The 92,580-nt window shown below is 65.6% G+C and carries 91 protein-coding genes and 3 pseudogenes (1 of these 94 cut by a window edge); 51 read left to right on the top strand and 43 right to left on the bottom strand.

Going from position 1 to position 92,580, the window contains the following annotated elements; genetic code table 11:
- Both J6500_RS17660 and J6500_RS17665 read right to left on the bottom strand, forming a co-directional pair.
- Positions 1-396, bottom strand: partial view of a Vgb family protein gene (locus J6500_RS17660; protein WP_225713963.1) — the 5' portion only. Its footprint begins 255 nt before the window's first position; 396 of the gene's 651 nt are visible here — the first part of the coding sequence; it begins with the start codon at positions 394-396; the stop codon falls past the left edge of the window.
- 31 nt (positions 397-427) lie between these two features.
- Positions 428-1,648 (bottom strand): winged helix-turn-helix domain-containing protein, encoded by a 1,221-nt coding sequence (locus J6500_RS17665; protein WP_225713964.1) that lies wholly within the window; start codon positions 1,646-1,648, stop codon positions 428-430.
- Positions 1,649-1,741: 93 nt separating this feature from the next.
- Here J6500_RS17665 and J6500_RS17670 point away from each other — a divergent pair, with 93 nt between their 5' ends.
- On the top strand, positions 1,742-1,996 hold the full coding sequence (locus J6500_RS17670) for a hypothetical protein (RefSeq protein ID WP_312018221.1): 255 nt from the start codon (positions 1,742-1,744) through the stop codon (positions 1,994-1,996).
- Positions 1,997-2,001: 5 nt separating this feature from the next.
- Here the strand turns inward: J6500_RS17670 and J6500_RS17675 are convergent, their stop codons facing one another.
- Positions 2,002-3,090 carry an adenylate/guanylate cyclase domain-containing protein gene (locus J6500_RS17675; RefSeq protein ID WP_225713966.1) on the bottom strand — a complete coding sequence of 363 codons (1,089 nt, stop codon included), beginning with the start codon at positions 3,088-3,090 and terminating at the stop codon, positions 2,002-2,004.
- Positions 3,091-3,267: 177 nt separating this feature from the next.
- Here J6500_RS17675 and J6500_RS17680 point away from each other — a divergent pair, with 177 nt between their 5' ends.
- Positions 3,268-3,726, top strand: coding sequence for an SRPBCC family protein (locus J6500_RS17680; RefSeq protein ID WP_225713967.1), 459 nt, complete (start codon positions 3,268-3,270; stop codon positions 3,724-3,726).
- Between the two features lie 101 nt (positions 3,727-3,827).
- On the opposite strand, the gene J6500_RS17685 is transcribed toward J6500_RS17680, so the two are convergent.
- Entirely contained in the window at positions 3,828-4,469 is a 642-nt protein-coding gene (locus tag J6500_RS17685) for an HD domain-containing protein (protein ID WP_225713968.1), read from the bottom strand.
- A gap of 207 nt (positions 4,470-4,676) precedes the next feature.
- On the opposite strand from J6500_RS17685, the gene J6500_RS17690 reads away from it, so the two are divergent.
- The 4 genes from J6500_RS17690 (at position 4,677) to J6500_RS17705 (ending at position 7,702) form a co-directional block, all read left to right on the top strand.
- Complete coding sequence (locus tag J6500_RS17690) at positions 4,677-5,642, top strand: GlxA family transcriptional regulator (RefSeq protein WP_225713969.1); 966 nt, start codon at positions 4,677-4,679, stop codon at positions 5,640-5,642.
- Between the two features lie 89 nt (positions 5,643-5,731).
- Positions 5,732-6,298, top strand: coding sequence for a histidine phosphatase family protein (locus J6500_RS17695; protein ID WP_225713970.1), 567 nt, complete (start codon positions 5,732-5,734; stop codon positions 6,296-6,298).
- Between the two features lie 114 nt (positions 6,299-6,412).
- Positions 6,413-7,030, top strand: a complete 618-nt coding sequence (locus tag J6500_RS17700; RefSeq protein WP_225713971.1) for a PadR family transcriptional regulator — start codon at positions 6,413-6,415, stop codon at positions 7,028-7,030.
- Between the two features lie 24 nt (positions 7,031-7,054).
- Entirely contained in the window at positions 7,055-7,702 is a 648-nt protein-coding gene (locus J6500_RS17705) for an O-methyltransferase (protein WP_225713972.1), read from the top strand.
- 20 nt (positions 7,703-7,722) lie between these two features.
- Here J6500_RS17705 and J6500_RS17710 read toward each other — a convergent pair whose 3' ends face one another.
- Positions 7,723-8,661: a LysR family transcriptional regulator gene (locus J6500_RS17710; protein ID WP_225713973.1), complete on the bottom strand. Its 939-nt coding sequence runs from the start codon at positions 8,659-8,661 to the stop codon at positions 7,723-7,725.
- A gap of 105 nt (positions 8,662-8,766) precedes the next feature.
- Between J6500_RS17710 and J6500_RS17715 the strand changes: the two genes are divergently transcribed.
- Both J6500_RS17715 and J6500_RS17720 read left to right on the top strand, forming a co-directional pair.
- Positions 8,767-9,990, top strand: a complete 1,224-nt coding sequence (locus tag J6500_RS17715) for an MFS transporter (protein ID WP_225713974.1) — start codon at positions 8,767-8,769, stop codon at positions 9,988-9,990.
- Positions 9,991-10,053: 63 nt separating this feature from the next.
- Positions 10,054-10,398 (top strand): Lin0512 family protein, encoded by a 345-nt coding sequence (locus tag J6500_RS17720; RefSeq protein WP_211985019.1) that lies wholly within the window; start codon positions 10,054-10,056, stop codon positions 10,396-10,398.
- A 157-nt stretch (positions 10,399-10,555) separates the two neighbouring features.
- On the opposite strand, the gene J6500_RS17725 is transcribed toward J6500_RS17720, so the two are convergent.
- Positions 10,556-11,422, bottom strand: a complete 867-nt coding sequence (locus J6500_RS17725; RefSeq protein WP_225713975.1) for an SDR family oxidoreductase — start codon at positions 11,420-11,422, stop codon at positions 10,556-10,558.
- 77 nt (positions 11,423-11,499) lie between these two features.
- On the opposite strand from J6500_RS17725, the gene J6500_RS17730 reads away from it, so the two are divergent.
- The 3 genes and pseudogenes from J6500_RS17730 to J6500_RS17740 all read left to right on the top strand — a co-directional run bounded on the left by J6500_RS17730 (position 11,500) and on the right by J6500_RS17740 (position 14,457).
- On the top strand, positions 11,500-12,204 hold the full coding sequence (locus tag J6500_RS17730) for a glutathione S-transferase family protein (RefSeq protein WP_225713976.1): 705 nt from the start codon (positions 11,500-11,502) through the stop codon (positions 12,202-12,204).
- 301 nt (positions 12,205-12,505) lie between these two features.
- Entirely contained in the window at positions 12,506-13,834 is a 1,329-nt protein-coding gene (locus J6500_RS17735; protein WP_225713977.1) for a dicarboxylate/amino acid:cation symporter, read from the top strand.
- Between the two features lie 15 nt (positions 13,835-13,849).
- Positions 13,850-14,457 (top strand): annotated as a pseudogene (locus J6500_RS17740) (LOG family protein).
- A 28-nt stretch (positions 14,458-14,485) separates the two neighbouring features.
- Here the strand turns inward: J6500_RS17740 and J6500_RS17745 are convergent.
- Complete coding sequence (locus tag J6500_RS17745) at positions 14,486-16,036, bottom strand: winged helix-turn-helix domain-containing protein (protein WP_225713978.1); 1,551 nt, start codon at positions 16,034-16,036, stop codon at positions 14,486-14,488.
- 164 nt (positions 16,037-16,200) lie between these two features.
- Between J6500_RS17745 and J6500_RS17750 the strand changes: the two genes are divergently transcribed.
- The 10 genes from J6500_RS17750 (at position 16,201) to J6500_RS17795 (ending at position 25,001) form a co-directional block, all read left to right on the top strand.
- Positions 16,201-17,241 (top strand): alpha/beta fold hydrolase, encoded by a 1,041-nt coding sequence (locus J6500_RS17750; protein WP_225713979.1) that lies wholly within the window; start codon positions 16,201-16,203, stop codon positions 17,239-17,241.
- A gap of 20 nt (positions 17,242-17,261) precedes the next feature.
- Positions 17,262-17,771 (top strand): cytochrome P460 family protein, encoded by a 510-nt coding sequence (locus tag J6500_RS17755; protein ID WP_225713980.1) that lies wholly within the window; start codon positions 17,262-17,264, stop codon positions 17,769-17,771.
- Between the two features lie 100 nt (positions 17,772-17,871).
- Positions 17,872-18,237, top strand: coding sequence for an ArsC family reductase (locus J6500_RS17760; protein ID WP_225713981.1), 366 nt, complete (start codon positions 17,872-17,874; stop codon positions 18,235-18,237).
- Between the two features lie 298 nt (positions 18,238-18,535).
- On the top strand, positions 18,536-19,291 hold the full coding sequence (locus J6500_RS17765; RefSeq protein ID WP_225713982.1) for an ABC transporter ATP-binding protein: 756 nt from the start codon (positions 18,536-18,538) through the stop codon (positions 19,289-19,291).
- Positions 19,284-20,027 (top strand): ABC transporter ATP-binding protein, encoded by a 744-nt coding sequence (locus J6500_RS17770; RefSeq protein WP_225713983.1) that lies wholly within the window; start codon positions 19,284-19,286, stop codon positions 20,025-20,027. The genes J6500_RS17765 and J6500_RS17770 overlap by 8 nt, the downstream gene beginning before the upstream one ends.
- Before the next feature lie 39 nt (positions 20,028-20,066).
- On the top strand, positions 20,067-21,287 hold the full coding sequence (locus J6500_RS17775; protein WP_225713984.1) for an ABC transporter substrate-binding protein: 1,221 nt from the start codon (positions 20,067-20,069) through the stop codon (positions 21,285-21,287).
- Positions 21,288-21,352: 65 nt separating this feature from the next.
- Positions 21,353-22,216 (top strand): branched-chain amino acid ABC transporter permease, encoded by an 864-nt coding sequence (locus tag J6500_RS17780; protein ID WP_225713985.1) that lies wholly within the window; start codon positions 21,353-21,355, stop codon positions 22,214-22,216.
- Position 22,217: 1 nt separating this feature from the next.
- Positions 22,218-23,186: a branched-chain amino acid ABC transporter permease gene (locus J6500_RS17785; protein ID WP_225713986.1), complete on the top strand. Its 969-nt coding sequence runs from the start codon at positions 22,218-22,220 to the stop codon at positions 23,184-23,186.
- Between the two features lie 151 nt (positions 23,187-23,337).
- Positions 23,338-23,982, top strand: coding sequence for a DUF47 domain-containing protein (locus tag J6500_RS17790; RefSeq protein ID WP_225713987.1), 645 nt, complete (start codon positions 23,338-23,340; stop codon positions 23,980-23,982).
- A gap of 14 nt (positions 23,983-23,996) precedes the next feature.
- On the top strand, positions 23,997-25,001 hold the full coding sequence (locus tag J6500_RS17795) for an inorganic phosphate transporter (RefSeq protein ID WP_225713988.1): 1,005 nt from the start codon (positions 23,997-23,999) through the stop codon (positions 24,999-25,001).
- Here the strand turns inward: J6500_RS17795 and sugE are convergent, their stop codons facing one another.
- On the bottom strand, positions 25,002-25,316 hold the full coding sequence (sugE, locus tag J6500_RS17800) for a quaternary ammonium compound efflux SMR transporter SugE (RefSeq protein WP_225713989.1): 315 nt from the start codon (positions 25,314-25,316) through the stop codon (positions 25,002-25,004). It abuts the gene before it with no gap.
- A 154-nt stretch (positions 25,317-25,470) separates the two neighbouring features.
- Between sugE and J6500_RS17805 the strand changes: the two genes are divergently transcribed.
- The 11 genes from J6500_RS17805 to J6500_RS17855 all read left to right on the top strand — a co-directional run bounded on the left by J6500_RS17805 (position 25,471) and on the right by J6500_RS17855 (position 37,042).
- Positions 25,471-27,090, top strand: coding sequence for a peptide chain release factor 3 (locus J6500_RS17805; RefSeq protein WP_225713990.1), 1,620 nt, complete (start codon positions 25,471-25,473; stop codon positions 27,088-27,090).
- Between the two features lie 370 nt (positions 27,091-27,460).
- Positions 27,461-28,072 (top strand): UCP034077 family protein, encoded by a 612-nt coding sequence (locus J6500_RS17810; protein WP_225713991.1) that lies wholly within the window; start codon positions 27,461-27,463, stop codon positions 28,070-28,072.
- 63 nt (positions 28,073-28,135) lie between these two features.
- A complete protein-coding gene (locus J6500_RS17815) occupies positions 28,136-28,720 on the top strand; it encodes an NnrU family protein (protein WP_225713992.1) in 585 nt (194 codons plus the stop codon).
- Positions 28,721-28,722: 2 nt separating this feature from the next.
- Positions 28,723-29,544, top strand: coding sequence for a 3-methyl-2-oxobutanoate hydroxymethyltransferase (gene panB / locus J6500_RS17820; protein WP_225713993.1), 822 nt, complete (start codon positions 28,723-28,725; stop codon positions 29,542-29,544).
- Positions 29,545-29,554: 10 nt separating this feature from the next.
- Positions 29,555-31,153, top strand: coding sequence for a class I adenylate-forming enzyme family protein (locus tag J6500_RS17825; RefSeq protein WP_225713994.1), 1,599 nt, complete (start codon positions 29,555-29,557; stop codon positions 31,151-31,153).
- Positions 31,154-31,329: 176 nt separating this feature from the next.
- Entirely contained in the window at positions 31,330-31,983 is a 654-nt protein-coding gene (locus tag J6500_RS17830) for a tetratricopeptide repeat protein (RefSeq protein ID WP_225713995.1), read from the top strand.
- Positions 31,984-32,015: 32 nt separating this feature from the next.
- Positions 32,016-32,579, top strand: a complete 564-nt coding sequence (locus tag J6500_RS17835; protein WP_225713996.1) for a hypothetical protein — start codon at positions 32,016-32,018, stop codon at positions 32,577-32,579.
- A 126-nt stretch (positions 32,580-32,705) separates the two neighbouring features.
- The gene (gene der, locus J6500_RS17840) at positions 32,706-34,088 is read left to right on the top strand and encodes a ribosome biogenesis GTPase Der (RefSeq protein WP_225713997.1); all 1,383 of its coding nucleotides are present in this window, start codon (positions 32,706-32,708) and stop codon (positions 34,086-34,088) included.
- 216 nt (positions 34,089-34,304) lie between these two features.
- The gene (locus tag J6500_RS17845; RefSeq protein ID WP_225713998.1) at positions 34,305-35,279 is read left to right on the top strand and encodes a Y4kA family protein; all 975 of its coding nucleotides are present in this window, start codon (positions 34,305-34,307) and stop codon (positions 35,277-35,279) included.
- Positions 35,280-35,295: 16 nt separating this feature from the next.
- Positions 35,296-35,697 (top strand): hypothetical protein, encoded by a 402-nt coding sequence (locus tag J6500_RS17850; protein ID WP_225713999.1) that lies wholly within the window; start codon positions 35,296-35,298, stop codon positions 35,695-35,697.
- A gap of 103 nt (positions 35,698-35,800) precedes the next feature.
- Positions 35,801-37,042 carry a TCR/Tet family MFS transporter gene (locus tag J6500_RS17855; RefSeq protein WP_225714000.1) on the top strand — a complete coding sequence of 414 codons (1,242 nt, stop codon included), beginning with the start codon at positions 35,801-35,803 and terminating at the stop codon, positions 37,040-37,042.
- A 253-nt stretch (positions 37,043-37,295) separates the two neighbouring features.
- Here J6500_RS17855 and J6500_RS17860 read toward each other — a convergent pair whose 3' ends face one another.
- The 13 genes from J6500_RS17860 to J6500_RS31995 all read right to left on the bottom strand — a co-directional run bounded on the left by J6500_RS17860 (position 37,296) and on the right by J6500_RS31995 (position 51,509).
- Positions 37,296-38,522, bottom strand: coding sequence for an ABC transporter substrate-binding protein (locus J6500_RS17860; RefSeq protein ID WP_225714001.1), 1,227 nt, complete (start codon positions 38,520-38,522; stop codon positions 37,296-37,298).
- A 150-nt stretch (positions 38,523-38,672) separates the two neighbouring features.
- Positions 38,673-39,794, bottom strand: a complete 1,122-nt coding sequence (locus tag J6500_RS17865) for an NHL repeat-containing protein (protein WP_225714002.1) — start codon at positions 39,792-39,794, stop codon at positions 38,673-38,675.
- Positions 39,795-40,032: 238 nt separating this feature from the next.
- Positions 40,033-40,773, bottom strand: a complete 741-nt coding sequence (locus tag J6500_RS17870; RefSeq protein ID WP_225714003.1) for an SDR family NAD(P)-dependent oxidoreductase — start codon at positions 40,771-40,773, stop codon at positions 40,033-40,035.
- A gap of 157 nt (positions 40,774-40,930) precedes the next feature.
- A complete protein-coding gene (gene purF / locus J6500_RS17875; RefSeq protein WP_225714004.1) occupies positions 40,931-42,499 on the bottom strand; it encodes an amidophosphoribosyltransferase in 1,569 nt (522 codons plus the stop codon).
- A gap of 25 nt (positions 42,500-42,524) precedes the next feature.
- Positions 42,525-43,160, bottom strand: a complete 636-nt coding sequence (locus tag J6500_RS17880) for a CvpA family protein (protein WP_225714005.1) — start codon at positions 43,158-43,160, stop codon at positions 42,525-42,527.
- A 171-nt stretch (positions 43,161-43,331) separates the two neighbouring features.
- Positions 43,332-44,831: a DNA repair protein RadA gene (radA, locus tag J6500_RS17885; RefSeq protein WP_225714006.1), complete on the bottom strand. Its 1,500-nt coding sequence runs from the start codon at positions 44,829-44,831 to the stop codon at positions 43,332-43,334.
- Positions 44,832-44,979: 148 nt separating this feature from the next.
- The gene (locus J6500_RS17890; RefSeq protein WP_225714007.1) at positions 44,980-45,594 is read right to left on the bottom strand and encodes a hypothetical protein; all 615 of its coding nucleotides are present in this window, start codon (positions 45,592-45,594) and stop codon (positions 44,980-44,982) included.
- A 327-nt stretch (positions 45,595-45,921) separates the two neighbouring features.
- On the bottom strand, positions 45,922-46,188 hold the full coding sequence (locus J6500_RS17895) for a hypothetical protein (protein ID WP_225714008.1): 267 nt from the start codon (positions 46,186-46,188) through the stop codon (positions 45,922-45,924).
- Positions 46,189-46,488: 300 nt separating this feature from the next.
- Positions 46,489-47,214 carry a sulfite exporter TauE/SafE family protein gene (locus J6500_RS17900; RefSeq protein WP_225714009.1) on the bottom strand — a complete coding sequence of 242 codons (726 nt, stop codon included), beginning with the start codon at positions 47,212-47,214 and terminating at the stop codon, positions 46,489-46,491.
- Positions 47,215-47,368: 154 nt separating this feature from the next.
- A complete protein-coding gene (gene xth, locus J6500_RS17905) occupies positions 47,369-48,139 on the bottom strand; it encodes an exodeoxyribonuclease III (RefSeq protein WP_225714010.1) in 771 nt (256 codons plus the stop codon).
- A gap of 24 nt (positions 48,140-48,163) precedes the next feature.
- On the bottom strand, positions 48,164-49,456 hold the full coding sequence (alr, locus tag J6500_RS17910) for an alanine racemase (protein ID WP_225714011.1): 1,293 nt from the start codon (positions 49,454-49,456) through the stop codon (positions 48,164-48,166).
- 75 nt (positions 49,457-49,531) lie between these two features.
- Positions 49,532-51,034, bottom strand: a complete 1,503-nt coding sequence (locus J6500_RS17915) for a replicative DNA helicase (RefSeq protein WP_225714012.1) — start codon at positions 51,032-51,034, stop codon at positions 49,532-49,534.
- A 352-nt stretch (positions 51,035-51,386) separates the two neighbouring features.
- On the bottom strand, positions 51,387-51,509 hold the full coding sequence (locus tag J6500_RS31995) for a hypothetical protein (RefSeq protein ID WP_283812771.1): 123 nt from the start codon (positions 51,507-51,509) through the stop codon (positions 51,387-51,389).
- Positions 51,510-51,543: 34 nt separating this feature from the next.
- Here J6500_RS31995 and J6500_RS17920 point away from each other — a divergent pair, with 34 nt between their 5' ends.
- Positions 51,544-51,864, top strand: a complete 321-nt coding sequence (locus J6500_RS17920; protein ID WP_225714013.1) for a hypothetical protein — start codon at positions 51,544-51,546, stop codon at positions 51,862-51,864.
- A 38-nt stretch (positions 51,865-51,902) separates the two neighbouring features.
- On the opposite strand, the pseudogene J6500_RS17925 reads toward J6500_RS17920, so the two are convergent.
- A pseudogene (locus J6500_RS17925) lies at positions 51,903-52,999 on the bottom strand (class I SAM-dependent methyltransferase).
- A 421-nt stretch (positions 53,000-53,420) separates the two neighbouring features.
- Between J6500_RS17925 and J6500_RS17930 the strand changes: the two are divergent.
- Both J6500_RS17930 and J6500_RS17935 read left to right on the top strand, forming a co-directional pair.
- On the top strand, positions 53,421-54,233 hold the full coding sequence (locus J6500_RS17930) for a hypothetical protein (protein ID WP_312018223.1): 813 nt from the start codon (positions 53,421-53,423) through the stop codon (positions 54,231-54,233).
- 15 nt (positions 54,234-54,248) lie between these two features.
- Positions 54,249-54,455: pseudogene (locus tag J6500_RS17935) on the top strand (hotdog family protein); the annotation flags it as partial.
- Between the two features lie 38 nt (positions 54,456-54,493).
- Here J6500_RS17935 and rplI read toward each other — a convergent pair.
- From rplI to rpsF, 4 genes are all read right to left on the bottom strand, one after another.
- A complete protein-coding gene (rplI, locus tag J6500_RS17940; protein WP_225714015.1) occupies positions 54,494-55,099 on the bottom strand; it encodes a 50S ribosomal protein L9 in 606 nt (201 codons plus the stop codon).
- A 50-nt stretch (positions 55,100-55,149) separates the two neighbouring features.
- Entirely contained in the window at positions 55,150-56,118 is a 969-nt protein-coding gene (locus J6500_RS17945; protein WP_225714016.1) for a DUF2232 domain-containing protein, read from the bottom strand.
- A 126-nt stretch (positions 56,119-56,244) separates the two neighbouring features.
- The gene (gene rpsR, locus J6500_RS17950; RefSeq protein ID WP_016844287.1) at positions 56,245-56,484 is read right to left on the bottom strand and encodes a 30S ribosomal protein S18; all 240 of its coding nucleotides are present in this window, start codon (positions 56,482-56,484) and stop codon (positions 56,245-56,247) included.
- A gap of 6 nt (positions 56,485-56,490) precedes the next feature.
- Positions 56,491-56,955, bottom strand: a complete 465-nt coding sequence (rpsF, locus tag J6500_RS17955) for a 30S ribosomal protein S6 (RefSeq protein ID WP_225714017.1) — start codon at positions 56,953-56,955, stop codon at positions 56,491-56,493.
- A 351-nt stretch (positions 56,956-57,306) separates the two neighbouring features.
- On the opposite strand from rpsF, the gene J6500_RS17960 reads away from it, so the two are divergent.
- The 9 genes from J6500_RS17960 to gmk all read left to right on the top strand — a co-directional run bounded on the left by J6500_RS17960 (position 57,307) and on the right by gmk (position 65,927).
- Positions 57,307-58,038: a TetR/AcrR family transcriptional regulator C-terminal domain-containing protein gene (locus J6500_RS17960; protein ID WP_225714018.1), complete on the top strand. Its 732-nt coding sequence runs from the start codon at positions 57,307-57,309 to the stop codon at positions 58,036-58,038.
- Positions 58,035-59,060 carry a fatty acid desaturase family protein gene (locus tag J6500_RS17965; RefSeq protein WP_225714019.1) on the top strand — a complete coding sequence of 342 codons (1,026 nt, stop codon included), beginning with the start codon at positions 58,035-58,037 and terminating at the stop codon, positions 59,058-59,060. The genes J6500_RS17960 and J6500_RS17965 overlap by 4 nt, the downstream gene beginning before the upstream one ends.
- A gap of 198 nt (positions 59,061-59,258) precedes the next feature.
- Positions 59,259-60,212, top strand: a complete 954-nt coding sequence (fabD, locus tag J6500_RS17970) for an ACP S-malonyltransferase (RefSeq protein ID WP_225714020.1) — start codon at positions 59,259-59,261, stop codon at positions 60,210-60,212.
- A gap of 21 nt (positions 60,213-60,233) precedes the next feature.
- The gene (fabG, locus tag J6500_RS17975; RefSeq protein ID WP_225714021.1) at positions 60,234-60,971 is read left to right on the top strand and encodes a 3-oxoacyl-[acyl-carrier-protein] reductase; all 738 of its coding nucleotides are present in this window, start codon (positions 60,234-60,236) and stop codon (positions 60,969-60,971) included.
- A 287-nt stretch (positions 60,972-61,258) separates the two neighbouring features.
- Positions 61,259-61,498, top strand: coding sequence for an acyl carrier protein (locus J6500_RS17980; protein ID WP_002716125.1), 240 nt, complete (start codon positions 61,259-61,261; stop codon positions 61,496-61,498).
- Positions 61,499-61,597: 99 nt separating this feature from the next.
- Positions 61,598-62,863: a beta-ketoacyl-ACP synthase II gene (gene fabF / locus J6500_RS17985; protein ID WP_225714022.1), complete on the top strand. Its 1,266-nt coding sequence runs from the start codon at positions 61,598-61,600 to the stop codon at positions 62,861-62,863.
- A 127-nt stretch (positions 62,864-62,990) separates the two neighbouring features.
- Complete coding sequence (gene mltG, locus J6500_RS17990) at positions 62,991-64,250, top strand: endolytic transglycosylase MltG (protein WP_225714023.1); 1,260 nt, start codon at positions 62,991-62,993, stop codon at positions 64,248-64,250.
- A gap of 132 nt (positions 64,251-64,382) precedes the next feature.
- Positions 64,383-65,270, top strand: a complete 888-nt coding sequence (locus tag J6500_RS17995) for a YicC/YloC family endoribonuclease (RefSeq protein WP_225714024.1) — start codon at positions 64,383-64,385, stop codon at positions 65,268-65,270.
- Between the two features lie 3 nt (positions 65,271-65,273).
- Positions 65,274-65,927 (top strand): guanylate kinase, encoded by a 654-nt coding sequence (gmk, locus tag J6500_RS18000; protein ID WP_225714025.1) that lies wholly within the window; start codon positions 65,274-65,276, stop codon positions 65,925-65,927.
- A 20-nt stretch (positions 65,928-65,947) separates the two neighbouring features.
- On the opposite strand, the gene J6500_RS18005 is transcribed toward gmk, so the two are convergent.
- The 8 genes from J6500_RS18005 to lptF all read right to left on the bottom strand — a co-directional run bounded on the left by J6500_RS18005 (position 65,948) and on the right by lptF (position 76,105).
- On the bottom strand, positions 65,948-66,955 hold the full coding sequence (locus J6500_RS18005; protein WP_225714026.1) for a hypothetical protein: 1,008 nt from the start codon (positions 66,953-66,955) through the stop codon (positions 65,948-65,950).
- Between the two features lie 357 nt (positions 66,956-67,312).
- Entirely contained in the window at positions 67,313-68,371 is a 1,059-nt protein-coding gene (locus J6500_RS18010; RefSeq protein ID WP_225714027.1) for an alcohol dehydrogenase, read from the bottom strand.
- A gap of 20 nt (positions 68,372-68,391) precedes the next feature.
- A complete protein-coding gene (gene rsmA / locus J6500_RS18015) occupies positions 68,392-69,246 on the bottom strand; it encodes a 16S rRNA (adenine(1518)-N(6)/adenine(1519)-N(6))-dimethyltransferase RsmA (RefSeq protein WP_225714028.1) in 855 nt (284 codons plus the stop codon).
- Positions 69,247-69,249: 3 nt separating this feature from the next.
- Entirely contained in the window at positions 69,250-70,245 is a 996-nt protein-coding gene (pdxA, locus tag J6500_RS18020; RefSeq protein WP_225714029.1) for a 4-hydroxythreonine-4-phosphate dehydrogenase PdxA, read from the bottom strand.
- Positions 70,246-70,262: 17 nt separating this feature from the next.
- Positions 70,263-71,171, bottom strand: coding sequence for a SurA N-terminal domain-containing protein (locus tag J6500_RS18025; RefSeq protein ID WP_225714049.1), 909 nt, complete (start codon positions 71,169-71,171; stop codon positions 70,263-70,265).
- A 178-nt stretch (positions 71,172-71,349) separates the two neighbouring features.
- Positions 71,350-73,716: an LPS-assembly protein LptD gene (locus tag J6500_RS18030; protein WP_376707823.1), complete on the bottom strand. Its 2,367-nt coding sequence runs from the start codon at positions 73,714-73,716 to the stop codon at positions 71,350-71,352.
- Between the two features lie 128 nt (positions 73,717-73,844).
- The gene (lptG, locus tag J6500_RS18035; RefSeq protein WP_225714031.1) at positions 73,845-74,942 is read right to left on the bottom strand and encodes an LPS export ABC transporter permease LptG; all 1,098 of its coding nucleotides are present in this window, start codon (positions 74,940-74,942) and stop codon (positions 73,845-73,847) included.
- Positions 74,939-76,105, bottom strand: coding sequence for an LPS export ABC transporter permease LptF (gene lptF, locus J6500_RS18040; protein ID WP_225714032.1), 1,167 nt, complete (start codon positions 76,103-76,105; stop codon positions 74,939-74,941). The genes lptG and lptF overlap by 4 nt, the downstream gene beginning before the upstream one ends.
- Positions 76,106-76,456: 351 nt before the next feature.
- Here lptF and J6500_RS18045 point away from each other — a divergent pair, with 351 nt between their 5' ends.
- From J6500_RS18045 to J6500_RS18055, 3 genes are all read left to right on the top strand, one after another.
- Positions 76,457-77,956 (top strand): leucyl aminopeptidase, encoded by a 1,500-nt coding sequence (locus J6500_RS18045; RefSeq protein WP_225714033.1) that lies wholly within the window; start codon positions 76,457-76,459, stop codon positions 77,954-77,956.
- Positions 77,957-77,971: 15 nt separating this feature from the next.
- Positions 77,972-78,424 carry a DNA polymerase III subunit chi gene (locus tag J6500_RS18050; protein ID WP_225714034.1) on the top strand — a complete coding sequence of 151 codons (453 nt, stop codon included), beginning with the start codon at positions 77,972-77,974 and terminating at the stop codon, positions 78,422-78,424.
- A gap of 103 nt (positions 78,425-78,527) precedes the next feature.
- On the top strand, positions 78,528-79,097 hold the full coding sequence (locus J6500_RS18055; RefSeq protein ID WP_249781537.1) for a hypothetical protein: 570 nt from the start codon (positions 78,528-78,530) through the stop codon (positions 79,095-79,097).
- A 52-nt stretch (positions 79,098-79,149) separates the two neighbouring features.
- Here J6500_RS18055 and J6500_RS18060 read toward each other — a convergent pair whose 3' ends face one another.
- The 3 genes from J6500_RS18060 to J6500_RS18070 all read right to left on the bottom strand — a co-directional run bounded on the left by J6500_RS18060 (position 79,150) and on the right by J6500_RS18070 (position 81,778).
- Positions 79,150-81,015, bottom strand: a complete 1,866-nt coding sequence (locus J6500_RS18060; RefSeq protein WP_225714035.1) for an ABC-F family ATP-binding cassette domain-containing protein — start codon at positions 81,013-81,015, stop codon at positions 79,150-79,152.
- Positions 81,016-81,128: 113 nt separating this feature from the next.
- Positions 81,129-81,305: a hypothetical protein gene (locus J6500_RS18065; RefSeq protein WP_225714051.1), complete on the bottom strand. Its 177-nt coding sequence runs from the start codon at positions 81,303-81,305 to the stop codon at positions 81,129-81,131.
- Positions 81,306-81,526: 221 nt separating this feature from the next.
- A complete protein-coding gene (locus tag J6500_RS18070) occupies positions 81,527-81,778 on the bottom strand; it encodes a sulfur globule protein precursor (RefSeq protein ID WP_225714036.1) in 252 nt (83 codons plus the stop codon).
- A 342-nt stretch (positions 81,779-82,120) separates the two neighbouring features.
- On the opposite strand from J6500_RS18070, the gene ndk reads away from it, so the two are divergent.
- On the top strand, positions 82,121-82,543 hold the full coding sequence (gene ndk / locus J6500_RS18075) for a nucleoside-diphosphate kinase (protein ID WP_139482959.1): 423 nt from the start codon (positions 82,121-82,123) through the stop codon (positions 82,541-82,543).
- 63 nt (positions 82,544-82,606) lie between these two features.
- Positions 82,607-83,446 (top strand): TerC family protein, encoded by an 840-nt coding sequence (locus J6500_RS18080; protein ID WP_225714037.1) that lies wholly within the window; start codon positions 82,607-82,609, stop codon positions 83,444-83,446.
- Positions 83,447-83,462: 16 nt separating this feature from the next.
- Here J6500_RS18080 and ppx read toward each other — a convergent pair whose 3' ends face one another.
- From ppx to J6500_RS18100, 4 genes are all read right to left on the bottom strand, one after another.
- A complete protein-coding gene (gene ppx / locus J6500_RS18085; protein WP_225714038.1) occupies positions 83,463-84,965 on the bottom strand; it encodes an exopolyphosphatase in 1,503 nt (500 codons plus the stop codon).
- A 12-nt stretch (positions 84,966-84,977) separates the two neighbouring features.
- Positions 84,978-87,182 carry an RNA degradosome polyphosphate kinase gene (locus tag J6500_RS18090; RefSeq protein ID WP_225714039.1) on the bottom strand — a complete coding sequence of 735 codons (2,205 nt, stop codon included), beginning with the start codon at positions 87,180-87,182 and terminating at the stop codon, positions 84,978-84,980.
- Between the two features lie 131 nt (positions 87,183-87,313).
- Entirely contained in the window at positions 87,314-87,991 is a 678-nt protein-coding gene (locus J6500_RS18095; protein ID WP_225714040.1) for a P-loop NTPase family protein, read from the bottom strand.
- Positions 87,992-88,033: 42 nt separating this feature from the next.
- Positions 88,034-88,576 (bottom strand): CDP-alcohol phosphatidyltransferase family protein, encoded by a 543-nt coding sequence (locus J6500_RS18100; protein WP_225714041.1) that lies wholly within the window; start codon positions 88,574-88,576, stop codon positions 88,034-88,036.
- A 160-nt stretch (positions 88,577-88,736) separates the two neighbouring features.
- On the opposite strand from J6500_RS18100, the gene purM reads away from it, so the two are divergent.
- Both purM and purN read left to right on the top strand, forming a co-directional pair.
- Positions 88,737-89,810 (top strand): phosphoribosylformylglycinamidine cyclo-ligase, encoded by a 1,074-nt coding sequence (gene purM, locus J6500_RS18105; RefSeq protein WP_225714042.1) that lies wholly within the window; start codon positions 88,737-88,739, stop codon positions 89,808-89,810.
- Positions 89,807-90,457 (top strand): phosphoribosylglycinamide formyltransferase, encoded by a 651-nt coding sequence (gene purN / locus J6500_RS18110; RefSeq protein ID WP_225714043.1) that lies wholly within the window; start codon positions 89,807-89,809, stop codon positions 90,455-90,457. Before purM ends, purN begins: the two co-directional genes overlap by 4 nt.
- Positions 90,458-90,534: 77 nt before the next feature.
- Here the strand turns inward: purN and J6500_RS18115 are convergent, their stop codons facing one another.
- Complete coding sequence (locus J6500_RS18115) at positions 90,535-90,738, bottom strand: cold-shock protein (RefSeq protein ID WP_225714044.1); 204 nt, start codon at positions 90,736-90,738, stop codon at positions 90,535-90,537.
- Positions 90,739-91,034: 296 nt separating this feature from the next.
- Entirely contained in the window at positions 91,035-92,183 is a 1,149-nt protein-coding gene (gene rnd / locus J6500_RS18120) for a ribonuclease D (protein WP_225714045.1), read from the bottom strand.
- Positions 92,184-92,580: the final 397 nt, after the last annotated feature.

A 92,580-nucleotide genomic window follows, 5' to 3' on the forward strand; every position in this document is an offset into this window, starting at 1 on the left:
GATCGTGCGCAGGATCGCGCCGGTCTCCGGATCGATCTGGATAATCTTGCGGTCGCGATATTCGCCGACCCATAGCGCGCCTTCGGCCCAGGCGAGGCCGGAATCGCGCCCGCCGCCGGGAGCCGGGATCGTCGACAGCACTTGGCCGCTCTGCGGATCGATCTTGAGGATGCGATCCTCGGAGATCTGATAGAGGTGCTTGCCGTCGAAGGCGGTGCCGGCATGGGCCGCGACGTCGATGCTGCGGGTGGTCTTGCCGCTGTCGGGATCGAACGCGACCATGCGGTTGCCGGCGGCGAACCAGACCTGCTTGCCGTCGAAGGTGACGCCGCCCACGCTCTCTACACCCTCGAAGGGGCCGTACTCCCGGATGATCTCCGCGTCCGACGTCTTCATGCTCCGCTCCATCGTCTGAATGCACTTTATGCTACCCATTCGGCAGCGGGGCAGGGAGTAACAACGTCGTCGTGAATCCCGGTACCGGCGGCGTCATCCAGCGCCGCGCGCGGGCGCGGCCCACCGATTGCACCTTGCCCGATGCGGCCAGCGTATCGAGCGCGCGCTGCACGGTACGCTGGCTGGCGCCGAGCGCAACCGACAGCGCCGAGCTCGACCACGCCTCGCCGTCCGCGAGAAAGGCCAGCACCTCGGCATGATCCTCATCGACCGGGAGTGCCAGCACGGCGATCTCGCGCGGGCCCCGCGGCTTCAGCACGAAGCCGTCGGGCGTTGCGCTGAGCTCGGCGAGCGGCCGCAGCGCACGGCGCAGCCGGCCGATCTCGACCCGCAGCCGCGCGCGGTGCGATTCATCGGCGTGCTTGCCGCGAAACGCCCGCGCGATCAGCTCGCTGCGCGACACGTCGTTCGGCCAGGCTTCGCCGAGCGCGCGAGCCAGCGCGAACAGCACCGGCCGCCGCGTCAGCGCAACCGTGGTGCCGGAGCCGCGCACGACATAGCGGCAGGCATCCACCACCAGCGCCTTCGACGCCATCAGCGCCTCGACCTCCTCGAGCAGCAGCGGCCGCTCGCTGCCGCGCGCGATCAGCCGTGCCGCGGGCGCGGTGAGGGATTGCGCCGTGGCCTCGACCTCGGCCGCAAGCGCCGCGATGCCGCTGCGGCCTGCGGCGTCGCGGGCCCGCGCGACCGCCTCGCGTGCCGGCCGGGTCCGCAGCCGGCGCATCGCGATGCCGGCGACGACCAGCTCATGGCCGACCCGCAGCGCCGGCGGGAACGGCGCGGGGTCGAGGTCGGCGAGCATGCGCTCGGCCTCGTCGAGGCGTCCGATCAGCAGCAGGCGGCGGATTTCCAGATAGCCGGCATGCGCAGCATTGAGCGCGTCGCCACGCGCCGCGAGGGTCGCACGCGCCGCCGCGAGCGTCCGTTTGGGGAACGAGAGGTCGCGTGACACCAGTGCGATCTCGGCTTCGGCGACGATGATGCGCGCCCGGGCGACGGCCTCCCGCGGGCCGAACGCACGTTGCGCGCGCCGCAACAGATCCTTGGCGCGGGCGAAGTCGCCGAGTCTTGCCATCGCGATGCCGCGCAGCGCCAGCGCCGGCGCGTCGTCGCGCAGCGCCACCCGTTTCAGTGCGCCGAGGAGATCACCCGCCGCGAGCGCGCGTGCCGCAGCCGATATCAGCGAGTCCATTCGAATCCCGACACACTTGTCACTCTCGCCCTCCGAGGTCCGCGCCTAACCTAGCACATGACGGCAACGATCATGCCCATGGAGATCGAGATCATGACCATTCAGACCATCGAAACGCGCGAGCGCGGGCTGGCGGCGCGGTTCGGCGGCGCCGCCCGCGCCGCGGCGCACTGGCTGTCGCTGGCGGCGGCGCCGAGTTTTGCGACCATGGCGGCGATCGCCGCCGCGGCGCCGGCCGACATGCTCTGCATCGGGATGCATGAGCCGTTCTCGCTCAGCGGCATGGTCCCGATGTATGCGCTGATGAGCGCCTTCCATCTCGGCCCCTGGCTGCGGCTGGTCCGATGAGCGGCTCACTCCGGCAGTGTGAAGACCGCGCAGGGCCGCACGATGCCGCGCAGCTCGTGCAGGCCGAGCGCGACCAGCGGCGTCTCGACCTCGGCGGCGAGGGCGCCGGAGACCAGCACCGTCCGCTCCAGCGGCTTGCACAGCCCTTCGAGCCGGCTCACCAGATTGACCGCCGAGCCGATCGCGGTGAAGTCGAGCCGGTCGGCGGCGCCGATATTGCCCCAATGCACCTCGCCGAGATGCAGCGCCGCGCCGAACGGCAGCGGCGGCAGGCCTTGCTTGCGCCGGTCGGCATCGAGATGCGTCATGCCGACGCGCGCCGCCGCCACCGCGCGCAGCGCCGCCTCACAGGCGGAACGTGGACCGGTGGTGACCGGAAAGATCGCAAGCAGGCCGTCACCGATGAATTTCAGCACCTCGCCGCCGAAGGCGTGGATCGCGCCGGCTATACGGTCGAACCAGGCGTCGAGTGCCGCGATCACCTCGGCCGGCGGATGGTTCTCGGACAGTGCGGTGAAGCCGCGCAGGTCGGCGAACAGCAATGCCGCCTTGATGGTCTCGCCGGTGTTGCGCCGCAGGGGCGACGCCAACACGCGCTGCGCACTGCGGCGGCCGAGATACGCTTCGAGCGCCGCCGTCATCGTCGCGCGTGCGGCGAGCGCCGCCATCGGCGCGGCGGCAAAGCGTGCCGCCTGGCGCAGGCGGTCCGACTCGTATGCCGTGAACGGCCGCATCCCGATCCAGCCGAGCATCGGACCATCCGTGCGCGTGCCGATGGTGTCTTCGTGCACCGGACCGGGCGCAAGGCCGCCGAGCCAGCGCCGGCCGGCATCGCGGGATCCCGCGGTATCGGGCATCGCGAACGGGACTTCAGGTGCGAAGCCGAGCGCCTCGATCACCTCGCCCGTGTCGGCGCGCCACAGCCACGTCCGCCGCGCGATCAGCGGATGCGGAACCTCGAGTGTCAGGGCGCCGCCGGCCAGCGGCAGGCCATCGGCCATCAGATGCGCGCCGAGTTCCGCCAGCAGGTGGTTGGCGCCCGTGGTCTCGGCGGCGGAATCGACCAGCCAGCTCAACGTCGAGGACAAGTTCATCACCCCATCATGGGGTTGACGCATCGGCCTTGTCACGCACTATCCCTGTTGCCCCGCCGCCAGAGCATGATCCGGAAAAGTGGATGCCGGTTTTCCTAAAGATCATGCTCAAACAAGGAGATGAGATCATGATGCGGTTCGACTGAACCGCACGATGATCGAATGGAGAATGGTTCGATGACCGAAGCCTTCATCGTTCAACGCGAGATCCAGATCGCGGCCCCGCCGGCGACCGTGTTCGCCTTCCTCACCGATCCACAGAAGATCATCAGCTGGATGGGACTGGAAGCCGCGACCGAGCCGCATCCCGGCGGGCTCTATTTCCTTAAGGGCCTCGGCAGCGACCGGACGCGCGCCGCGCGCGGCGCGTTCCGCGAGGTCGTGCCGGTGCATCGTCTCGCCTACAGCTTCGGCTGGGAGGACAGCGAAGAGGTGCCGCCCGGATCGAGCCTGATCGAGATCGACCTGATCGACAAGGACAGCGGCACCTTGCTGAGGATGACCCACAGCGGCCTGCCGAATGCCGCGCAGTGCGCGGCCCACGACAAGGGCTGGGCACACTATGTCAACCGGCTGTCGCTCGCGGCCGCGGGCAAGGACCCAGGTCCCGATCGCGGTGTTACCGGCAACGGCTGAGCGTCGCGTCCGCCGCGCGGCGATCACGCGCGGGTGAGATTCCGCGCATCCTCATCCAGCCGGATCGTAAGCGGGGCAGGCGGCTTGAGCCGGGCGTGGCGTCATGTCGGCCATTTCGAGCCAAGGATGATCGAACAGAAGTTCATGCGCGTGTAGTTCTTGTCCTTCAGCGCCAGCACGTCGGCCTTGACATTGCCGAACGTGGTCTGCGGCTTGCGGATCGTGCCGGCGGCGAAGTGATCGATGATGTTCTCCTTGAAGTTCGCCTCGCGCGGATGGTGGGCACAGACATGGTCGCGGTGCTCATGCGAGAACTCGTCGTAGGCGATGCCGAGCACGTCCATCTCGACGCCGGCGGTGACCAGCGCAATGGTCGGACGCATGTGCTCGGGGATGCCGGGCGTGGTGTGCAGCGCGATCGAGGCCCAGACGTCCTCGATGTCGCGCTCCGGGATGCCATAGCCCCGGAGGAAGTCGCGGGCGGCATTGGCGCCGTCGACTTCGAAACGCAAATCGGGGCTGGCATGCTGTTCGGTCAGGCCCATGTCGTGGAACATGGCACCGATATACAGCAGTTCGGGATCGAAGTTCAGCCTGCGGCGATTGCCGGTCAGTGCGCCCCAGAAGAATACGCGGCGGCTGTGATTGTAGAGCAGGTCGTCCTCGGTATCGCGCACCAGCTGGGTGGCGGCTCGGGCCATGGCGCTGTCGGGGACGCGGATGCCGGCGATGATCTCGGTCATTTCAAGACGCTCCTTGATGTGGCAAGACGAGGCCGTGGCGTGCCAACACGCGGCGTTCGACGCTCGTTCTTGCGATCGTTTCGGATGGCCTCGGTAGCGATCCGGTGCGTCCTTGTCGCTCGTTCCGGCCGGTGCTCGCAATGATGGCGTGCCGCCGGACCGGGCCAACGACACGTCGTTTCGCGCCAGCAGGGCAGGGAGAGGTTAGTGGCGGTTCAGAAGGTCGCGATCGCGATCCATGAAGGGGTTCAGGCGCTCGATGTCGCAGGGCCTGTCGACGTGTTCGCGGAGACCAACGGCTTTGTTGGCGCCGGCGAGGGATACGAGACCGTGCTGGTCGGCGCCACGCGCCAACCGCTGCGCGCCTCGAATGGCATGAAGATTTCTGCCGACCTCAGCTTTGCCGAGGCGCGGGACACATTCGATATCCTGCTCGTCGCAGGCGGACCGGCGCTGCCCGAGGCCGAGCCGGATCCCGAACTGACGCAGTGGCTGCGTGCCGCGCCGGCGCGGGCAGGGCTCTATGGTTCGATCTGCACCGGCGCGTTTGCGCTTGGTCACGCCGGGCTGCTCGACGGCCACAAGGTGACGACGCATTGGCAGAATGCGCAGCGCCTCGCGGCGCGGTTTCCCGCGGCCGAGGTGATCTTCGATCGCATCTACATCCGCGACGGCAAGTTGATGACCTCGGCCGGCGTCACCGCCGGGATCGATCTCGGCCTCGCGCTGGTGGCCGAGCGCCATGGGCCGCAGGTCACGGTCGCCGTCGCAAAGCGGCTGGTCGTGGTGGCGCAGCGCCAGGGTGGCCAGTCGCAGTTCAGTCCCTATCTCACCGCGCCGGTCGACGAGGACTCGCCGATCGCGCGGGCGCAGGCCCATGTCATGCAGCATCTCGGCGAGCGCCATACGCTGCAATCGCTGGCGAAGACCGTCGGCATGAGCGTACGCAATTTCGGCCGCGCCTTTGCGCAGGAGGCCGGCATCACCCCGCATGAATTCGTCGAGCGGGCACGGGTCGACGCGGCGCGCCGGCTGCTCGAGGGCAGCGACCGGCCGCTAAAGACGGTCGCCTTCGACTGCGGCTTCGGTTCGGCCGACCGGATGCGCATCGTCTTCACCGAGCGGCTCGGGGTATCGCCGGCGCAGTACCGGTCGAGTTTCCAGAAACTGTGACGCCATTCATGACGCCGCCCCCGTCATCGGGATAGAATCGAGCTCGCCGCCGCCGTTTCCCGCAGCAGATCGTTTCCCGCGAGGTCGATATGGACGCGCTCACGCTCTTCATCATCCGTCATGCCGAGAAGCCGGGCGAGGAGTGGCCCGGGCCGGGCTTTACCGCAGACGGTGTCGCCGACACCGAATCGCTGGTGCTCCGCGGCTGGGAGCGGGCCGGCGCATGGACGGCGCTGTTCGGCACCGATCTCACCGGGGGCGACTATGCCAAGCCGGACGCGATCTATGCCGCGACACCGGGAACGCAGGCCAACCAGCCACCGAGCAGCCGTCCCGCCGAGACGATCTCGGCGCTCGCTGCACGCCTCAAGCTGACGCCGAATGAAAGCTTCGGCAAAGGCTCCGAGGCGCAGCTCGTGCCGGCGCTGCTGAAGCTCAGCGGCGTCGTGCTGCTGTGCTGGGAGCACAAGGCCATCATCTCCGACATCCTGCCGCTGATCCCGGTCAATAAGGGCAAGCCGCCGACCAAATGGGAAGGCAGCCGCTTCGACGTCGTGCTGCGCTTCGACCGCGCCAAGGGCGATGACAAATTCGCCTTCAAGGAACTGTTTCCGAAACTGCTATCCGGCGATTCCGACAAGCCGCTCGGCGGCTGAGGCACGCGCCCATTTGGCCCTCCGGCCCCCTCACGAAAACGTGGGTTGCGTCCGATCGGTCTGAAAACATATCGTAAGATATATTTTCAGTAAGGAGCGACAATGAGAAGACCGATGTTTCATGACCGGGACGAGGATGGTTTCCGGTTCGGCATGTTCGCCATCGGCCGGCACGGCGGGCGGCATCGCTTCGGCCGCGGCGGTCCCGGCTTTTTCGGGCGCGGCGCGGGCGGTGACTTTCCCGGCGCGCGGCGGCTGTCGTCGCAGGACCTGCAACTCGTGATCCTGGCGCTGCTCGGCGAGCGGCCGGCGCATGGCTATGAGCTGATCAAGCTGATCGAGGAACGCTCCGACGGCTTCTACAGCCCGAGCCCCGGCGTGATCTATCCAGCGCTGACTTTCCTGGAAGAGATCGGCCATGCCAGCGTCACACCGGATGCGTCGCGAAAACTCTACAGCATCACCGAGCAGGGCAAGGCCTATCTCGCCGAGCACCGTGCCACCTCGGATGCGATCCTCGAGGCGCTGTCGCGGATCGGCCGCCGCATGGAGGAGGTGCGCGAGGCGTTTGCCGGCATGAGCGATCTCGACGCCGATGCATCCGATGAGCTGCATCGCGCCCGCCACGCGTTGAAGCGCGCGCTGCGCCACAAGCACGGCTGCGACGCCGCCGAGGCGCGCCGCATCGCCAACATCCTCGACCGCGCCGCTGCCGAGATCCTGCAGCAGTAGCGCTGCAATATTCAGGAGCCAGCCATGTCCAATGATCACCCGCACAGCGGGATCGCCGACCCGCGCGTCACCGCCGTCATCGAGCGCCTGCAGGCCGCACGCCGCAGGCCGGCAGGCGGCGGCCCGCGCGGCGGCTCTGGCAGCCGCGATCCGCACGACCATGCCGAGCAGGGATTCTCGATCCATCCCGAGCAGGGCGAGCTGATCTATCTGCTGTGCCGCGGCCTGCGCGCAACGCGCGTTGCGGAGTTCGCCACCTCGATCGGGATGTCGACGCTCTATTTCGCGGCGGCGATCCGCGACAATGGCGGCGGCACCGTGATCGGCTCGGAGATCGTGCCCGCCAAGGTCGCAACCGCCAGGCGCAACCTCGCCGATGCCGGCCTGGCCGAGTATGCGGAGATCCGCGAGGGCGATGCGCGGCAGACGCTGCGCGATCTCGGCGGTCCCGTGGATTTCATCCTGATCGATGGCTGGCCGGGTAGTACGGGGCCCTCGCTGGCGCGCCAGGTGATCGAGATCGTCGCCCCACAGCTTCGTGTCGGCGGCTACGTCATGAACGACAATGCGGAGACGGATTTCCTGGAGTTCGTGCGCGATCCCGAAAACGGCTTCGTGTCGATCACGCTGCCGCTCAAAGGCGGCACCGAGCTGAGCCTGAAGGTGGCGTGAGCATTCGGTAGCCGTGAGGCTTAGTGCGCCTTCGCGGCCTTCGCCCTGGTCTTCGCATTGCCGCTCGCTGCGATCCGCGTCAGCGCATCGGCGAAGGCGCGGGCGGCCGGGCCGAGCGGCTCGTCGAGCCGGTGGGCGAGATAGGCTTCCATCGCGAGCTGGGCGTTGCGGCCGAGCGCGCCGGTCTCGACCCGTACCAGTCGGCGTTCCTTCAAGTCGCGCGCGACTTGCCACTGCGGCAGCCGGCCCCAGCCGAGCCCGGCGAGGATCATGGCGTGCTTGGTGTCCTGATTGCTCACCCGGCAGATCTGCGGCGAGAGCACGCCGAAGCTGCGGCCCTCCGACAGCGGCGTCGGGTCCGACAGCACGATCTGCAAATGGTCGGCGAGGTCGGCGACCGCCTTGCGGCCACGGCGCGCCAGCGGATGGTTTGCGGCGGTAACTGCCACGATCTCTACCGCGCAGATCGCATCGAGCGCGAGACGGGGATCGCGAAAATCCTCGCCGACGGTGACGGCGAGCGCGCTGCGCCGTCCGGTCAAAGCCTCGATCGGCCCGCCCATCGGCTCGACCGCGAGCCGCACGCCGACCGACGGATAAGCCGCGCGCATCTCGGTTAGCGCCGCGCCGACCGCGGCGATCGGAAACAGCGTATCGACGACCAGCGAGAGCTCCGGTTCCACCCCGTCGCCGAGGCCGCGGGCGCGCGCCCGCATCGCATCGACGCGGAGCAGGATATCGCGCGCGTTGATCAGCAGCGCCTTGCCGTCCGCCGTCAGCTCCGGACGGTGGCTGGAGCGATCGAACAGGGTTAGGCCCAGCTCAGCCTCCAGATTGGCGATGGCGTGGCTGACCGCCGACTGCACCCGCGACAGCCGGCCGGCGGCAGCGCGAAAGCTGCCGGCTTCGGCGATGGTGACGAAGGTGCGGATCTGGTCGAGCGTGAGGTTGTCGAGCATGATCTATGAAATCGATCAATCGGATGCAAAACATATCACTGCTGTCGATGGCCGGGAAACGATATCTCCTGCTGCTCCGGCCGGTGTCGGGGCAAGGGTGAACGTATGGCGATCGAACAGGCCATGATGCAGGGGAGCGATGCCAGGCGATCGGCCACCGTGGCCGTCGTGATCGGCTGCGGTGTCGCAGCAGCCGTTCAGGTCGGCAAGGTGCCGATTGCAGCGTCGATGCTTCAGGAGAATCTCGGCCTCGACCTCGCGGCGATCGGCGGCATCGCCGGCATCTTCGCGGTGCTGGGGCTGATCGGCAGTATTCCCGCCGGGGTCGTCATTGCCGCGATCGGTGCACGCAGCGTGCTGCTGTGCGGGCTTGCCGCGATCGCGCTCGGCGCCGGCCTCGGCGCGATCGCGCCGTCGCTCGCGCTGCTGCTGGCATCACGCCTGCTGGAGGGGCTCGGCTTCCTGCTGGCGATGGTCGCAGCGCCCGCCTTGCTCGACCGCATCGTCGCGGTCAGCGCGCGCGACGTCACCATGGCGGTGTGGAGCTGCGTGATGCCGTTCGGCATCGCGCTGGCGCTGCTGCTGGGCCCGCTATTCGATGGCTGGCGCGCGATCTGGTGGGCAAGCGCCATCGCCGTCGCCGTGCTGTTCGTTCTGGCTGTCGTCGTCGTACCGTCCGCGGCATCGCGCAGCGGCCCGGCGCGAACCGGTTTGATGCGCGAGGCCGCGGCGCTGGCGCGGCGGCGAACGCCGGCGCTGCTCACCATGCTGTTCGCGCTCTACAGCCTGATGTTCTTCGCGCTGTTCAGCTTCCTGCCGATCCTGTTGACCCAGCGGCTCGGCGTCTCCGGGCAGAGCGCCGGCGCGCTGAGCGCGGCGGCGGCCGCCGCGAACGTCATCGGCAATCTCGCCGCTGGTCATTTGCTGGCGCGCGGCGCCGGCCGCATTGTGCTGATCGCGCTGGCCGCTTTCGTCATGGGAGTGTCGGCACTCGGGATCTTCCTGCCGGTGCTCGGCGGATGGGGTGCGTTCTGGCTATGCCTTTTGTTCTCCGCGACCGGCGGCCTGATCCCGGCGACCCTGCTGGCGACCGCGCGCGCGGCGGCGCGTTCAACCTCGATGGTGCCGGTCATGATGGGCCTCTTGATGACCGGCAGCAATTTCGGCCAGGTCACCGGACCGATCGTGGTCGGCGCGGTAGTCTCGGCCTGGGGCTGGAGCGCCGGCGGCGTCATGGTCGTCGCCGCGGCGGTCCTCGCGGGCCTTGCCGCGTGGATGTTGGCGCGCAGTGATCACAACAGCGTAAGCGAGGGACGCAAGGCGGCTTGACGCGGCGGGCGCACCGGCCGAAGGAGTGACGGTCTCTCACGCCAACGACAACAGGAAATCTCCATGACACGCGTGCGCTGTATCACCGAAATGGGCATGGGCGTCGACGTTCACGGCCGCGACGCCACCAAGGCCGCCAAGCGCGCGGTCTCGGACGCGATCCGGCATTCCAGCCTCGGCTTCTTCCGCATGCTCGGCAAGACCGCCAACGACATGTTCGTCGACGTCACCATCGCCGTGCCGAACCCGGACGAGGTCGATACTGCGGCCGTCGCCAAGGAACTGCCGTACGGCACCAAGACGGTGAAAGCGATCGCAGGCGGGCTCGAAATCCCGTCCGATCAGGGCAACGACCCGATCCTGATCGCGAACGCCGCCGTTATCGTCAGCTTCGACGACGGGAAGTGAGGCGAGCGAGCCGAGCTATCACCACAACGTCGTCCTGGCGAAAGCCAGAACCCATAACCACAGGGTCGGATTGTTGAGGAGGAACGGGCCCGGGCAGCGTCAAACAATTGGCAGTTGGGGTAATGGGTCCTCGCTTTCGCCAGGACGACGGGGAAAGTTACTCGTCCCGAAAATAATCCGGTTTGCCGGTGGTCCAGGTCTCGCCCCAATGCTGACCGCCGCCGTCGACGGTCAGCGTCTCGCCGGTGACGAACTTGCCGGACGGCGCGGCGAGATAAACGGCTGCCTCCGCGATGTCCCAGGGCGAGCCCGGGCGCATCATCGGGTTGGAGCGTGGATAGGCGGCGCGTGCCGCCTCGCTGTAGACGTTCCAGCCCTCCGTCTCGATCGCGCCGGGCGCGATGCAGTTGATGCGGATGTCCAGCGGAGCCCATTCCACCGCGAGCGCGCGCGACAGGCCGATCACGCCGGAGCGCGCCGCGATGGTGTGCGCAATGCCGTAAAGGCCGTGGGTCGTGACCACCACGATGTTGACGATGCTGCCGGGATGCTTGCGGTCGCGCCAGCGCTGCGCTGCGGCCTGCATCATGTACCAGGTGCCGTTGAGGTTGGTGTTGATGACCGCGTTCCAACCTTTGACCGAATAATCGATCGCCGCCTGCGGAAACTGGCCGCCGGCGCTGTTGACGAGATGATCGACGCGGCCGTGTGCGGCCCACAGCGTATCGAACAGCGTCGAGACGGCGTCCGCGTCCCTGATGTCCGCGACCTCCGCGGATGCCTTCAGGCCACGATGACCGAGATGATCGACCAGCGCATCGAGCCTGTCGGCGTTGCGGCCGACCGCGACCACATGCGCGCCGAGCCGCGCGAACAGCCAAGCGATGGCGCGGCCGATGCCGCCGGCGCCGCCGGACACCACGACCACCTGATCCGCGAGCGCGTCGGCCGCGAACACGGTCGGATGTGTCGCAAGTTCGTCATCGGAAAGGCCGAGCTTGGCGTTCGTCTGTCGATCGTCCATGGCCGGTTGCAGACCTTGCGGCATTGACTGAGCCCCGTACATTAGCCACTCAACAACAACCAGCAAAGATTGTCGACATGACCGATCTCTCAGCTTTTCCCATCACCAAGCGTTGGCCGGCCCAGCATCCGTATCGCCTGCAGCTTTATTCGCTGCCGACGCCGAACGGGGTGAAGGTCTCGATCATGCTCGAGGAGATCGGGCTGCCCTACGAGGTGCATCTGGTCGACTTCGGCAAGGACGACCAGAAGACGCCGGAGTTCCTGTCGCTGAATCCGAACGGAAAGATCCCGGCGATCCTCGATCCCAACGGTCCCGGCGGCAGGCCGCTGCCGTTGTTCGAATCCGGCGCCATCCTGCAATATCTCGCCGAGAAGACCGGCAAGCTGCTGCCGGCGGATGCAGCGCGCCGCTGTCAGACCATCCAGTGGGTGCACTTCCAGATGGGCGGCATCGGCCCGATGTTCGGCCAGGTCGGCTTCTTCCACAAATTCGCCGGCAAGGATTATGAGGACAAGCGGCCGCTGCAGCGCTATGTCGACGAGTCGAAGCGACTGCTCGGCGTGATGGAGGTGCATCTTTCGGGACGGCAGTGGTTCATGGACGATGAGTACACCATCGCCGACATCTCGATGCTCGGTTGGGTGCGCAACCTGATCGGCTTCTACGGCGCGCGCGAGCTGGTCGGGTTCGACGAATTCAAGAATGTCGCGGGCTGGCTCGAGCGGGGCCTCAAGCGGCCGGCGGTGGAGCGTGGGCTGAATATTCCGAAGCGGCCATAGCGTATGATGGGATCGATTGGTTGCCGCGGAGATGGAAGCCAACCTCTCCCTTGGGAGAGGTCGGCGCGTAGCGCCGGGTGAGGGGTTACGGTCCCTCGTTGGGGCCGCGGCTCCTCACCCGATTTGCTGCGCGCAGATCGACCATCTCCCCGATGGGGACAGGTAACTCAAGCGTGCGGCCTACGAAATCGAGTCTTGCCACCCATGCGCGAGCGGCGAACGAGAATGTGCATTGTCGCTTGCGTGGCGCTCCGACAACATGGCAACACCAGTTTGAGTTAGTCCAGCCCCGGGGCACCCCATGACCACCGACGCGATCAAGCCTGTTGCCCATTCCCATCATCAGCCCTGGTACAAGATCCTCTATGTCCAGGTGCTGATCGCGATCGTGGCAGGTGTCCTGATCGGCTATTTCTATCCTGATCTCGGCAAGGCGCTGAAGCCGCTCGGCGACGGCTTCATCGCACTGATCAAGATGATGATCGCGCCTGTCATCTTCTGCACCGTGGTGCACGGCATCTCCTCGATGGGCGACCTCAAGCGCGTCGGCCGCGTCGGACTGAAGTCGCTGATCTATTTCGAGACGGTCTCGACGGTGGCGCTCGCGGTCGGCCTGCTGGTCGGCGAGGTGCTGCAGCCCGGCCACGGCTTCAATATCGATGCCTCCACGATCGATCCGAAATCGGTCTCGACCTATGTGACGCAGGCCAAGGAACAAGGCATCGTCGCGCATCTGATGGCGATCATCCCGGACAGCTATTTCGGCGCGGTCGCGCGCGGCGACCTGCTGCAGGTGCTGCTGATCTCGATCCTCTCCGGCTTCGCCATCGCGTTGATGGGCAAGCCCGGCGAACCGATCGCGGCGGCGATCGACAAGGCCGCGAAGATGTTCTTCGGCATCATCCGCATCATCGTCCGCGTCGCGCCGATCGGCGCGTTCGGCGCGATGGCCTTCACGGTCGGCGCCTACGGCCTCGGCTCGCTGGTCAATCTGGCCGCGCTGATCGGCACCTTCTATCTCACCAGCGTCCTGTTCGTGCTGATCGTGCTCGGCGCGATCGCGCGGCTGTCGGGCTTCTCGATCATCCGCTTCATCGCCTACATCAAGGACGAGCTCCTCATCGTGCTCGGCACCTCGTCGTCGGAGACCGTGCTGCCGCAGATGATCCAGAAGATGGAGCATCTCGGCGCCTCGCGCTCGGTGGTCGGCCTCGTCATTCCGACCGGCTACAGCTTCAATCTCGACGGCACCAACATCTACATGACGCTGGCGACGCTGTTCCTGGCGCAGGCCACCAACACCCATCTGACGATCTGGCAGGAGCTCGGCATTCTCGGCATCGCCATGATCACCTCGAAAGGGGCATCCGGCGTCACCGGCGCCGGCTTCATCACGCTGGCGGCGACGCTGTCGATCGTGCCTGACATTCCGATCCAGTCGATCGCGATCCTGGTCGGCATCGACAAGTTCATGAGCGAATGCCGGGCGCTGACCAACCTGATCGGCAACGGCGTCGCCTGCGTCGTGATCAGCCTGTCGGAGGGCGAGCTCGACAAGGACGCGCTGCACGAGACCATGGCGCATCCGATCGAGCTCGGCGAGGCACTGGAGCCGGGCGCGACGAGCTAGCATGCAGGGTTCGATATGAACATACGTTCCGTCTGTGTCTATTGTGGTTCCTCGCCAGGCAGCGATGTCGCCTTTGTCGAAGCGGGCGAACGCTTCGGCAGGAGTCTTGCGGCGGCAAGTTTGGAGCTGATCTTCGGCGGCGGAACCCATGGTGTAATGGGAGCGGTCGCTCGCGGGGTCCTTCAATCCGGCGGCAAGGTCGGTGCCATCATTCCGCGTTTTCTCACTAACCGCGAGTCCACGACGGATGCGCTGGCAATCTTCGACGACTTGACGGTTACTGAGACGATGCACGAACGTAAGCACAAGATGTTCGAAGTTCGGACGCGTTCGTGGCGCTGCCGGGCGGCATCGGCACGGTGGAAGAGATCATCGAGGTCATGACCTGGGCTCAGCTCGGGCAACACCGAAAGCCGATGGTCTTCGCCAACATCAAGGGCTTTTGGGATCCCATGCTGGCCATGCTCGACCACCTGCAACGCGCGGGTTTCCTCCACAGCCAACACCTGGTGCGTCCGATCGTGGTTGATCGCGTCGACGGCATCATCCCGGCGATCATGGCTGCTGCTTCGTCCGCCGGCACGCATCCGGAGGGCAGTTCCGCGGTCATCGACAAGATGTAGCGCGGACGGAATTTCGGTTCACCGAGCGCTAATCGGGGACGCCGGCGCCCTTGAGCGTCTCGACATAGGTGCGCGACATCGCTTCGACCGGGAACGGAATCCGTGAGAGGAATCCGGAGATCGAAAACTCGGGGTCGACCTTGAGCAGCTCGCGCGCGGTCTGGGTCGCGCGCTCGATGTCGCCGGTCTTCACCAGCGCCACGATCAGGACGCGCAGCGCCACCGCGAATCGGCGGTTCTGCGCCAGCGCCTTGTCCGCCCACGTCACGGCCTCGGCGAAATTCTCGTCGAGCACCGCGCAGATCGCGAGCGCTGCGGAGGCGAACCAGCCGCGCGGGTCGCGCGGGTTGAGCCGCTGCGCGCGCTCGATCATGGCGCGGCCGGCCTTCTGGTTGCCGCGCATCGCCTCGATCCAGCCGCCGAGCGTCAGCGCCATCGCCGAGTTCGGGTTGATCGCGAGCGAGCGCTCGAACAGGTCGCGCGCCGGCTCGATCTCGTCGGCCATGTTCCAGATCGCGAACGCCGCCATCCACAGCACCTGCGCATCGCCGGGCGCGAGCTCGACCGCGCGCCAGGCCTGCGCCACCGCGCGTTCGCGATAGGCGTCGTTCGGCTTCAGCCAGCCCTGGACATGGCGCATCGCATGGCAATAGGCCGAGGCCGCCAGCGCCGGCGCGTAGGCGGGATCGAGCGCCAGCGCCCGGTCGAGGCAGTCGAGAGCCGCCGTCATGCTCTCGGGCGTGAATTCGTAGCGCAGGCTGTACGCGCGCAGCAGAAGGTCGTAGGCATCGAGCGTGCCGGGCGGCGCCGCTCGCCGCCGCTCGGCTTCGGCGACATGCAAAGTCGGCTCGATTGCGCCGACCACGCTTTCGGTGATGCGATCCTGCAGGTCGAACTCATCGTCGGCGGCGCCGTCGAAGCGGTCGGCCCACAGATGCGCACCAGAGACAGCGTCGATCAATTGCCCGGTGATGCGCAGCCGGTCGCCGCCGCGGCGGACGCTGCCTTCGAGCACGTAGCCGACGCCGAGCTCGCGGCCGACCTGGCGGATGTCGACCGCCTTGCCCTTGTAGGTGAAGGCGGAGTTGCGCGCGATCACGGTCAGGCGGCTGCAGCGCGCCAGCGCGGTGGTGATGTCCTCGGCGATCCCGTCGGCGAAATAGTCCTGCTCGGGATCGCCGCTCATATTGGTGAAGGGCAGTACCGCGATCGAAGGACCCTCGCTCGGCCGCGGAGCGGCGGCCAGCGCCGGGGCCTGCTCGGCTGCGGCGTCCTCCCTGACATCGCCGACGAAGCGCAGTCCCTTGCGCGCCAGGGTGCGGATCAGCCGCTGCTCCTCGCCATTGTCGCCGATCGCCGTCCGCGCCGCATTGACCCGGCTGCTCAGCGTCGCCTCCGAGACAATCCGCCCGTGCCAGACGGCGGCCAGCACCTCATCGCGGCTAACCACGCGCTCGCGCGAGCGGATCAGGAATTCGATCAGGTCGAAGACCTGCGGCTCGAGCGCCACCAGGGCGTCACCGCGGCGCAGCTCCCGGCGCTCGGGGTCGAGGGTGAAGTCGTTGAAATGGTAAGGCAAATTCGAAGGTCCGGCGGCCGGTCGCTTGGCTGGTGGCGGAACCTAGCACAGGAGTGCGGAAGCAAAAATCACTACGCTCTGAAGGCCAAATCCATGTCCTCTGAAAGCGCATCGGTTCCGGCTCTGGCATAAGCCGGCCTGACAGCAGACGTAAGGAGATCGCCATGTCGCCATCCATCAATCAGCAGCGCCGTCGTTTCCTGGGCATCGCCGGCGGCATTCTCGCCGCGGCCAAGTTCGGCGTCATCGAATCGGCGCAGGCGCAATCCAAGGGAACGCTGCCCGCGATCAAGGCCGGCGCCCACACCTCGATCGGCCCCGTCAAGCAGATCAATGCCGGCGTGCTCGATGTCGGCTATGTCGAGATGGGGCCGGCGGCCGGCCCCGCCGTCATCCTGCTGCACGGCTGGCCCTACGATATCCACAGCTATGCCGACGTCGCGCCTGCTCTGGCCGAGGCCGGCTATCGCGTGATCGTGCCGCATCTGCGCGGCTATGGCTCGACGCGTTTCCTGTCGGCGGACACGTTGCGCAGCGGCCAGCCGGTCGCGGTCTCCGCCGACATCATCGCGCTGATGGATGTGCTCAAGATCGAGAAGGCCGTGCTCGGCGGCTACGACTGGGGCGCGCGCACCGCCAACATCATGGCCGTGCTGTGGCCCGAGCGCTGCAAGGCGATGGTCTCGGTGAGCGGCTATCTGATCGGCAGCCAGGCGGCGGGCAAGATGCCGCTGCCGCCGAAGGCCGAGCTGCAATGGTGGTACCAGTTCTATTTCGCCACCGAGCGCGGCCGCGAGGGCTACGCCAAGAACCGGCACGATTTCGCAAAGCTGATCTGGCAGCTCGCCTCGCCGCAGTGGAAGTTCGACGACGCGACCTACGACCGCAGCGCGGCTGCGTTCGAGAACCCCGACCATGTCGACATCGTGATCCACAATTACCGCTGGCGGCTCGGGCTCGCCGAGGGCGAGGCGAAGTACGACGCGTTCGAGAAGACGCTGACGCAGGCGCCTGCGATCGCGATCCCGACCATCACGATGGAGGGCGACGCGAACGGCGCGCCGCATCCGGAGCCGGCGGCCTATGCCAAGAAGTTCACCGGGCATTACGAGCATCGCCAGCTGCCCGGCGGCATCGGCCACAATCTGCCGCAGGAAGCGCCGCAGGCCTTCACGCAGGCCATCATCGACGTCAGCAAGGTTTGAGCAGGCGCAGGCAACATATCATGAGACAAGATTTGAAATGGGCGGCTGCTGCGATCGCGGCAGCCTGCATCAGCGCCGCAGTGCCGTTTGCCGTCGGCCATGCCGATGACGCGTCGCCGGCTTCGCCGATCTTCGGCGTGAAGATTCCGTCCGGCTATCGCGACTGGAAACTGATTGCGGTCGGCGAGGAGACCGGGCTCGACGAACTGCGCAGCGTGCTCGGCAACGCCACCGCCGTGAAGGCCTATCAGGACAGCAAGACCCCGTTCCCCGACGGCACCGTGCTGGTCAAGCTCGCCTGGAAGCGCAAGCCGGTCGCCGGCCTCGACGGCGCCTTCATCACGGGACAAGCGACCACCGTCCAGGTCATGGTGAAAGACTCCGTCAGATACGCCGCGACCGGCGGCTGGGGCTTTGGCCGTTTCGTCGACGGCGAGCCGGTCGACGCTGCCCAGCATGAGACCTGCTTTGCCTGCCATGAGGCGCACGCCAAGGATCAGGACTTCGTCTTCACGCACTATGCTCGCTGAAGCGCCGCCAACAACGATGTGGAGACCGGCGCCGTCCGATCTGGCGCGGCCGACGCGGCGGGGCTAGTTTCCCCGCCGCAATCGCATGCGGGGAACGGCAGTGACCATCACGATCTACGGCATCAAGAACTGCGATACCATGAAGAAGGCGCGGGCCTGGCTCGACGATCGCGGCGTCGCCTACGACTTCCACGACTACAAGACGGCGGGCATCGGCAAGGACAAGCTCAAGCAGTGGAGCGAGGAGGTCGGCTGGGAGACGCTGCTCAACCGCGCCGGCACCACCTTTAAGAAGCTGCCCGATACCGACAAGGAAGGATTGAACGAGCGCAAGGCGCTGGCGCTGATGGCCGAGCAGCCCTCGATGATCAAGCGTCCGGTGCTCGACCTCGGGGCGAAGCGCGTGGTCGGCTTCAAGCCGGATATCTACGCCAAGGAAGTGCCGGCGAAGGCGCGCAAGAAGTAGACGCGTCGCGACGGGCGGCTAGATCAGCTGGAGCAAAACACCCTTAATGGCCGCTTTCCCCAGGCGCAGGACGCGGCCCAATGCCATTCGACTAAGGATGAACCGGAACCGGGTAGGGCAGATGCCGCGGTGCAGCGCTTTCTGCCTTGCGTAACCCGCGCGGATGACGGCATATTCCGGCCCGGAGGACGGCGGGGCTCTGGGACGGTTTCCAAGACGTAACGGGCACTCCGTCGGACATGAAAAACTGGCCACGCGGGCGAGAGGCCTCGCAGCGATGGCGCACGGGGGAATCTATTTGGCCGATGAGTTCATTCTCGAAACCAGCGGATTGACCAAGGAATTCGCGGGTTTCTTCGCCGTTCGCGACGTTGCGCTGAAGGTGCGTCGCGGCAGTATCCATGCGTTGATCGGGCCGAACGGCGCCGGCAAGACGACCTGTTTCAACCTGCTGACCAAGTTCTTGAGGCCCTCCGCGGGGCAGATTCGCTACAAGGGCCAGGATATCACCGCGATGGCGCCGGCCGACGTGGCACGGCTCGGGCTGGTGCGCTCGTTCCAGATCTCGGCGGTGTTTCCGCATCTGACCGCGCTGGAGAACGTCCGCGTGGCGCTGCAGCGCCAGCACGGCGCCTCGTTCGATTTCTGGCGCTCCAAGAGCGTGCTCGACCGCTTCAATCCGCGCGCACACGAACTTCTCAACGATGTCGGCTTGAGCGAATTCGCCAACACGCCCGCGGTCGAGATGCCATACGGCCGCAAGCGCGCACTTGAGATTGCGACGACGCTGGCGCTCGACCCGGAGATGATGCTGCTCGACGAGCCGATGGCCGGCATGGGCCATGAGGACATCGACAAGATCGCGGCCCTGATCAAGCGGATCTCGGCCAAATACACCATCCTGATGGTCGAACATAACCTCTCGGTGGTGGCCAACCTCTCCGACATCATCACCGTGCTGACGCGCGGGCAGGTGCTGGCGGAGGGCAATTACGCCGACCTCTCCAAGGACGAGCGCGTGAAGGAAGCCTATCTGGGAGCGGGTCATGGCTGAAGCGAAACTGGCGGAAAGGCCGGCGGCAACGGCCGGCGCCGAGGTGCTGACGGTCAAGGACCTGCAGGCCTGGTACGGCGAATCCCACATCCTGCACGGCATAAATTTCGGCGTGAGGGCCGGCGAGGTCGTGACGCTGCTCGGCCGCAACGGCGCCGGCAAGACCACGACGCTGAAGTCGGTGATGGGCATCATCGGCAAGCGCTCGGGCTCGATCCGTTTCAATAATGAGGAGATCATCCGCGCGTCCTCCGACCGCATCGCGCGCAAGGGCATCGCGTTCTGTCCCGAGGAGCGCGGCATCTTCGCCAGCCTCGACGTGCGCGAGAACCTGATGTTGCCGCCGACGGTGCGTCCGGGCGGGCTGTCGCTCGAGCAGATCTTCACGCTGTTTCCGAACCTGAAGGAACGTCTCACCAGTCAGGGCACCAAGCTCTCCGGCGGCGAGCAGCAGATGCTGGCGATCGCCCGCATCCTGCGCACCGGCGCGCGCTTCCTGATGCTGGACGAGCCGACCGAAGGCCTGGCGCCGGTCATCATCCAGCAGATCGGCCACACCATTGCGCGCCTGAAGTCGGAGGGATTCACCATCCTCCTGGTCGAGCAGAATTTCCGCTTCGCCTCGACTGTCGCCGACCGCTACTACATCGTCGAGCACGGCAAGGTGATCGATGGCTTCGCCAATTCGGAGCTGTCGGCCAACATGGACAAGCTCCACACCTATCTCGGCGTGTGAAATCGCCGCACCAGAAAATTTGAGACGAGGAATAGAGCAATGAAGACCACGATTTCAGCGCTGCTGCTCGGCACTGCATTGACGCTCGCTTCAGCGGGCCTCGCATCTGCCCAGGACAAGACGGTCAAGATCGGCGCGCTGTCGGATCAGTCCGGCCTCTATGCCGACCTCGCCGGCCCCGGTTCGACGCTCGCCGCGCAGATGGCAATCGAGGACTCCAAGCTGAAGGACAAGGGCTGGAAGATCGACATCATTTCCGGCGACCACCAGAATAAGCCGGATATCGGCACCACCATCGCCCGGCAGTGGTTCGACGTCGACAAGGTCGACGTCATCGTCGACGTGCCGAATTCCGGCGTCGCGCTCGCGGTCAACAACGTCGTCAAGGAGAAGAACGGCGTCTACATCAATTCGGGCGCCGCCACCTCGGACCTCACCAACGCGCAGTGCTCGCCGAACACGGTGCACTGGACCTACGATACCTACATGCTCGCCCACGCCACCGGCCAGGCGCTGGTCAAGGCGGGCGGGGACACCTGGTTCTTCCTGACCGCGGATTATGCCTTCGGCGCCGCGCTCGAGCGCGACACCACCGCGGTCGTCAAGGAGAACGGCGGCAAGGTGCTCGGCGGGGTCAAGCATCCGCTCAACACCGCAGACTTCTCCTCCTTCCTGCTGCAGGCGCAGGCCTCCAAGGCCAAGATCATCGGCCTTGCCAATGCCGGCGGCGACACCACCAACTCGATCAAGCAGGCGGCCGAGTTCGGCATCGGCAAGGGCGGCCAGAAGCTCGCCGGGCTGTTGCTGTTCCTCACCGACGTCAAGGCGATCGGCCTCGACACCGCGCAGGGCCTCAATTTCACCGAGACATTCTACTGGGATCTGAACGACCAGACCCGCGCCTTCTCCAAGCGATTCTCGGAGCGGATGAAGAACAATGCGCCCCCGACCATGGTGCAGGCCGGCGTCTATGCGGGCCTGATGCACTACTTCAAGGCGCTGGACGCGCTCGGCGGCAATCCGCACGACGGTGCCAAGATCGTCGCCAAGATGAAGGAGATCCCGGCCGACGATCCGCTGTTCGGCAAGGGCGAGGTCCAGGCCAACGGCCGCGTCACCCACAACGCCTATCTGTTCGAGGTGAAGAAGCCGTCGGAATCGAAGAGCCCGTGGGACCTCTATAAGCTGGTCGGCACGGTTCCCGGCGACCAGGCTTTCACACCGCTCGCCCAGAGCAGCTGCGCACTCTTGAAGAAGTGACGGTCACGGCCCGCCGGTCAGGGCGTGACCGGCGGCTTCATCTTTCCTAAGCGAAAGCGCATTCGATGCAGGCTCTCTACGCACAGCTTCTGGTGGGACTGATCAACGGCTCGTTCTACGCGCTGCTCAGTCTGGGGCTCGCCGTCATCTTCGGCATGCTCAACATCATCAATTTCGCGCATGGCGCGCTCTATATGATGGGCGCCTTCGTGGCGTATTTCCTGCTCAACCTTGCGGGACTGAATTACTGGTGGGCGCTGATCGTCGCGCCGGTCGTGGTCGGCATCTTCGGCATGATCCTCGAGCGCACCATGCTGCAATGGCTGACCGGGCTCGACCATCTCTACGGGCTGCTGCTGACCTTCGGCATCGCGCTGATCGTGCAGGGCGTGTTCCAGAACTATTTCGGCTCCTCCGGCCTGCCTTACGCCATTCCGGATCAGCTCAAGGGCGGCGTCAATCTCGGCTTCATGTTCCTGCCGATCTATCGCGGCTGGGTCGTCGTGTTCTCGCTCGTGGTGTGTCTTGCTACCTGGTACCTGATCGAGAAGACCCAGCTCGGCGCCTATCTGCGCGCCGCCACCGAGAATCCGACGCTGGTGCGCGCCTTCGGTATCAACGTGCCGCGCATGATTACGCTGACCTACGGGCTCGGCGTCGGTCTCGCGGCGCTTGCCGGCGTGCTGTCGGCGCCGATCAACCAGGTCCGGCCGCTGATGGGCGCCGATCTCATCATCGTGGTGTTCGCGGTGGTCGTGATCGGCGGCATGGGGTCGATCATGGGTTCGATCATCACCGGCTTTGCGCTCGGCGTGATCGAGGGACTGACCAAGTATTTTTATCCCGAGGCCTCCAACACCGTGGTGTTCGTGCTGATGGTACTGGTGCTGCTGGTGAAGCCGACGGGATTGACGGGACGGGCGGCCTGATATGTCAGCATTGACCGACGATACACTTCCGATGACCCCGCGCGCGATGCGCGACGAGATGATCGTGTTTGCCGCGATGGCGGTGCTGCTGGCGATCGTGCCGTTTACGGGGATCTACCCCTTCTTCGTGATGCAGGCGCTGTGCTTTGCGCTGCTCGCCTGCGCCTTCAACCTCTTGATCGGCTATGGCGGCCTGCTGTCGTTCGGCCACGCCATGTTCCTCGGCACCGCCGGCTACGTCTCGGCGCATGCGCTGAAGGTCTGGGCGTTCCCGCCCGAACTCGGCATCCTGATCGGCACCGCCGCGGCGGCCTTGCTCGGCCTCGTCACCGGCTACATCTCGATCAAGCGGCAGGGCATCTACTTCTCGATGATCACGCTGGCGCTGTCGCAACTGCTCTACTTCATCTATCTGCAGGCGCCGTTCACCCATGGCGAGGATGGCATCCAGGGCATCCCGCAGGGACATCTATTCGGCATCTTCGACCTCTCCAAGCCGATCGTGCTCTACTATGTCGTGCTGGTCGGCTTCCTCGCTGGCTTCCTCCTGATCTACCGGACCATCAACTCGCCGTTCGGCGAGGTGCTGAAGTCGATCCGCGAGAACGAGCCGCGCGCGATCTCGCTCGGCTACAAGACCGACCATTACAAGCTGATGGCTTTCATCCTCTCGGGCACGCTGGCGGGCTTCGCCGGCTCGCTGAAGGTGTTCGTGGCGCAGAACGCCTCGCTCACCGACGTGCACTGGTCGATGTCCGGTGAAATCGTGCTGATGACGCTGGTCGGCGGCCTCGGCACCATCTTCGGACCGGTGGTCGGCGCCTTCGTGATCATCGCCATGCAGCAATATCTCGCCGGCTTCGGCCAGTGGGTGACCGTGATCCAGGGCGTGATCTTCGTCGCCTGCGTGCTGCTGTTCCGGCGCGGTCTGGTCGGAGAGCTCGCCCATTACCTGCGGCGTTCGCTGTAGAGCAGGGCTGGCGGGCCCTTTTCGGGGCCCGACATAGCGGTGGATGACCGCCGGCGCGTGCGGCCGGGGGCGGATGCTTTTCCCGCAAAATGTTCTATGACAGTTTTGTGACGGCCCCCTCTGAGGCCGTCCCGAAACGATGGAATTGAACATGCTGCGCTGGTTTCGCGCCTTTCTGCCCAAGGAAGAACGGTTTTTCGACCTGTTCGACCGGCACGCCCGCATCTCCGTGCAATGCGCGCTGGCGCTGCAGGACATGCTCAAGGGCGGAGACGAGACCCTGGCCTTCTGCCAGCGCGTCAACCAGTTGGAGAACGACGCCGACAACGTCACGCGTGAGGTCCTGACCGCGGTCCGCCGCACCTTCATCACGCCGTTCGACCGCGGCGATATCAAGAGCCTGATCACCTCGATGGACGACGCCGTCGACCAGATGCAGCAGACCGCGAAGGCGGTGGTGCTGTTCGAGGTGCGCGCGTTCGAGCCGCCGATGCGCGAGATCGGCAGCCTGATCATCGAATGCGCCAACCTGGTCGGCCGCGCGCTGCCGCTGCTGCAGTCGATCGGTCCCAACGTTGCGATGCTGACCCAGATCACCGAAGAGCTGACCAAGCTCGAGGGACGGGTCGACGATCTCCACGACATCGGCCTGAAGGAATTGTTCCTCAAGCACCGCGACGCCAACACGATGGACTTCATCGTCGGCGCCGAGATCTACGATCATCTCGAGAAGGTGGCCGACCGCTTCGACGATGTCGCCAACGAGATCAACTCGATCGTGATCGAGCAGGTTTAGGGTAGGGCCATTCCGTGGACGCCACGCTGGGTCTTCCCGTCCTGGTTATCCTGATCGCGGTCGCGCTGCTGTTCGACTTCCTGAACGGCCTGCATGACGCCGCGAACTCGATCGCGACCATCGTGTCGACCCGCGTGCTGCGGCCGCAATATGCGGTGTTCTGGGCTGCGTTCTTCAACTTCATTGCCTTCCTGGTGTTCGGCCTGCACGTCGCCAACACCATCGGCACCGGCATCATCGAGCCGTCCGTGGTCGACACCACCGTGATCTTCGCGGCATTGATCGGCGCGATCGTGTGGAATCTGATCACCTGGGCGCTCGGTATCCCGTCCTCGAGTTCGCATGCGCTGATCGGCGGCCTCGTCGGCGGCGGCATGGCGAAGGCGGGGATTTCGGCGGCGGTGTGGAGCGGGCTGTCGAAGACGTTGCTCGCGATCGTGCTGTCGCCGCTGGTCGGCTTCCTGCTGGCGCTGCTGCTGGTGGCGATCGTGTCCTGGCTGTCGGTGCGCTCGACGCCGTTCGCGGTCGATCGGGCCTTCCGCATCCTGCAATTTGCCTCGGCCTCGCTGTATTCGCTCGGTCATGGCGGCAACGACGCGCAGAAGACCATGGGCATCATCGCCGTGCTGCTGTACTCGCAGGGCCATATCGGGGAGGCCTTCGAGATCCCGTTCTGGGTGGTGCTCGCCTGCCAGGGTGCGATGGCGCTGGGCACACTGATGGGCGGCTGGCGGATCGTCCGCACCATGGGCCTGCGCATCACCAAGCTGACGCCGATGCAGGGCTTCTGCGCCGAGACCGGCGGCGCCGTGACCTTGTTCATGGCGACCTATCTCGGGGTTCCGGTGTCCACCACCCACACCATCACCGGCGCCATCGTCGGCGTCGGTGCGGCACGGCGGCTCTCCGCCGTGCGCTGGAATGTGGCGAGCTCGATCGTCTACGCCTGGGTGATCACGATCCCCGCGTCGGCGGCGGTCGCCGCACTGACATACTGGATGGTTCAGCTCCTGAAGTAATCATCCCACCAGCTTCAGCCCGACGATCCCGGCAACGATCAGCCCGATACTGGCGAGCCGCATCGCCGTCGCCGGTTCCCCGAGCAGGATGATGCCGAGCGCCGCGGTGCCGACTGCGCCGATGCCGGTCCAGACCGCGTATGCGGTTCCGATCGGCAGGCTCTTCAGGGCGATGCCGAGCATGATGACGCTGCCGGCCATCGCCGCCAGTGTCAGCACCGACGGCACCAGCCGCGAGAAACCCTCGGTATATTTCAGCCCGATGGCCCAGCCGATCTCGAGCAGGCCTGCGGTGAACAGAATGGCCCATGCCATAACGTACCCTCCAGATAAGGCAGGGTCGTCCCCGCTGGTGGTGTGGTGAGGTGAAGGTCGTCCTTCCAGCGCCTATATGGGGGCGGTGCGGCCATTCCGCATCGCGACAAAACGCCCTTGATCGCGCCGGTTTTCCCTGTCAAACGCTGCCGCCATGTCCGATACCGCCGTCACCGCCGAATCGCCGTCCCGCTCGCCACTGTCCGAGGAAGTGGCGCGGCGGCGCACGTTTGCGATCATCTCGCACCCGGACGCCGGCAAGACCACGCTGACCGAAAAGCTGCTGCTGTTCGGCGGCGCCATCAACCTCGCCGGCCAGGTCAAGGCCAAGGGCGAGCGCCGCAACACCCGCTCCGACTGGATGAAGATCGAGCGCGAGCGCGGCATCTCGGTCGTCACCTCGGTGATGACCTTCGAGTTCAACGATCTCGTCTTCAACCTGCTTGATACCCCGGGCCATGAGGACTTTTCGGAAGACACCTACCGCACCCTGACCGCGGTCGATTCCGCCGTGATGGTGATCGACGCCGCCAAGGGCATTGAGGCGCGCACCCGCAAGCTGTTCGAGGTCTGCCGCCTGCGTGACATCCCGATCATCACCTTCATCAACAAGATGGACCGCGAGAGCCGCGACACCTTCGAGCTCTTGGACGAGATCGAGAAGACGCTGGCGCTCGACACCACGCCGATGACCTGGCCGGTCGGCCGCGGCCGCGACTTCCTCGGTACCTACGATGTCGTCAATGGCGGCGTGCGGCTGCTCGAAGGCGGCGGCGCCAAGACCGGTGCCACCGAACAGATCGACATTGCGGAGCTGGGCGCGCGCAACCCCAATCTCGACGTCGCCACCGTCAAGGACGAGCTCGAGCTGGCGTCGGAGGCGTGCAAGCCGTTCGAGCTCGCCGCGTTCCGCGAGGGCCATCTGACGCCGGTCTATTTCGGCAGCGCGTTGCGCAATTTCGGCGTCGGCGATCTGCTGGAAGGTCTCGGCAAGTTCGCGCCGGCGCCGCGCGCGCAGGATTCCAACCTGCGCAAGGTCGAGGCCGCGGAGCCGCGCATGAGTGCGTTTGTGTTCAAGATCCAGGCCAACATGGATCCGAACCACCGCGACCGCATCGCCTTCGCGCGGCTGTGCTCCGGAAAACTCAGCCGCGGCATGAAGGCCAAGCTGGTGCGTACCGGCAAGAACATGAGCCTGTCGAGCCCGCAATTCTTCTTCGCGCAGGACCGCTCGGTGGCCGACGAGGCCTTTGCGGGCGACGTCGTCGGAATTCCCAACCACGGCACCTTAAGGATCGGCGATACGCTGACCGAGGGCGAGGACCTGACCTTCGTCGGCGTGCCGAGTTTTGCTCCCGAAATCGTCCGCCGTGTCCGGCTCACCGATGCGATGAAGGCCAAGAAGCTCAAGGAGGCTTTGCAGCAGATGTCGGAGGAGGGCGTCGTGCAGGTGTTCCGCCCGCGCGACGGCGCCCCGGCGCTGGTCGGCGTCGTCGGCCCGCTCCAGCTCGACGTGCTGAAGGCGCGGCTCGATGCCGAATACTCGTTGCCGGTCGAGTTCGAGGTTTCGGAGTTTTCGCTGGCGCGCTGGATCTCATCGGACGACCGCAAGAAGCTGGAGGCCTTCATCGCCGCCAACAATTCCGGCATCGCCGACGACGTCGACGGCGATCCGGTGTTCATGGCCAAGAACGAGTTCTATCTCGGCTACACCCGCGAGCGTGCCGATGGCATCACCTTCTCCAACGTCAAGGACGTGAAGAAGAAAGCGTAGGTGCCGCATACTTCACCGTCGTCCCCCGGCTCGACCGGGGAACCAGTACGCCGCGGCCCATCGATCGAACACAATTGTCTCTGGAATACTGGATCGCGCGGTCAAGCCGGGGCACGACGTATCAGCGGGATTTCGGAATAATGGAATAATACCCCTGAGTTGCCCGACATGTCAAGCCGCCTTGTTTACCGTCCGCAGCCCCGCCGGCTCCTTTGCATGGGGTTGTTTTTCGAGTTTTGGTCGTGCGCCCTGCGGCCGGGCGATGACGGCAGACTTTTGGGGTGACAAGCGCGAGGACGTGAATGCCACCCGCTTGATGCGCGTTGGCGGCGCTACCATTTTCCGGGCAGCGCATTCATGGACCGTTGCCATGCTCCGACGCGTCGCCCTTTGCCTCTCTCTTGCCGTGCTGGCCACCGGCCTCGCGGCCGCGGCCAATGCGCAGCAGCGGCAGCAGACCAACCCGGTGCCGTTTGCGCACACGCCATGCAGCGTGCTCGACGGCGAACCCTGCACGCCGTCCACCTGCAGCGTGTTCAACAACGGGCCGTGCCTGCCCGAGATGGATTATCCGTACGGCGAAAATCTGCAGCTGACGATCCTGACCGTGCCGCCGCAGGACCAGGCCGAGAAGTACCGCAAGCCGGATCATGACCTCAATACCGTCGGCGATCTGTTCGCCGCACTCCGCGCCTGCTGGTCGCCGCCACCGGTCGATGCCGCGCGCGAGGGCATGCAGATGACGATACGTTTCAGCTTCAAGCGCTCCGGCGAGATCATCGGCATGCCGCGGGTGACCTTCGCCACGAAGGGTGTCTCGGCGGACACCCGCACGACCTACCTCAACGCGATCAACGCCTCGCTCAAGGCCTGCCTGCCGCTGAAATTCACCGGCGGGCTCGGCGGCGCGCTGGCCGGCCGGCCGATCATGATCCGCTATGTCGATAATCGCGCGTTCGCCAAGACGGCCGACAAGCCGTGACGCATTGCGCTCCGCCGTCCGAAAATGATACGCGAGAGCATCAACAGATAGGGGAGGAACATCGTGGGACTGCTCGTCATGATCCTGGGTCTCGTGCTGTTCCTCGGCGTCCACGTCGTGACCTCGCTGCGCGAGCTGCGCGCCGACCTGGTCAAAGCGATGGGCGAGGGCCCCTACAAGATCGCCTATTCGCTGGCCTCTTTCGCGGGGCTCGCGCTGATCATCTGGGGCTACGGGCATTACCGCGCGACCGGCTGGATCGACGTCTGGACACCGCCGGTCGCGTTCAAGCACATCACGGTGGCGCTGATGCTGCCGGCCGTGATCCTGGTGGTGGCCGCCTATATCCGCGGCCGCATCTACACCACGCTGAAGCATCCGATGCTGGCGGGCGTGAAACTATGGGCGGCGGCGCATCTGCTCGCCAATGGCGATCTCGGCTCGATCATCCTGTTCGGCTCGTTCCTCGGCTGGGCGGTCTATGACCGCATCTCGCTGAAGCGCCGCACCGACGCCGGCGCGCCGCCGATCCCGGTGGGCGGGCCGACCAACGACCTGATCGCGATCGCGGTCGGTGTCATCGCTTATCTTGCACTGGCGTTCGCGTTCCATCCGGTCGTGATCGGCGTGCCTGTCATGGGAGCCTGACGATGTCCGTTCAATCCGCCGTGAAGCGCAAGACCGCGCCCGAGCTGCGCGCCCGCAAGAACGGCGAGCCGATCGTGATGCTGACCTCGTACCACGCGCACACCGCGGCGCTGGTCGACAAGCATTGCGACGCCATCCTGGTCGGTGATTCCCTCGGCAACGTCATGCACGGCTTCGAGACCACGGTGCCCGTCACGCTCGACATGATGATCCTGCAGGGCCGCGCGGTGATGCGCGGCTCACGGCAGGCGCTGGTCGTGGTCGATATGCCGTTCGGCTCCTATGAGGGCTCGAGGGAGCAGGCGTTCGCCTCCGCAGTGCGGATCATGAAGGAGACGCTGTGCGGCGCGGTCAAGCTCGAGGGCGGCGTACGGATGGCTGAGACGGTCGCGTTCCTGTCCGAGCGCGGCATTCCCGTGATGGGCCATGTCGGGCTGACGCCGCAGTCGATCAACACGCTCGGCTCGTTCCGCGCGCAGGGCCGCGAGGAGGCCAGCTGGGCGCCGATCGAGGCCGACGCGAAAGCGATCGCCGAGGCCGGCGCGTTCTCGATCGTGGTCGAGGCGGTGGCCGAGCCGCTGGCGCGCAAGATCACGCAGTCGATCGCGGTGCCGACCATCGGCATCGGCGCCAGCGCCGCCTGCGACGGCCAGGTGCTGGTCTTGGAGGACATGCTCGGCCTGTCGCCGCGGGCGCCGAAATTCGTCCGCCGCTACGGCAATCTCGGTCCGATGATCGAGGAAGCGATCGCCGGCTATGCCCGCGACGTGAAGAGCCGTGCGTTTCCCGGGCCGGAGCACGTCTACGAGATGAAGAAGACCTGACGAGGCGGGCATGGACTGGTCGCAGCATTCCCTTCCGCCGATGCGGCTCGAGCCGCGCTTCGGCGACCGCGTCGTGCCGGCTTTTGCCGAGCGGCCGGCCAGCCTGTGGGCGATGATCGCCGAGGCCGTCGCGCAGAACGGTGATGGCGAGGCGCTGGTCTGCGGCGATGTCAGGATGAGCTGGCACGAGGTCGCGCGGCGATCGGCCAAGGTCGCGGCGGGCTTTGCCAGGCTCGGCCTCGTGCCCGGCGACCGTGTCGCGATCCTGCTCGGCAACCGCATCGAATTCGTGCTGACGATGTTTGCGGCCGCCCATGCCGGGCTGGTGACGGTGCTGCTCTCGACCCGCCAGCAGAAGCCCGAGATCGCCTATGTGCTGAACGATTGCGGCGCCAAGCTCCTGGTGCACGAGGCGACGCTAGCCGACCGCGTGCCCGACGCGGCCGACCTTCCTGGTCTCGCGCATCGCATCGCCGTCAGCGACGGCAATGCGTCGCAATTCGCGCGCCTTCTCGACAATCCGCCGGCACAGGCGCCCGCGGAGGTGAGGGAAGAGGACACCGCGATGATCCTCTACACTTCCGGCACGACGGGACGGCCAAAGGGCGCGATGCTCGCCCATTGCAACATCATCCACTCCTCGATGGTGTTCGTGTCCTGCCTGAAGCTGACCAGGGCCGATCGCTCGATCGCCGCGGTGCCGCTGGCGCATGTCACCGGCGCGGTCGCTAACGTCACGACCATGGCGCGCTGTGCCGGCACGCTGATCATCATGCCGGAGTTCAAGGCCTCGGAGTATCTGAAGCTCGCCGCGCGCGAGCGCGTCAGCTATACGGTGATGGTGCCGGCGATGTACAATCTCTGCCTGATGCAGCCGGACTTCGACAGCTACGATCTGTCGAGCTGGCGCATCGGCGGCTTCGGCGGCGCGCCGATGCCGGTCGCGACCATCGAGAAGCTCGACGCCAAGATCCCCGGGCTCAAGCTCGCCAATTGCTACGGCGCGACCGAGACCACGTCGCCCTCGACCCTGATGCCGGGCGAGCTCACCGCCGCCCATCTCGACAGCGTCGGTCTGCCGTGCCCGGGCGCCGAGATCATCGTGATGGGTGCCGACGGCCGCGAGCTGCCGCGCGGCGAGATCGGCGAGCTGTGGATCCGCAGCGCCTCCGTCATCAAGGGCTACTGGAACAATCCGAAGGCGACGGCAGAGAGTTTTACCGCCGGCTTCTGGCACTCCGGCGATCTTGGCTCGGTCGATGCTGACAATTTCGTCCGCGTGTTCGATCGCCAGAAGGACATGATTAACCGCGGCGGGCTGAAGATCTATTCCGCCGAGGTCGAGTCGGTGCTCGCCGGCCATCCCGCCGTGGTCGAGAGTGCGATCATCGCAAAACCATGCCCGGTGCTGGGCGAACGCGTCCACGCCGTCATCGTGACCCGCGCCGCGGTCGATGCCGAAGCGCTGCGCGCCTGGTGCGCCGAGCGGCTGTCCGATTACAAGGTGCCGGAGACGATGGCCCTGACCGCGAGCCCGCTGCCGCGCAACGCCAACGGCAAGGTGATCAAGCGCCAGCTCCGGGAGACTCTGGCCGCGGCTGGAGGCTGAGAGAGGGCTGCAGCCGCTTCGCGGCCAGCCGCAACTTCCCGCCGTTAACGCTTTGATCCGGCTCGCTTTGCCTTGCCACCGCCACACCATTAGGGTATCGGCCCGGCCAGATGGGGGATCGGGCGCCGGGCGGGGCCGGCACGACGCGCATGCCCTTGGGGATGGGATAACTTTAAGTGTCTGAATTATTTGACGAAGTCGATGAGGAAGTCCGTCGCGAACGGCTCAAGAAGCTGTGGGACCAGTACTCGCTCTATATCATCGCCCTGGCGGTCCTGATTGTCGCGGGCGTCGGCGGCTGGCGCGGCTACCAGTACCTCGAGGCGCAGAAAGCCGCCGTCGCGGGGGCGGCGTTCGACCGTGCCGCCGAATTGTCCGAGCAGAACAAGCATGCCGAGGCCGAGGCCGCCTTTGCCGATCTCGCCGCCAAGGCGCCGTCCGGCTACCGGACCCTGGCGCGACTGCGCATGGCCGCAGAGGTGGCGACGCGCGACCCGCAGGCCGCCGCCAAACTGTATGACGACATCGCAGCCGACCGCAGCGTCGGCCGCTCCGAGCAGGATCTGGCCCGCATCCGCGCCGCCCAGCTCGTAACCGACACCACGACCTATCCGAACATGCTGCAGCGGCTCGAACCGGCGACCGCGGAGGGCTCGACCTTCCGCCACACCGCGCGCGAGATGCTGGCGGTATCGGCCTGGCGCGCCAACGATGCCACCGCCGCGCGGAAATGGCTGGACCTGATTGCCAATGACGGCGACACGCCGCCGAGCCTGCGCTCGCGCGCCGAGGCGCTGCAGGCGTTGCTGCCGCCGGTCGCCAAGAGCTGACCGGCGTAACCGAATTGAATGAGAGATCGACCATGCGCCGCCCGCAACGCCTGATCGCAGCCGCAGTCGTCGCCGCGCTTTGCAGCGCGTTGGCCGGCTGCGGCGGTGGCGGCATGTCCAATTTCGACCCGAGCGATCTGCTCGACTTCCTCGACACCAAGAAGAAGCTGCCCGGCGACCGCAAGCCGGTGTTTCCCGAAGGTGTGCCCGGCCTCGAGCAGGGCGTGCCGAAGGATTTGTACAAGGGCGCGCACCAGGACTCGCTCAATCCGCCGCCGGACCCGGCGACGGCCACCGCCGCGGCCGCTCCGCCGCCGGAACAGCCACCGGCCAAGGGCGCGAAGAAGGGCGCCAGGGGCAAGAGCAAGGCCGCGACCGCGAGCACCGCGCCCGCGGCGGATCAGGCTGCCGCGCCCGATGCCGCTCCCGAGGAGGGCGCAACCCCCGCGCTGCCGCCCGAGCCCAAGAAAAAGATCGTCCGTCGCCGCACCACCGCGCCGCCCCCGGATGACCAGCAGGCGCAGCCGGCCCAGACCACGCAGCAATCCGCAGCGCCGTTCCCGGCGCCGATGCCGAGCGGCAGTTTTTCGCGCTAGCCGGAGTTCACCTCTTCCTGCCAGGAGCGGGAAGCGGTGGCCATCATTTGCTTCGATCGCCTCATGCTGTACGTCTAGTTGCAGCACCTTGACCCGTGCGCCGCCGAGCGCGCCTGGATTGTTTTCATGTCTTTCACCATCGCCATCATCGGCCGGCCCAATGTCGGGAAGTCGACGCTGTTCAACCGGCTGGTCGGCCAGAAGCTCGCGCTGGTCGACGACGAGCCCGGGGTCACGCGCGACCGCCGCGAAGGCCGGGCGCGGCTCTACGATCTCGACTTCACCATCATCGACACCGCCGGCCTCGATGAGGGCGCCAAGGGTTCGCTGACCGCGCGGATGCAGGAGCAGACCGAAACCGCGATCGCGCTCGCCGACGCCCTGATGTTCGTGATCGACGCCCGCGTCGGACTGACGCCGACCGATCGCGCTTTCGCCGACTTCGCGCGCAAGGCCAACAAGCCGGTGGTGCTGGTCGCCAACAAGGCCGAGGGCAAGCATGGCGAGTTGGGAGCGATGGAATCCTACGCGCTCGGCCTCGGCGATCCCGTGCAGATCTCGGCCGAGCATGGCGAGGGCATGGGCGACCTCCACGAGGCGCTGAGCGCGCTGATGCCTGAAACTTCCGAGGAGGACGACGAAGCCGAGGACGACGAGGATATCTCCGAAGAGGAGGCCGCGCAGCGGCCGATCCGCGTCGCCATCGTTGGCCGTCCCAATGCCGGCAAGTCGACGCTGATCAACCACCTGCTCGGCGAGGAACGCCTCTTGACCAGCCCGGAGGCCGGCACCACGCGCGATTCCATCGCGGTCGAGATCACCTGGCAAGGCCGCGCCTTGCGGGTGTTCGACACTGCGGGCCTGCGCCGCCGCTCGCGGATCGAGGAGAAGCTGGAAAAGCTCTCGGTCGCCGATGCGCTGCGCGCGGTGCGCTTCGCCGAGGTCGTCGTGATGATGATGGACGCGCAGAACAAGTTCGAGGAGCAGGACCTGCGCATCGCCGACCTTGTCGAGCGCGAGGGCCGCGCTATCGTGCTTGCGGTCAACAAATGGGACCTCATCGAGCGCAAGCCGAACCAGATCTCGCAGCTGCGCATCGATGCCGATCACTGGCTGCCGCAGGTCAAGGGCGCGCCGATCGTCGCCGTGTCGGGCCTGATGGGCGAGGGCATCGACCGCCTGATGACGGCGATCCAGGAAGCCTATGCGGTCTGGAACCGGCGCCTGCCGACGTCCGCTCTCAATCGCTGGTTCGAACAGGCGATCCAGGCCAATCCGCCGCCGGCCGTCTCCGGCCGCCGGCTGAAGCTGAACTACATCACGCAGGTGAAGGCGCGCCCGCCGAGCTTCGTCTTGTTTTGCTCGCGCGCCGACGCGATCCCGCAATCCTATCTGCGCTACCTCATCAACGGCCTGCGCGAGACGTTCGACCTGCCGGGCACGCCGATCAGGATCACGCTGCGCGAGAAGGCCAACCCGTTCGCGCACAAGCGCAAGCGGCCATCGTGAGCGGACCGGCGCTCGCTGCCGCGCGTCGTGGCGAGCGGTCGCAGGTCCAGCCGAGCTGCTCCGGTCCGTCGCTCGCATAAGTGGCAATTCAGCAACAATTCGCGAATCTCGTCGAGGCCCGCTGGACTCTCGACCGGAAGCGGCGCAACCTAAGATTTCAATACTTGAAATGATTAACCGCGCTGTTTTCTTGCGCGGGCGACGAGGATTATCGCGATGAAGATTGCATTTTCAATCGCCGCTATTGCTTTGTCTTTTTTCGCCGGGGGATGCGCGATCCATCCGTTGCCGGAGGACGTGACCGGCGTGCCGACCTACCACATCGTGCGACGAATTCGATGCGAAGCGCGGGCGGCGGTGATCCAGTCCGCCATCGATGGATTGAAGAACTATGGGGCGAGCTACGATCCCGAAGTCAAGCGAATTGCCACCGAATATGACGACGGCACGCGACCGATCGCAGCGTTCTCGTACAAGGATTTCCGCAATCCTTATATTCGCTCGGTAGTCCGGTTGTTCTACGACACAGGTGTCGCCTACAATTTCAACCTGGAGATGACCGAGAATAATGATATCGGCACCGACATTAATCTGTTGAAACCGTTCACCGGCTCGTCGCTCACGATGGGCATCTCGGCAGATTTCAATCGCCAGCGAGTCAACACGCGTACCTTTACGATCACCGACACGTTCGGCGGTCTTATCAGGAACATCGGAGTCGACTACTGCGACCAGCAACACATGGTGACGGAAAACTACGTCTACCCGATCACCGGCAGGGTGGGCGTCGAGAAGATGGTTCACGACTTCATCAATATGACGCTGTTTGCAAATCTCCAGGGCAACACATCCGACGGCAAGGGCCCTCCGACGCTGGTTGATGCGCTCGAGTTCACCACGCTGATCTCGGGGTCGGCTACGCCGAGGATTACGTTCTCCCCGCTCGGAACCGGGCTCAGCGTGACGGATGCGAGCGTCACCGGGAAGCTCAGCCGAACCGATTTGCACAAGGTCACGATAGGCCTTGCGATCGACAAGGGCAGCGTGGACCAGGTGGCACCGCTGCGTTCCACGCTGTTTACACCCTTGCTGACGGCAGATGGCGGACGCGCGGAACAGAAGGCTGCCGAGGCAGTCAATCAGGCGCTGACCAGCAAACTGTTCACACGCACGATCGTTCTCAACCGCTAACCAAAGGAAACCGACGATGGCAAGGAAGGCAAAGTCACGTGGTGGCAAGGCCAGGCAAGCAAAGCAGGCCGGCAAAGCCAAGGTCGTGCCGACTTATATGACCGGGACCAAGCCGCTCAAGATCGGCTTGCACGACGTGATCAGCGTGATCGAGCTCGTCACCAAGCGCAAGCACGTCAACAAGCTCAAGCGAATTGCCAAGAAGCAAGAGATGGTCGTGCTGGTGGAGCCGCCGACCGTCAACCGCGTCAAGGACTTCATGGTCAAGCACAAGATGCACGATCATCGGGTTGGAAAAATTGTCATCAATCCGCAACCCGGGCCATCCGTCGCGGAGAGTGTCCGGACGATGGCGCCGCGGCGGGTTGCTGCTGCGCCGCCGAAAAAGAAGTTCGAGTGCGATTTCAGCAAGCATTAGCGCCGGGGCCTTCGGCAGAAGCCGGTCGAAAATGACGGTTTGCGAGTTGAGACAAATGCTCTAACCACGGAGGGCAATCGACAATTGTTGGCCGGAGGCCGCCTTGAAAGACGACGTTTCACCGGCCGGCGCCGCCGTCATCTTCATCTTCATCACGCTGCTGCTCGACATGCTCGCGCTCGGGATCATCGTTCCGATCCTGCCGAAACTGATCGAGGGGTTTGTCGACAACGACACGGCGAATGCGGCGCGCATCTTCGGTGTGTTCGGCTCGATCTGGGCGCTGATGCAACTGGTCTGCTCGCCGATCCTCGGTGCGCTGTCCGACCGCTTCGGCCGCCGGCCTGTGGTGCTGCTGTCCAACTTCGGCATGGCCGCCGATTATGTGCTGATGGCGCTGGCGCCGAACCTGATCTGGCTGGTCGTCGGGCGGGCGATCTCGGGCATCACGTCATCGAGCATTTCCACCGTGTTCGCTTACATCGCCGACGTCACGGCGCCGGAGCAGCGCGCCGCGATGTTCGGCAAGATCGGCGTCGCCTTCGGTGCCGGGTTCATCCTCGGACCCGCGCTGGGCGGCGTGCTCGGCCAGATCGATCCCCGCCTGCCGTTCTGGGCCGCCGCCGGCCTGAGCTTCGCCAATGGCCTCTACGGGCTGTTGATCCTGCCGGAATCGCTGCCGGAAGAGCGCCGCTCGCCGTTCAAATGGAAGAGCGCCAATCCGATCGGCGCGCTGCATTTCCTGCGCTCGGACCCGACGCTGGCCGGCCTGTCGTTGGCGACGTTCTTCGGCCAGCTCGCGCATGTCGTGCTGCCCTCGGTGTTCGTGCTCTACGCCACCTATCGCTATGGTTGGGACACCGGCATGGTCGGCGCGGCGCTCGCGCTGGTCGGTCTCTGCGGCATGATCGTGCAGGGCGCGGCGATCGGGCCGATCGTGCAGCATCTCGGCGAGCGCAAGGCGCTGTTCCTCGGCCTCATCTGCGGCGCGGCCGGTTTCGTGATCTTCGGCGCGGCGCCGACCGGCCATCTGTTCTGGATCGGCATCCCCGTGATGGCGCTGTGGGGTATTTCCGGCGCGGCCAGCCAGGCACTGACGACGCGCCTCGTCGCCGCCGACCGGCAGGGTCAGCTGCAGGGTGCCACCAGCAGCGTGCAGAGCATCTCGGAATTGATTGGTCCGTTTCTGTTCACGCTGACATTCGCATATTTCATCGGCGACGGAGTGCCGCTGAAAGTCCCCGGCGCACCATTCTATCTGGCGGCAGCGCTGTTGCTGTTTGCGCTGGCAATCGCCTGGCGCGCGACGTCGCAGAGGTCGCCCGTCACCAGTTCGGCGGATTAGTTCCCTGTCTGTCGGCATCATTGCGAGGAGCAACGGCGACGAAGCAATCCATGCCGACGTGTATGCCGCTCGATGGATTGTTTCGCGGAGCCTGTTATCGGGCGCGCGTTCGCGCGACCCGTTGGCTCGCAATGACGCGGATGGAGAAGTGCAGGTGGACAAAGCGCAAGCGTGCCCGCCATCCCGAGCACTTCGAGAATGGTGGGCAGGTCGCTAACGCTCCTTTGCCCACCCTACGGCGACTGCTCCACAGTCACTTCTTCAGCAACGGGCAGTCGCTGGCCTCGAGCGGCTTGGCTGCGTCTTCCGGCGCGATGGTGGCGATCAGCTTGTAATAGTCCCAGGGATACTTGGACTCTTCCGGCTTCTTCACCTCGAACAGATAGGCCGGGATCAGGCGGCGGCCGTCGGCGCGCAGCGGGCCCTTGCCGAACAAGGGATCGTCGGTCGGCAGTTCCTTCATCTTGGCGACGACCTTGGCGCCGTCATGCGGATTGCCGCCGAGCGCTTCCATCGCCTTGAGATAGTGCAGCACCATCGCGTAATTGCCGGCCTGGGTCATCGACGGCATCGGGTTCTTGCTGGCCAGTGCCGAGAAGCGCTTCGACCAGGCGCGGGTCTGGTCGTTCATGTCCCAGTAGAAGGATTCCGTGAAGGTCAGGCCGTGCGCGGTCTTCAGCCCGAGCGAATGCACGTCGTTGATGAACAGCAGCAGTGCCGCCAGCTTCTGGCCGCCGGAGACGATGCCGAACTCGGCCGCCTGTTTGATCGAGTTGGTGGTGTCGCCGCCGGCATTGGCGAGGCCGACCACCTTGGCCTTGGATGATTGCGCCTGCAGCAGGAACGAGGAGAAGTCCGCGGTGTTGATCGGATGCTTGACGCCGCCGAGCACCTTGCCGCCATTGGCGGTAACGACCGCCGAGGTGTCGCGCTCCAGCGCGTGGCCGAAGGCATAATCCGCGGTGAGGAAGAACCAGGTATCGCCGCCGGCTTTCGTCAGCGCCTTGCCGGTGCCGTTGGCCAGCATGTAGGTGTCGTAGGTATAGGACACCGTATTCGGCGTGCAGGCCTTGCCGGTGAGGTCGGCGGTGGCGGCGCCCGAATTCAAGAGGACGATGTTCTTTTCCTTGACGAGGTTGTTGACTGCGAGCGCGACGCCGGAGTTCGGCGTATCGGCGATCGCGTCGACCTTCTCGTTGTCGATCCATTGCCGGGCGATGTTGACGCCGACGTCGGGCTTGTTCTGGTGATCGCCGCTGAGGACGTCGATCTTCCAGCCCTTCTTGAGCAGGCCGGAATCCTCGACCGCCATCTTGATCGCGACCACCGAATTCGGGCCGCCGATGTCGGCATAAAGGCTCGACATGTCGTTGAGCACGCCGATCTTGACCGTCTTGTCCTGCGCGAATGCGGACGTCGAGAAGCCAAATGCAGCGCAAGCGAGCAAAGCGGCGCAGCGCCGCGCGAACGTCGTTGTCATGAAAATTCCCTCCACTGTCAAAAAACCCGGACAGCCCTCTTGCGGAGCCTTTTTTGCCGGACGCTCGAGTTCCCGCTTAGCCTTTCCTTCGGCCAGCGGCAATCCGTCTAAAGCCGGATGACCTGCGTCGAAGCGTCATCCGGGTGCCGATTATTTGAGCGCATCCGAGGTCAGCCTGAACTTCTGGATACGCTTTCCGGTATCGACCTCGGCGGTATAGACGTTGCCCTTGGCATCGACTGCCAGCGCATGCACCCAGTGGAATTGCCCGGCATTGCGGCCGTTGCGGCCAAAGCTGCCGACCACGGTGCCGTCGTCGCGTCTGATGATGCGGATCTCGTTGTTCTCGCCATCGGCGCTGAGCAGATAGGTCTGCTGCGGATCTGGCCACAGCGCGATGTCCCAGACCGCGCCGTTGCCGAGCGTGTTTTTCTCGAAGAAGAACTCTTTCACAAAGCTGCCGTCCTTCTTGAACACCTGGATACGGTTGTTGATGCGGTCGCAGACATAGACCAGCCCGTCATGGGCGATCTTCACGCAATGCACGGGATTGGCGAACTGCTGCGACACTGGCGCCTTGGGGTCATAGGGCGGCTGCTTGTCGTCGTCCGGCTTGTTGCCATAGGCGCCCCAGTGCCGCTTGTAGACGCCCGTCGTGGCGTCGAACACGATGACACGGCGGTTGCCGTAGCCGTCGGCGACGTAGATTTCGTTGGCCGCCTTGTCGATCGCGGTCTCCGCAGGCTTGCCGAGCTGCGTCGTGTCGTTCGAGCCCTTGCTCGGCGCGATCGTGCCGATCTGCGACACGAACTTGCCGTCGAGCGTGAACTTCAGGATCGCATTGTCATTGTCGGCATTGCCGCCGATCCAGACGAAGCCGCGTTCGTCGACCTCGATGCCATGCTCGCGGCCGACCCATTGATAGCCGTCGCCGGGGCCGCCCCAGGCGCGCAGCAGATTGCCGTCGGCGTCGAATTCGAGCACCGGCGGCGCGGAGACGCAGCATTTGGAGCGCGGCGGATTGAGCGCTGCGCCTTTCTCATCATCGGTCAGCGAACGCGGCCGATGGATGATCCAGACATGGCCTTGCCAGTCCATCGTGATGCCGCCGACCTGGCCGAGGATCCAGTTGTTCGGCAGCGGTTTTGGCCACGACGCATCGACGGCGAAGGTCGGGATTTCGGCGGCGGCAGCGGGTGGAGCGAAGAGCGCCAACGCGGAGAAAATCAACCCGGACAGAGTGGAGCGCGCGCGATTGAAATTCGGCGTCATGGTGCCTCCCGTGATTTTTCTTGGCGGTTGTCCCGCTTGGAAGCGCAGTCAATCGTGCAAAGTGGGCGAAGTCAATTGCGTGAGAGAGCCAAAGCTGACGCGTCAAATGAAGTCGTTATCGCCCGGCTTGACCGGGCGATCCAGTAGCCGCGGTCTATCGATTCAATCGCGGGCGCCGCGGCGTACCGGATCCCCGCTTTCGCGGCGACGACGACCGAGGGCGTGGTGCGCCCGACGATCACACGGGCGGCTGGAAATTCCGCAGCAGGCGCGCTTTGTAGTCGTAGAGTTTGCCGGTCTCGGTCCAGTCCGGTTTGCACATCGGCACGATGTACTCGGCGGCCATGTTCGGCGTATCCAGCGTCATCGGGTCTTCGCCGGGAAACACCTGCGCGCGCATCCTTGTGCGGATCGGGCCGGGGCTGAACAGGTTGACGCGCAGCGCCGTGTTGGCGGTCTCGTTGGCCCAGGAGCGCACCAGCGCCTCCAGCGCGGCCTTCGAGGTGGCGTAGGGGCCGAGATAGGCGTTGGCCTTGTGCGCGACGCCCGAGGTCACGAACACCGCGCGGCCGGCATCGGACTGCCGCAGCAGCGGGTCCATGCAGCGGATCAGCTGGAAGTTGGCGGTGACGTTGATCGCCATCACGTCGTTCCACGGCTTCAGCTCGATATGGCCGAGTGGCGAAGAGGGGCCGGCGGTGCCAGCATTGCCGACGAGGATGTCGAGCTTGCCGTGGCGCTCATGCAGCGCCGCGCCGAGCCGAGCGATGCCCTCGTAGTCGGTCAGGGTGAGCGGCACCAGTGTTGCGCTGCCGCCGTCCTTGCGGATCTCGTCGTCGAGCTCCTCCAGCCCCCCTTGCGTGCGCGCCACCGCGACGACATGCGCGCCGGCCTTGGCCAGTGCGACCGCGGTCGCATAGCCGATGCCGCGCGAGGCGCCGGTCACGAGGGCGATACGGGAGGCAAGGAGTTTTGTCATAGCGGGACCCTAGCAATCGTCGTCCCTGCGAAAGCAGGGACCCATACGCCGCGGCGGCCGTGATGTGCAGAGCTGTTCGTAACCGATACCGCCCGAAAAAAACGAGGGTCGGTGGCTATGGGTCCCTGCTTTCGCAGGGACGACAGCGGTGAAGACCTCAGCTCGCCTCGGCCAGCAGCGAGAGTTGGCGCGGTGCGGGCTCGACGTCGCTTTGGTCGGTGAGGTGGGTCGGGTAGGCACCAGTGAAGCAGTGGTCGGCGAATTTCGGGTTGGCGGGGTCGCGGCCCTCATAGCCCATCGCGCGGTACATGCCGTCGATCGACAGGAAGGCGAGCGAGTCGGCGCCGATGATGTCGCGCATCTCCTCGAGCGAATGCGTCGCGGCGAGCAGGCCGCCGCGATCGGGCAGGTCGATGCCGTAATAGTCCGGATAGAGGATCGGCGGCGAGGCGAGGCGGAAGTGCACCTCGCGGGCGCCGGCGTCGCGCATCATGCGCACGATCTTCTTGGAGGTGGTGCCGCGCACGAGCGAGTCGTCGATCAGGATGATGCGCTTGCCCTCGATCGCGGCGCGGTTGGCCGAATGCTTCATGCGCACGCCGAGTTCGCGCACGCTCTGGGTCGGCTGGATGAAGGTGCGGCCGACATAGTGGTTTCTGATAATGCCGAGCTCGAACGGCACGCCGGAATACTGGCTGTAGCCGACCGCGGCGGGCACGCCGGAGTCCGGCACCGGCACCACGACGTCGACCTCGGGATGACTCTCGCGGGCGAGCTGTGCGCCGAACGCCTTGCGTACGTCGTAGACCGAGCGGCCGCCGACGATGGAGTCGGGCCGGGCGAAATAGATGTATTCGAAGATGCAGGGCCGCGGCGCTTTCGGCGGGAACGGCTTGTGGGTGTGCGCGCCTTGCTCGTCGAACACGATGATCTCGCCGGGCTCGATGTCGCGGACATACTTGGCGCCGATCATGTCGAGCGCGCAGGTCTCGGAGGTCAGGATCGGACGGCCGTCGAGATCGCCGAGCACCAGCGGGCGGATGCCGAGCGGATCGCGCGCGCCGACCAGCTTCTTGTTGGTCAGCGCGACCAGCGCATAGGCGCCCTCGATGGTGCGCAGCGCCTCGATGAAGCGGTCGATGAAGCGGGTGCGCTTGGACTGCGCGACCAGGTGCAGGATCACCTCCGTGTCGCTGGTCGACTGCATCAGCGCGCCGCCCTTGACCAGCTCGCGGCGAAGGGTGAGGCCGTTGGTGAGGTTGCCGTTGTGACCGACCGCAAAGCCGCCGGCGCTGAGCTCGGCGAACAGCGGCTGCACGTTGCGCAGGATGGTGCCGCCGGTGGTGGAGTAGCGGACATGGCCGACCGCGGCGGTGCCGGGCAGGCGGTCGATCACCTCGCGGCGGGAGAAGGCGTCGCCGACCAGGCCGAGGCGGCGCTCACTGTGGAAGCGGCTGCCGTCGAAGGAGACGATGCCGGCGGCTTCCTGGCCGCGATGCTGCAGGGCGTGGAGGCCGAGCGCGGTGATCGCTGCGGCCTCGGAATGGCCGAAGATGCCGAACACGCCGCATTCCTCGCGAAGCGTGTCGCCGTCGAGATCGGGGTGGTATCTGAAATCGTCGTCGCGGAGATGATGCTCTTGTCGCAGATGGTCCTGCAGTTCGATCGGGCCGAGGTCGAGGTCCATCTGGTCGGCGTGATCGGAAGGGGTCTGCATCTCGTTCATCGCCTCTCGTGAGGGGCCAAATACGTCATCGGCCCGCGGGTTTCTCGATCAGCTTTTTCAAGCCGTCACGCGCAGGTTTGCTATAGCCATCGCCGGACGCCGGCGTCGCCTGATCGCTGGTATCGGCGGCGGAATCGTCGTCCGGCTTATTCTTCTTGAACTTCTTTAAGATGGTGTTCTCGGGGTCGTCAGGCAAGAGCGACATCAGCCAATCCCCGGTTCCCTGCAGCACCACGCGGGACTTCGCCCCGGTGACCCAATCAGGCCGCTGCTTGTCCGGAACCAGCCAGGTGAAGAACATGAACGCCACGACCACGATCAGGAGGCCTCGGGCGAGGCCGAACAGGAAGCCCAGCGTGCGGTCGAGCGCGCCGATCCGCGAATCCAGGATCATGTCCGAGATCCGCACCGTAATGATGGAGACCACGATCAGCGTGCCGATGAACACGCCGGCCACCACGACCACGGCCGCGACCGTGTCGTTGTTGAAATAGGTCTTGGCGGTCGGCAGCAGCTTCGAGAACGCGTACAGCGTGACCAGCGCCGCGGCACCCCAGGCCGCGATCGACAGGATCTCGCGCATGAAGCCGCGCACCATGGCGAGCAGTCCCGAGATCAGCATGACCCCGAGCAGGACGAGATCGAGTATCGTTATCGGCATCGGCTGGTCAGGTCCGCTGGTACGTTTCGGTACGCTGTTTTGAACTCTCGCGAATCGGCGTGTCGGTGCCGTCCAAACTGAGGCGCATCGGGGGCATCCGGCAAGGCCGGAGCGCCGCCTGTCCCGCGCGGCGGATGTATAGCTGTGGGGGCAGGGCGCGTCACGCCCGCTTTAGCCGATATCGCGACGGAATCGGGCCGGTGTGGCATTTTTCTCAGCCGGATCAGCACTCCCGGCGCCTGGGTCGCCTCGTGGTGTACCCGGGTCGGCCCTAGCCGTACCCCGGTTGCCGCGCGGTGTGCCGCGTGCGGCGATTTCGGCGACCAGCGTGGCCAGGTTGCCGATACTGTTGAGGGCAAGGCCGGCATCGCCGCCGGGCTCGCCGCGCGCCGATTCGGGCAGGATGGCGCGGCCGAAACCAAGCTTGGTGGCCTCCTTGAGCCGCGCCGGGGTCTGCGCCACCGGCCGGATCGCGCCGGACAGCGAGATCTCGCCGAAATAGACCGCATCCGTCGGCAGCGGTGCATTGACCAGCGAGGACACCAGCGCGGCGGCCGCCGCCATGTCCGCGGCCGGCTCCTGGATACGCAGGCCACCGGCGACGTTCAGATAGACGTCGTGCCCGGACAGCTTGACCCCGCAATGCGCCTCGAGCACCGCCAGCACCATCGACAGCCGGCTCGGGTCCCAGCCGACCACGGCGCGGCGCGGGGTGCCGAGCGAGGTCGGCGCCACCAGCGCCTGCAGCTCGACCAGCACCGGGCGGGTGCCCTCGATGCCGGCGAACACGGCCGTGCCTGGGCTGCCGAGGTCGCGCTCGGACAGGAACAGTTCCGAGGGGTTGGTGACCTCGCGCAGGCCGAGCCCGGTCATCTCGAACACGCCGATCTCGTCGGTCGCGCCGAAGCGGTTCTTGGCCGAGCGCAGGATGCGGAACTGCTGCGAGCCTTCGCCCTCGAACGACAGCACCGCGTCGACCATGTGCTCGACGACGCGGGGGCCGGCGATCTGGCCGTCCTTGGTCACATGCCCGACCAGGATGATGGTTGCCCCGGTCTTCTTGGCAAAGCGAATCAGCGCCTGCGCCGAGGCGCGGACCTGGGTAACGGTGCCGGGCGCGGACTCGACGGTGTCGGTCCACATGGTCTGGATCGAATCGATCACGATCAGTCGCGGCACCGCGCCTTCCGACAGCGTCGAGACGATGTCCTCGACCGACGTTTCGGACGCCAGTTGCACCGGCGCGTCGGCAAGGCCGAGCCGCTCGGCCCGCAACCGCACCTGCGCCACCGCCTCTTCGCCGGAGATATAGACCGCGCGGTGGCCGGCCCGCGCCATCATGCTGGTGGCCTGGGTCAGCAGCGTCGACTTGCCGATGCCGGGATCGCCGCCGACCAGGAGGACCGAGCCGCGCACGAAGCCGCCGCCGGTGACGCGGTCGAACTCGGCCATCCCGGACGACAGCCGCGGCGCGCCCTGGGTCTTGCCCGACAGCGACTCCAGCGCGAACGTCCGCCCCTTGCGCTTGCTGCGGATCGAGACCGGCACCGAGCCCGAGGTGTCTTCCTCGGCCAGCGTGTTCCACTCGCCGCAGGACTCGCATTTGCCCTGCCAGCGATTATACGCCGCGCCGCAATTCTGACAGACGAAGGAAAGGGTCGACTTGGCCATGGAGAATCCTGCCTCGCCCGTGCTTAACGCCTGCGCACCGGCTTGTCAGGACATTTCCGCGGCGACCCGCTGCATGTCACGTCTGATGGCGTCGAAATCGCCACCCGCCGAGATCGCGCGTGCAGCAAAATGGACCGTGCCCGGACCGTCAGCGCGAAAATGCCCGCGTGCCCGCCGGCCATCGCGGCTTGTCGCCCACCGGGCTTGCGCCGATCTCCCATCCGACGCCGCCCCAAATGGCGTCGACGACGCCGAGCTCTCCTGCGGCATCGCGGACATAGAAGATATTCGGCGTGGCGCCGGTCCGCAGCGCGCCGCTGCTCCCGCTGGGCTGCCGCTGCAGCAGGCACCAGACATCGGCCAGCCGGGTCTCGTGGCTTTGGCCGAGTTTCGCGAGAATGTCGCGGTCGCTTGCGGCGGTGTCCAGCACATAGGATTGCAACGAAACGTCGCCGACATCGTCCTCGATCTTGCCCACGAACCGGCGTGCGAACGTCGCGCCGAGCCAGGAAATCCTCACCGTCGCACTCGACGAGATGTCTTCCTTGAAATGGTCGCGCGCGGTGAACTTTTCAGATCGCGAGATCGCCGACGTCGAAGACGGATCGGACGGTTCCTCAGCCGTCGGGCGCAGCGAACATCCGATGCGTTCAGCGGAAACGACCGAATCCGGTGTGCCCGCTGTCGTGCTTTCAGCAGCAGATCCGAGGCTCGTTGTGGCTATCAGGAGTACCAACGACAGGTTGAGTCTTGGCCTGGCCATCTTGTTGTTGTCCTTGAATCCGCGTTGTCAGCGGAGACAAGGTAAACCGCATCGTGCAGATGTAAATCAAAGAACCGGTTTCTGGTTAAGGATAAAAAGTAAGATCAACTGCGATGCAGATTTGAATCAATTGCGATGGAATAAATCTCGTCGCCTTCCGCTCTCGTCGCGTGCTGTGTGTTGCGGTGAGCAAGCTGCGCGGCGCTAAAGCGCGATGAGATTTGGTTGAATCATCATCGCGCTTGAGCTCTTTGTTTGAGCATGATCTTTTCGGAAAGCGCTTCGCACTTTTCCGGATCATGCTTTCGCACTTTTCCGGATCATGCTTTAGATGCGCGAGATCAACAGCGGCGATGTCTCGCGCGGCGTATCGCTTGCCGGCAGCGCCCGGCAGCATCGCGCTTGCGCGCGCAGCGGATCGCTCCAGTTCCAGCGCACGCGCCAGGACGGGTTGTGCGCGTAGGCCGGAACCCGCCAAACCCAGATGGTCTCGTAGACGCTGTCGCCGAGGTGTTCGACGTCGGGCTCCGCGGTCGGCCACAATGCCGAGCCGGCGAGCGCGACCGTCAAGGTTATCGCAACTGTGACAATCATTTTGCGCATCACGCGCCTGCCTTTCCTGCCGTTCGACGGGCTGATCGCCCGCGACGTCCAATGCTTCTCGCGGTGCTCGAATGACGCAGCTTGGGGGCACGACAATATTGCCGTGACGTAAGGCACCGGCCCGAACAAATGTCCTTCTTCCGCAACGATCGAACGCAAGTAATATGGCCGTCATAATCGCAACGCGCGGTGCAGGCAATCCGGCAAACAACGTGCTGCAAGACTCTTTCGCGCTTTTTCCAGGGCGCAGAAAGCCAAGCCCGTAGAACTACGTCGTGGATTGTGCGGCCTTCAATGCACGGCGGCCGACCACAGCAGCGCCGTGCCGGCGGCAAGCATGATGCCGTCCATGATCAGGCGAAAGGATTCGGGCCTGAGCTGCAGCACGAAGCGCTTTGCGACGAAAGCTCCTGCCATCAGCGACGAGCCGGCGATCAGGCCCTTGAGCGCGACGTCTGACGTCAGCGCGCCGAAGCGTTCGAACGTCACCGACTTGCTGACATAGAGCCCGAGCGAGCTCGCCGCTTCGGTGGCGAGGAATGCGCCTTTGGAAAGGCCATAGAACAGGAACAGCGGCACGCTGAGCGGGCCGGTCGAGGCCACGATGCCGGTGAGGTAGCCGATCAGGGCGCCGCCGATCATCAGGTGCCAGAGATTGGCTTTCAGCCTGTGGTGCGCGAGCCAGTGCCGCACCGGCACCATCGCGATCAGGAAGATGCCGATTGCGATGTCGACCGCATGCGAGGGCAGGGCCAGCAGCGTGCGCGCGCCGAGCGCGGCTGCCGGAATGCCGGTGATGGAATAGGCGGCGCAGGCACGCCAGTCGACATCGCGCCACCAGGCCATGATGCGCGACAGATTGGCCATCACCGCGGCGACCGCCATGATCGGCACCGCCTGCTTCGGTCCGAACTGATAGACCAGCACCGGCATCAGCATGATCGACGAGCCGGTGCCGACGATGCCGGAAATGGTGCCTGCGACCAGGCCGACCATGAGGACGAAGACGTAGCCCACAGCGATCTGCTCCCGGCCTGATTCCCTTGGGGGCGCGGAGTTTGGTCCTCGTGGCGGGCGCGTCAACCGGCCGCAGCATGTTCCGCTGCGGCGTGACTCACCAGCAATGCAGCAAATCCAGTGTCGCAGACCGGGACAACGAGTGGCTGGGCAATCACCGCAACACCACCCACGCCGGCGCGTGGTCGCTGGCACCTTCCTCGCCGCGCACGGCGCGGTCGACGCCGGCCTTCGCGAGCCGGGCCGCTACGGCGGGGCTGAGCAGGAGATGATCGAGCCGCAAGCCGGCATCGCGCGGCCAGCGGTTGCGCTTGTAGTCCCAGAAGGTGAACATCGGATCGTCCGGATGCAGCGTGCGGATCGCATCGCACCAGCCCTGCTCGACCAGCGCCTTGAACGCGGCGCGGCTCTTCGGCTGGATCAGCGCATCCTTGTCCCAGGAGCGCGTCGGATAGATGTCGAACGGCGTCGGCGCGACATTGTAGTCGCCGGCGAGCACCACCGGAATATCCTGCTTGAGCAGCTTTCCGGCGTGCGTGCGCAGCCGCTTGAACCAGGCGAGCTTGTAGTCGAATTTCGGCCCCGGCTGCGGATTGCCGTTCGGCAGATAGAGACTGGTGACGACGATGCCGCGCACGGCGGCCTCGATGTAGCGCGCCTCATGGTCGTCGCGGTCGCCGGGCAGGGCAGTGCGGATCAGGACCGGCTCGGACCTGCGCGCGAGGATCGCAACGCCGTTCCAGGTCTTCTGTCCCTGCCACACCGCGCCGTAGCCGGCCTTCTCGATGGCGGCAGCCGGGAACTCGGCGTCGCTCGCCTTCAATTCTTGCAGGCTGACGACGTCGGGCTTCGCCGCCTTCAGCCAGCGCAGCAGGTTGGGCAGCCGGCGGTTGACGTTGTTGATGTTGAAGGTCGCGATCTTCATGCCCACAGACGATCGCGAACAGGCTCAGCTGGCTGCGCTGGACGGCAGCGGCCGCGGTGCGGCCGGTATGGCTGGAGCTTCGGGCAGGGCCGGAGAGGCCGCAGGCGCAGCGACCGGCTCGGGCTTCGCCGGCTCCTCCTGGGCGGCGAGGGCCTCGCCGCCCTTGTAGATGCGCACGAAGCGGCGGCCCAGGCTGGTCAGCACCTCATAGCCGATGGTGCCGAAGTGATGCGCGACCTCGTCGACCGTGATGCCTTCACCGATCAGTGTCACCATGTGGCCGCGGCGCACCGCGCTCTTGTCGAGATCGGTGACGTCGACCGCGATCAGATCCATCGAGACGCGGCCGGCGATCGGGCAGCGCTTGCCGGCGACCATGACCTCGGCGCCGCGGGTGCCGTCATTGGCGCTGGCGGCGCGGAAATAGCCGTCGGCATAACCCGCCGCGACGATCGCAAGGCGGGTCGAGCGCCGCGCGGTCCAGGTGCCGCCATAGCCGACGGTCTCGCCGCGGTCGATGTTGCGGATCTGCACGATGCGCGCCTTGAGATCGACCACCTGCTGCATCGGATTGTCGGCCTCCGGCGTCGGGTTGACGCCGTAGAGCGCCGCGCCCGGCCGCACCATGTCGAACTGGAACTGGGCACCGAGGAAGCAGCCGGACGAATTCGCCAGCGACGCCGGCACGCCGGTGAACAGGCTGGCGATCTCGCGGAAGGCCGAGAGCTGTTTTGCGTTGGCAGGATTGTTGGGCAGCTCGGCGGAGGCGAGGTGGCTCATCACCAGCGTGATGCCGTGGTCGCCGGCATTGATGCGCGGGATGATGCCCTGCGCCTCGCTGACCGTCAGCCCGAGCCGGTTCATCCCGGTGTCGATATGGATGGCGGCGCCGCCGGACCAGCCGGAGCGGCGGCAGAACACGTCCCATTCGGCCAGCTCGTTGAGATCGCCGATCACAGGCTTGCAGTCGATCCTGGCGTAGGCATCGCCGGTCTGCTGGAAGAAGCCGCCGAGCGAATACACCGTCGCCTGGGGCGCGGCCGCGCGCACCGCTGCGGCCTCCTCGACATTGGCGACGAAGAAGGTCTTGCAGCCGGCATTGGCCAGCGCGCGCGACACCTGCTCGGCGCCGCAGCCATAGGCGTTGGCTTTGACCACGGCGGCGCATTCGGCCGGCACCGCGGTCTTCTCCAGCTTGCGCCAGTTGGCGATGATGGCGTCGAGGTCGATCGTCAGGATGCCGGTGGCGGCCGGATAGGCCGCCAGCAGGTTGGCTTCGGGCGTCAGCTGCGATTTCGCGTCGGTGTTGATGCTCATGCGTCAGTTGTACGCGCGGGCCCTCCGCCGTTCAACCGCGTCACGTCGCGAGTCAGTCTCGGTCGTTCGAAAAGCTTAGTAACCGCGATCGGGAACCTGGCCATCCGGCGCGAGATCGCCGAACCGGGTGACGCTGGCTTCGAAGTGCAGGTCGACGGTGCCGGTCGGACCGTGACGCTGTTTGCCGATGATGACTTCGGCCTTGCCGTGGGCGAGGTTCATCTCCATCTGCCACTTCTCGTGCTCGGGCGTGCCGGGCCGCGGCTCCTTGTTGGCGAGATAGTATTCCTCGCGATAGACGAAGATCACGACGTCGGCGTCCTGCTCGATCGAGCCGGATTCACGCAGGTCCGAGAGCTGCGGCCGCTTGTCGTCGCGGTTCTCGACCTGACGCGAGAGCTGCGACAGGGCGATGATCGGGACGTTCAATTCCTTCGCCAGCGCCTTCAGGCTGGTGGTGATCTCGGTGATCTCCTGGACGCGGTTGTCGGTACCCTTCTTGCCCGAGCCCTGCAACAGCTGGATGTAGTCGATCACGATCAGGTCGAGGCCCTTCTGCCGCTTCAGGCGGCGGGCGCGGGCGGTGAGCTGCGAGATCGAGAGGCCGCCGGTTTCGTCGACATAGAACGGCAGCGACTGCAATTCGATCGAGCAGTCGCGGATCTTCTCGAAATCGAGCTCGGTGATGCCGCCGCGGCGGATCGAGCTCGAGGGGATGCCGGTGCGCTCGGCGAGAATACGGGTGGCGAGCTGCTCGCCGCTCATTTCGCACGAGAAGAAGCCGACCGAGCCGCCATTGATCGCCTTGGTGGTGCCGTCCGCCTGCACCTCGGGCACATAGGCCTTGGCAATATTGTAGGCGATGTTAGTGGCGAGCGAGGTCTTGCCCATGCCGGGACGGCCGGCGAGGATGATGAGGTCCGACGGTTGCAGGCCGCCCATCTTGGCGTCGAGATCGCGCAGGCCGGTCGAGATGCCGGACAATTTGCCGTCGCGCTGGAACGCCTTGGCCGCCATGTCGACGGCGGTGGTCAGCGCCTGTGCGAAGCGCTGGAAGCCGCCGTCGTAACGGCCAGTTTCGGCCAGCGCATAGAGCTGCCGCTCGGCATCCTCGATCTGCGCGCGAGGAGCAAAGTCCACGGGCGCGTCATAGGCGACGTTGACGATGTCCTCGCCAATCTGGATCAGGTTGCGGCGCAGGCTGAGGTCGTAGACGGTACGGCCGTAGTCCTGGGCGTTGATGATGGTGGTCGCCTCGGCGGCGAGGCGCGCGAGGTATTGGCTGACCGTCATGCCGCCGATGTCGGTGTCACCAGGCAGGAAGGTCTTCAGCGTCACCGGGGTGGCGACCTTGCCCATCCGGATCAGAGAGCCTGCGGTCTCGTAGATCGTCTGGTGCAGCGGCTCATAGAAGTGCTTCGGCTCCAGGAAGTCGGAGACCCGGTAGAAGGCGTCATTGTTGACCAGGATCGCGCCCAGCAGGCCCTGTTCCGCTTCAATGTTGTGCGGTGCGCTCCGATAGGCCGGCGATGCGGCATCGGTCGCGAGCTTGTGGACGTTCGAATCAATCAGGGCCATGGACAAGCTTATTCTTCTGATCTTGGCGTTGCTGCGATTTTCGGATGCGGGGCGGCGATCAAGCGCCAGCGCGGCACGAAGCGAAAGATGGGATGTGCCTTATGCACGATTCACACAACGGGGTGTGTGAATCCCGGACGGCCAGACGCATTCCGCTTGACGTGGTTCTGGCGCGAGGCGGGGCCGGTTCACGCAAGAAAACGCGCGTCAGAACAAGACTCTAGAGCATTCCGATTCCATCGGAACGGAAAACAATTCTCGCGATGTCGCTGGCAGAAATCCGCTGCGGCCTGAACTTTTTTGCGGGCAGCAAGACCCATTCAATGGTGCGGCGGCTGTTGGCGCCCGGTCCTCAGAGCAGAATGAGGAAAGCCAGTGCGACCAGGGCGGCCACCACACCGGTTGCAATCAGGGCGTAGTCGGTCGCGATATCGCGCTGCGGGTCCAACATCGACTGGTGCGTTTCTCGGGTCATTCCGGACCACTACTGCAGACCGGAACGGACCTCTGTGAAGCAGATCACACGGGCCGCAATTTCTTTGCGGCATGGTCGCGGGAACGACCGGATGGTTTCCGGGTTGTCTCCCCTCATGGAAGACACGGCGACGATGGCTCAGGAGCTTCAGGCAACGCGATTTCCGGTGGGGCAGGCAGCTGCCCTCGACCCGCGTTGGCTGAAGCGGCTGATCGGCGCCATGGAGCAGGCGGCCCTCTCGGAGGTTCGGCAGGTTCCCTGTGATGCCCGGCTGATCTCAGCCGTATCGGCCCATCTTGCCCGCCCGGCGGCCAGCTTCGCGCACTACGGGTCGGCGTACAGGCTGCGGAACTAGCGGCTTCACTCTTTCAGTTGGATTGATTCCAGTCGGATTTATTCGCCGGCGAGCTGCAGCCGCGGCTTGGCAGCGCCCGCCTCCTTGAGGCGCAGGCGGGCTTCCTCATTGCCGATATAGTCGCGGGTCATCGGCACGATGCCCTGCCGCTTGGTCAGCTGCAGCTGGAAGTTCATCATGTTCTGCATCCGGAACGACATCTCCGAGGCCGCCAGATAGAATTCCCACATCCGGGCAAAGGTCTCGTCATAGAGCCGGACCGCTTCCTCGCGCCGTGCCATGAAGCGGTCGCGCCACGCCTTCAGCGTCTCGGCATAATGCAGCCGCAGGATTTCCATGTCGCAGACCAGTAGGCCTGCCTTTTCGATTGCCGGCATGACTTCGGAGAGCGCCGGAATATAGCCGCCGGGGAAGATGTACTTTCGGATCCAGGGGCTGGTGACGTCGGGACCGGTCGAGCGGCCGATCGAATGCAGCACCATGACGCCGTCCTGGCTGAGAAGCTCGGCGCAGCGCTTGAAGAAGGTCTCGTAGAAGGCGACCCCGACATGTTCGAACATCCCGACCGAGACGATGCGGTCGAACGGGCCGGGGACGTCACGGTAGTCCTGCAGCAGGAAGCGCGCTGACAGGTTCCGCTCGGCGGCGCATGGCGCTTCTTGGCGAGCTGGGCATCATCCAGCGAGACGTCGGGCGTCTCGAAATAGGCGCAACTGTATTGCTTGTCGGCGTCGAGGAAGAGCGAATACAGCCGACCATCGAGGTCGTAGTGGCGGGCGACGTTGCTCCTGGACCGGCCTCGGACGTTGAGCTGCTGGGCACGGCGGCCGAGGAAGCGCAGCCACGCCTGCATCCTGGCAAAGTTCGGCAGCATCGCTGCCTGACTCATCAGGATGGCGAGCACATCGGCGATCGTGCCTTGCTCCACCACGAAGGTGCCGTCCATGTAGGCTTCGCCGAGATAGAGCTCGGGATCGATGAGGATCCGTGCTTCGGCTGCTCTGGTCGTGAATCGGACGGCAACCGGTATGCCGGTGCCGTCGCCGCACGTGAATGTCGCTCCGCTCGCGGTCGTGAACGTAATCGCGCCGCGACGGATGAAGCGCCCCAGAAAGAATCGCAACAATCGGTCCATCGAAACACCAACGGAACGGCAAGCTGCAGACGCCCGAAACACCCGAGCTGGGCGCTCCGGCGTCTCCCCACTAGTCAAGATAAGCATGAAATTAGAATGCGCTACTGCGTTATGGTCAAAGCCGATATTCCGAAATGTGACAATTCCGTGCATGCGTCATAGATGCGCTTCCATTCGTTCGGTAATCGGATAAAAGGTGTCCGCCCCGGCCGGTCCACCCGGCGCTGGCGGCGCTTTCCAAGACTTGGAGACCTGGGGAATGTTGAGCCGAGCCCTCAGTCTGGCGACGGTAACGCTTCTGATTGGCCTGTCGGCGGGATCAGGACATGCGCAAAATCTCGAAGCCGGCAAAAGCCCTTCCCAAATCTTCGCAGGGGCCTGCACGGCCTGCCACAAGAGCCCCCGCGGACTGTTGAAGTCCGTGCCGGCCGGCTCACTGCCGGGCTTCCTGCGCCAGCATTACACCACCTCGAGCGACATGGCCGGGGTGCTCGCGGGCTATCTGATTTCGAATGGCGCCAACGACCCGCGCTACCAGGGTAAGGATCATCCCAGGGGCGCCAAGGGCGGCCGCCAGGAGGCGACCCAGTCGCCGGAGCAGCAGACGGAACGTCCGGCGCACCGGCAGCGTCAGGGCGCGGCGCCGCAGGAGGCGGCGAAGCCGGACGCCGACGGCCTGACGCCGGAGGGGCGTCCCGGCCACCGGGCCAAGCGTGCGGCCCGCCCGAGCGAAGCGCCTGAAGCCGCCAACCCGGCCGATGGCCAGCCGCAGGGCGCTGGCGAGGGGAGGCCCTCGCGCAAGAAGCTCGGCCGGCGCGGCAAGCCCGCCGAGGAGCTGAAGCCCGATGAGGGCGCGCGGAGCGAGACGCCGAAGGACGAGTCCAAGGGCCAATCGGCCAGGACCGATTCCTCGACCAAGAGTGATGACAAGGGCGACGCCGACAAATCGGCGAAGCCGGCCGACCAGTCCGACAGCGCCAAGGTCGAGGCACCAAAGGGCGAGCGGCCCGACCCGGTTCCTCCGGTGACGCCGGCACCTCCGGCCGCTGCGGCAGCACCGTCAGCGGCGCCCGCTGCATCGCCGGCCCCTGCGGCCACCGCGCCTGAGCCGGCGGCGAGCCCGGGCTCCGCCGCTTCGCCGACGCCGGCGCCTCCGGTGACTGCCACCGCACCGCTTCCACCTGCGCCGTCCGGGCCGCCGGCAGGTCCGCCCGCGGCTCCCGTTTCAAGGTAATTCGCCCACCGCGCCGCCACGACCATTGCGGCCGCGGCCTCGCGCGGTCAGCCGGTGCTGACGGCGGAGTACAAGTTGAAGCTGCTGTCGCCGGCATCGGGCGATCGCTTGATCTGGCGTGCGCGGGTGATCAAGCCGGGACGCCAGGTCGCGGTGGTCGCGGCCGCCTCGATCGCGATGCTCGACGAAGCCAAGGCGGCACGAATCCAAAGCCCGGCCTGACGAGGCCGGGCTTCAGTCGCATTGGTCGTTGAGAGAGCTTACTTCTCTTCTTCGGCAGCGGCCGGCGCCGGCTCGGTCTCGTCGTGCTGGGCTTCCGGATCGAAGAATTCGCCGGCGGCGGCGAGCGCCTCGGCGGCCGCGTCCTGGTCTTCCTGGCGGGTCGAGATGTCCTCGCCGCGCTTGATGCGCTCGGCCTCGTCGGCGGAACGGGCGACCGTCACGGTGACGCTGGTCTCGACCTCGGGGTGCACGGCAATCGTGACCTTCTGCTGACCGATCGTCTTGATCGGCGAATCCAGCCAGACCTGCGGACGCGAGACGGTGATGCCGTCGGCGGCGAGCGCCAGGACGATGTCGCGCACCGAGACTGAGCCGAACAGCTGGCCGGACTCGGAAGCCTGGCGGATGATGACGATGTCGCGGCCGTCGATCTTCTCGGCGACCTTGGCGGCTTCGCCCTTGGCCTTGATGTTGTTGGCCTCGAGCTCGGCCCTCATGCCGTCATACTTGGCGCGGTTCGCCTCCGTGGCGCGCAGCGCCTTGCCGCGCTTCAGCAAGAAGTTGCGAGCAAACCCGTCACGCACGCGCACGACTTCGCCCATCTGGCCAAGCTTGGCCACGCGCTCCAGCAGAATGACTTCCATTTTGGTTCTCCTTTAGATGCTAAGTACGTTTTCAGTTGTTGGTTGGAATTTTACGACACCGGCAGCGGCGGCGGCCTGCTTTGCAGGAAGCGCTGCCGCAGTCCGAACAGGGCGTCGGCAATGCCGAGCAATGCCATCACGACGATGAGCCCGCTGAACATGAACGTGACGATGTAGACGCATCCGAGCCAGAAGGCGCGATTGCGTGCCGACAACGTCAGCACATGAAGGGCGGCAAAACCGACCATGGCGTAGGCGAGCAGCAGCGCGGTTGCCACGGTCAGCGCCATTTTCGCGAACAAGCCACCGACAAAGCTGAAGGCGATCGCAACCGACAACACCACGAGAGACATCGCCGGCAATGCGATGCTACGGAAGTCCGGCCACGGCCGCCGCAGATGCCCGGATGTCAACGCTACCTTGGCCGCGAGCCAGAGGTTCAGCATCAACGTCATCATGATGCCGAATGGCAGCGCTACCGGCGCCATAATCACGAACAATTTGACGAACAATTCGATGTCGTCCGCGGTTAGCCTTCCATCGTTCTGACTGGCCGCCAGCAAGCCCGCTCGCAGCGTCCCGCCGATGGTCTCAATGTCAGTGCCAAGCGAGAGCAGCAGTCCGGCGGTGGTCAGAATCGCGATTGCCGCAATCCAGATCAGAATGCGGCCGACCGGATACCATTCGACGTCAAGCCGATCCTCGCCTTGCGACGCTGGCCCGGTGGTCGGCCGTCCAAGCATTGCCAGATGGCTAAGCCACCACGCAGGCAGCGCAACACCGACGATGAAAACGATGCAGCCTGGCAAGCCGAAAATGGCGCCGAAGAGACAGGCCGCCACGATGGCGCCGATGGTCGCAGTGAGTTGCCCCCAAGCGAGGCCCGCGAGCATCAACGGAAGCGGCGCGAGGGAAACCAGGCAAGCCAACAGCAGCGAGGTGCGTGCGCCCAATACCGACGCAAACATCAATGCCGACGCGGAGCCGGCGGCAAGCGCAATGCCAATAGACGCGATCATCAGCTGTCCCGCCCCCTTCGAGCGGTTAGGGGGCCTGCATCGAGGACCCCAACCATCGGCGACCGGACGACCCGGAAGCCTTATGAAGTTAAGCGGCCGGCGACGCGCGCCGCCGGCCGAAGGCGATTACCTGATGACGTACGGCAAGAGGCCGAGGAACCGCGCGCGCTTGATAGCGCGGGCGAGTTCACGCTGCTTCTTGGCGGAAACGGCCGTGATGCGGCTCGGCACGATCTTGCCGCGCTCCGAGACGTAACGCATCAGCAGCTTGGAATCCTTGTAGTCGATCTTCGGCGCATTGGCGCCCGTGAACGGGCACGACTTGCGGCGACGGAAGAACGGACGGCGGGCACCAGCGTCAGCCATGATTCTTTACTCCTCGGTCGCTGCTTCATCATCGCGCGGACGGCGCGGGCCACGGTCGCCACGGAAACCGCCGTCGCGGTCGCCACGGAAGCCGCCTTCGCGGTCGCCGCGGAAACCACCGCCGCGGTCATCGCGCTCGCGATCACGGTCGGCCTTGCGCATCATCGCCGACGGGCCTTCCTCGTGCTCTTCGACGCGCACGGTGAGATAGCGGATGACGTCTTCGTTGATCCGCTCCTGGCGCTCGATCTCGCTGACGACGGCCGACGGAGCGTCGATGTTCATCAGCACGAAATGCGCCTTGCGGTTCTTGTTCATGCGGTAGGTGAGGGAGCGCACGCCCCAATTCTCGGTCTTGGTGACCTTGCCGCCACCCTGTTCGACGATACCCGTCATCTGGGTCGTCAGTTCTTCCACCTGCTGGGTGCTCGCGTCCTGACGCGCGAGAAACACATGCTCGTAAAGAGGCATGGATGTCCTTTCCTCATGTTGGCGCGGTTTCCGGCGACAAGCCCTTCGAGACCTTCGGAAAGGACTCGAGCTGCTCAGAAGGCGGGAGCACGGGACGACGGGCCGACTGGCCCTGCCACATCAAAATCAACGAATGAATTTGCTGAGACCGTCCGTTCAGCTCCCGGCCGGAGCCCACGAATGGCGCGCTTTATACGGATTTTGGCCGCGAAGGCAAGCGTCTCGGGCGCGTCGGGGCCCCCTCATTACCGGAGCGGGCGCTCCCGGCTCCAAGCTTTGTTGCCAATCATAGCACGAATCCAGTTGATTTCTTTGTTTGTATATCATACAAATACTTCCGGGAGGACGATCATGGGTTCGGAGACCGCAACCGGCATGTCTGCACCCGATCCGAAACACGCCGTCCGTGCCACACGGTCGGCGGGCCGCAAGATGCGCTCCCTGCTGCTCGACGCCGCCAGCCGGCTGTTCAAGGAGCGCGGACTGTCAGGCACTTCGATCTCCGACATCGCTGCGGCCGCCGACGCCTTCCCGAGCCAGATCACCTATTACTTCCGTACCAAGGAAGCGCTGTTCGTCGAGGCCGCCTGCCGCGACATGCTCTATCTCGCACGCGCGACTGAGCAGGCCGCGCTCAAGGCCCACACGCCGCGCGACTACACCCATGCGCTGGCCGAGACGGTGACCGCGACCGACACCGTCGCCTTCTTCGCCGAGGCTTTGACGCTGACGCGGCGGCGGCAGGATCTCGCACCGCTGGTCGAGCGCACCATCGAGCGGCTGCACAGCGAAGGCGCGCGCGCCTATGCCGGCCAGGTCGAGCGCCACGGCTGGCGCACGCTGCGCGCGCCGGAAGAGAGCTCGCGGCGGTTCTGGGCGGTCGCGATCGGCGTCATCGTCGAAGGCTTTGCGATGGGCCGCGCGGCTGAGGAGATGTGCGGCGAACTGCTGCGCGCGCTCGGCGAGCAGGCGACCGCGCGAGCGGCGCCGGCCACCGCGACGTCAAGCAATGATGCCGCACGCCTTCGCCTGGTCGGCGACCGCGATACGTCATCCTCAACGGACGGGGAGGCCAGCTCATGACCGCACTTCGTATGCGTGCCCGCGATTTCCTGACCGAGGACGAGCTTGTCGCCGTGCGAGAGCGCGTGACCTGGAAGGGCGTCGCGCTGATCGCCCACGCCTGGGCGCTGATCTTCGGCGCGATCGCGCTGGTCGCATGGTGGCCCAATCCGCTGACCTATCTGCTTGCCGTCGCGATCATCGGCTCGCGCCAGCTCGGGCTTGCGATCCTGATGCATGACGGTGCGCATGGCTGCCTGTCGGCGGACGAGAAGACGAACCTGTTTTTGAGCCAGTGGTTCTGCGCCTATCCGACTTTCGCCGAGACCCGCAGCTATCGCCGCTATCATTTGCAGCATCACGCGCGGACGCAGCAGGAGGATGATCCCGACCTCGTGCTGTCGGCGCCGTTTCCGATCACGCGCCTGAGCTATCGCCGCAAGTTCTTCCGCGATATCACCGGACAGACCGGCTACCAGCAGCGCAAGGCGCAGCTGCTCAACGCGCTTGGACCGGGCGACTGGCCGCTGTCGCGGCGCGCCGCGCATTTCTGGGAGAAGCTCGGGCCGCAATGCGTCGCCAATGCGGTGCTGTTCGCGGCGCTTGCCGCTGTGGGCGTGTGGTGGGCCTATCCGCTGTTGTGGCTGGTGCCGCTCTTGACCTGGATGATGGTGATCACGCGCATCCGCAATATCGCCGAACATGCCGTGGTGCCCGACAGCGCCGATCCCTTGCGCAACACCCGCACCACCCACGCCAATTTTCTCGAGCGGCTGTTCATCGCACCGTACTACGTCAACTATCACCTCGAGCATCATCTGCTGTTTTACGTACCTTGCTACAACCTGCCGCGCGTCCACCGCATCCTGAGCGGCAGTCGCCATGCCGACCGGATGGAGGTGCAGCCCGGCTACGGTGCCGTGCTGCGGCTCGCGACAGCGCGGCCCGACCACGAGGATCGCCCGGGACAACTGGTCAACAGCGCGCGCCGGACGCGGGCCGGCGCCAAGGTTAACGCCGACCAGAACGCCGGCGGATTCTAGCCTGAGGCCCGTCTGGCATCCCCAGCGGTTCCTGCGCCGCGGCTTGACATCGTGGCCCTCATCAGTGTCTTACGGCCGGGTTCAGGGCATGGTCCGGACCCGCCGAGGTGCGTTGCGCGACGCGGATACCGTTTCTCCTGCGGCAAAGCGCCAGCGCGCTGGCGCGGAGACTACGCTCAACACGATAGGGAGCCGCCGATGACGGCAGCATTTACGTTTCCCGGGCAGGGCTCGCAAGCGGTCGGCATGGGCAAGGGCCTGGCCGATGCCTTTCCGGTGGCCAAGGCGGTGTTCGACGAGGTCGATGCCGCGTTGGGCGAGAAGCTGACCGCGACCATCTGGGATGGTCCGGGCGAGACGCTGCAATTGACCCAGAATGCCCAGCCGGCGCTGATGGCGGTCTCGATCGCGACCATGCGCGTGCTGGAGAGCGAGGCCGGGTTCGCGGTCGGCCGTGACGCGGCCTTCGTCGCTGGCCACTCGCTCGGCGAGTATTCGGCGCTGGCCGCTGCCGGCAGCCTCAGCGTCAGCGATGCCGCGCGGCTGCTGCGCATCCGCGGCCTCGCCATGCAGAAGGCGGTGCCGGTCGGCGCCGGGGCGATGGCGGCGCTGCTCGGCCTCGACTACGAGACCGCCGTGGCGATCGCCAGCGAGGCGGCGCAGGGCGAGGTGTGCCAGGCCGCCAACGACAATGGCGGCGGGCAGGTGGTGGTCTCCGGCGACAAGGCTGCGGTCGATCGCGCGGTGGAGATCGCCAAGACCAAAGGGGCAAAGCGCGCGATGCTGCTGCCGGTGTCGGCACCTTTCCACTGCAAGCTGATGCAGCCGGCGGCCGACGCGATGGCGGAGGCGCTGGCCGGCGTCACCATCAAGGCGCCCGCTGCGCCGCTGGTCGCCAATGTGCTGGCGTCGGCAATTACCGATCCCGACGAGATTCGCCGTCGCCTGGTCGAACAGGTCACCGGCACCGTTCGCTGGCGCGAGTCGGTTGCCTATATGGCAGGGCAGGGCGTGAACCGGTTCTTCGAGATCGGCGCCGGCAAGGTGCTGAGCGGTCTCGTCAAGCGCATCGCCGACGGTGCGGTCGGCGTGTCCGTCGGCGGTCCGAACGATATTGCCGCGGCCAGGGATGCATTGGCTGCTTCGGCGTAAGCGGCCGAGAGGAGACTTTCGATGTTTGATCTGACTGGCAGGACGGCGCTCGTCACGGGCGCGACCGGAGGCATCGGCGGCGCGATCGCGCAGGCGCTGCATGCGCAGGGCGCGACGGTTGCGATCTCGGGCACGCGGCGCGAGGTGCTGGACGGCTTTGCCGCCAGGCTCGGCGAGCGCGCGCACGTGCTGCCGTGCAATCTCTCCAGCAAGGACGATGTCGAGGCGCTGGTGCCCGCGGCGGAAGCGGCGATGGGCCAGGTCGACATCCTCGTCGCCAACGCCGGCATCACCCGCGACAATCTGTTTGTGCAACTGCGCGACGAGGACTGGGACGATGTCATCGCGGTCAACCTGACGGCGACCTTCCGCCTCGCGCGCGCCGCGACCAAATTGATGATGCGCAAGCGCTTCGGCCGCATCATCGCGATCACCTCGATCGTCGGCGTCACCGGCAATCCGGGGCAGGGCAACTACACCGCGTCGAAGGCCGGCATCATCGGCCTGATCAAGACGCTGGGCGCCGAATACGCCAAGCGCGGCGTAACAGCCAATTGCATCGCGCCCGGCTTCATCAAGACGCCGATGACGGATGCGCTCAATGACAAGCAGCGCGAAGCTATCCTGGCGAAGGTTCCTGCGGCACGGCTCGGAACGCCCGAGGACATCGCCGCGGCGGCGGTCTATCTGGCCTCCAATGAGGGCGGCTACGTCACCGGACAGACGATTCACGTCAACGGTGGAATGGCCATGATTTGAGCGGTTGAGCCGCTCTCGCAATGCGGCGAAAAGCCGTTTTCGGGAGCCGGTTCAGGCGTGTAGTCAAGGCTTGGGAAGTATGGTAGCTGAACCCCCACGGATGGGCAAAGAACGCCATTGCAGGATTTTGAAACCCTGTATATTGGCGTGGCGACGCCTGCCGTTCGCCGGGGCTTAGTCGGCTACGACCGGGCCGAATCAAGACTATGCGCGACTGAGTAATCGAGACGACCACGATGGCTCGTATCGTCTTGGGGTCGGGTCCAATGGAACAACGAGGTTGAACGATGAGTGAGATTGGCGAGCGGGTTAAGAAGATTGTGGTCGAACACCTCGGTGTCGAGCCCGAGAAGGTGGTCGATAGCGCCAGCTTCATCGATGACCTCGGCGCCGACAGCCTCGACACCGTCGAGCTCGTGATGGCGTTTGAAGAAGAATTCGGTTGTGAGATTCCCGACGATGCGGCGGAAACGATTCTGACCGTCGGCGACGCGACCAAGTTTCTCGAGAAGAACGCGAAGAGCTGACGCCATTCGCGTTGGATTTAACGAAGCCGGACGGACTGTGATCGAACGGTCCCCCGGTTTCTTATTATTGCCCGCCTTTGGCGGGCCGGAGACTTTCAAATGAGGCGGGTTGTCGTCACGGGGCTGGGCATGGTTACGCCACTCGGCTGCGGGGTCGACGCAACCTGGGCGCGTATCCTCGCCGGCGAGAGCGGCGGGAGGAAGATCGATACGTTCGACGTCTCAGATCTGCCGAGCCAGGTCGCCTGCTACATCCCGCGCGGCGACGGCACCAACGGCACCTTCAATCCCGATCAGTGGATGGAGCCGAAGGACCAGCGCAAGGTCGATGAGTTCATTCTGTTCGCGATGTGCGCGGCCAAGCAGGCGCTCGACGATGCCAACTGGCATCCGCAGTCCGATGAGGATCAGTTCGCGACCGGCACGCTGATCGGCTCGGGCATCGGCGGTCTTTCCGGCATTGCCGAAACCGCGGTCCTGCTCAAGGAGCGCGGGCCGCGCCGGATCTCGCCGTTCTTCATTCCGGGGCGCCTGATCAATCTGGCTTCCGGTTACGTCTCGATCGAGCACGGCCTCAAGGGACCCAATCATTCCGTCGTCACGGCTTGCTCGACCGGCGCGCATGCGCTCGGCGACGCCGCGCGGCTGATCGCGCTTGGCGATGCGGAGGTGATGGTGGCGGGCGGTGCCGAATCGCCGATCTGCCGCATCGGCATCGCCGGCTTCTGCGCGGCGCGCGCGCTGTCCACCGGCTTCAACGACACGCCGGAAAAGGCCTCGCGTCCCTACGACAAGGATCGCGACGGCTTCGTGATGGGCGAGGGTGCCGGCATCGTGGTGCTCGAGGAATATGAGCACGCCAAGCGGCGCGGCGCGAAGATCTATGCCGAGGTGACCGGCTACGGCCTGTCGGGCGATGCCTATCACATCACCTCGCCGCCGCCGGACGGCAATGGCGGCTTCCGCAGCATGAGCATGGCGCTGAAGCGCGCCGGCCTGGCGGCGTCCGACCTCGACTACATCAATGCGCACGGCACCTCGACGCAGGTCGGCGATGAGATCGAGCTCGGCGCGGTCGAACGTCTGCTCGGCAATGCGGCCTCGAAGGTCTCGATGTCCTCGACCAAGTCCGCGACCGGACATCTGCTCGGCGCGGCCGGTGCGATCGAAGCGATCTTCGCGATCCTGGCGATTCGCGATAACGTCGTACCGCCGACCATCAATCTCGATAATCCATCGGTCGCGACGGCGATTGATCTGGTGCCGCACACGTCGCGCAAGCGTGACGTCAATGTGGCGTTGTCCAATTCCTTCGGTTTCGGCGGCACCAACGCCTCCGTGATCGTGCAGCGCGTAGCCGAATAGTAAGTCTTTAGAACTAGTCCACCGTTTTGCCGTATTCCGCGGTGACTCCTAACAGCGGGCGTATGCTATTGGCAGGGCAGGGGTTTGTCCGGCCACGATTGAAACCGGCAGGATTTGGTTTGCATCGATGAGTGAGAGGCCGCCCATTTCACCGAGGAGCCCGCGTGCCGCGCTGGAGCCTGAACAGGTTCCGCCGCCGCCGAAACGTTCGGACCGTGCCCGCAATCCCTTCGTGATCGTCGGCAACGCCATCTTCACGCTGCTCATCATCCTGATGATCGGCGCGGGAGCGACGTATTACTACGGCAAGCAGACGCTGGAAGCGCCCGGGCCGCTCCAGGAAGACAAGATCGTCAACATCCCGGCGCGCGCCGGCAAGCGCGACATCGCCGACGTGCTGTTGCGTGAGGGCGTGATCAACGTCAATCCCTGGGTCTTCATCGGCAGCGTGTTCGCGCTGAAGGCCAGTTCCGACCTCAAGCCGGGCGAATATTCGTTCCAGAAGAGCGCGAGCCTGCGCGACGTCATCGCCACCATCGTCGAAGGCAAGGTGGTGCAGCACGCCGTCACCATTCCGGAAGGCCTGACCTCGGAACAGATCGTCGCGCGGCTTTCCGACAACGACATCTTCACCGGCTCGGTGCGCGAGATTCCGCGCGAGGGAACGCTGCTGCCGGAGACCTACAAGTTTCCGCGCGGCACCAGTCGCGACCAGGTGATCCAGCGCATGCAGCAGGCGCAGAAGCGCGTGCTCGCCGAGATCTGGGAACGGCGTACTGCCGACACGCCGCTGAAATCGCCGGACCAGCTGGTGACGTTGGCTTCGATCGTCGAGAAGGAAACCGGCCGCGCCGACGAGCGTAGTCGCGTCGCCGCGGTATTCGTCAACCGGATGCGGCAGCGGATGAAGCTGCAATCCGATCCGACCATCATCTATGGCCTGGTCGGCGGCAAGGGCACCCTGGGGCGCCCGATCAAGCGCAGCGAGATCACGCAGCCGTCGCCCTACAACACCTACGTGATCGACGGTCTGCCGCCCGGGCCGATCGCCAACCCGGGCCGCGCCTCGCTTGAGGCGACCGCCAATCCGGCACGCACGCGCGACCTGTTCTTCGTGGCTGACGGAACCGGCGGTCACACCTTCACCGAAACCTACGACCAGCACGCCAAGAACGTCGCCAAGCTGCGCACGATGGAGAAGCAGATCCAGAACGACACCGTTGAGCCGCCGGATGAACCGGCGCCCGCGGCGTCTGCGCCGGCCTCGGCAGACACCAATCCGACGGCGGCGACGCCGCCGAAGCCGACCAACCAGAAGAAGCCGCCGCGCAGCGGGCGCCAGGGTGCGGCCCAGCAGACCAATTCGCCGCCCGTCGTGCAGCGGTAGTCTCCTTAAGATGGGCGTAATTCCACTTTCACGGAATCCGGTCTAAGGTCGGTCCGGACCTGAGCGAGTCTCGAAGGCTCCGAGTCTTGAAGGCTCTAGGTCAGTCTCATACCCGTTTGGAGAGTTCACGCGATGGCGCTATCGAGCATGACCGGCTTTGCCCGAAGCCATGGCGCAAGCGGTCCCTACACGTTCGAATGGGAACTGAAATCGGTCAATGCCAAAGGCTACGACCTGCGCTTGCGGCTGCCATCCGGCTGGGATGAGCTCGAGGCTCTCGCCAAGAAGCGCGCCGGCGAGGTGCTGTCCCGAGGTACCGTCTATGCCAATCTCAGCGTCAAGCGCAGCGACGCGGCGCAGACGGTACGCATCAACGAGGAGGTGCTCGACGCCGTCCTGAAGGTCGCCGGAACGCTGGCACAGCGGATCGACGCGGTGGCGCCGAGCATCGACGGCCTGCTCGGCATCAAGGGCGTCATCGAGGTCGTCGAGCCCGAGAGCAGCGAGGAAGAGGACAGGGCCGCGCGCGAGGCCGCAGCAATGGCGTTCGAGCAGGCGCTCAATAGCCTTGTCGAGATGCGCCGCCGCGAGGGCGATGCGCTCGGCCAGATCCTGATGCAGCGGATGGACGAGATCGAGCGGCTCGCAAAACGCGCCGAGGCGGCGCCGGGCCGCAAGCCCGAGGCGATCAAGGCGCGGCTGGCCGAGCAGATTGCAACGCTGCTGGAAGCCTCCGACCGGTTCGATGCCGACCGGTTGAGCCAGGAGGCGCTGCTGATCGCCACCAAGGCGGATATCCGCGAGGAGCTCGATCGCATCGCCTCGCACATCGCCCAGGCGCGTGAGATGATCGGCAAGGGCGGGCCCGTCGGGCGGCGGCTCGACTTCCTGGCGCAGGAGTTCAACCGCGAGGTCAACACCTGCTGCTCGAAATCCAACGATGTCGAGTTGACCAATACCGGACTCGAGATGAAGAACGTGGTCGAGCAATTCCGCGAACAGGTCCAGAATCTGGAGTGAGCGATGGCAGCGCAGGGTTTTGACGGCGTGGAGCGGCGCGGACTGATGTTCGTCCTGTCGTCGCCGTCGGGCGCCGGCAAGACGACGCTGTCGCGCATGCTGCTCGAGCGCGAGCCAGGCCTGAAGATGTCGGTATCGGCCACGACGCGGCCGATGCGGCCGGGGGAAGTCGAGGGCCGGGACTACTTCTTTGTCGACAAGCAGAAGTTCGAGACGATGGTGCAGCAGGGTGACCTGCTCGAATGGGCGACTGTGTTCGACAATCTGTACGGCACGCCACGCGCGCCGGTCGAGGCGGCGTTATCGGTGGGACAGGACGTGCTGTTCGATATCGACTGGCAGGGCACGCAGCAATTGCACCAGAAGGCGAGCGCCGATGTGGTCCGCGTCTTCATCCTGCCGCCGTCGGCCGCCGATCTCGAGAAGCGGCTGCACACCCGCGCGCAGGATTCCGAGGACGTCATCCGGGGGCGGATGAACCGCGCCACCCATGAGCTGAGCCATTGGGCGGAGTACGACTACATCGTCGTCAATCAGAACGTCGACGACGCCTTTGCCGAGGTGCAGTCCATCCTGAAGGCTGAGCGGCTCAAGCGCGAGCGGCGCACAGGTCTCACGGAGTTCGTCCGCAACCTGCAGCGCCAGCTCGAGAAGTAGAGTGTGATCCCGGGTCGTGCTCAGTTGGCCGCGCTGCGTGCCAGCCGCTGCAGCATGGCCGCGATCTGCCGGCTGTCCTCTGCCGTCTGGTCGAGATCGCGGGCCACACTCTCGCGCCGTGGAACCGGCGGCTCGGCCGGGCGTGGCGGCAGCTCCGACAGCCGGATCGGCCGCTGAAGGCTGACCTGCGCCGGCGGCGGCGCGCGCTCGAAGTGGATCGAATCCCACGGTGCACGCTGCTCGTCACGGACATCGTAGGCGGGTGTGCGCCTGCGGGTCAGCTTCACGACCAGCGCGCTGACCAGGCCGGCCAATGCCAACGCGCCGACCATCACGACCAGCAGCATCTGGGTGGATGCGGACGGCTTCTCGGCGGGCGCTGCTTCGACCGCAGCGGCCGGTACCGGCGCAGGCGCCGGCGCGGCCTGTTGCGGCGGCGGGGCGTCGGTTTGCGCAACCGGTGCCGGCTGAGGCGTAGCGTATCGCGTGCCATTCGCCCTGGCCATGCTGGTGGAATCAAGCCACCTCGCGGCGCCATCCGCACTGGCTGGCGCCTGGGCGGCCGCGGCGCTGCCGGACTGATTGGCATCGGTTGGAGCCGGGGAAGCTGGGGCTTGGGGAGAGGGCCACTCGGCCCGCGCATCGGCAACCGCCTTGCTCATCGCAGGCTGCGATTGCTGCGGGAGCGGCTGCTGCGGCTGGGCTTGAGCCTGTGCCGGCGCGGTGTCCGCAGCCGTCGCGTCGGGCGCGGGGGCAGCCTGCTGTTGTGCGGTCACCGTCTTGGCGGCCTTGTTCTTTGCCTCACCGAGATACCAGCACTTGGTCTTTGTCGCGCGGTCGAGGTGATAGTACCAGTGGCTCCCGGCCGGTGCGGCCCCTTTCGGCGCCGACTGGCAATTGTCGGCCGTCTTGTCTGCTGACTTGGCCTGTGCAGTCGTGGCGGCATTCTGGGCTACAGCGCTGAAATTGGCGCCGGCCAGAATGCTGGCGACGAGCGCCGAAGCAAATTTTGCTGAACGATTTGACATACGCGTCCCCGGTATTTTTTTACTCAAACGCTGGCGATTCCAATCTCGTCAAAGAGTTGGGTCGCAATGCGCCGCAAATCCGGAACGGGTAGGGCTTAATTGCGGCTTGCGGCGCTCCGCGATTGCGGCGCGCCGCCGGCTAAAACAGTGCGGTCGTTATTGCTGCAGTTGCTATTGCTTTGATGGCGGACCAGGTTCCGCGGCAGCCGTCGGAGCGGCGGAACGTTTCCGCGCCGCTGCGGCCGGTGCCGCCGCAGCCGATTGAGATTTACGACCCAGGCGCGGTGGACACCACCGCGTGCTTCAATTGCGCCGTGGCCGCCTCTCACATCGGCACACGGCAGGGCTGCCGGCAGGCTAGTTCTTCAGGACGATGCGCCCGACGACCCTGCCGGCGCGCAGTTCGTCGATCCATTTCTGGACGTCGGCCATCGGCTCTTCCTTCATCGGCGTCGGCTTGATCTTGCCGGCGCGGGCGAGCGCCATCAATTCCTGGCCTTCGGCCAACGTACCCACCATGAAGCCTTCGATGGTCATGCGCTTGTAGACCCACTGCACCATCGGCAGCGTGAACTGGCCGCCCATCAGGCCGGACACCACGATCTTGCCGCCGCGCGCCACCGTCGACACCGCGAACGCCATCGACTTCTCGTTGCCGGCAAAGTCGACGACGCCGTCGAAGCCGCCGTCGCTCTCCTTCAGCATGCGCTTGACGACGTCGGGCTCCGCCGGATCGTAGGCGGCCGCTGCGCCGTTCTTCAGCGCGGTGTCGCGCGCTGCCGGGCTGAGGTCGGCGACCGTGATGTTCTGCTTGAACATCGCCTGCGCGAAGGACAGGCCCATCATGCCGACGCCGCCAAGCCCGATCAGCAGCAGATTGCGCTGGCGCGGACGGTCGACCAGCCGCTTCAGCGCGCCATAGGCGGTGACGCCCGAGCACATCAGCGTCGCGGCCTGGTTGACCGGCAGCGGATCGTAGTCGAGCAGGTACTTTGCGTCGGGCACCAGCACGTGCGTGGCGAAGCCGCCGTCGATGGAGACGCCGAGGAAACGCTGCTTGACGCAGAGGTTCTCGTCGCCGGCGAGGCAGTCGCGGCACAGGCCGCAGCCGATCCAGGGGAAGACCGCCTTCTTGGTGCCGATCAGGTCCTTCGGCGCGTCGGGACCGACCTCGTCGACGATGCCCGCGATCTCGTGGCCGAGTGTGAAAGGCAGCGTCATGCCGCGCGTGGTGTCGAGCTTCTTGCCGCCGCCGAGATCGGCGTAGCCATCCTGGATGTGGAGATCGGAATGGCACAGGCCGCAGCGCTCGATGCGCACAAGCACCTCGCGCCCCTGCGGCTTCGGCGTGTCGACGATGGTTTCGCACAGCGGCGCATCGAACTTGACGAGGGATTGGCGAACCATACGCGCCATTACGTTTTCTCCTGATGTTTCTATTTTGTGGCCCGTATATCGGCCAATTCCCTGGCCATGGCAACAAAGCCGGCGACCGGAACGGTCTCGGCGCGGCGCGTGGCGTCGATACCGGCGGCCGCGGCGAGCTGCGCCGGATCGACCGAGAGCGATTTCAGGCTCTGGCGCAGCATCTTGCGGCGCTGGCCGAAGGCGGCGGCGGCGACCTGCTCGAGCAAGCGGCGGTCGCACGGCTCCGGCGCGGCGCGCGGTATCAATCGTACCACCGAGGAAGTGACCTGCGGCTGCGGCACGAACGCCGCCGGCGAGATGTCGAACAGGACCTTGGTCTCGGCGCGCCAATTGGCCAGCACCGCAAGCCGGCCATAGGCTTCCTCGTCCTGCTGCGCGACGATGCGCTCGGCGACCTCGCGCTGGAACATCAGCACCATCGTGTCGTACCAGGGCGGCCACGGCTCGATCGACAGCCAGTCGACCAGGAGCTGGGTCGCGATGTTGTAGGGCAGGTTGGCGACGATCTTGGCCTTTCGACCGTCGAGTAGCGGGCGCGGATCAAACTGCTGCGCATCGCCATGGACGATCTCGATGCGGCCGGGATAGCGCTTGACGAGGTAGTCGAGCGCGCCGATCGCGCGCTCGTCGCGCTCGACGGCGATCACGCGCCTGGCGCCGAGCGCGAGCAGCGCACGCGTCAATCCGCCGGGGCCGGGTCCGACCTCGATCACGGTGGAATCCTCGAGCGGACCCGCGGCGCGGGCGATGCGCGCGGTGAGATTGAGATCGAGCAGGAAATTCTGGCCCAGCGATTTGCGCGCCGACAGCTGGTGCTCGCGAATGATCTCGCGCAGCGGCGGCAGATCGTCGATCGCGCTCACACCTTAACCCGCCGCCATGCGCGCGGCGAGCCGCAGCGCGGCGATCAGGCTCGAGGGATTGGCCTTGCCGGTGCCGGCGATGTCGAACGCGGTGCCGTGATCCGGCGAGGTCCGGATGAACGGCAGGCCCAGCGTGACGTTGACGGCATCCTCGAACGCGACCGTCTTGATCGGGATCAGCGCCTGATCGTGATACATGCAGATCGCGCAGTCATAGGTTTTTCGCGCAGCTTCATGGAACAGCGTGTCGGCCGGCAGCGGACCCCTGGCGGTGATGCCGTCGCGGCGCAGGATCTCGACCGCGGGCGCGACGATCTCGACGTCCTCCATGCCGAGCGTGCCGTCTTCGCCGGCATGCGGATTGAGGCCCGATATCGCGAGCCGCGGCGCGGCGAGGCCGAACCGCGCCTTCATGTCGGCGACCACGATGCGCGCGGTCGACACGATCAGGTCGGTGGACAGTTGTGCCAGCGCCTCGCGCACCGAGACATGGATCGTCACCGGGACCACGGCGAGGGTCGGCGACCACAGCATCATCACCGGCTGCGGCGCCGGGCCGCCGGCGCCGGCGAGCTCGGCGAGGAATTCGGTGTGGCCGGGATGCCGGAAGCCGGCGCGATACAGCACATTCTTGGCGATCGGATTGGTGACGACTGCGCCGGCGTTGCCGGACGTCACGTCGGCGACCGCCTGGCGGATCGAGGCCATCGCAGCGTCGGCGCTGCTCCCATCGGGCACGCCCGGCTGCGCCGTCGCCAGCTTGCCGGTCGCAACGACGGGCAGGGCGCGCGGGAACGCTGCGGCTGCTTCCTCGGCGCTGACATCGGCCAACTCGACCGTGAGCCCCAGCGCCTTCGCGCGCGCGGCCAGCGCTGCCCGGTCACCGAGCAGATAGAACGGCGGGAGATCGAGTTCCTGGCGCCGCAGCCAGGCAGCGAGGGTGATGTCGGGTCCGATGCCTGCGGGCTCGCCGGATGTCAGCGCGAGAGGTCTGGCCATGGATCAACGATAGTCGATCATCGGCCGCCTGGATATTCGATCATCGCGGCTTTGCGGACTTCGGCCAGGTAGGCCTTCGACTTCGCTTCGTACTTCTGCACGTACATCTTGTCGCGGATCTCGCGCTTCTTCGGCGTGTCCACGGTGGTGGCCTTACGGCCGCAGAGCGCGACCATCTCGACGCCCTGCTTGGTGATCTCGGGCGCGGTGAGATGACCGATCGCGGTCTTGTCGAGGATGTCGCGCAACTGTTGCGGCAGGTCCGCCGACGTCTTCACGACGATTTCGCGGATCGCCGCGTTGCGCATCGCCTTGAAGTAGGAGTTGGCCTCCTCGCAGCTGGTGACGCGCTCGCGCAGGCTCTCGGCCTCCTTGCGCCTGGTCTCATAGTCGGACTGCGGCGCACCGCGCGGCACGATCAGCACGATCGGCTGCATCCGGTATTCGAAAGCCTCGGCATCGGTCGCCCCGCCGCTCTCCTTGACCGCTGCGTTCACGTCCTTCTCGCCGACCTGCAAGCTCTCCTTGAAGCGTCCGCGCACGAGGTTGGTCCAGACCATGTCGGCCTTGATCCGCTGCTTCAGCGTGTCGGTCCGGATGCCCTTGCTCTCCAGCACCTTGGTGAGCTGGTCGCCGGTGAGCCGCATGCGCTGCGCCATTCCGTTGAAGGCCTGGTCGACGTCGCTGGAGCCGGGATCGACACCGAATTTCTTGGCTTCCTTGATCTTGACCTTCTCGTCGATCAGGTCGTTGAGAATGGCCTGGCGGTTCTCGCCCTTCTTGCCGGTCAGCGCGTCGAGCTTGGCGCGCTGCTCGATGTCGAAATTGGTGATCGGCTCGCCATTGACCATCACGGCGATGGTCTGGGCGTGCGCCGTGACGCCTCCTCCTGCCAGCAGGGCGAGGGCCAGTAAGGAGCTCCGCAGGAGTGAATGGCGGCGTGCCTGAAATCGGAACGGAGCTTCTGGTTCTGACGCGTTTTCTTCACGCGAACCGGCACCCACTTCGCTCGAAAACGCTCTAGCGATCGTTATTCTCATGTCAGCCGTCTAAACCCATTCAAGCTGGCGCCGCGGACCGCGGGCATCCAGAACCGGTTCCACGCTACTGGAGGCCAGCCGAGCTGTTCGTCAACGAGGACTGGGCGATGGTCCGCAGGCCAATCTGGAACATGAAGGCGTGGCTGAGCGTGGGCGGCGTGGCTCCGGCCACGTAACTATATGAGGTGACATAGTTGGCAGCCAGCACGAAGCAGTCGTCCACATAGCCCGCGCCGACCACATACTGGTTGATCTTGTTCGCTTCAAGGTCCCAGCGGGCGCCACCCGAGACCACCCAGTTCGAAGCAACCTTGACCGATCCGCTGGCAAGAATGCCTTCGCGACGGGTCAGGTAGCCCAGTTCCGGCTGGGCGGCATAGTTGCCGTACATCATGGTGACCGACCAGCGGTCGAAATTGGCGGTTCCCTGGGCTTCGAACCGGTTGACGTTCCAGGTCGCCTCATCCATGCGCGAGCGGACGCTGAACGTATAGGTCCGGTTGGGCGAATAGGCGAGGCTGGCGACATAATCCGAGCGCGGGTTCTGCAGGCCGGAATCGACGCCAGTATTGGTGACGTCGGCGACCGCGAACGAGTTCAACCCGAACAGCTGGTAGGACTGGCCGAACATCGCCTTGATGCTGCCGCCGCGATCGAACTGGGTGGTGGCCTGCACGCCGACGTTGGCGCGGCTGCCGCCCTCGACGCGGTCGTAGCCGGAGAATTTGTCGACCGAGAACAGGTTGCTGGTGTCGAACACCAGGCTCTGCGCATCCTCGTTCGGCAGCCTGCCGGCATCAGGCTCGTTGGGCCGGATGATGACCTGCGCGATCGGCTCGATCGTGGTCGTGCCCCACGGCTGCACGTTGATGAAGGGGTAGCGGTATTCGAGCCCGATGGTCGGCATCATGCGGACCGTCTGGGTGTCCCCGACCGGCAGGAAGTTGGAGACGCCGGGCTGGTTCGAAATGTCGGCATTGATCGCGTCGGCGCGGACGCTGGCGAACGGCGTCCAGATCTGGCCGAACGGGTCGGTGTACGACTTGCGCCACTGCGTCTCCGCCGTCAGGCGAGTGTAGGTGCCGGGCATGCCGCGCAGCAGGCACTGCGTCGGCGTCCGCGCCATCGGATCGGCTGACGTCGCGACGCACAGGCTGCTGGCGCTGGCGAGGTTGGTGATCGGATCGAACACCGCGCTTTCGCGGGTCAGGTTGGTGAAGTTGAACCGGTAGCTGAACTCACCGCCGAGCACCGGGCTGTTGATCACATTGTTGTAGTCGATCACGGGAGCAACTACCGGGACCTTATCCTGGTTGCCCGAGAAGCTGAGATAGTAGATCGCACGCGCGTCGAAGAAGCTGCGGTTGCCGACGCCGGTCAGATAGAGCTGCGAGATCGCCTCGGTCGGCAGCGACATGAACGAGCCGAACGGGTCCTTGTACTGGGCCAGCCGGTAATCGGACATGAAATAGTAGTCGGACAACAGGACGCCGTCCCAGCCCCAGGTCCATTTGTCATTCAGCGCGAACTGGCCCTTGGTCTCGACGCCGCCACGGAATTGGCGGTCGCCGGGCTGGCCCTTGAAGGCATCGGGATCGGTCTGGTCGATGCCGTAGAGCCGGACCTGATAGGCGCCGTTCGACAGGCGCTGACGGAATTCACCCTGCAGCAGCACGCCCTGTTTCGTGGTGAAGCGCGGATTGAACGTCGCGTCGAAATCCGGCGCGAGCGCGAAATAATACGGGACTTCGACGCCGTATCCGAAGGCGGTATACGAGGTGAAGGCCGGCATCAGGAAGCCGCTCTTGCGCTTCACCGTCGGGTCGGGCGTCGAGAAGTAGGGCAGATACGCCATCGGAACGCCGAAGAACTCGATCTGGGCGTTCTCGAAATAGAGCATCTTCTCGGTCTGATTGTGGATGATCCGCGCGCCCTTGACCTGCCACAGCGGCGGCTTCTTCGGATCGTCCTTGCAAGGTGCGCAGGCGGTATAAACGCCGTTGTCGAACACGGTGTAATTGCCGCTGGAGCGATCGGCCCGGGTCGCCGCCATGCGGGTCTGGTCCTCGGTGTCGACGCGCAGCGAATCGACGAAACCGTCGCGGTAGTCGTCGCTGAGATCCAGGATGTTGGCGTAGGTGATCTTGCCTTCCGCATCGGTCATGCGGATGTTGCCCTCGGCATGAAGACGCTTGGTCTTCTGGTCGTAGATCACCTTGTCGGCTTCGACGCTGGTGCCGTTGTAGAACAGCTGCACATTGCCGACCGCCGAGATGCGCTGGTTGTTGTAGTCGTAATCGACCTCGGTGGCCTGAACGAGCATCTGCCCGTCGTTCTTGGCCGGGGGGCGGGACGGTTTCGGCGGTCGCGGATTGTAGGTGAAGCTCTGCGCGGCAGCCGACGTCGGCGCGGCGATGTCGAGCGCGCTCACGGCGACAAAGGCGGTGAGGACGGCGGCGAGCGAGGCGCCGAAAGCGGCCACGCGGCTGCGATGACGGCGCAAGCGATTGCGCTGCCTGAACACAGACGACCTCGACTGGCGGGCGGCGACGTCTGCCACTACCCGTCCTCCTGAATCAGCAAGGCCATAAAACCGGTGAGGCCGCCCACAACGACAGGCAACCACGCCGCAGCGATGGGATGCATCAACTCAGCCTTGCTCAAGTCCTCAGTTACTTTCGACAGCACGTAGAGCAGAAAGCCTGCACCCACGCCACTCAAAACCATCTTCTGCACGCCGCCCATCCGGAAGAAGCGGAGGCTCACAGAAGCCGCCAACATCACCATCGCAGCCAGCAAAAATGGCTGCGCGATGAGTTTGTGATACTGCAAACGATAGCCGGCGGTCGCGAACCCTGAGCTCTCCGACGAGCGGATGTAGTTCGGTAGTTGCCAAAACGACACAGTTTCGGGGGTGGAGAAACTGTTGCGGACCTGAGCGGGGGTGAGGGTGGTGGTCAGGTAGAAGGTATTCTGGTCAACCGGAGGCTTGTCGAGGGTGTATCGGCGTACTCCCTTGAACACCCAGCGCCCTTCTTCGAGGGCTGCTTCGCGGGCCTCGATTCGCTCCTTGAACTGCAACGCCGTATCGAATCGGAAGACGGTGAGACCGGTCAGTCGCACGCCTTGCTGTTCGCTGCGGGCGGCATTGATGATCGCCTGACCTTCGTCGTTGATCTGGTTCAGCCAGAACCCGGATGCGTCCTGGATGCCGCCGCCCGGCGCCGAGCCGAACAGTTCGGCCTCCATCCGTTTGGAGAGTTCGCGCAGGTTGGCCGAGATCGGATTGTAGGTGGTGGTCGCGATGACCCCGAGCAGCAGCGCGCTGGCCAGCGCCGGTGAGATGAACTGCCAGGCCGAGACGCCGGCGGCGCGCGCCACGACGAGCTCCAGCCGGCGCGACAATGCAAGATAGCAGGTCATGGCGCCAATCAGCACGCAGAACGGCATCAGCTTCTCGAGCAGCTGCGGCACGCGGAACAGCGAGGTCTCCGCCACGGTGATCGCCGACGCCCCGACGAGGCCCGACGTCCTGCGCACCATTTCGATATAATCGACCAGCACCAGCAGCACGAAGATGCTGGCGAACACGCCCACCGCCGAGATCACGAAGCGGCCGGCGAAATAGCGTCCGAGCGTGTTTGTGACCATGCTCATGCGGTCGCGGGCCTCCGGAAGAAGCGCGCAATACGCTCGTTGTTGCGGTTGATCTGCTCCATCAGCGCCGCCGGCGGCTCGACGACGACGCCGCCGACGATCATCCAGATACCGACACCGATGCCGCCGAACAGCATCAGGTACTGCACGATCGCGGCAAGCGGATTCTTCACCGTGACGACCGAGCAGGCGAAGCCGATCATGCGCAGGCCGAACACCGCGAACACCGAACCGCCGATCGAGAAGTTGCGGCTCTGGCGCGTGGTGCGCGGCGCGCCGAGGAAGGCGAAGGTGAGTGCCGCGAACGCAAACGGATAGATCGGTGCCATGAAGCGGTCATGCAGCTCGGCGCGGAACTGGCCGGACAGCTGCTGATAGATCGGATCGTCCTCCTTCGGCCACATCAGCTCCCACATGTAGCGCTCGCGGATGCCGAGCGTGACGTCGCGGCTCTGCGAGAATTTCGACATGTCGAAGGCGTAGCGGCCGAACGCAACCAGCGCCGGGTCGCGCTTGCCGACCTCGAAGCGCTCGAGATTGCCGTCCTCGAGCACGAGGTAGGAGCCGCTCTCGTTCTTCAGCACCGTGCCGTGGTCGGCGATGATGGTGACGCGCTCGGCCGGGTCGCGGCGGTCGTCGACGAAGATGCCGCCGAGCACGCCGCCGGGCAGGCGCTCGCGGATCCGGATCGTCAGGTTCTGGTCGAGCTGGGCGAAGCGGCCGGGCTGCAGGATGTTGGTCAGCACGTCGGCGGTGATCTCGGCGTCCCACTGCTTGATTCGGCGCATGCCGTCGGGCGCAAGATAGGCGCCGATAAAGGCGACCATCGCCGCGACCACGCAGGTGGCATAGAGAAAGGGACGGAACAGCCGCCACGGCGAGAAGCCCGCCGCGTTCATCACGATGATCTCGGAATCGGTCGCGAGCTTGTTCAGCGTGTGCGAGATCGCAATCATCAGCGCGATCGGGGCTATGATCAGGACCAGGGCCGGGATCACAAGGCCGGTGATGCCGAGGAAGGTCAGGATGGTCTGACCCTGGCTGGTCATCAAATCGATGCCGCGCAACGCCTGCGTAATCCAGATCACGCCGGTGAGGCTGACCAGGACAAGCGCAAACGACGCCAGCGTCGTTTTGAAAATGTACTTGTCGATCGACCCCATTGCCTACCGCACGGCCCCCCTGACGCACCAAAACGCACGGCTTTCGACCAATCCCGTCAACCCGGGTCCCCTATGGTCGAGCCGCGGATCCGTCCGGCTCACTCTCTCACTACCATCCCTTTGATCCGTCAACAAAATGGCCGAGCCAAGGCACGCTTAATTTATAGTTAATTATTCCCTTTTGTGGCCTTCCGGCCACTGCGGTGCTTGGCAGCGGAGCGGCCGGCAGGCCATAGTGTCGTCAAGCTCGGTCCGGGTCGCTCCGGACCGCTTTTCGCAACGCACGATCCGAGCTGCCCGCCAGGACCGGTTCAGGTCCGAGCAATACCCTGAATTCTGGAGGATTTTCCTATGTCCGACGCCGTCAAGGTCGGCTTTGTCCCATTCGCAGCTCCCAGTCGCGGCATTCTGGTCGCGTTTTGCGACGAGCAATTGAAACTAGGGCCGGCGACGCAGAAGGCGCTGGGAGCCTCGGCCGAGACCGTAAAGCGGGCTGCCGCCGCCAACCGTTTCAAGGGCAAGAGCGGCGCGGCTTTGGACATTCTGGCGCCGGAGGGCAGCAAGGCCGAGCGTCTGATCGTGATCGGCATCGGCAAGGCGAGCGAGCTCAAGGAGAAGGATTTTCTCAAATTCGGCGGCGTCGCCGCGGGCAAGCTCGGCGCCGGCAGCGCGTCGATGACGGTTCTCGCCGAGTTGCCGGACGGAGCGATGGCGGCGGATCAGGCCGCGGCGATCGCGACTGGTCTGCGGCTGCGCGCCTACAAGTTCGATCGCTACAAGACCAAGAAGAAGGACGGCGAGGAGGGCGCCTCGCGGGCCGACGTGTCGTTCGCCGTCGCCGATGTCGCAGCCGCTAGGAAGGCATTTGCTCCGAACTCGTCCATCGTCGACGGCGTGAACCTCGCGCGTGAGCTCGTCAATGAGCCGCCGAACGTGCTCTACCCCGAGGAGTTTGCGCGCCGCGCCAGCCAGCTGCGCAAGCTCGGCGTCAATGTCGAGGTGCTCGACGTCAAGGCCATGACCAAGCTCGGCATGGGTGCGCTGCTCGGCGTCGCACAGGGCTCGGCGCGGCCAGGCCGCACCGTGATCATGCGCTGGAACGGCGGCAAGAAGGGCGATGCGCCGGTCGCCTTCATCGGCAAGGGCGTCTGCTTCGATACCGGCGGCATCTCCATCAAGTCGGCCGGCGGGATGGAGGATATGAAGGGCGACATGGGCGGCGCAGCCTGCGTGGTCGGCCTGATGCACGCGCTCGCGGCGCGCAAGGCCCGCGTCAACGCGGTCGGTGCGATCGGCCTAGTCGAGAACATGCCCGACGGCAACGCGCAGCGTCCCGGCGACATCGTCACCTCGATGTCCGGCCAGACCATCGAGATCATCAACACCGATGCCGAGGGACGCCTCGTGCTCGCCGACGTGCTCTGGTACGTCGCGAAGAAGTTCAAGCCGAAGTTCATGGTCGATCTCGCGACGCTGACCGGCGCCATCATGGTCGCGCTCGGCACCGATCACGCCGGCATGTTCTCCAACAATGACGAACTGGCCGAACGTCTTGCCAAGGTCGGGCTGGAGACCGGCGAGAAGGTCTGGCGCATGCCGCTCGGTCCCGAATACGACAAGCTGATCGACTCGCAATTCGCCGACATGAAGAATACCGGAGGACGGCATGGCGGCTCGATCACCGCGGCGCAGTTCCTGCAACGCTTCGTCGACGGCAGGCCGTGGGCGCATCTCGACATCGCCGGCACCGCGATGGGCGCGCCGAAGACCGACATCAATCAGAGCTGGGGTTCGGGCTATGGCGTGCGTCTGCTCGAGCGGCTGGTGTCGGAATATTATGAGAAGAAATAGGTCGGCTGCTCCCGCATGACCGAGGTTCTGTTCTACCATCTGCAGAACATGACGCTGGACAGCGTGCTGCCGCCGCTGCTCGAGAAGTCGCTCGAGCGCGGCTGGCGTGTGGTCGTGCAATCGACGTCGCTGGAACGCGCCGAGGCGCTCGATGCCCATTTGTGGACCTATAGCGACGATTCATTCCTGCCGCATGCGACCTGGCGCGTCGCCGACGCGGCGGACCAGCCGATCATCCTGTCGATCGAGGAGGGCAATCCGAACCGCGCCAACGTCCGCTTCCTGATCGACGACGCGCCCTTGCCGGCGGACTGCGACAGCTACGCGCGGATCGTGCTGGTGTTCAACGGCGACGACCCGGATGCGGTGGCGGGTGCGCGGGAAAGCTGGACCGCCTGCAAGGCACGCGGCTTCGAGGTCACCTATTGGCAGCCTGACGAGCGGGGGCGGTGGCAGCGACGCCAATAGCGATATCAAGCAATTAATGATAATTTGAGGTTTCTTGGGGCAAGCCACGGTCATGCCGCAAAGTGATGTTCGGACAAGCCCCTTGCGGAAAGGGGCAGGAGTTTTGTCGATCGTGCGGGACGCAACATTCAGTCGGAAGTCGCTGCTGGCGCTGCTCGTGCTCGCACCAAGCCTTGCCGCCTGCTCGAGCGCGTCCGACCTGCTGTCACGCGACGCCGACTGGTTCTCGCGTCCGGGCCGATTGTTCATTCGCAACATCTCGATCGAATCGCCGCCGCTGACGCCGGACAAGCCGGTCACGAACGATGACCTCGTTGCAGCCGACGGATCGTGTCCCGGCATGACGCCGCCGGCCGGTGCTGCGGGCGCCAACGCGCTGGCGGATGGCGCTGCCGCTGCGCCGCCACCGCAGCCTGTGGGCGGCAGTGTCGCGCTCGGCCACACCGAGTGCGACGTCGTGCGCGGCATCGGTGCTCCCGACAGCGTGAATCTGTCCAACGGCCCCGGCGGCGACCGCGTTGCGGTCGTCACCTGGTCGCGCGGCGCGCGCGCCGGCATCTACACTTTCACTGGGGGACGACTGTCATCGGTCGAGCGCGGACCGGATCCGGTGCCGGAGCCGAAGGCGGCGAAGCCGAAGAAGAAGAAATCCACGGCGGCCGCGCACGGCTAGTCCGGGTTATCCAAATCCCATCGCAATAGGGCAGAGCGCGCGTTGCCGCGCGCTAGTTCGCGGCCTCGTCCAGCTCCGTGCTGGCTTCCAGCCATTCTTCCTCGGCCCGCTGCAGCGCGGTTTCGGCGCCGGCGCGCGCCTTGGTCAGTTGCGCCGCCTGCTTGGGATCGCGCGTGAAGATGTCCGGCAGCGCCAGCGCGGTGTCGATCTTGACGATGATGCCGTTGATGCGCTCGATCTCGGCCTCGGCCTGCGCAATTCGCTGCCGGGGTGCAACGCGCTTCTCAGCCCGGTTGCGCTCGGGCTTCGCCGGCTCCTTGCTGCGCTCGCGCGATGCGGGCCTGGCGCCGTCATTGGCCGACAGGATCATGCGGCGGTATTCGTCGAGATCGCCGTCATACGCGGTCACGGTCTGGTTGGCGACGACCCACAGCCGATCGGCGCAGGCCTCGATCAGATAGCGATCGTGCGAGACCATCATCACCGCGCCCGGGAAGTCGTTGATGGCCTCCGCCAGCGCCGCGCGGCTGTCGATGTCGAGATGGTTGGTCGGCTCGTCGAGGATGATCATGTTGGGGCCGAAAAAGGTCGCGAGCCCGAGCAGCAGCCGGGCCTTTTCGCCGCCCGACAGGCTCTTCACCAGCGTGTCGCCGGCCTTGCCGGAGAAGCCGATCGCGCCGACGCGGCCGCGCACCTTGCTCTCGGGCGCGTCGGGCATCAGCTTGCGGATGTGATCATACGGCGAGCCATCGAGGTTGAGCTCGTCGACCTGATGCTGCGCGAAATAGCCGACCGACAATTTGTCCGCGCGCGTGATCCGTCCGGTGAACGGGGCGAGCTTGCCCGCCAGCAGCTTGACCAGCGTCGACTTGCCGTTGCCATTGGACCCGAGCAGGGCGATGCGGTCATCAGTATCGACGCGCAAGGTCACGCGATTGAGCACCGGCTTGCCCGGCTCGTAGCCGACCGAGACGTCGTCGACCGCGATGATCGGCGGCGACAGCAGCTTCTCGGGCGCCGGGAACGAGATCTCATGGACGTCCTGGGTCACCAGCGCGGTGATCGGCTTCATTCGCTCCAGCATCTTCACGCGTGACTGCGCCTGCCGCGCCTTCGAGGCCTTGGCCTTGAAGCGGTCGACGAACGCCTGCAGCCGCTTGCGCTCGTCGGCCTGGCGCTTGGCGTGCTTGGCGTCGAGCAGTTCGCGCGCGGAGCGCTGCTCCTCGAACGAGGAGTAGGTGCCCTTGTAGAGCGTCAGCCTGCCGCGATCGAGGTGCAGGATCTGGTCGACCGACGTGTCCAGCAGATCGCGATCGTGGCTGATCACGATCACGGTGCGCGGATAGTTGGCGAGGTGATTCTCTAGCCACAACGTGCCTTCGAGATCGAGATAGTTGGTCGGCTCGTCCAGCAGCAACAGATCGGGCGCCGAGAACAGCGTCGCCGCGAGCGCCACGCGCATGCGCCAGCCGCCGGAGAATTCGGCGCAGGCGCGCGCCTGGTCTGATGTCGAGAAGCCGAGGCCGGACAGAATCGCGGCGGCGCGCGCCGGCGCCGAATGGGCGTCGATGTCAACCAGCCGGGTCTGGATTTCGGCGATCCGATGCGGGTCCTGTGCGGTGTCGGCCTCGCGCAGCAGCGCGTCTCGCTCGAGATCGGCCTTCAGCACGACATTGATCAGGCTCTCCGGTCCGTCGGGTGCCTCTTGCGCCAGACTGCCGATTCGCCAGCGTGGCGGCAGCGTGATGCTGCCGCTCTCGACCGGCAACTCGCCGCGGATGGCATGAAACAGCGTCGACTTGCCGACGCCGTTGCGGCCGACGAATCCGACGCGCGCGCCCGGCGTAATCTGCACGGAACTGTGATCAATCAGCAGCCGTCCGGCGATCCGGATCGAGATGTCGGTGATGGAAAGCATGCAGCGTTGTCACCGGACCCGCTGCCAAACGCAACCCGTCTGTTGGAAAATCTGTTCCGGGGCCGCGCTCGCCGAAAATACAATTTCGGGCCGTTGCCGGCCCGATAATGGCTTTAATGCTGATCCTTTTCCCGTCGCCGCAACTCATCCATCAGGTGTTGCAGGCGGGACGAGAGCGCCGGCTCGGGGCGCATGTTCTGCTGTAGCCGTTCACCGACGGCATCGCAGATGTAACGGCAGGTCTTGTGATCGATCTGGTCGAGATCGCTGTCGGTTGGCGCGGGCATCATGGCACATTCTCTTCGCACAATTCTTGGCGAGTTCCACCTCGCGAGGTTTTCGAGCGGTATTGCCGTAACAAGTCGCGACCCCGATTTTGGTTTCCCGCCGCAAGGCCGTCATGCGCTCGCCTTGAGGAGTGGAGCCGGGCGGGCCGCGCAGGTTCCCGCCCCGTACGAAAAAGCCCCGGCGCAATGGGCCGGGGCTGTGCAAGTCAGGGTTGTAAGTCGGATCAATAGCAGCGGTTGACCACGCGCCAGCGGGGGCCCCACGGCGTCGGGACCACGCGGCGGACGTAGCAGCCGCCGTAGCCACCGAAATAGGCGGGACCGCCGATGATGACGCGCGGGCCGCCCCAGCCGTGATGCCAGCCGCCATGCCAACCTCCATGCCAGCCGCCCCAGGCGGAGGCGGAAGTCGGCGCCAGCGCGGCCGCACCGAGCGAAACCGCGGCAACTGCAGCAAGCGAGAGTTTGCGTAACATGATCGTCTCCTCGAAGTTGGGGCGCGCATCAGGCGGCCCGCGATGACATCGTTTCCCGAGACGTCCTGCTAGGGTTTGCCAGCACGGCGTCGGATCGGAGGAGAGCCTACGCGGCAGGAGCTGAACGGTGGCGGCACAGCGCCGTCAGAATGGGTTCACCTTCGTGAAATCGTCGTAATTTGGCCCGGACAGGGGCCGGGCCGGCGACCGCCGCCGGGCGCGTTTTTGGCGCGAAAATGCATCGAAACTAATGGCTAACGCGTCACAGGGTCGCTTGCCGTCACCCCATCGCGCCGATATAAGCCCCGGCAACTCCCAACCACCGTTTGCAAGGACGAAATCATGGCGATTGAACGCACCTTCTCGATCATCAAGCCCGATGCCACCGAGCGCAACCTGACCGGTGCCGTCAATGCGGTGATCGAGAAGGCGGGCTTGCGGATCGTCGCGCAGAAGCGCATCCGCATGACCCGCGGCCAAGCCGAAACCTTCTATGCGGTCCATAAGGCGCGTCCGTTCTTCGGCGAACTGGTCGACTTCATGACCTCGGGTCCGGTGGTGGTCCAGGTGCTGGAAGGCGAGGGCGCGATTCTGAAGTATCGCGACGTGATGGGCGCGACCGATCCGTCGAAGGCGGCCGAGGGCACCATCCGCAAGCTCTACGCCAAGTCGATCGGCGAGAACTCGGTGCATGGCTCGGACGCGCCGGAAACTGCCGTTGTCGAGATCGCGCAGTTCTTCGCCGGCAACGAGATCGTCGGCTAATTTATCTGGGGCGCGGCGGGATGACGCCGCCAGGGGCGGCCGCAAGGCCGAATAGGACTCGCTGTGGATTGGCTGTGGCAGATCTTTGATCCCGCGTACATCGGCGCGTTCTTTACCCAGTTCAAGGCGGAGATGGCGACGCCGACCTTCTGGGTCGCCGTCGGCAAGATCATCTGGATCAATGTCCTGCTGTCGGGCGACAACGCGCTCGTGATCGCGCTCGCCTGCCGCGGACTGGCGCCGCGCCAGCGGCTATGGGGCATGGTCTTCGGCGCCGCCGCCGCGGTGCTGCTGCGGGTGATCTTCACCGGCATCGTCGCCACTCTGATGGAGCTGCCGTACCTCAAGCTGATCGGCGGCCTCGCACTCATCGTGATCGCGGCCAAGCTGCTGGTGCCGGAGCAGGAGGACGAGGACAGCGTTGATGCCGCCTCGCATCTGTGGGCGGCAGTGCAGATCGTCGTCGTCGCCGACATCGTGATGAGCCTCGATAACGTGATCGCGGTGGCGGCCGCCGCCAACGGCAGCGTGCCGCTGCTGGTGCTCGGACTCGCGATCAGCGTTCCCTTGATCGTCGCGGGTGCGGCACTGATCATGGCGCTGCTCAACAAGCTGCCGATCCTGGTCTGGGCCGGTGCGGCGCTGCTCGGCTGGATCGCGGGCGATGTCATCGCCACCGATCCGGCGGTGCATCCGAGGCTCGATGCGCTGTTCGCCGGATCGCTCGGTGCCAGGCTCGATTCCCTGCTGGCCTCGGTCGGGCTGTCGCCGCAGTTCGGCCATGGCGGCAACGGCGGCGAGATTGTGCTCGCCGTGCTCGGCATCATCGTGGTGCTGATCACCGGATCGATCTGGCGCCGGCACGCGCTCAGGAAGGCGAAGCACGCCGCCGAAGCGGCGTGATTGATAGCGCTCGGCTCTAGCGCCGCACGATCGAGCCGGACCGTCCGACCAGCCGCGCCAGTTGCCTGAAGCGGCTGCCGACGCGGTCGGCGACCAGATCGACCATGCGATGCTCGAACACCAGCATCAGCTTGCGGCCCTGGGTGCGGAAATGCGTCGCCGGCAGCACGCCGGTGCGTGCCGCCGAGATCAAATGCGCGACGCGGAAGGCGGCGCCGAGCACGCGGGCGCGCTCGTCCCACGCCGGCGGAGCCAGTTCGCGGATCTGCAGCGGCGGCTCGTTTTCCTCGCTGAGGCCGGCATAGCGATAGAACACCGACAGCGCGACGAAGGCGCGGCCCTGATGCGTGATCGAGCCGAAATTGCCGTTCATGATCAGGCTGAGGGTTTCCTCGCCGCGATGATCCGGATGCACCCGCCAGCCGATGTCGGAGAGCAGGCAGGCGACATGGCGCAGCCGGCGGTCTTCCTCGGTCTCGCGCAGCCGTATCACCCGCGCCAGGCGGTCGGTCCAGGCGGTCAGCTCGCGGGCGTGACGGGCCGAGCGCGACAGCAATTCGTTGAGCTCCTGCGCGGCACAGAGCAGACCGTCCTTGGCGCGCTCTGTCGGCGGCAGCATCTCGTAGAGCAGGCCCTCGCGCACGCCGAAGGTCGAGAACACGATGGTCTTCGGCTGGGCGACCCGGATGATGTATTCGAGCACCAGCGCGGCATAGGTGAGCAGCGGCCGCCGCGCGTCGGCGACCGCCTCGATATTGGCCAGCATGTTGGTGGCCGCCAGCCGCCGCAGCCGCTGCGCGAAGTCGAGCGCGTCCGCCGCGGGGATCGAATAGCCGTGCATCACCTTGAGCGGATAGCCGCTCTGGATGATGTGGATGCGCGCCAGCGCACGCCAGGTGCCGCCGACGGCATAGAAGGTGCGGCCGCGGCCGGTCTTGAGTTGCGGCACGCCGAGCAGTTCGTTCTTGACGATGCGCTCGGCGCGCTTCAGCGATTTGTGCGAGAGGTCCTGCAGCGCGAGGCTGCCGAGCGGCAGCGTCACGCCGCTGCGCACGCGGTTGCCCTTCACGTCGATCAATTCGAGCGAGCCGCCGCCGAGGTCGCCGACAATGCCGTTGGGGTTGTGCACGCCGGAGACGACGCCGAGCGCGGACAGTTTTGCTTCACGCGGCCCGGAGAGGATTTCGATCTTGGCGCCGCAGATGCGCTCGGCCTGCGCGATGAAGTCGGGGCCGTTCTTGGCGTCGCGGCAGGCGGCGGTCGCGATCGCGAAGACGCGGCCGACCTGCTGGATCCTGCACAGCGCGCGAAAGCGGCGCAGCGCGGTGAGCGCCCGGTTGACCGCATCGGTGGCGAGCAGGCCGGTGCTCTGCACCTCGCGGCCGAGCCCGCACAGCGCCTTCTCGTTGAAGATGGTGACGAGGCTGCGCTCCATCGCCTCGTAGACCACGAGACGAACCGAGTTCGAGCCAATGTCGATGACAGCGACGCTGGAAGCGCGCTTCCGCGGCCGCTTCACCGGAGAGCTCCCTTATGACGATGGCTGCTGCCGCTCGTTGCGACGCGTGAGCCGGCGTGGCGAAGATTCCTTGAGCGACTTTCCACGGCCGGACAGACTCGGATTTGTCATGAAGTAATTGTGCAGGTTGAAGGGCTCTTCGCCCTTCGCGGCCTTCATACGCGTTGACGATCCATCGGGCAACAATTGCCAGCTCTGCTCGTTGTCCTTCAGGTTCGCGACCATGATCTGTTCGAGAACCTGCTGATGCACCGTGGGATTTTGCAGCGGACAGAGAACCTCGACGCGGCGGTCGAGGTTGCGCGGCATCATGTCGGCGGACGAGATATACACAGCCGCTTTGGTGCTCGGCAGGCCTTGGCCCATGCCGAAGCAGTAGATTCGGCCGTGCTCCAGGAACCGGCCGATCACCGATTTAACGCGGATGTTCTCCGACAGGCCGGGCAGGCCGGGCCGCAGGCAGCAGATGCCGCGCACCACGAGCTCGACCGAGACGCCGGCCTGCGAGGCCTCATACAGCGCGTCGATGATGTCGGGGTCGACCAGCGCGTTCATCTTCATCCAGATCGCACCGGGCCGGCCATGCTTGACGTGTCCGATCTCGTCGTGGATGTGCTCGATGATGCGCTTGCGCAGCGTCAGCGGCGACACGGCCATCTTCTCGATGTCGCTCGGCTCGGCATAGCCGGTGATGTAGTTGAACACGCGCGCGACGTCGCGACCGATGATCTGGTCCGAGGTGAAGTAGGAGAGGTCGGTGTAGATGCGCGCGGTGACCGGATGATAGTTGCCGGTGCCGGTGTGGATGTAGGTGGTGAGGTTGCCGCCCTCGCGGCGGACCACCATCGACAGCTTGGCGTGCGTCTTCAGCTCGATGAAGCCGTACACGACCTGGACGCCGGCGCGCTCGAGGTCGCGGGCCCAGCGGATATTGGCTTCCTCGTCGAAGCGCGCCTTCAGCTCGATCAGCGCCGTGACCGACTTGCCGGCCTCGGCGGCCTCGGCCAGTGTGCGCACGATCGGTGAATTGTTCGAGGTGCGGTAGAGCGTCTGCTTGATCGCAACGACGTCGGGATCGCGCGCCGCCTGTTGCAGGAACTGGACGACGACATCGAAGGATTCGTAGGGGTGATGGACCACGAGGTCCTTCTGGCGGATGGCGGCGAAGATGTCGCCGCCATGGTCGCGCACGCGCTCGGGATGGCGCGGCACATAGGGCGGGAATTCGAGGTCGGGACGATCGAGGCGGGTGAGCTGCGACAGCTCGTTCATCGCCAGCACGCCGTCGACCAGGAACACTTCGTCGTCGGCGGCCGACAGCGCGTGCTGCACGAACAGGCGCAGCTCCTCCGGCATCTTGGCCTCGATCTCGAGCCGGATCACCGACCCGCGGCGCCGCCGCTTGAGCGCGGTCTCGAACAGGCGGACGAGGTCTTCGGCCTCTTCCTCGATTTCCAGTTCGGAGTCCCTGATAATGCGGAACGCGCCCTGGCCCTTGACGGTATAGCCGGGGAACAGGCGTCCGATGAACAGGCCGGTGGCCTGCTCCAGCGTGATCAGCCGTGCCGGCGCGCCTTCCTTCGCGGCGGGGATGCGGATGAAGCGGTCGATCTTGCCGGGCATGCGGATCAGCGCGTTCATCGCCTTGCCGTCGGAGATCCGCGACAGCTGCAGCGCGACGGTGAAGCCGAGATTCGGGATGAACGGGAACGGATGCGCCGGGTCGATCGCGAGCGGCGTCAGCAGCGGGAAGATGCTGTGGAGGAAGTGATCCTCGATCCATGCGCGCTCGGACTTGGTCACATCGCGCCCGTCGACGAGCTGGATGCCGACCTCGGACAGGATCGTGCGCAGGTCGCTCCAGATCGCCTGCTGGTCGGAGGCGAGCTGCGACACCGTCTTGTTGATCATGACGAGCTGCTCGGCCGGCAGCAGGCCGTCGGGGCTGCGCTCGGTGATGCCCTCGCGGACCTGCGCCTTGATGCCGGCGACGCGGACCATGAAGAACTCGTCGAGGTTATTGGCCGATATCGACAGGAACCGGACCCGCTCCAGCACCGGATGGCCCTGATTGACCGATTCCTCGAGCACCCGGCGATTGAAATGCAGCCAGGACAGCTCGCGATTGATGAATCGCTCAGGGCTGGTCGCGATCGCGGGAACGGCGGAGGCTTCCGCCTCTTTGTCTTTGATTTCAGTAGCTTGTGCCGAGTCCATCAAGTGCTGGTCCAATTCGGGGAGGGCGGCCAAGGCGGTCTAGCCGAGGGGCGCACAAACCATGTGATATTGCGATGACGTTTCGATGACATTCAGGTTCCGACCGCTGCCGCGGTCAAGCCCGGTCACCGTCAGGCATCGCGCAACAGCTCGGCCGCCAGCGCCCGTGTCACCGGCCGCCCGAGCCGCAGCGCCTCGGTGTCTAGCAGCTCGACCGCCTGCCGGACTGCGGCATAGGAGCGCTCGATCCGGTTGCTCAGGTAGCTCACCAGCGGCTCGTCCACGCTCATCTGGCGGTCGGCGCAGAACTTGACGATCAGGCCGCGGAACAGCTGGTCGTCGGGCGGCAGCAGCGCCACGGTCGGCACCGCACGCAGCCGCGATCGCAGATCGCGCAGCTCGATCTCGAAGGCCGACGGCGCAAAGCGCGCGGTGATCAGCACGAAGGCATCGTCCTGGCGCGCGAGGTTGAGGAGGTGAAACATCGCGCGCTCGTCGAAATCCGACGGCCGCAAATCCTCGAGGACCAACGCGCCGGTCGCAAGCGCGGTCGGCACCGCCTCTGCCGTCAGCGCATGCGCCGCGGTTGAACGCGCGCCGGCGAGCTCGGCCCAGATCGCGGCGAGGTGGCTCTTGCCGGAGCCCTCGGGGCCGACCAGCAGCATGACGCGGTTCGGCCAGTCCGGCCAGCCGTCGATCAGCGCCAGCGCCGCCTCGTTGGCCGGTCCTTCGAGAAAATCGTCGCGGGTCAGCCTCTCCTCGTGCGGCAACGCCAGAGCCAATTGCCGAGGTTGAACGCCGCCTGTCACGCAAGTCTCCAAAACACTGTGTTCGAGCATGATCCCGATGCTCTAGCGGGCTTCGATCGTGCTCATGTGCCGCACCCACTCGACGAGATAGAGGGACACCGAAACCAAAGTAAAGATCGTGACGAGGCCGATCAGGATCAGATCGTAGGGATACGGTTGAAAGCCGAAGCCGAGCGAGGCCAGCACCAATGCCGCGAACCCGACCTGCGCCACCGTGTTCAGCTTCGACACCATCAACGGCTTCATCTCGACCGGCTTGTCGAACAACCATGACACAATCACGGCGGACACGATCATGATGTCGCGCGACACCACGAGAATGACGAGCCAGCGCGGCACCGCGCCCCAGATGCCGAGCGCGACATAGATCGACACCAAGAGCGCCTTGTCGGCGAGCGGATCGAGCAGGGCGCCGAGCTCGCTCGTCATGTTGAAGCGCTTGGCGAGGAAACCGTCGACCGCGTCCGAGACGCCGGCGACTACGAAGATCGCAAACGCGATCTCCATCTGACTCGACACAATGGCCCAGACGATCACCGGCACCAGGATGATGCGGCCAAGAGTGATGATATTCGGTATGCTCAAATTGGGTCGCTTCCCGGCTAGAAGCCTGATTTTACTCGATATCCGGCTCTTGTGGGCAGCGGCCGGATGTTATCTACATAGTATCGTGACACTGGCGCCGCGAGCCATTGCGCGGGGGCGGAATTCCTCGTAACCAGCCCCTGATCATCTGGAATTGGGCATGACCGAGCGCAAAAACGGGCTCACATACGCGGATTCGGGCGTCGATATCGACGCCGGCAACCGTCTGGTCGATCTGATCAAGCCGATGGTGCGGGCCACCGCGCGCCCGGGCGCGGACGCCGAGATCGGCGGCTTCGGCGGGCTGTTCGATCTCAAGGCGGCCGGCTTCAAGGATCCGGTGCTGGTCGCCGCGACCGATGGCGTCGGCACCAAGCTCAAGATCGCGATCGAGACCGGCATCCATGGCGGCATCGGCATCGACCTCGTCGCGATGTCGGTCAATGACCTCGTCGTGCAGGGCGCGGAACCGCTGTTCTTCCTCGACTATTTCGCCTGCGGCAAGCTCGATCCGCAGGCCACGGCTCAGATCGTCGCCGGCATTGCGGAAGGCTGCCGCGAATCCGGCTGTGCGCTGATCGGCGGCGAGACCGCCGAGATGCCCGGCCTTTACAAGGACGGCGACTACGACCTCGGCGGCTTCGCCGTCGGCGCCGCCGAGCGCGGCACGTTGCTGCCGAGCGGCGATATCGCCGTGGGCGACGCCGTGATCGGGCTCGCGTCCTCCGGCGTGCACTCCAACGGCTACTCGCTGGTGCGCAAGATCGTCGAGCAGTCCGGCCTCGGCTACGACGCGCCGGCGCCGTTCGCGCCGGTCATGACGCTCGGCGCGGCGCTGCTGACGCCGACCCGGCTCTATGTGAAATCCTGTCTGCGCGCGATCCGCGAGACCGGCGCAGTCAAGGGGCTTGCCCACATCACCGGCGGCGGCTTCACCGACAACATTCCGCGCGTACTGCCGAAGCATCTTGGCGTCGGCATCGACCTGCCGCGCCTGCCGGTGCTCCCGGTGTTCAAATGGCTGGCGGCGGAGGGCGGCATCGCCGAGCTCGAGCTGCTGCGCACCTTCAACTGCGGCATCGGCATGATCGCGATCGTCAAGCCGGATGCCGTCGAGCAGGTCATCGGGGTGTTCACCGAGGCCGGCGAGACCGCGACGCTGCTCGGCGAGGTGATCGAGGCAAGCGGCGAGCATCGTGTGGTCTATGACGGTCATCTCGATCTCTCCCGATGAAGCGCCGCGTCGCCATCCTGATCTCCGGCCGCGGCTCCAACATGGCCGCGCTGATCGAGGCCGCGAAGGCCGAGGACTTTCCCGCCGAGATCGTCGTCGTGATCTCGAACCGCGCCAGTGCCCCCGGGCTGGAGCGGGCGGCCGCGAGCGGCATCCCGACCGTCGTCATCGAGAGCAAGCCGTTCGGCAAGGATCGCGCCGGCTTCGAGGCCGTGCTGACGCGGGCGCTCGACGAGAAGCAAGTCGAGCTGATCTGCCTCGGCGGTTTCATGCGGCTGTTCACCGCCGAGTTCGCCAGGCGCTGGCACGGACGGATGCTCAACATCCATCCCTCGCTGCTGCCGTGTTTCCCCGGCCTCGATCCGCATGGCCAGGCGCTGCGCGCGGGGGTCAAGCTGTCCGGTGCGACGGTGCATTTCGTGATCCCCGAGACCGATGCCGGACCGATCGTGATGCAGGGCGCGGTGACCGTGGCCGACGACGACACGCCCGAAACGCTCGCCGCGCGCGTGATCACCATCGAGCACCGCATCTATCCGGAGGCGCTGCGGCTGCTCGCGAGCGGCCGGCTCAAGCTCGAAGGCGACGTCTGCAAAACGCTCGGGAGCGCCGCGACGGACGGCACGCTGATCGCGCCGGTACCTTGAGCTGGACTTGAGGAAATCCCCCGGGGTGATGCGGCCGGGGGAGGCGTCATCATGGCTGGCGCTGATCGCACCGGCGTTCAGTTCACCTTGAGATTTTCCGCCGAAGTCTTGCCGCGGCTCTCCACCAGTTCGTACTCGACCGTCTGGTTTTCATTCAGCGTGGTGAGTCCAGCGCGCTCGACCGCCGAGATGTGGACGAACACGTCCTTGTCTCCGACCGCCGGCTTGATGAACCCGTAACCCTTGGTGGCGTTGAACCACTTGACGGTACCCTTCGGCATCGTCTCCCTCCCAGTCTCGACATAAAAAAGACGCGGCCACGTTTTGCACGTGCCACGCCACAAACCGGCCTACGGGTGTCTGTTCAGTGGTCGAATCTTCAGGCTCGCAGTCTTCAAGTCCGACGTCTTCAAGTCCGAGGTCTTCACGTTCGCAGTCTTGCCGCAATCCGATTGCGACGAGATTGCAACATGAAAATTGCGGGTTCGCAAGCCTGCGGCGTGCCGCGGATGCTTCACGGGATGCAACCGCAGAGCACGGTTGCCGGAGGAGTGCTCGGCCACTGGCCGACACGGGGCTAGCTCCGGTCGACCCGCACCACGCGGCCCTTGTCGATCGCAAGCGCGAGCTGGCCGTGCTTCAGCTTGAGCGCGGCCTCGCCGAACAATTCGCGCCGCCAGCCGTGCAAGGCGGCGACATCGGCGTGGTCGCTGGTCGCGATCTGCTCGAGATCGTCGACGGTCGCGATCACCTTGCTGGCGACGCCGTGGCGTTCCGAGGTCATGCGCAGCAGCACCTTGAGCAGCTCGACGGTCGCAGCGCCATTGGAATTGTTGCGCGGCTTCTCCAGCTTCGGCAGCGAGGCCTGGTCGCGCGCCAGCCCGCGCTGCACGGCGGCGATGATGTCGGTGCCCCATTTGGAGCGCTCGAACCCCTTCGGCAGCGAGCGCAGGTTGCCGAGCTTCTCGATCGAGGTCGGGGCGTGGGTCGCGATGTCGCCGACCGCATCGTCCTTGAGGACGCGCGAGCGCGGCACGTCGCGGCTCTGCGCCTCCTGCTCGCGCCAGGCCGCGACCTCGATCAGCACCGCGAGCTCGCGCGGCTTGCGCACGCGGGTCTTGAGCCGCTCCCAGGCGCGTTCGGGGTGGAAATCATAGGTCTTCGGCGAGGTCAGGACCTCCATCTCCTCGCTGACCCAGTCGCTGCGGCCGCGCTTCTTCAGATCGGCGTCGAGCGCGGCGAACACCTCGCGCAGATGGGTGACGTCGGAGACGGCGTAATGGATCTGCTCCTGGCTGAGCGGCCGGCGCGACCAGTCGGTGAAGCGGTGGGTCTTGTCGGGCCGGTGGCCGGTGACGCGGTCGACCAGCGCGTCGTAGGCGATGCTGTCGCCGTAGCCGAGCACCATGGCGGCGACCTGGGTGTCGAAGATCGGATGCGGAATGGTGCCGGAAAGATGCCAGACGATTTCGATGTCCTGCCGCGCGGCGTGAAACACCTTCAGCACCGCTTCGTCAGACATCAGCTCGAAGAACGGCTTGAGGTCGATGCCGGGCGCCAGTGCGTCGACCACGATGGCCTCGTCTGCGCTCGCCATCTGCACAACGCAGAGCAGTGGGTAGTAGGTCGTCTCCCGCAGGAACTCGGTATCGACGGTGATGACCTTGTGCTTGGCAAGCCGTGCGCAGGCGGCGGCGAGTTCGGAGGTAGTGGTAATCAGATCCATGAAGTGTCCATGACGCTCAACACACGCGTTCTGCCGAAAGGGCAGCTATGTCAAGGGTCTTGCTGGGATTTTGGCCCTGCGCCGGGCGAGGGGCAGGGGATTTTAAGGGGATTCGAGGGTGATTTGCGGGGATTTGGGCCTCATAAGTCTCGACATGAGTGGTATCGTCGAAAGCCAGGGCCCATAAACAACAGGGTCTCGTTGTAAACGGCATCGTGGCGCCCACCGGCGCGTAACAAGAGGCAGTTGGGGTAATGGGTCCCGGCCTTCGCCGGGACGACAGCGAGTTTGTTGTGCCGCTGGTGAGTCATACTTCCGCGCTCTCGCGACATGATTTGCCCGAGCTTTGCATTTCGTTTCGCCCTTCTTCGAACGGAGGGCGCAGGGAAAGCCGGGT

The sequence above is a fragment of the Bradyrhizobium semiaridum genome, assembly GCF_020329505.1.
GTDB lineage: Bacteria > Pseudomonadota > Alphaproteobacteria > Rhizobiales > Xanthobacteraceae > Bradyrhizobium > Bradyrhizobium semiaridum.

Excerpts from the sequence above, each read along its gene's own strand:
- J6500_RS17665 (WP_225713964.1), bottom strand. The coding sequence starts at position 1,648 with ATGGACTCGCTGATATCGGCTGCGGCACGCGCGCTCGCGGCGGGTGAT.
- J6500_RS17670 (WP_312018221.1), top strand. The coding sequence starts at position 1,742 with ATGACCATTCAGACCATCGAAACGCGCGAGCGCGGGCTGGCGGCGCGG.
- J6500_RS17675 (WP_225713966.1), bottom strand. The coding sequence starts at position 3,090 with ATGAACTTGTCCTCGACGTTGAGCTGGCTGGTCGATTCCGCCGCCGAG.
- J6500_RS17680 (WP_225713967.1), top strand. The coding sequence starts at position 3,268 with ATGACCGAAGCCTTCATCGTTCAACGCGAGATCCAGATCGCGGCCCCG.
- J6500_RS17685 (WP_225713968.1), bottom strand. The coding sequence starts at position 4,469 with ATGACCGAGATCATCGCCGGCATCCGCGTCCCCGACAGCGCCATGGCC.
- J6500_RS17695 (WP_225713970.1), top strand. The coding sequence starts at position 5,732 with ATGGACGCGCTCACGCTCTTCATCATCCGTCATGCCGAGAAGCCGGGC.
- J6500_RS17700 (WP_225713971.1), top strand. The coding sequence starts at position 6,413 with ATGTTTCATGACCGGGACGAGGATGGTTTCCGGTTCGGCATGTTCGCC.
- J6500_RS17705 (WP_225713972.1), top strand. The coding sequence starts at position 7,055 with ATGTCCAATGATCACCCGCACAGCGGGATCGCCGACCCGCGCGTCACC.
- J6500_RS17710 (WP_225713973.1), bottom strand. The coding sequence starts at position 8,661 with ATGCTCGACAACCTCACGCTCGACCAGATCCGCACCTTCGTCACCATC.
- J6500_RS17715 (WP_225713974.1), top strand. The coding sequence starts at position 8,767 with ATGGCGATCGAACAGGCCATGATGCAGGGGAGCGATGCCAGGCGATCG.
- J6500_RS17720 (WP_211985019.1), top strand. The coding sequence starts at position 10,054 with ATGACACGCGTGCGCTGTATCACCGAAATGGGCATGGGCGTCGACGTT.
- J6500_RS17725 (WP_225713975.1), bottom strand. The coding sequence starts at position 11,422 with ATGGACGATCGACAGACGAACGCCAAGCTCGGCCTTTCCGATGACGAA.
- J6500_RS17730 (WP_225713976.1), top strand. The coding sequence starts at position 11,500 with ATGACCGATCTCTCAGCTTTTCCCATCACCAAGCGTTGGCCGGCCCAG.
- J6500_RS17735 (WP_225713977.1), top strand. The coding sequence starts at position 12,506 with ATGACCACCGACGCGATCAAGCCTGTTGCCCATTCCCATCATCAGCCC.
- J6500_RS17750 (WP_225713979.1), top strand. The coding sequence starts at position 16,201 with ATGTCGCCATCCATCAATCAGCAGCGCCGTCGTTTCCTGGGCATCGCC.
- J6500_RS17755 (WP_225713980.1), top strand. The coding sequence starts at position 17,262 with ATGAGACAAGATTTGAAATGGGCGGCTGCTGCGATCGCGGCAGCCTGC.
- J6500_RS17770 (WP_225713983.1), top strand. The coding sequence starts at position 19,284 with ATGGCTGAAGCGAAACTGGCGGAAAGGCCGGCGGCAACGGCCGGCGCC.
- J6500_RS17775 (WP_225713984.1), top strand. The coding sequence starts at position 20,067 with ATGAAGACCACGATTTCAGCGCTGCTGCTCGGCACTGCATTGACGCTC.
- J6500_RS17780 (WP_225713985.1), top strand. The coding sequence starts at position 21,353 with ATGCAGGCTCTCTACGCACAGCTTCTGGTGGGACTGATCAACGGCTCG.
- J6500_RS17785 (WP_225713986.1), top strand. The coding sequence starts at position 22,218 with ATGTCAGCATTGACCGACGATACACTTCCGATGACCCCGCGCGCGATG.
- J6500_RS17790 (WP_225713987.1), top strand. The coding sequence starts at position 23,338 with ATGCTGCGCTGGTTTCGCGCCTTTCTGCCCAAGGAAGAACGGTTTTTC.
- sugE (WP_225713989.1), bottom strand. The coding sequence starts at position 25,316 with ATGGCATGGGCCATTCTGTTCACCGCAGGCCTGCTCGAGATCGGCTGG.
- J6500_RS17805 (WP_225713990.1), top strand. The coding sequence starts at position 25,471 with ATGTCCGATACCGCCGTCACCGCCGAATCGCCGTCCCGCTCGCCACTG.
- J6500_RS17810 (WP_225713991.1), top strand. The coding sequence starts at position 27,461 with ATGCTCCGACGCGTCGCCCTTTGCCTCTCTCTTGCCGTGCTGGCCACC.
- panB (WP_225713993.1), top strand. The coding sequence starts at position 28,723 with ATGTCCGTTCAATCCGCCGTGAAGCGCAAGACCGCGCCCGAGCTGCGC.
- J6500_RS17825 (WP_225713994.1), top strand. The coding sequence starts at position 29,555 with ATGGACTGGTCGCAGCATTCCCTTCCGCCGATGCGGCTCGAGCCGCGC.
- J6500_RS17835 (WP_225713996.1), top strand. The coding sequence starts at position 32,016 with ATGCGCCGCCCGCAACGCCTGATCGCAGCCGCAGTCGTCGCCGCGCTT.
- der (WP_225713997.1), top strand. The coding sequence starts at position 32,706 with ATGTCTTTCACCATCGCCATCATCGGCCGGCCCAATGTCGGGAAGTCG.
- J6500_RS17845 (WP_225713998.1), top strand. The coding sequence starts at position 34,305 with ATGAAGATTGCATTTTCAATCGCCGCTATTGCTTTGTCTTTTTTCGCC.
- J6500_RS17850 (WP_225713999.1), top strand. The coding sequence starts at position 35,296 with ATGGCAAGGAAGGCAAAGTCACGTGGTGGCAAGGCCAGGCAAGCAAAG.
- J6500_RS17860 (WP_225714001.1), bottom strand. The coding sequence starts at position 38,522 with ATGACAACGACGTTCGCGCGGCGCTGCGCCGCTTTGCTCGCTTGCGCT.
- J6500_RS17865 (WP_225714002.1), bottom strand. The coding sequence starts at position 39,794 with ATGACGCCGAATTTCAATCGCGCGCGCTCCACTCTGTCCGGGTTGATT.
- J6500_RS17870 (WP_225714003.1), bottom strand. The coding sequence starts at position 40,773 with ATGACAAAACTCCTTGCCTCCCGTATCGCCCTCGTGACCGGCGCCTCG.
- purF (WP_225714004.1), bottom strand. The coding sequence starts at position 42,499 with ATGAACGAGATGCAGACCCCTTCCGATCACGCCGACCAGATGGACCTC.
- J6500_RS17880 (WP_225714005.1), bottom strand. The coding sequence starts at position 43,160 with ATGCCGATAACGATACTCGATCTCGTCCTGCTCGGGGTCATGCTGATC.
- radA (WP_225714006.1), bottom strand. The coding sequence starts at position 44,831 with ATGGCCAAGTCGACCCTTTCCTTCGTCTGTCAGAATTGCGGCGCGGCG.
- J6500_RS17890 (WP_225714007.1), bottom strand. The coding sequence starts at position 45,594 with ATGGCCAGGCCAAGACTCAACCTGTCGTTGGTACTCCTGATAGCCACA.
- J6500_RS17895 (WP_225714008.1), bottom strand. The coding sequence starts at position 46,188 with ATGATTGTCACAGTTGCGATAACCTTGACGGTCGCGCTCGCCGGCTCG.
- xth (WP_225714010.1), bottom strand. The coding sequence starts at position 48,139 with ATGAAGATCGCGACCTTCAACATCAACAACGTCAACCGCCGGCTGCCC.
- alr (WP_225714011.1), bottom strand. The coding sequence starts at position 49,456 with ATGAGCATCAACACCGACGCGAAATCGCAGCTGACGCCCGAAGCCAAC.
- J6500_RS17915 (WP_225714012.1), bottom strand. The coding sequence starts at position 51,034 with ATGGCCCTGATTGATTCGAACGTCCACAAGCTCGCGACCGATGCCGCA.
- J6500_RS31995 (WP_283812771.1), bottom strand. The coding sequence starts at position 51,509 with ATGACCCGAGAAACGCACCAGTCGATGTTGGACCCGCAGCGCGATATC.
- rplI (WP_225714015.1), bottom strand. The coding sequence starts at position 55,099 with ATGGAAGTCATTCTGCTGGAGCGCGTGGCCAAGCTTGGCCAGATGGGC.
- J6500_RS17945 (WP_225714016.1), bottom strand. The coding sequence starts at position 56,118 with ATGATCGCGTCTATTGGCATTGCGCTTGCCGCCGGCTCCGCGTCGGCA.
- rpsR (WP_016844287.1), bottom strand. The coding sequence starts at position 56,484 with ATGGCTGACGCTGGTGCCCGCCGTCCGTTCTTCCGTCGCCGCAAGTCG.
- rpsF (WP_225714017.1), bottom strand. The coding sequence starts at position 56,955 with ATGCCTCTTTACGAGCATGTGTTTCTCGCGCGTCAGGACGCGAGCACC.
- J6500_RS17960 (WP_225714018.1), top strand. The coding sequence starts at position 57,307 with ATGGGTTCGGAGACCGCAACCGGCATGTCTGCACCCGATCCGAAACAC.
- J6500_RS17965 (WP_225714019.1), top strand. The coding sequence starts at position 58,035 with ATGACCGCACTTCGTATGCGTGCCCGCGATTTCCTGACCGAGGACGAG.
- fabD (WP_225714020.1), top strand. The coding sequence starts at position 59,259 with ATGACGGCAGCATTTACGTTTCCCGGGCAGGGCTCGCAAGCGGTCGGC.
- fabG (WP_225714021.1), top strand. The coding sequence starts at position 60,234 with ATGTTTGATCTGACTGGCAGGACGGCGCTCGTCACGGGCGCGACCGGA.
- J6500_RS17980 (WP_002716125.1), top strand. The coding sequence starts at position 61,259 with ATGAGTGAGATTGGCGAGCGGGTTAAGAAGATTGTGGTCGAACACCTC.
- fabF (WP_225714022.1), top strand. The coding sequence starts at position 61,598 with ATGAGGCGGGTTGTCGTCACGGGGCTGGGCATGGTTACGCCACTCGGC.
- mltG (WP_225714023.1), top strand. The coding sequence starts at position 62,991 with ATGAGTGAGAGGCCGCCCATTTCACCGAGGAGCCCGCGTGCCGCGCTG.
- J6500_RS17995 (WP_225714024.1), top strand. The coding sequence starts at position 64,383 with ATGGCGCTATCGAGCATGACCGGCTTTGCCCGAAGCCATGGCGCAAGC.
- gmk (WP_225714025.1), top strand. The coding sequence starts at position 65,274 with ATGGCAGCGCAGGGTTTTGACGGCGTGGAGCGGCGCGGACTGATGTTC.
- J6500_RS18005 (WP_225714026.1), bottom strand. The coding sequence starts at position 66,955 with ATGTCAAATCGTTCAGCAAAATTTGCTTCGGCGCTCGTCGCCAGCATT.
- J6500_RS18010 (WP_225714027.1), bottom strand. The coding sequence starts at position 68,371 with ATGGCGCGTATGGTTCGCCAATCCCTCGTCAAGTTCGATGCGCCGCTG.
- pdxA (WP_225714029.1), bottom strand. The coding sequence starts at position 70,245 with ATGGCCAGACCTCTCGCGCTGACATCCGGCGAGCCCGCAGGCATCGGA.
- lptG (WP_225714031.1), bottom strand. The coding sequence starts at position 74,942 with ATGAGCATGGTCACAAACACGCTCGGACGCTATTTCGCCGGCCGCTTC.
- lptF (WP_225714032.1), bottom strand. The coding sequence starts at position 76,105 with ATGGGGTCGATCGACAAGTACATTTTCAAAACGACGCTGGCGTCGTTT.
- J6500_RS18045 (WP_225714033.1), top strand. The coding sequence starts at position 76,457 with ATGTCCGACGCCGTCAAGGTCGGCTTTGTCCCATTCGCAGCTCCCAGT.
- J6500_RS18050 (WP_225714034.1), top strand. The coding sequence starts at position 77,972 with ATGACCGAGGTTCTGTTCTACCATCTGCAGAACATGACGCTGGACAGC.
- J6500_RS18060 (WP_225714035.1), bottom strand. The coding sequence starts at position 81,015 with ATGCTTTCCATCACCGACATCTCGATCCGGATCGCCGGACGGCTGCTG.
- J6500_RS18065 (WP_225714051.1), bottom strand. The coding sequence starts at position 81,305 with ATGATGCCCGCGCCAACCGACAGCGATCTCGACCAGATCGATCACAAG.
- J6500_RS18070 (WP_225714036.1), bottom strand. The coding sequence starts at position 81,778 with ATGTTACGCAAACTCTCGCTTGCTGCAGTTGCCGCGGTTTCGCTCGGT.
- ndk (WP_139482959.1), top strand. The coding sequence starts at position 82,121 with ATGGCGATTGAACGCACCTTCTCGATCATCAAGCCCGATGCCACCGAG.
- J6500_RS18090 (WP_225714039.1), bottom strand. The coding sequence starts at position 87,182 with ATGGACTCGGCACAAGCTACTGAAATCAAAGACAAAGAGGCGGAAGCC.
- purM (WP_225714042.1), top strand. The coding sequence starts at position 88,737 with ATGACCGAGCGCAAAAACGGGCTCACATACGCGGATTCGGGCGTCGAT.
- purN (WP_225714043.1), top strand. The coding sequence starts at position 89,807 with ATGAAGCGCCGCGTCGCCATCCTGATCTCCGGCCGCGGCTCCAACATG.
- J6500_RS18115 (WP_225714044.1), bottom strand. The coding sequence starts at position 90,738 with ATGCCGAAGGGTACCGTCAAGTGGTTCAACGCCACCAAGGGTTACGGG.
- rnd (WP_225714045.1), bottom strand. The coding sequence starts at position 92,183 with ATGGATCTGATTACCACTACCTCCGAACTCGCCGCCGCCTGCGCACGG.